A 115,085-nucleotide genomic window follows, 5' to 3' on the forward strand; every position below is an offset into this window, starting at 1 on the left:
TATAACGGCGTGTTCCCGTGTTGCTGGCCCTTTAACTTTTAACCGTGCCTTCCCAATCCATGATTACTCCACAAGACCTGAAACAAACCCTGTCGTCCGGCCTGCTGTCCTTCCCGATTACGGATTTCGATGCCAATGGCGACTTCAAGGCCGGCACCTATATCGAGCGCCTGGAATGGCTGGCGCCCTATGGCGCAACTGCGCTGTTCGTGGCTGGCGGCACTGGCGAATTCTTTTCGCTGACGCCAGACGATTATTCCCGGGTGGTCAAGACGGCGGTTGAAACCTGCCGCGGCAAGGTGCCCATCCTGGCAGGCGCCGGCGGCCCGACCCGTACCGCGATCGCCTATGCGCAGGAAGCCGAGCGCCTGGGCGCGCATGGCATCCTGCTGATGCCCCATTACCTGACCGAAGCCAGCCAAGACGGCCTGGTAGACCATGTCGAGGCAGTCTGCAAGTCGGTCAAATTTGGCGTGGTGGTGTACAACCGCAACGTCTGCCGTCTCGACGCGGAGTCGCTGCTGAAGTTGGCCGACCGCTGCCCCAACCTGATCGGCTTCAAGGACGGCGTCGGCGAGATCGAGTCCATGGTCACCATTCGGCGCCGCCTCGGCGACCGCTTCAGCTACCTCGGCGGCCTGCCCACCGCCGAAGTCTATGCCGCCGCTTACAAGGCGATCGGCGTACCGGTGTATTCCTCGGCCGTGTTCAACTTCATCCCGCGGACCGCGGTAGAATTCTATGAAGCGATCCGCACTGACGACTACGCCACCACCGAGCGCCTGATCGACAGTTTCTTCCTGCCCTACTTGGCAATCCGCAACCGCAAGGCCGGCTATGCGGTGAGCATCGTGAAGGCTGGGGCCACCCTAGTCGGCCGCGGCGCCGGCCCCGTGCGGCCGCCGCTGACCGACCTGACCGGCGAGGAATGCGAGCAGCTGGATGCGCTGATCAAATCGCTCGGTTCGCAGTAAAAATAAGCAGGATCACCGGAGGACGACTTCACTGTCTTCCGGGATGACACCGGGCAGGGGAACCAGTCGCCTGACTGCTCCCCTCCGTGCCTTGCCACCCGGTCTGCATGTCCGCGCCGTGTGGACGAAGCAAGCTTTCCACGCCTGCGTTGCGATGGCCTCTATTTAGCTTCCAGATTGCGTTTATTCATCAGCATCGCTCCATGCGCCGTAGCAGCCATGTATTGGCTCGACTGCCGACATCCACTGGCGGCTGGCGGGGCCTCTTGGCGCCATTTCCGCTTCTTTCACGCGCTCAGATATCCTTTCTCTCGGTCTAGCAGCAAGATGTGGATCGCCACCGTGATGAGTCGTAAAACCGGTTCTTGGTCTTGTGAATGCAAGTGCGTAGGTTTCTGTGACCTGAAGCCCATCCCACGAATAGGCTATGTCGACCCTGCAAAATAGATGCTATAAATCAACTTTTTTCGAAAAGCTTTTATGAGTGATCTATATTGCCTAGCGAGATTGGAGCGGCATATGTATCCGCGGTAAGTTGAATGTGCATACAACACTTCCCGGACAAGCTGCGACCGGACCACTGCCGACACAGAGCAGTCCATGCTCAGTTAAAGGGGTGACGGAGGTGTGTTCGATTCACCTCCAATGGAACACGCTGTCACGCTCGGTTTTCCCGCCTTGCTCCGTCGGTCGGTCCAACGCGATGCCTTCGGTAGTGAAACACCGGCGACTGCCCATGAATCGCTTATATCCCAGCCAATAACAGTCGCACCAATAGTCATTGGCTGCCTGCGGGCCGCCAAGCACAGGGAATATCCATGCCACGCACGAAAAAAACCAGCCCTGCCGAAGACCTGCTCTATCTCATCGCCCTGCTGCCCTGGTGGGCTGGCGTGGGAATGGCCATCGTGGGTTATGGCGTCCTCCATGCGCTGGCGGCACCAGGGGCCGTCCCCATTGCACAGCCGACTCAGCTCGGCCAGTACCTAGGAAAGATGCTGGGGAAGACGCTGGCGTACTACGGGCAGTTCATCGTGCCGGTTATCTGCCTGGCCGGCGCCGCACTGTCGGCGTGGCGTCGCCGGCAGCGCCGCGCCTTGGTCGCCACGGTCACGCAGAACCCGGCGGCCGGCGTTTTGGACGGTTTGTCGTGGGAGGAATTCGAGCGGCTTGTCGGTGAAGGATTTCGGCTGCAGGGCTATAGGGTGATCGAAACCGGCGGCAGCGGGCCGGACGGCGGCGTGGACCTTGTGTTAAGCAAGGGTAGCGAGACCTACCTTGTCCAATGCAAGCAGTGGAAAGCGTACAAGGTCGGCGTCGAGGTAGTGCGCGAGCTGTACGGCGTCATGGCGGCAAAGGGCGCGGCAGGCGGATTCGTCGTCACATCAGGACAGTTTACGGAACCCGCCCGCGAATTTGCCCGGGGCCGGAACCTCAAGCTGGTGGATGGACAGGTGTTGCTGCGACTGCTTCAACCGGTGCAGACGGCACGCTCCGGAAACTCATCTGCGATGAGGGCGCCGACGATTCGTGCGGCGGCCGATCCGTACCCTGGTATTCCGTCTTGTCCAGCCTGTGCGAAGCCCATGGTGCGCCGGACAGCCAGGCGCGGTAGCCAGGCTGGGAATGGGTTTTGGGGATGTGCGCGATATCCGGTATGAAAGGGAACACGGTCGGTTGGCTGACGGTACGGAAAGGTTGTTGGCTGGTTGATGGAATTGGTCGATTTTTAAAAGAATGTGCACATGCGAAAAACGGCTGGGGAGCGTTTCTTCAAATTGCCTTGAGGCTGAGGTAAGGAAGAATGCCCGATGTAACAGGCTTCACGTTCGTCGTAACAGGAAACTGGGCGCCGGCAGGAAATTGGCCGCAACCGCTTTGGCATTTTTTTCCAATCGCCAAGGTGTTTAATTGCTTGCTCCCTTTGCAAGCTGCTAAAGATTGTAAGCAAGCCTTGAAAAACTTTATGCGATGACGCGCAAATGGCCGATCTTTGTTTATCGTTAAACAGAAAAAATTGATGTCATATAAGCAGGCCTGTCCATCCGCATAGGTATATTAGGTTTTTAGCACGTGGCTAAAATCATTGCACGCCGGAATGCCGCCATTGCGTTTATTTCCATCCAAAAAAGAGAAGCGGCTAATAATGACCAATAAAAAAAATCCCCGGTATCAGGGAAGAATAAGCGCCTGGAAGGACGATCAGGGCTTTGGATTCATTACGCCAAACGGCGGCGGGCCGACCGTTTTTGTCCACGTAAAATCGTTTTCTCACCAAGGAGTTCGTCCTGCAGGTAATGAAATCGTTACGTATGACCTGGCTGTGAACGAAAAAGGACAACCTCGAGCCGAAAACGTCGCTTACGTCCACCATCGATATGCAAAGCAACCATCTTGTCGCACAGGCATGAATTCGCAGATTGCTGCCGTCGCTTTTCTGGGATTCATTACTGCTTGTCGTTTTACTGGTAAATTACCTGCTCTGATCCTCGGCCTATACATCGCAATGAGCATTTTGGCTTTTATCGCTTACGCCAATGACAAGTCCGCGGCCCGGAATAATCGGTGGAGGACCAAGGAAAGTACTTTGCATGCAATTGGTCTTGCCGGAGGCTGGCCGGGGGCTCTAATTGCCCAAAAAGTTTTCCGGCACAAGTATAAGAAGCAAGCTTTCCAACAGGTGTTTTGGTTTACTGTCATTGCCAATTGCAGTGCTCTTGCCTGGCTTCTTTCACCTTTCGGATTCAACTCACGACAAATCTTTCTTGGGGCACTATGACTTGAGTAAAACCAGACGTGATTGCGTGCCCAGCGGCAAGCGGCGTCAACATCAGCAGGCCAAAAAACCGGGTAAGGAGGACGAATCCAACCACGCCATCCTAACTGATAGCGAATTTAGCCACTCCGGTGAGGTGCTCCTTCTTATGGCGACCAAAAGCGCATCGGAATGGAATCTTATTCTCAGCAAAATGTCGAATTGCTACCTGTACGCAGACCTGGCAGACGGAGCCGACATGAACTGGGACATTGTTGAAGGGAATTGGAAGCAATTCAAGGGGAAAATCAAGGAAGAGTGGGGCAAGCTGAACGACAACCACCTGGACAAGATTGCAGGGGTACGAGATCAGGTAGCGGGAAGAAAACAAGAGACGAGCGGATTGGATCGAGTTGAAGCCGATAAAAAAGTCAAGGCAGATGACCGAGCAGATAAGGGCGATCTTCACTAAAAATCACCACGTTTCAAAGGTGTTTTTTCACCCGTCGCTCAGCACGCTGACCCGCATGTCAGCAAGCAGCGACACAGCGCCATATAATCATTGCGGCATGATGAGTAGACGTTGGTGGTTTCAAGCAATCGGTGAAGAGAATCGGAAAACTGCGGGCGGTCCCTCATCATTAACCGTTTCCAGTAGCCATTTATTTAGTTACCTGGCGCCGGCATCATATTTCGATTGCAAGTAAGTCGATAGGTCGGCGCCTTAAGGCGACTACTTTTTAATAAGCCATGCGTATTCGGATACCACCCACCATGCCAGCGATGGCGCGGTTTACAGCAATATGCGTGGATATTTTTTGCCAGCGTAAATTCCTCGTGGCTGGCCATCTCCTTGCCACGATCCCCGAATCAACGCTCGATAGCGTTCTTGGGAAAGCTCGCACACATTTCTTGTCAGCGTGTTGATCATTGTTTTTGTATCCTCATCCAGTACCTACAGGAGGCAAGAATTTTCGATTTAATCGAAAGCGGCGTTGATGAAAATGATATTCTGCGATGAACCTTTAATGATGGAGAGTGATATGTCTATTACAAAGGCATTTGAAGAAGGCCAGGAAGCGGCGGCATTAAATAAAAGTAAAACCGATTGTCCCTATGCATCCGACAGTCAAGAGGGCAAGGATTGGCATGAAGGTTTTGATGATAGGAACGACACTAACGATATGTAGAAAAATTCCGGCTTTTACTAAAGAAAGACACAAAATTGCGCTTTAGGCGGAGCAAAAACGCACAATGCCGGCATTCGATGCCGGCATTGTTGACCGCAGCTGAAGAAATCTTATGGCCAAGACAAAAGAGCTCAACGAGAGTGCTGAGCGCTTCCAGGTTTGCTTCTGGTAAAAGACGCCCTTGCCAGGAAGTTCGTGCCAAGGACGTTTTGTCGATAACCGTGCTTCACACCTGGGCAACGCCCTGCTTTTAATGAGTTGATCGCTTCGCGTGCCTGATTTCCAGCCCGCCTCCTTAAGAGCAGCGCTGCCTAGTCGACGTAATGATCCGCCCGAAGCGGGTCACGCCTTTGATAGCAAGGCGTAACTCGACCTATCACAACTGGTCTTCAATCAATCCCTGCGGCAGGTGCTCAAGCTGGGCCGGAGGACCTTCCAGGGAAGAAAAGGCGCTCAGTTCTTCTTGCTCGAAGGAAAATTTTTCTTGCGTCGCGGCGATTTGCGTGAGGTGGTCAAACATGATTGCTCCTTAATGTCGGTTTACAACCTGTAGAGTACCGATGTCTGCTGCGGTGCACCATTCCGCACTATCTCTTCCGTTAGTAGGCATGCGCTGACACGTTTCGGATGGTGAATGCATCGTGCACGATGCATACTGCCGCCTTGCCATACCCGGCCAAACTCACAGTTCATGGCCAAAAATTCGCAAGCTTAGTAGGTCGCTCTTATGGTGGCGGACGCTGCTCCGCTTTAAGAAACGGCAGGCGCCAACAGTGCCTGCCGCTGACAGCCGCCGGGCCAGCACAGTGGGCTGCTCCCGGCGGTGCACACTTCAACGCTCCCTATGAACCTTACGTATCACGGCTTTGCATTCAGCAGCGAAGGCTGAATGCCACTGACCCCGGCCAGGCCCAGGACGGTCAGCAGCACGTTCTGCGGCCCGGCATGCGCATTCACCGGCGCCCACCATTCATTCTTCGCCGAATGGATGCCGGAAGACGCGCCGCCGCCGCTCATCGTGATCGCCGGGATGCCCAGGCTCATCGGCAGGTTGGCATCGGTCGAGTGGGCAATGTCGAGCGCAGGCTTTCTGCCCTGTACCGATGATGCGGCCAGGGCGATCTGAACGATGGGGGACGACACCGCCATCTTGCCAGCCGGCCTGTCCCCGATCAGCGTGGTTTCCACCTTGATGGCGTTGCTGTTCCAGCGCTTGTTGGTCTCATCCGCGCCCTGCTGCACGGCGGCCAGGATCTGTTTTTCGATTGTCTGCAGCGCTGCCTTGTCTTCCGAACGCATGTCGACCAGCATCGATGCTGCGCCTGAGATGGTGTTGACCGACTGACCGCCTTCGATCACGCCCACATTGAACGTCACCTTCGGGTCGGTGGGAACGCGCAGCTCGTCGATATGGGCCACCGCCCTTCCCAGCGCATGGATCGCCGAGGGCAGGCCGAAGGCTTCATAGCTGTGGCCGCCCGGTCCCTTAAAGCTGATCTTGTAACGCCGGCTGCCGGTTGCAAGATAAGTGACCGGCTCGCCCTCGTCGCCGCCCAGCGTCGGCTCCAGACCGACGAAGGCCCTGATCTCGTTGTTCCTTGCGAAGATATGCTTGACGCCCTTCAGGTCGCCCAGTCCCTCCTCGCCAACATTGCCGCAAAAGATGATGTCGCCTTCCGGCTGAATCTTCGCCGCTTTCATCGCCTCGGCAATGGTCAGAATGGCTGCCAGCGACCGGGCGTTGTCTGCGATGCCAGGCGCGTACAACCGCCCGTCCTTTTCCGTCAGGGTGAGATCGGTCGCCATTGGGTACACCGTATCCAGGTGAGCGGCCAGCATGACCGTCGGGCCATTGCCGCTGCCTTTCAGGGTTCCCATCACGTTGCCCGCTTCGTCGATCTGCACCTGCTCCAGCCCAAGCGCCTTCAGGCGCGCCGCGAAGTCGGCGGCACGCTTGCCCTCTTCAAAGGTCGGCGCGGGAATGGCATTGATGGCCTTGGTGTTGGCCACGGTTTTCGCCTCGTTCTTCTCGATGAAGTCGAGCGCCTGCCTGACCGACGGCTGCCGGGCGAGCTGGCTCATCGGCGTATTGATGCCTGGTGCAAGAGACGGAACGGCATCGGCGGACAGCACAAGCGGCGCGGCCGAGATGCCGAGGAGAAGAGGGAGAAGGCGCAAGCTGGAATGCATTGGTTTGGTCCCGTTCAGTGCATTTGTAGACGCGGCAATATGCCGCAGCCCGCCGATTGTACGAGCCCGCATCAATGGTTGGCGGGCTTTCCTGCTGTTACGCGGATTCGGTCAAGGAAAGCGACTCGCCCTGACGGGCGGCATTGTCCGTCTGCCCTTGCATCAATCCACCGTAATCCGGTTGCTCTTCACCAGCCCCGCCCAGCGCGTCATCTCCGCCTGCACGAACCTGCCGAATTCCTCTGGCGTGCTGCCCACCGGGTCCAGCCCCAGTCCCTGCAACTTCTGGCGGGTGGCCGGGTCTTTCACTGCAGCCTGCACTTCCTTTGCCAGCCGCGCCACCACCTCGTTGGGCGTCCCTTTGGGAACGAAGAAGCCATTCCATTCCAGCACTTCAAAATCCTTGAAACCGCTTTCGGCCAGCGTCGGCACCTCCGGCATCGCGGCCATGCGCTTCGCGGACGTCACCGCCAGCGCGCGCAGCTTGCCCGACTTCACATAGCTCATCCCGGACGCGGCGTTGGCGAAATAGGAATCGACCTGGCCGCCCATCAAGTCGGTCAGTGCCGGCGCGCCGCCCTTGTACGGCACATGCAGCAAGTCGATGCCGGCCCGGGCCTTGAGCAGTTCGCCGATCAGGTGGGCCGCGCTGCCGGCGCCGTAGGAGGCATAGGTTAGCTTGCCGGGATGCTTGCGCGCATAGTCGACGAATTCCTGCACGGTGCTGTAAGGCGCGTTCGGCGGCACCACGAAGATATTGGGCACCGTCACCGCCAGCGATACCGGCACCAGGTCCTTCGCCGGGTCGAACGCCATCTTGCGCAGCGCCGGATTGACCGCGAAGGCCGAGGCGTCGTACAGCACGGTGTAGCCGTCCGGCTCGGCTTGGGCCACTGCCTGCGCGCCGATCATGCCGCTGCCCCCCGGCCGGTTGTCGATCACCACCGTCTGTCCCAGCGTGGTCGCCAGCCGGGTGGCGAGGATGCGGGCGGCATTGTCGGCGCCGCCGCCCGGCGAATACGGCACCACCAGCCGCACTGGCTTGGTCGGATAAGCCTGGGCCAGCGCCACGGCGGGCGCGCAGGCCAGGGCCAGCACGGCGAACAGTTTCTTGAATCGGGACATGGTTCTCTCCTCAGGTGACAGCATGTTCAGACCGTGGCAACCGGGTTCACCGGCGAGCCGACTGCGCCAGGAAGATGGAGCGGCGGCGCAGTCAGCAGGAAGGCATGGCGGCCGCGCTGGCGTAGCCAGCCGGCCAGTTCGGACAGGTACCACATCTCGCCCAGCGGCAGGCCGAGCTTAAACAGGCAGTGCTCGTGCAGCGGCAGCAACGCGCCGGCGTGGCCGTCGGGCAGCGCCTGGCGACGCTCTTCCACCGCATAGTTGTCGGCGGCGATAGCGGCGATGCCGGAGGCGCTGATCCAGTCCAGCAAGGCGGCGTCGGTGCCGTCGAGCACGGCGCATGCGTTGCGCAGCGCCTGGTGGTCGTCGACCGGACGCAGGTTCAGGGCCAGCTCGGCCAGGCCGGTATGCAGGCACAGGATGTCGCCGCTGCGCACCGTCACGCCATCGCCTTCGATGATGCGCATCAGTTCGTCATAGCCCACCGCATGGCGCGCCGTGCCGACATGCCGGTACAGGTCGATCAGCACGCCCCTGCCCTGCACGCCATGACGCGCCGGCGGCGCGACCGACAGCGCCTGCGCGCCGGTGTAGGCGAGGGCATCGTCGCCGGGCGCGATGGCGCCGATGCCAAAGCCGTTGTAGCCCACCGGCTCGGCAATGCCGTCGCCGTTAGCGTCAAACAGCTGGCAGACGTGGGCCAGCGCGTCCCATTGCGTGGAGTATTGCGGCGACAGGGTCACGCTGTCGTCACTGATCACGTCGGTGGCGCCGGGAATGTTCTGGCCGAGCGCATAGCTGAAGTACGGCGCGCCATTGTGTTGGGCGGGCTGCAGCAGCGGCGGCCGACGGCGCGGATTAAGCGCCGCCTGGCGCGGCACGTCCAGCGGCAGGCTGAGCGAGAACGACAATCCTTCCCGCACTTCACGCACGGCCGCCAGCCGCTGCGCCTGGCCGATCAGGTTGAGCCGGCCGAGCTGGTCGTCCGGCCCGAAGTCGCCCCAGTTCGAGCCTGGCGGCCTGTGTTTCCAGCGCTTACCTGTCATGCCGTCATTCCGCGCTGATCTGCTTTTCTTGGGCGATGGTGCGCCACTTGTCGAGCTCGCGCCGCACATAGGCGGCGAACTGACCGGGCGTCACGCCGGTGGCCGGCTCGGCCCCTTCCTGGGCGAAGCGCTCGCGCATTTCCGGCGTGTCGATGATGGCGCCGATCTCGCTGTTGAGACGTTCCACCACCGGCGCCGGCGTGCCGGCAGGCGCGAAGATGCCCCACCAGATCTCGACCTCGTAACCGGGCAGGGTCTGGCTGAGCGTCGGCACGCCCGGCACCAGGGCCGACGGCTTGGGCGAAGTCACCGCCAGCACCCGCACCTTGCCGCTTTTCATCTGGCTCGTGGCCGATGCCGGCGACGCCACCATCATCTGCACCTGACCGGCAATCATGTCGGTCAGGGCCGCCGCGGCACCCTTGTAGGGCACGTGGATCATGTCGACCTTGGCCATCGAGTTCAGCATCTCGGCCGACATCTGGTTGATCGAGCCGATGCCTGCGGAGGCATAGTTGATCTTGCCCTTGTTGGCGCGGGCGTCGGCGATCAGATCGGCGGCGGTCTTGTAAGGCGTCTGCGCGCCCACGGTCAGCAGCATCGGCCCGGTGGCGACCAGCGACACCGGCGCGAAGCCCTTGATCGGGTCATAGGGCAGGTTCTTCTGCACCGCCGCCGAGGTGGTGAAGGTGGAGGAAGTTAGCATCAGCACTGAGCCGTCGGCCGGGGCGCGGGCAACGAAGCTGCTGCCGATCACGCTGCCGGCGCCGGGCTTGTTGTCGACGATCACATTGGCGCCGATGCGCGGCCCGAGCTTCTGGGCGATCACGCGGGCAAAGGCGTCATTGCTGGCGCCGGGGCCGAACGGCACCACCAGGGTAATGGTCTTGGGCAGCGGCGCCGGCGCTGCCGCCAGCACGGGGACTGCAGCCAGACAGGCGATGCCGGCCACCAGGCTGGCCAGGAAGTTGCGGCGTGGATGGGTCATGGTGTCTCCTTCGATTGTTGTGTGATGCGGTGCTGCTTACTGGCCGAGCACGCCAAGCGACTGCAGGCGTTCGATTTCCTCACGGCTGTAGCCATGCTGCTCCAGAATGGCCACCGAATGCTGGCCGGGGAGCGGCGCGGCAAAGGCGGCCGGGCCCGGCGTGTCGCTGAAGGTGATCGGCTTGTTGAGCCCGCGGTAGCTACCCACCAGCGGATGCGACAGCGTGGCCACCATGTCCTCGGCCAGCACCTGGGGATGGTCGAACATGTCCTCGATGCTGCGCACCGCGGCGCACGGCACCCGCTCGCCGAAGACCTCTTCCCATTCCAGCGCCGAGCGCGCCGCCAGCGCCTGGCGCAGGCGGGGCACGATCTCGCCGGCGGCTTCGGCGCGCTTGCGCACGGTGTCGTAGCGCGGGTCGGCCGCCAGCTCAGGCATGCCGGCCAGCTCGCACAGGTCGCGCCAGAAATGCGGCGTGTTGGCCGACAGGTAAAGACTGCCTTCCCGGGTCGGATGGATGCCGGTAACCCCGCCGGAGCGCATGTCGCGCGATACGTCGCGGGCTTCGCCGTCGGCCCAGATGAAGCGCGCCGACTGCATCGCCAGCGCGCTGCGCAACAGCGACACGCCGACATGCTGGCCGCGCCCGGTGCGCTCGCGGCACAGCAGCGCCGACGACACGCCGAAGGCCAGCATCGAGGCGGCATAGTAGTCGACGATGGAGCCGTAGGCGATTTCCGGCGCCTCGGCCGACTTGCCCTGCATGGCGCAGATGCCGGTCATGGCCTGCAGCACCTGGTCATAGCCGGCCTTGTCCTTCAGCGGGCCGGTCACGCCGTAGCCGGTGACGGCGCAGTACACCAGGCGTGGATTGACCTCCTTCAGCTGCTCCCAAGCGATGCCGAGCCGGGCTGGCACCGACGGGCGGAAGTTATGCACCAGCACATCGGCCTGCAGCACCAGCGTCTTCAGCGCGGCCAGGCCCTCGGCCTGCTTCAGGTCCAGCACCAGGCCGCGCTTGCTGCGGTTCACGCCGAGGAAGGCGCGGCTTTCCTGCGCCAGCGTGGACGGATACTTGTGCAGCGTGTCGCCGGCCGGCGACTCGATCTTGATCACCTCGGCGCCCAGGTCGGCCAGCAGCGTGCAGCCGTAGGGACCGGCGATATAGCTGGACAGGTCCAGCACGCGGATGCCCGACAGCGGGCCGGCCATGTCGGTGCCTGGCTGGTATGACTGATTCATCATCAAGATTTTGCGCGGGATACCCCGGCATTCATGCCGGGGAGGGATAGCGCGGCATGCGAAGCATGCCCTACACCCGCTGAAATATTGCTATCTATGTTGAACGAATAACCGTAGCCATCGGCTCGCTGCAGCATGGTGCAGTAGTGGTGACTGATTCCCTGTACTACCTCTTTACTCAACTGAATATAAAAATTGCCGGAGGCGCGAACCGCGACCCGGCCCGCATAGGTGCCGAACTTTTTTCCGGCTGTGACCGTGGCTCGTACCATGTCGCCGGTCTGGAAACCTTTGACAGACTTCTCACGCATCAGATAGCCACGCGGGAAGCCATACTTGTCCAGTCGGGTACGCTGATACGAGCCACGTCCGGTAGCCTTGATGGCCAATGTCGGCCGGCACCAACTCGTAACCGATTCCACCGCTCCAACGCACGCAGCATCCAGTGCATGCGTTTTGGGCACGTCCAGCCGACACCTGTTGTACTTGGCCCGGCCGCCCAAGGAGGCTTCGACTGTAAGGTCAGTAGCTTTCAGGCTGTTGAACAAGGCCCATCGGGTCGCATTCACGGCAGCGGTATCCCTCAGAGGCCGCTTAGCCTGCGCCAAAATCCGGGCTAGCCGGGTCGGATCCTTTTTTAAAAAGACCCGGATATCCAGTGCGGCCTTTTTGTGGTTGCAAGGCTGGCATGCGGTGCCGAGGTTGCTGATGCGATTCGTGTCACCGCTGGCGCGGGGCGTAATGTGCTCCATCTGCAACGGCACGTTTTCTTTATCGCAGTACATGCCTTTGCGACCCCATTTCTCCAGCAAGTATTCGCGCACCTCATACCCGGCCAGCGTTCCTTGCTGATATTCGACGCCGGAGATTTTGGGATTTTCCACCGCTTGCATGTCGAACCTGACCAGTTCAGTGCTCAGGGCCGTTACAGGTGCCCAGCGGCAGATCCGATTGACCCATGCCATTGTCGTGTCGACCCGGTGCTGTAGAGACGGCGCCAACCAGCCTTTTGGCTTGCGACGATTGAGGAACCGTGGCGCACGGTAGTGCGTGTTGCGGCCGCGCCGTGCCCGACGCATATTGCGTCTAGCAGGCAACGCTTCGGAGATCTGCCGACCACGATGGATTAAGTCGAACAGATTGAGCACGGCGATGCCGCCATTGAACTCTCTTACTCGCGCGATGCCAGTGACCTTGCTACCGGGATCTAGTTTGAGACGCAGCGGTTGAAACTCGCAGGAATTGGCATTCCGCTCCACGAGCCGGATCACAAATGGCAGAACATGATGGACGCGCGCACGACCACGTTCGAGGAGCAATCTCGCCCGCTTCTCCGTGCACGGCATCACCGGCCTGCCGTATCGCTCCAACACAGAAACCGCCAATTCCTTCTCCTAAAATTTTGCCCTTACAGGCCTTGTTACGGCGCCTTTCGGCGCTCTCTCCTCGACCATGTTGCAACGCAGCTTAGAGATTTCTCTCTTGCGACAGACCGTTTCGTCCTTACCCTATGCTTGTCTGCATCTGCCGCTTTCAGAGCTACGGACTGAAGAAGCATCCGTAGGTGAGTCTTGTACTTCGTTGCAACGTAGTAGCGATACCTTGCTACTGGGTCTGGTCAACCGAGCATGTCAGTTTCCTTTCATGCTCCGGCCTTCAGGCCGGGGTAGTTGACCTTGCTTGTCTCCTTCAGGTCCGGACCGGCGCGGCGGGCAGGATGCCAAGCGTGCGCGCCATGGCGACGATGGCTTGGGCGCGCAGCGCGAACGGGATATCGATCATGCGGCCCTCCACCAGCAACGCGCCGGTGCCGTCCTTCTGCGCCGTCTCCCACGCATCGGCCACACGCACGGCGCGCGCGATTTCCTCGTCGCTGGGGCGGAAGCTCTCGTTGGCCAGCGCCACCTGGCTCGGATGGATGCAGGTCTTGCCCATGTACCCCAGGCGACGCGCCTGGGCCGCTTCGCTGCGGTAGCCTTCCGGGTCGCGCACATTGGCATAGGCGGAATCCAGCGCCGGCAGGCCGGCCTCGCCCGCCGCCAGCCGCACGGCGAGCTGCAACTGCTGGATGGCCGTCGGATTGGCGCGGTCGATGCCAAGCGGCTCCAGCAGATCGGCAAAGCCGAGCTGCATGCCGACCACCCGCGCATCGGCGCCGGCGATCTCGGCCGCCAGCCGCAGTCCGCGCGGCGACTCGATATTGGCCAGGATGCCGATGGGCCGGGTGCAGCCATGCGCCTGCTCCCAGCGCGAGAGTGCCTGTGCAGTGCGCCGCACATCGTCGGCCGATTCCGCCTTGGGCAGGTTGACGACATCCACCGCCGGCCAGGCGCAGGCTTCGATGTCGCGCTCGAAGTGCGGCGTCTGCAGGCCATTGATGCGCACGATGATGGTCTTGCCATGGCCGCTGGCGGCGTCCGATTGCAGGAAGCCGGTCAGCGCTTGCCGCGCCTCGTCCTTGCGCTCTTCCAGCACGGCGTCTTCGAGGTCGATAGAAATGGCGTCGGTGTCGCTGGCCAGTGCCTTGGCGAACAGTGCAGGCCGGGCGCCGGGCACGAACAGCTTGCTGCGGATCAGCGGCAGCGGCTGCGGATGGGTCATGAAGGTCTCCTGTTCTTATGGTCGGCCTGCCTGGCGCAGGCGGCACGCGCAAACTCTTGCTATGGACACCACTATAGCCCCGGCTAGGCCCATGAAAAACTATACAATCCTACTTTCAAAAGATAGCTTTTCTACTGTTTTCATGGATACCCGATTTCTTGAAAGCCTGGTTGCCGTCGTCGAGCAGGGCTCGATTGCCGAGGCCGCGCGGCGTCTGAACCTCACGCCGGCCGCGATCACCCAGCGCATTCAGGCATTGGAGCGGGAGCTCGGCACGGCGCTGCTGATGCGCTCGGGCCGTACGGTGCGGCCGACCGAGGCTGGCGCCAGGATGGTCGAGCGCGGCCGCGGCCTGCTGATGGAAGTGCGCGACCTGAAGGCGCATGCGGTCGATACCGGCATGGCAGGTGAATTAAGGCTGGGCGCCGTCGCCACCGCCCTGAACGGCATGCTGCCCGACATCCTGGCGGCGCTGGCGCGCAGCTATCCGCGCATGACCGTCCACATGGTGCCCGGCACCTCCGACTTCCTGCTCTCGCAGGTGCAGTCCGGCACGCTAGACGCGGCCATCCTCGTCGAACCGGACTATGGCCTGGCCAAGACCTGCGGCTGGCGGGTGCTGCGGGAAGAGCCGCTGGTGGTGCTGGCACCACGGGCGATGGCGGGCGACGATGCGCATGCGCTGTTGCGCGAAGCGCCCTATATCCGCTATGACCGCAACACCTATGGCGGGCGGATTGCCGACCGCTACCTGCGCGCCCATGAGATACAGCCCACGGTGCGCTTCGAGCTGACCTCGCTGTCGGCCATTGCGCTGCTGGTGGACCGCGGCCTGGGCGTGGCCCTGGTGCCGGACTGGCCGCCCCCGTGGCCGGAGGGTTTGTCGCTGAAGAAGCTACCAATTGCCGATCCGTCCTGCGTCCGCAGGCTGGGCCTGCTGTGGTACAAGGCCTCGGCCCGGCTGCGGCTGGTCAATGCGTTGCTGGAGCAGGCAGCGCATACCGGCTGAACCTGAACCGCCGTCCAATGATGCCGGATCGTTGCGGGATGGACCCAGGTCGCGCTGGGCCGCGTTCCTCCTCTGCTGCGTTGTACGCCTTCCGGGTTTGTCGTCTGTGCTTTTCGGAGGCAGGATGCGGACAGCCAGCGCAAACGGGCATGTGAGCTGTTGCCCAGCTGCCTGATCTTTACGTGACAAGGCCCATAGTCATTATTCTGGTCGTCTTGCGTTGTCCAACATGGTGTCACCGGAAACTGCCATTTATTGTCCAGGACAAATAAATTGACTATTGGAAATTTACTTGGTTTAATGATGTTTTTTTAAAGCAACTAAATCTCGTTACACCCTTGAATCAACTATAGAAAAGAAGAGGAAGAATATGGAACTAGTCGGTTTCAACAAGGCGGACATCAATAACGTGCTCAGCAAAATGTCTACCCAAGACATAGACAAACTCGCATTTGGAGCGGTTGAGCTGGACAAAAATGGCACGGTGTTGCGGTACAACGCAGCCGAAGGTGCAATCACAGGGCGAAATCCGGCCACCGTCGTCGGCAAGAATTTCTTCCGCGATGTCGCTCCGTGTACCTCCAAACCTGCCTTCAAGGGCGTCTTCGACGCCGGCGTCAGGGCCAATGACCTCAATACGATGTTTGAATATGTTTTTGACTATCAGATGAAGCCGACCAAGGTCAAAGTGCACATGAAGAAGGCGTTGAGCGGAGACAATTTCTGGATTTTCGTCAAGCGCCTCTGATCATGACAGATGCCTTCACTTCAGATGCTGCGGTGACCTGGTGGCGTGATGAAGCGGTCATGCACCGTTTCATCTCCGACCTGGTCGCCTCCGAGCTGTCAGCCATGCGTCGAACCGCGCACGCTACGACAGGCGCCTTGACCCCAGAGACGCATCTGGGCAGGGACCTCGGGGTCGACTCGCTCGAACTGATGGGGCTGGCCACCGCGCTGGCCCAGGCGTTGCACATGCATGAGTCGGGTATCGAGGATTACCTGCTGGTGCACCAGACTTTGGGAGACTGGCGCACTATCGCCCAGGCCAGCCTGGAAAAGTTCTCGGCACGAATGACATTCCTTACTTCCGGCAGCACGGGGCAGCCCAAAAGCTGCGTGCATGCACTTCATGCGCTATGGCAGGAAGTACAGGAAGTAGCCCCTCTGCTTTCTGGATGCACAAAGTTGTTTGTGGCAGTGCCCAGTCACCACATCTACGGTTTCCTGTTCACCATCCTGTTGCCGCGCGCTCTGGACCTCGACAGCCGTTCCGTGCTGGACCTGCGCAAGAGTTCGCCGGCACGGCTATCGCGTGAGTTGCGTGAAGGCGACGTGGTAGTCGGCCACCCCGAATTCTGGCGCATAGTCATGCGGGTGATCCCGGCTTTCCCGGCAGCCATTACCGGGGTAACCTCCACCGCTCCCTGGCCAGTTGAGATCGATGCCGGCTTGCGCGCCGCGGGCCTGCATCGGATGGTGCAGATATATGGGAGCTCGGAAACGGCGGGCGTCGGCTGGCGCACCTGCATTGACGAGCCTTATGAACTGTTCTCCTTCTGGCAGCGTGCCGACCACGCCACTAATCTCCTGATTCGCCAAGGCGAGACGGAAGGCATCCAAACGCCCGACCTTTTGACGTGGCAAGGCGAACGCCGTTTCCTGCCAACCGGCCGTCTCGACCATGCGGTGCAGGTGGGTGGCATCAACGTATTTCCCCAGAAGGTGCGGCGCGCACTACTGTCGCATCCTGATGTCGTCGATGCCGCGGTGCGGCTGATGCGGCCCGATGAAGGCAATCGGCTCAAGGCATTCATCGTGCCCCGTGATCCCGGCACTGACGCCGTCAAGCTTTCGGAAAAGCTCGGCGTATGGGCAGGGCAACGGCTTGGCGCTGCTGAACAGCCTCGCGCCTTTTCCTTTGGCACTTCGCTGCCGCTCGATGAAAAAGGCAAGCAGGCCGACTGGATCATTGCGCCGCTTCGGTGATACCTGATCACCAAAGGCGGCATGGGCAGCCATGGGAGCGCTTGCCGCTACCGGCGCCTTGCGCAACAACAGCCGCCAGCGGAACGCGAAAAGCCGGGAAGATCAGGACTGGTGGCTGCCCGGCCCCGTAAGGACTCCGAACCGTATCCGCACCAGCAGCCCGCCGAGCGCCGCCCTGTCCATCATTACCGATGCGCCATGGCGGTCGGCGATGGCCTTCACAATGGCCAGGCCCAGCCCGCTTCCCCCTGGCGGCGAACCGGGCACCCGATAGAAGCGGTCGAACACCCGCTGCCGGTCCTGCTCGTGAATGCCAGGTCCGCTGTCCTCGATGGTCACCACGCCGGTATTGCCCTCGGCCTGCAGCGTGACGCGCACGGTGCCGTTTTCCGGGGTGTAGCGCACCGCATTGTCGAGCAGATTACGCAGCATGATCTGCCAGCCTTCGGCGTCGCCCACGACTTCCATGTCGCGCACGCCCTCGTACTGGATCTCGATGTTCTTCACGAGCGCGAAGCGCGCGGCATCGCCCGCCGCCAGTTCCAGGCAGGCCGGGATATCGACCCGCTTGACCGCGCCGCTCTGCAGCGGCGGGTCCTGGCGCGCCAGGTTGAGCAGCTGCTCCACCAGCCGCGAGGCGCGGTCTATGCCGCCCAGCAGCCGCTGCACGCCCTGCATCCGGGTTTCCTCGTCCTTGGCCCGCATCAGCGTCTGCACCTGCAGCCGCAGGGCCGTCAGCGGCGAACGCAGCTCATGGGCGGCATCGGCCACGAAGCGCTGCTGCGATTCCAGCGCATGCGACAGCCGCGTCAGCAAGGAGTTCAGCTCCGAGGTCAGGCCCGAGACTTCGGTAGGCACACCGCGCTCCGACACCGGCGCCAGCGAGCCGGCATCGCGGTTGGTCAGGTCTTCGCCAATGCGCTTCAACGGCGACAGCGCGGTGCTGACTACGCCCCAGGTCGCCAGCAGCAGCAACAGGGAGGTGGGTATGGTCGGCGACAGCGTCTTCAAGGCAAAGCTGGTCGCCCGGTCGCGCCGCACCTCCATGTTCTGCGCTACCTGGATGGTGCGGCCATGCGCCGTCAGCGCATACACCCGCCAGTCGCCATCGGCCAGCGCGACGGTGGCAAAGCCCGGTCCGTCCTGCTTGGGCGGAAAGTGCGCCACTGACGACTGATAGCGCTTGTGGCCATTCTCGTCCCACACCTGGATCGCGAAATCATAGGCATCGTCATTACCCACGCCGCGCCGGTACCAGTCCCATTCCTGGAAGTCGCTGTCCTGCAGCGCAGAAGCCATCTGCTCCATGTGGTAGTCGAACAGCTTGTTGGCCTCATGCCGGGCGGCGCTGTAGGACGTGGCGAACTGGATCACAGCAGCCACGATGATTTCGGCGCCCAATAGCAACAGCAGGCGCACGCGCAGCGAACGGATCATGTCTTGCCAACCATGTAGCCCAAGCCGCGCACATTGATCACGACCTGCTGCCCGAGCTTCTTGCGCAGGCCGTGGATGTAGACCTCGATCGCATTGCTTTCGACTTCCCCGGACCAGCCGTACAGCCGCTTCTCCAGCTGCTCGCGCGACAGGATGGCGCCCGGCCGCAGCACCAGCGCTTCCAGGATCTCCCACTCGCGCGCCGACAGCATCACCTGCTTGCCCGCCAGCTGCACCTGGCGGGTATCGATCTGCACCACGACGTCGCCGTTGCGATAGACCCGCTCGAAGCCACCGCGCACCCGGCGCATCAGCGCCTCCAGGCGAGCGATCAGCTCGTCGAGGTCGAACGGCTTGACCAGGTAGTCGTCGGCGCCGCTGCGCAGGCCATGCACCCTTTCCGCTACGGTGTCGCGCGCGGTCAGCACAAGCACCGGCATCGCATTGCCCTCGGCGCGCAGCTTGCGCAGGATGTCGACGCCGTCGCGGTAAGGCAGGCCGAGGTCGAGCAGCATCGCGTCATACGGCCGGCTTGCAATGGCCGCCTCGGCCTGCATGCCGTCCTTGACCCAGTCCACCGACAGGTTCTCGCCTTCCAGCGCGATCTGGATGCTCTCGCCGATCATCTCATCGTCTTCCACCAAGAGTATCTTCATTGCCTCCCCCTGCTCCTTCGCTGGCCCGTGCGGCCCGCCATGGCGCTGACATTACCATGGCAACCGCTACCGGCATACGCCTTACACGCCGTCGTCGCCCTTGTGATTGCCGGTATCGTCGAACCACTGGTACAGGGCCGGCAGCACCACCAGCGTCAGCAGCGTCGACGTCACCAGCCCGCCGATCACCACGATGGCCAGCGGCCGCTGCACTTCCGAGCCCGGCCCGGTGGAGAACAGGAAAGGCACCAGGCCTAACATCGCGACCGTGGCGGTCATCATCACCGGCCTAAAGCGCGAGGTGGCGCCAAGCTGGGACGCTTCCCGCAGCGGCGTGCCGGCCCGGCGCAGGCTGCGGATATAGGACACCAGCACCACGCCGTTAAGCACCGCAATGCCCCACAGCGCAATAAAGCCCACCGATGCCGGCACCGACAGGTACTCGCCGGCGATGAACAGCCCGAAGATGCCGCCGATGGAAGCAAACGGCAGCACCATGATGATCAGCGTTGCCAGCTTGAGCGAGCCGAACAGCAGGAACAGCAGGAAGAAGATGGCGGCAATCGTCACCGGCACGATGATGGATAGGTGGCCCAGCGCGCGTTCCATGTTCTGGAACTGGCCGCCCCACTCCAGACGGTAGCCTTCCGGCAGCGCCACCTGCTTTTCCACCGCCGCGCGCAACTCGGCCACGAAGCCACCGAGGTCACGGTCCTTCACGTTCACGCCCACCACGATGCGGCGCTGCGCCGCCTCGCGCGAGATCTGCGCCGGGCCGTCATGCACCGTGATGGTGGCGACGTTTTCCAGGCGCACCGCCGCGCCGTCGGCGGTAGTGATGAGCTGGGAGCGTATTGCCGCGACATTGTTGCGGAAGGACTCCGGCAGCCGTACCACCGCATTGTAGCGGCGGGTGCCTTCATAAATCTCGGTGGCAACTTTGCCGCCGATCGCGGTCTCGATCACGTCATGCACGTCGGCCACGTTGATGCCCAGCCGCGCAATCGCCTGGCGGTTGATGTCCACCGACAGGTACTGCTGGCCCGCCACCTGCTCGACCCGCAGGTCATAGGCGCCGGCCACACCGCGCGCCACGCGGGCGATCTCGTCGGCCTTCTTCTTAAGCGTGTCGATGTCCTCGCCGAACACCTTCACGGCCACATCGGAACGCACGCCGGTCACCATTTCATCGACCCGGTCCGAGATCGGCTGGGCCATCACGATCTGCACGCCCGGCAACTGCAGCAGCTTCTTGCGGATCTCCTCGGCGATGTCGTCCTGGTTCCAGCCGTCGGGCCATTCATCGCGCGGCTTCAGGCTGACGATGGGCGTGGACTCGTTCTGGCCCTGCGGATCGGCCGGCGACTCGCCGCGGCCCACCGACGACACCGCCGACTTCACGCCCGGCACCGTCATCACCAGGGCCATGGCCTTCTGCTCCATGCGGATCGATTCCTCTAGCGAGATGTTGGGCACACGGTTAATGCCCGGCACCACCGATCCTTCCTTCATCTCCGGAATGAAGGCCGTGCCCAGCAGTGGCACCACCGCCAGCGAACCTAGGAACACCACCACCGCGCCGATGAAGGTTTTCTTGGGTGACTCTAGCGCCGCCCGCAGCAGGGGCAGGTAGGGCTTCTTCATCGCCGCGATCAGCCGGGTGTCGTGCTCGCCGTCGCCAGGCTCAACCTTGAGCAGATAGGACGACAGCACCGGCGTCAGGGTCAGCGACAGGAACAGCGAGATGAACAGCGCAATCGCGATGGTATAGGCTAATGGCGCGAACATCTTGCCTTCCATGCCCGATAGCGTCATCAGCGGCAGGAACACCAGGATGATGATGCTGATGCCGAAGATCACCGGCGTGGCCACTTCCATCACCGCCGGCAGGATACGCTGCAGCCGGTTCTGCTGGCCTGCCGGCCGCGCAAGATGGACGTGGGCGTTTTCCACCACCACCGCCGGGCCGTCCACCATCAAGCCGATCGCAATGGCCATGCCGCCCAGCGACATCAGGTTGGCCGACAGGCCGAAATGATTCATCACGATGAAAGTCAACAGCGGCGTCAGCACCAGCGTGGCTACCACGGCCAGCGACGAACGCACGTCGCCCAGAAACAGGAACAGCACCACCACCACCAAAATGACGCCTTCGATCAGCACCTTGATCACGGTGTACAGTGCCGAATCGACCAGTTCCGAGCGGTCGTAATAAGACACGATGCGCAGGTCGTCGGGCAGCATGCCCTTGTCATTAATTTCCGCCACCCGCTCCTGGATGCGCGACACCACTTCCTTCGCATTACCGCCGCGCAGCATCATCACCACGCCACCCACCGATTCGGTAACGCCGTTCTTCACCAGCGCGCCGACCCGCACGTCGTGGCCGATCTGCACGTCTGCCACGTTGCGTATCATTACCGGCACGCCGCCGCTTTCCTTCAGCACGATATTGCGGATGTCCTCGGTGTCCTTGATCAGGCCCAGGCCGCGGATCAGGTACTGCTCCGCGAATTGCGGCAGCACGCCGCCGCCGGAGTTGGCATTGTTCAGCGCCAGCGAACGGTAGACTTCCTGCAGCGTGATGCCGTAGTGGCGTAGCCGATCCGGGTTCACCAGCACCTGGTACTGCTTCACGTAGCCGCCCTGGGAATTGATTTCGGCCACGCCCGGTATCGAGCGCAGCAGCGGCCGCACCACCCAGTCCTGGGTATTGCGGCGCCGGGTCAGTTCTTCCACCGACAGCGTGCGGTCGCCATCGTCGGCGCGTTCCAGGGTGTACTGATAGACCTCGCCGAGTCCGGTGGACACCGGCCCCAATATGGGCGTGACATTTTGCGGTAGCCGCTGGCCGATCTCGATCAGGCGCTCCATCACCAGCTGGCGCGCGAAATACACATCGGTCTGGTCGGTAAACACCAGCGTGATCAGCGACAGCCCGGCCTTGTTCAGCGAACGGATCTCGGTCATTGCCGGCAAGCCTGTCATCGAGATCTCGATGGGCGCCGTCACCAGCCGTTCCACTTCCTCGGGCGAGCGGCCCGGCGCTTCGGTGGCGATCTGCACCTGCACATTGGTAACGTCAGGGAAGGCATCGACCGAGAGTTTTCTTGCGGCATTTAGGCCAAAGGCCATCAACACGAATGCCAGCACGACCACGATCAGGCGCTGGTTCAGGGCGCCCTTGATAAGGGATTGGATCATGGTGGCGTCACTCGCTCAGCAGCATGCGCTTGCGTTCATTGTTGAGATGGAAGGCGCCTTCGACCACGACCCGGTCGTCGGGCTGCAGCCCGCTTTCCACCGGTCGCACGCCGGCGAATTCTGGCCCCAGCTTGACCTTCACCATGCGGAAGCGGCCGTTGCCTTCGTCCTTCAGCACATGGTCTTCATCGCTTTCCCGCACCACCGCGCCGGCCGGCACCGCCAGCTTGTCCACTGGACGGCTGGCGATCAGCATCGTGGCCAGCATCGCCGGCTTGAGCATGCGCTCGGGGTTGTCGAGCTCGGTACGCACGGTGACGGTGCGCCGCTCGGCATCGACCGTGGCGCCTACATACACCAGCTTGCCTTCGACGCGCTGGTCGCCCAGCGCTGGCACCTCGACCTGCACGCTCTGCCCAACCTTGATGCCATTGATCTGCTGCTCGGGCACCTCGGCCACCACCCAGACCCGCGACAGGTCGGCAATGGTAAATAGCATGTCCGCCGGCTGGGTCACCTGGCCCAGCGCGACCTTGTGCTCCACCACCACGCCGGGCGCGGTGGCGATGATCTGCGAGGTCGAGTTGATGGTGCCGCTGTTGCCCAGTGCGCGGATGGCGCCGGCGCTCATGCCTTGCACTCGCAGCTGTTCGGCGGCGGCGCGCTTTTCGGCTTCCGCAATGGCCAGTTCGCTTTCCCGCTTCTGCAGTTCGGCCGAGCCGATCACGTCGGCCGCCAGCAGTTGCCTGGCACGCTCGACATTGCGCTGGTTCAACCTGGCGCGGGCATCGGCGCTCAGGTAACTGAGTTGCGAGGTGCCGAGCTCGGTGCTGTTGAGCTGGGCCAGCAGGTCGCCCGCCTTGACGCTTTGACCGCGGGTGACATGCAGCTGGGTCACGCGCCCGGTGACGTTGGCGCCGATGCGCGCCACCCGGTATTGGTCGAAGTCGACATGGCCGGCAATGCGCTCGGTCTGGCTGATTGGCACCGTCGTCACCGGCTTGACTACCAGCTCGCGCTGCATCTCGGCGCTGGCCGTAACCAGGGTCGGGTCCTTGCGCTGCGCTTGGGCATCCTTGGTCGCGGGGGCCTTTGCCGTGTCCGCGTCTTTGGAAGAGTCGCATGCGGCAAGCAGCGCCAGCGGCAGCAGCAGCGCGGCGGCGCACAGGCCGGCCCTGCCACGCGCGGTCGGGAATGGGAAAGCGTTCATCGTTGTTATTCCTGATTCAGGGTTTGAATATCAATCAGCGCGGCGCGGCGCTCGAAGCGGGCGGAGATCAGCTCGTTGCGGGCGCTGCGGTAGACCCGCTGCGCATCGAGGTAATCGAGAATACCGCGCTCGCCGAAGCGATACGCCGCTTCCGCCACCCGCAGCGCCGCCTCGGCTTGGCGGATGATGCCGGACTCCAGGGCACTGACCTGGTTGCTGCCGATCTGGTATTGCTGGTAGGCGTTGGAGACCTGCTGGCGCAGGTCGAACTCGGCCTGTTCCTGCTCGAACTGTAGCCGCGACAGCTGGGCGGTGGCTTCGGCCACCGGTCCGCGTCGGCGGTCCCAGATAGGAATGGTGACGGTAACGCCAAAGCGGGTGCTGCGCACTTCCGGGTCCTCGTCGTAGCCGGCGCGCAGCGTGACAGCCGGCGTGCGCAATGCGCGCTCCAGCCCGAGCTGTTCACGTCCGCGCAGGGTCAGCGCGCGGGCACGCGCCAGGCCCGCATTGCGCTCCAACACCTGCGTTTCCAACGTGGCCAGCGGCGGCAGTTCGGGCAAGGGTTCGATCTCGGCATTGACGTCGAAATTCAGTGGTAGCACATTGCCCACACTGTTGCGCAGCGCGGCCTTGGCCTGTTCGACCCGCAGCCGCGCGCTCTGTGCCTGCTTCTGCGCATTGAGCAGTTCGGCATCGGCCCGGATGATGTCGTAGCGCGGCGCCTCGCCGGTGGACACCCGCACCGAGACCCGTTCCCGCACCTGCTCCGAGGTTTTCAAATCCTGCTCGGCGGCATCGAGCTCGGACTCCCGCCGCAGCACATCGTAGTAGCGCAGCTTGACCATACGCACCAGCTCCTGCCGTGACAAACGCAGCTGCGCCTGTTCGGCGGTCAGGCTGGCGGTTGCGGCACTGATGCGGGCATTGCGCTGGCCAGGAAGGTCCAGCCGCTGCGCTAGCGTCACGCCATGGGTATTGCCGGCGATGGCGGTAGGAACACGGGCGCGCTGCGAGCCGTTGGCCCATTCCACTTCGGGGTTCGGGTAAGCGCGAGCGGTATCGATGGCGGCGACTGCGCCATTGACGCCTTCGGCTGCCGCCCGCAGCCTTGGATGCTGCTCCTGCGCCAGTCCGACCAGTTGCGAAAGGGAATACTTCTCCTGTGCCTGGACCGGCGCGCCGATGCAGAATAGCGCGCCGACGCAGAGCGTCAGCCGCAACAAGGAAGCGACCGCGCGCGGCGCGGCCAGGGATTGATCATTGCCTGACATTGTTGTTGGCACTCCGTATGCGCTGCCTCTGCAGCCTTGCGAGAAAGGGATGGATGCGCGCCGGCCGCTTGGCGGCGGGCGCGCTCCCGACGCTGCGCATGGTAATGATGGAAACTTAGGGGGAACTTAATCCACGGCAGAAGGCGATGTTGCCGCGTTGCGCGGACAGGGTTTTGCTGGAATGGCAGCGTGATCGGCCTGATGCCGCACATCATGCGTACCCGACTGCGGGGCAACGGCGCGCCACCATGGGGCGCTGCATAGCGGGTCTGTGCCGGCCGTGAAGCGGTTTTGCGTTGTCAACGACATCTAACACGGCACCCGGTAAAGCTAGCTGCCCATCATCCCCGGCAGGCAGCCAGCATCGATCAGAATGCCCCTTGAAAAGGCTTCCTACCTATCATGGCGCCATGCATGAAGATCATGCCAAGGCTGCCCAGCATGGCAAGCGCCCCTATTGCTGCCAGAAGGATGACCACGCTGCGCACCACGCCTGACCAGACGTTCATCGCAAGCTCCTTTCCCCCTGTTAGGCAAGGAATTTGCCACGAAGTGCGCGCGACGTCATGGGTACCGCAGATAGGGCAAAAGCCGGCATGCGCCGGCTTTTGCTGTTTCAGGCCGGCCGCCCTGCAGGGCGCAGCCGGGTGCTGCTTCGAAGTCGATACTGCTTAGCCGCCGAAGTAGGTGTCGTTCACATCGCCGTAATGGCGGATGGAAGCAGCACGGATAGCTTCGGCGCGCACGTCCTGGCGGCTGCGGCTGCTGGAAGCGTAGACCGTGTCCTGGCCGTCATGCTGGCGCTGGGCAATCGCGCCTTCCGAGGCGGCTTGGGCCAGGTCCTGGCGCACTTCGGCGCGGGTGGCGCGGGACTGGAAGCCGGCGTCCGGGGCAACGAATTCGGTCTGCTGGGCAAAGGCCGAACCGGCGGCGGCGAAGACGGCAACGGCGGTGATAAGGTTCTTGACGTTCATGGTGTTCTCCAAATGAAGGTTGAGGAAGCGGGCACGGCGGTCAAGGCATTCAGGAGTCAAGTCTGCCCGTCGGGTCCTGCTTCGGTGAACCGCACCGGCTGGTGCGTTCATCGATGGACACAGTGTACTTATCCCTCTGGTTGCAATAAACAGCACACGAATCAATGCACCATTTCATTTTTAGGAATAAACGCACTTTTCCACAGCTGGGGTTCAAGTAATTTTCCTGCGGCAGACGGCGTGTCAAGCACAAACACAACTTATGCCGCCTCAGAGTTATTTTCCAAGGAGCAAAGAGGCCTGGTGACTTAAGTTGCCGTTGAAGTTGCCGTTCAACTTCCCAATGAGCGCGCCGGGACGGCAATGCAGGAAGCGGATAAGGTGCGGCGTCTGTTCGACTGGAGCGAAGCGGAGCGAGTTTGGCCGCGCCCCGCTTCCTGCATTGCCGTCCCGGGCACCCCGCGCAGCGGGCCGCGACCATGGGGTCCGCCTTTTTTGGCAAAGTAAAAAAGAGGAAGTCGCCTGCCGGGGCGAACTCCCGGCCTGGTCAGGATGCAAGTCCATGCGCAGTGTTCCATCAGCTCAAGGACATGCGTATTGGTACCCCACCCCAAACATGTGCGTATTGGTGCGCCAGGCATAACGATGTCACTGTGAAGCAGCATTCAGCACTGACTAGGCCCTATCCCTCATACTGCCGCCCCCTCTCCAGAATCCCCGCCGTCCCCAGCACTCCATTCAGCGCATCAAAGTCCAGCATCCGCCCTGCATTCCCCTGGTTGCTGCCAGCGTCGTGCAACTGCTGGAAGTAGGCGTCGAGCGCATGCGCTACCGCCCGCACCGTGCCGCCAGGGAAGATCGCCAGACGGTAGCCGATCTCCTGCAGTTCCTGCGCATTCTTCAACGGCGTCTTGCCGCCTTCGACCATGTTGGCCAGCAGCGGCACCCTGGCGCCAAAGCGCTCGGTGACGATGCGCATCTGCGCCACGTCGCGAACGGCTTCGATGAACAGTACGTCAGCGCCGGCCTCAAGATACATCTCGGCGCGGTCCAGTGCCGCGTCGAAACCATCAACCGCCACCGCGTCGGTGCGGGCAATGATCAGCGTCTGGTCGGACTCCCGCGCATCCAGCGCCGCCCGGATCTTGCCAGCCATCTCGCCGGCGCCAATCAGCTGCTTGCCATCCAGATGACCGCAGCGCTTCGGACTGGTCTGGTCCTCCAGCTGAATCGCCGACGCGCCAGCGCGCTCGAAGCGCCTGACAGTGCGCTGCACGTTCAGGGCATTGCCGAAGCCGGTGTCGGCATCGATGATCACTGGCAGCGCGGTGCGCTCGCGTATCGCGGCCATGGTGTCGCAGACCTCGGCGAAGCTGACCAGGCCGATGTCGGGCGCGCCCAGCCGGGTATAGGCAATGCTGGCGCCCGACAGGTACAACGCCTCGAAGCCTGCGCGCTCGGCCATCAGCGCCGAGAAGGCGTCATAGACGCCGGGCGCGATCAGGATTTGCTGCTGTTGCAGCTGTTGTTTCAGGGTCATTCCGTCTTCTCCTTGTCCTTTTGCTGCTGCGCCAGCTGCTTCTTCAGATGCGGCAGCAGTCCGCCGTCTTCCACCATCGCCATCAGAAAGCCGGGGATTGGCTCGCAAGGCAATGTTAGGCCTTGTTGCGGCAGCAGGATGCGGCCCGCCACCGGGTCGACCGCGATCGCCGCGCCGTCGGGTATGCCGCCGATATCCGGGCACACCAGCGCCATCAGCCCCAGGTTCAGCGCATTCCGGTAAAAAATGCCGCCGAAGGACTGCGCCAACACGGCGCGGATGCCCAGCGCCTTGAGCGCCTGCGGCGCCTGCTCGCGTGAGGAGCCGATGCCGAAGTTGCGCCCGGCAACTAGGATGTCGCCTTCGCACACTCCACCGGCAAAGTCCGGGCGCACCGCTTCCAGGCAGTGCATGGCAAGCTCCGCGATCGGCAGCTTCATGTACTGGCCGGGCGCCATCACGTCGGTATCGACGCCATCGCCGAACTTCCAGACCCGCGCGCTCATCGGCTTTCCTCCAGCAATGGCCGCGGGTCCGTGATGCGCCCCGCTACTGCCGACGCTGCCACCGTGTAGGGCGAGGCCAGCCAGACCTGGCTGCTGTCGGCGCCCATGCGGCCTTTGAAGTTGCGCGCGGTCGACGAGATCACGCGCTCGCCGTCGGCAAAGCGGAACTGGCCGTAGCCGGCGCAGGCGCCGCAGCCGATCGGCAGGATCTGCGCGCCGGCATCGGCCAGCGCGTGCAGCGTCCCTTCCGACTGCGCCGCCTGCTGGTCGCGCAACGAGGCCGGCGCCACCAGCAGGCGCTTACCCGCCGCCACCCGCCGGCCGCGCAGGATGCGGGCGGCCATGCGCAGGTCGGCCAGCTTGGCGCCGGTGCAGGCGCCGATATAGGCGGTGTCGATTTCCTGGCCCGAGGCGCCCTCGACCGGCCCGGCATTGGCAGGGCTGTGCGGCGCGGCCACCTGCGGCGCCAGCGCTGAGGCGTGGAATGCGTGGTGCGCCAGCAGCGGCGCTCCGGGATCGGTATGCCAGTCGGCATCCGGTCCGTCCGCAGCGCCCGCGGCGTGCAGCCAGGCGCGCGTGGTCGCATCCGGCGCCACCAGCCCGGCCTGCGCGCCCAGTTCGGCGGCCATATTGGCCAGCGTCATCCGCTCCTGCATCTCCAGCGCGGCCACCGCCTCGCCGGCAAATTCCACCGCCTGGTACTGGCCGCCATCCATGCCCAGCTTGCCGCACAGGAACAGCATCGCATCCTTGGCCGAGACACCGTCCGGGAAACGGCCCATCCATTCGATCAGGATGGTGCCGGGCACCTTTAGCCAGATCTCGCCGGTCACCAGCACGCCCAGCATTTCGGTCGCGCCTATGCCGAACATGTAGGCGCCGAAAGCGCCGCCGGTGCTGGAATGACTGTCGCCGCCGACGATCAGCATGCCGGGGCGGACATGCCCGCGTTCCGGCAGCACAACGTGGCAAATGCCCTCTTCGTCATGGAAGTGGCGGATGCCGGCATCGCGCACCCAGTCGCGGGTAAAGCGCAGGATCTGCTGTGAGTCCTTGTCCTCGGCCGGCACGTAATGGTCGGTGACGATCACGTAGCGGTCAGGGTCCCATACCTTCGCGCCCAGCGAGTCCAGCATCGGCGCCACTCGGCGCGGGCCGGAAGAATCGTGCGACATCGCCAGGTCGACCCTACAGGTAACGATCTCGCCAGGCTGCACCGTCTCCCTGCCGGCGGCGCGGGCAATGATTTTCTGCGCAAGCGTATGCATGGGCGCTACTCCGCGACGGCGCCGGAGAATTTCACGACCTTGGCCCAATGTTGCACGTCGCGCGCGACGAACTCGCCGAACTGCTGCGGCGGCATCGCGCTCGGGGTACCGCCGTCGGTTTCCAGCTTCTTCACAAAAGCCGGGTCCTCGATCGCCTTCTTCGCCGCTTCGTAGAGCCGCTGCGTCACATCGGCCGGCATCCTGGCAGGGCCGAACAGGCCGAACCAGGCATTGGACTCGAAGCCCTTGACCGTCCTGCCGATCGGCGGCACGTTGGGGAACTGCGGCATTGGCGTGGCGCTGGTCACGCCCAGCAGCTTGATCTTGCCGCTCTGCACATGCGGCAGCACGTTGAGCGCGCTGGCGAACATCAGTTCGACATGGCCGGCCAGCACGTCGGTGATGGCCGGGTTGGTACCCTTGTAGGCGACGTTGACGATATTGACGCCGGTCATCATCTTCAGTTGCTCGCCTGCCAGGTGCAGCGAGGAACCGCTGCCGCCGATGGCGAAATTGAGCGCGCCTGGATTCTTCTTCGCATAGTCCAGCAGTTCAGCCAGCGTATTGGCTGGCACGTTCTGGTTGGCGATCAGCACGCTGGGGACGGTGGCGACCATGGTGATTGGCGTAAAATCCTTGACCGGGTCGAACGGCAGCTTCGGGTACAGCGAGGCGTTGATGGTGTGGCTGGTGAAGCTCATCAGGATGGTTTCGCCATTGGGCGCGCTCCTGGCGACCGCCTCGGCGGCGATGTTACCGCCGGCGCCGCCGCGGTTTTCCACGATCACTGGACGTTTCAGGCTCACTTCCATGCCGCGCCCCACGGCACGCGCCAGGGTATCGGTGGTGCCCCCGGCCGGCGCGCCAACGATGATCTTGATCGGCCGGGAATTGTCCTGGGCCAGCGCGGACGCGGCGGCCATGCTCATGGCGGCAACGGCCAGGGCGGCCGCGACGCGGCGCAGGGTGGGTCGGTTAGTGTGCATGCATGTCTCCTTGATGTCTGATTCCTGATGGTTGCCAGCCGGTCTGCGCCGGCCTGTCTGCTCCCTTGTCCTTGCCGCTTGCTGGCGCCGCGCGGCAGCTGCGCCTACGGCCGCGCAGCCTCGTCCTTCTGGACCCAGACGCGCGCCTCCTCGTCGCCGCCGCGCCAAAGGTCCATCCGGTACGCGTAGCGGTCGGGCCGGTACAGGCCCTGCAGCCATTGCACCGGCCGGCCATCCACGTCCAGCACCAGGCGCCTGACCGCCAGCAGCGGCGCGCCCACCGGCACCGCTAGCAGCGCAGCGATGTCAGTGTCGGCCAGCCGCGCCGAAATGGTCTGTCGGGCGTGTCCCACTTTCACGCCCTGCTCTTCCAGCAGCGTCAGCATGGGCCGCGCGCGCAAGGCCTCGGCATGCAGGCGCTCGCCGATCGCCACCGGCACGAAGGTCGCGATATGCGATACCGGCCCCTTGTCGATGCTGCGCACCCGCACCGTCCTGATCGCGGCCTCCCCGGCCGCCAGCCCGAGTTCGCCGGCAATCTCGGGCGACGGCACGGCACGCTCCAGGCAGATCACGCGCACCGAAGTGTCCAGCGCCGAGCTGATGATGTTTTCCAGCAGGCCAGCGGCGCGCCGCTGCTCCAGCGTCTGCCTCACCACCGCCGGGTTGACGAAGGTGCCGGCCCCGCGTCGGCGGGTGACCAGACCCTCCTGCACCAGCTGGTCGAGCGCCTTGCGCATCGTGATGCGCGACACTTTGTACTGTCGCGCAAGATCGAGTTCGCCCGGAAGTGGCAGGGTGGCGTCGCAGTCGGCGACGCAGCGGTCGCGCAGGACCAGATAGATCTGGTGGTACAGGGGCACCACCGAGCCCGGGACGGCTTGCATGGGAGCGAGGAAAGAAAGTAAGGTGCGCCGATCTTATATATGACCTAATGTCCTGTCAATAGGACATTTAAGCCGACACTTGGCCAAATACATGCGCGCCCGGTCGCAGCCGAGCTTGCAGGCGCGCTACGAGACGAGAGGGGAACAACCGGAACAGGCAAATGAGAAGCGGCAGTGCCGGAAGCGGCGCCAAGCCGCTTTCCGGATACACGGACCTTAAGCAGCCCGGCCGTACACGGATTCCATTTCGCGCCGGATCCGCACCGCCAGCGACGATGCGTCGACGTCGACATCGCCCCAGCCAACCGCCTGGCCCGCCTTCACCGGATTCTTCAGGCGCACGCCATGCGCCAGCCCCAGTGGCAAGCCCCCCAGCCGCAGCGATTCCTGGGCTGGCAGCAATTTGCCATACACCGTGAAGCCGCCCTCGCCGTCCAGCATTTCGCCAACTGCGAGATCACGTTTGGCGGTGGCCACCACGTCGCCGTGCCAGCACACCGGCGCGCCGGTCGGCTCGCCGCGCAGCCCCACGGACGCCACGCTGATCCCCAGTTCCAGGCCGATCAGGTGATAAGGCTTGTACATGGACGAGTACTCGCCGCTGACATCGGTCTTCAGGCCATATTCGCTAAAGCAGCGCTTTACATAGTCGCTGCCCGCTGCGAAGGTCACATACACCCCCCAGCGCAGGTCGCGCGGCACTGGAGAACCGTCGCGCTGCAGGCTAGATATCACTTCCACCTGGCCGCGCTGCGCCAGGATGCCGCCGTCAGTCCGGGGCTTCAGGATCGCTGCTAGATCATCGACATCCACTGCCGGAAAGGCTAGGCCGTTCGGCGCCAGCAGGCCGGCGGCATTGGCCACGGCCGCCATCTCGATCGCGCTCTTGGTGCCGTCGAGGAAGCTGTTGAACATTTGCGCATTCATGCCGCCCTGCTTGGCGTCCTCGGCCGACAGGCCGTAGTGCTGCCATACCGTCTCGGGCGTGGAGGCATGATAGGTCGGCAGATATTTGGTGCCCTTGCCGGCCGCCACCACCTCAAAGCCGGCAGTGCGCGCCCAGTCCACCATCTCGCAAATCAGCGCCGGCTGGTCGCCATAGGCCAGGGAATAGACGATGCCAGCCTCGTCGGCCTTGCGCTTCAACAGCGGGCCGGCCAGCGCATCGGCCTCGACATTGACCATTACGATGTGCTTCCTGTGCTCGCAGCAGGCCAGCACGTGGCCAATGCCGGCGGCCGGGTTGCCGGTGGCTTCGATGATGATGTCGATATGGGGAGAAGCGATCAGCGCCTGGCTGTCTTCGATGATGGCAGTGGCGCCATTGCTGGCAGCCTGATCCAGCGTGCTCGCAGCGTAGCGCTCGGCGGTCCAGCCAAGGTTGGCGAGTGACTGTCTCACCCGCGTAGGCGCCAGGTCTGCGATGCCAACCAGGTGCACGCCGGGCGTGCGCGGCACCTGGGACAGATACATGGAGCCAAACTTGCCGGCCCCGATCAAACCGACCCGCAGCGGCTTGCCTTGGCGCCCGCGGGCTTCCAGTTTGGCGAAAAGATTCACGAGGTCTCCTTGATGTCGTTGTTGTCAGGAGCGCTCTTTATAACACCTCGGTCGTCAGTGCGTCATAGGACAATGCTCGGGCTTCACACCGCGCGGCGGACCAGCAGCTCCTTGATCTTGCCGATGGCTGCGTTCGGGCTCAGGCCCTTGGGGCAGACGTCGACGCAGTTCATGATCGAGTGGCAGCGGAACAGGCGGTACGGATCTTCCAGGTTGTCCAGGCGCTCGCCGGTGGCTTCGTCGCGGCTGTCGGCGATGAAGCGGTAAGCCTGCAGCAGACCTGCCGGACCGACGAACTTGTCCGGGTTCCACCAGAACGACGGGCACGAGGTCGAGCAGCAGGCGCACAGGATGCACTCGTACAGGCCATCCAGCTCCTCGCGCTCTGCCGGATACTGCAGGCGCTCCTTCTCCGGCGGGATCGTGTTGTTGATCAAAAACGGCTTGATCGAGTGGTACTGCTTGAAGAAGTTGGTCATGTCCACGATCAGGTCGCGGATCACCGGCAAGCCCGGCAGCGGACGCAGCACGATCGGCTGGCTCAGCTCGTTCAGGTTGGTGGTGCAGGCCAGGCCGTTCTTGCCGTTGATGTTCATCGCGTCCGAGCCGCACACGCCTTCGCGGCAGGAGCGGCGCAGCGCCAGCGAATCGTCCACATCGGCCTTGATGCGCTGCAGTGCGTCCAGCAGCATCTTGTCGGTGTCCTTCAGCTCGACCGTCAGGTCCTGCATGTAGGGCTTGGCATCCTTGTCCGGATCGTAGCGGTATATCTTGAATTTGACTGTGCGTGGCATGGTCTGTGTTCTCTGTAGGCGTTCAGAAGGTGCGGGCTTTGGGCTTGAAGGTCTCGACCGTCAGCGGCCTGGTTTGCACCGGCTTGTATTCCAGGCGGTTGCCCTCGGAGTAGAACAGGGTGTGCTTCATCCAGTTCTCGTCGTCGCGCTTCTCGAAGTCGCGGTGGGCATGCGCGCCGCGCGATTCCTTGCGCGCCGCCGCCGAGGTGATGGTGGCCTTGGCCGTCTCGATCAGGTTGTCCAGCTCCAGCGCTTCCACCCGCGCCGTGTTGAACACCTTGGACTTGTCCTTGAACGACACATGCTTCCTGCGCTCGTCCAGCACCATGATTTCCTTGTAGCCCTGCTGCAGCAGCTCGTCGGTGCGGAACACGCCGCAGAAGTGCTGCATGGTGGCGCGGATGTCGTTGGCCACGTCCTGCACCCGCTCCGAACCCGTGGAGGTTTCCAGCTTGGCCAGGCGCGACAGCGCCAGGTCGGCCGCATCCGCCGGCAGGTCCTTGTTGCTGCGGGCCTTGAGGTTGCTGCCCACCACATGGTTGCCGGCCGCGCGGCCAAACACCAGCAGGTCCAGCAGCGAGTTGGTGCCCAGGCGGTTGGCGCCGTGCACCGACACGCAGGCGCATTCGCCCACCGCGTACAGGCCGTTGACGATCTCGTTGGGGTTGCCGTTCTTCGGCGCCACCACCTGGCCGTAGATGTTGGTCGGAATGCCGCCCATCTGGTAATGGATCGTCGGCACGACCGGGATCGGCTCCTTGGTCGCATCCACATTCGCAAACTTGTGGCCGATCTCCAGAATCGACGGCAGCCGCTTCTGGATGGTCTCGGCGCCGATGTGGCGCAGGTCCAGCAGCACATGGTCCTTGTTGGGGCCGCAGCCGCGGCCTTCCTTGATCTCCTGGTCCATCGAGCGCGACACGAAGTCGCGCGGCGCCAGGTCCTTCAGCGTGGGCGCATAGCGCTCCATGAAGCGCTCGCCATTGCTGTTGATCAGGATGCCGCCCTCGCCGCGCACGCCTTCGGTGATCAGCACGCCCGCGCCGGCCACGCCGGTCGGGTGGAACTGCCAGAACTCCATGTCTTCCAGCGGCAGGCCGGCGCGGGCGGCCATGCCCATGCCGTCGCCGGTGTTGATGAAGGCATTGGTCGATGCCGCCCAGATGCGCCCGGCGCCGCCGGTGGCCAGGATCGTGGTCTTGGCTTCGAGCATCATCACGTCGCCGGTTTCCATCTCCAGCGCCACCACGCCCAGCACGTCGCCCTCGGCGTCGCGGATCAGGTCAATGGCCATCCACTCGACGAAGAAGTGGGTCTTGGCGCGCACGTTGCGCTGGTACAGCGTGTGCAGCATCGCATGGCCGGTCCGGTCGGCCGCGGCGCAGGCGCGCTGCACCGGCTTCTCGCCGAAGTTGGCGGTATGGCCGCCGAACGGGCGCTGGTAGATGGTGCCGTCGGGGTTGCGGTCGAACGGCATGCCGAAGTGCTCGAGCTCGTAGACGACCTTGGGCGCTTCGCGGCACATGAACTCGATGGCGTCCTGGTCGCCCAGGTAGTCGCCGCCCTTGACGGTGTCGAACATGTGCCAGTACCAGTTGTCCTCGGACATGTTGCCCAGCGAGGCGCCGACGCCGCCCTGTGCGGCCACGGTGTGGGAGCGGGTCGGGAAGACCTTGGACAGCACCGCCACGTTCAGGCCGGCCTCCGCCAGTTGCAGCGAGGCGCGCATGCCGGAACCGCCCGCGCCGACGATGACCACATCGAAGCGACGGGATGGGATGGAAGATTTGATTGCTGCCACGATTACACTCTCCAGAGAATCTGCGCCGCATAGCCGGCGCAACCGATCAACCACACGATGGTGGCACTTTGCAGCAAGAGGCGGGCGACGACGGGCTTGACATAGTCCATCCAGATGTCGCGCATACCGACCCAGACGTGATAGAACATCACGAGCAGGGTGACGAAGGTGGCGATCTTGAACCACTGGCGGGCGAACATGCCGGCCCAGCCTTCATAGCTGAAATTGCTGCCTGTGAGGAAGGTCGCCAGGATGATGACGGTATAGAGGGCCATGACGATGGCGGTGATGCGCTGGGCCAGCCAGTCGCGAAAGCCATAGTGGGCGCCGACGACGAGGCGCTTGGAGCCGATGTTGTTGTGCTTGAGGGCCATGGTGTCAGAACACTCCGAACAGTTTCAGGGCGACCAGGAGGGTCAAAAACAGGCTGATGGCCAGCACGCTGGCGGCCGAGTGGCGCGAGCCTTCCTTGCTCAGGCCCATGTGCATGTCCATGAACAGGTGGCGGATGCCGGCGGCGAAGTGGTGCAGGTAGGCCCAGGACAGGGCCAGGATGATCAGCTTGATATACCACTGCGAGGCAAAGCCGCGCAGGTAGTCGAACGAGATTTCAGAGGTGATGCTGCGTTCGAGCAGGTAGAGCACGAAGGGCAACAGCAGGAACATCAGCGCGCCGCTGATGCGATGCAGGATGGATACCACGCCGGCCAATGGCAGGCGGTAGTGCATCAGCTGCGTGACGTGGATATTGCTGTACTGCGGCCGGCTTTTGCTTGCAGTGTTTGACATGGAAGGCCTCATAAGCCCTGCGCGCCTGGCATGGTTGCCGGAGACAGGACGATTGGTGATTCATTCGGGAACCGTATTGTCGTACAACCGCGTTATACTGTCCAATATCTGGATGGTCTGCCTGATATATCTTTTAGAGATACCACAATGGAATTAAGGCATTTACGCTATTTCCTGGCGGTAGCCCAGGAGGGCAACGTGACGCGGGCGGCGGAAAAGCTGGGCATCGGCCAGCCGCCGCTGAGCCAGCAGATTCTCGCGCTCGAACGGGAACTGGGCGTGCCGCTGTTCCGCCGCACCGGGCACGGCGTGACGCTGACCGAAGCCGGCACGGCGCTGCTAGCCGACACGAAGCGGCTGCTCGACGATGCGCAGCATGCGATGCAGAATGCCCAGCGCGCCGGGCGCGGCGAGACCGGCCACCTGAGTCTGGGCTTTACCGCCTCGTCCGCCTTCAATCCAACCGTGCCGGCCCTGATACGCGACTTCCGCAATGCCTATCCCGGCGTCGGCCTGACCCTGATCGAAGGCAATACCACGCAGTTGCTGGTGCACCTCGAGGAGGGACGGCTCGACCTCGCCTTCCTGCGCCCTGGCACGCATTCCTTTACCGGCATTGCGCTGTACCAGATCGTCAACGAGCCGATGAAGGTGGTGCTGCCCGCGACCCATCCGCTGGCCAGGCACCGCAAGCTAGTGCTGTCGCAGCTGGCCGAGGAATCCTTCGTGCTGATGCCGCGCGAAGCCAGCCCCACGCTGCACAGCGAGATCCTGTCGGCCTGCCACGAGGCGGGATTTGAACCCAGGCTGGGCCAGCCGGCGCCGCAGCTCTCCTCGGTGGTGAGCCTGGTGTCGGCGGAATTCGGCATTTCCATTGTGCCGGCGTCGGTCAGCCAGATCCGGGCCGAAGGCGTGGTCTACATCGATATCGCCGGCGCCAGCGTCAGAACCCGGCTGGCACTGGCCTCGCGGGAGAATGATGGCTCGGCGAAGACCGCGAATTTTCTGAATGTGGTCAAACAGGCCCGTGAGGGCAAGCGAGAGAAAGCGAGCGGCGATGGCGGCTAAGGGCGGTTGTGGACGAGCCTGCCGCGCCGCCCGGATCAGGAATCACTCGATCTTCGCCCCCGAATCCCGCGACAACTTGGCCCAGAAAGGCGTGTCCTTTTTCAGGAAGGCAGCGAAGTCGGCAGGCGATGCCGACAGCGCCACATCGGTTCCCTCGCGCGCCAGTGCCGCCTTGACCTCGGGCCGCTGCACCGCCACCGCGGTGGCGTCATACAGCTTTTTGATCACGTCCGGCGGCGTGCCGGCCGGCACGAAGAAGCCGTACCAGAAGTCCAGCTGATACGCCGGCAGGCCGGCCTCCTTCATGCCGGGCAAGTCAGGCACCAGCGGCGAGCGCTCCAGCGTGCTGACCGCCAGGCCGCGCAGGCGGTTGGCCTTGATGAAGGGCAGCACCGACGGCGGTGTCGCGAAGGTGACTTGCGTGTCGCCGGCGATCACGGACTGTATCGCCGGAGCGCCGCCCTTGAACGGGATGTGGGTGATCTCGGTGCCGGCAAGCTGGTTGAACAGTACGCCGCCCAGATGCGGCGCCGAACCGCTCCCGGCGGAAGCAAAATTGAGCGTGCCCGGCGCCTTCTTCGCCGCGGCAATCAGCTCGGCGATCGAGGTGATGCCCAGCGATGGATTGGTTGCAATCACCAGCGGAGAGTTGGTGATCTTCGTTACCGGCACCAGCGACTGCACCGCTGGCAGGCGTTTCGGGTCGAGCGCCGGATTCACGGAGATGCTGCTGGGGCTGGCGATGAGCAAGGTATAGCCGTCGGGCGCAGCCTTGGAGACGAAGTCGGCGGCGATACTGGAACCAGCCCCCGGCTTGTTTTCGATGACCACCGGCTGGCCGAGCGCGCGCGACAGCGCCTCGCCGACGTTGCGGCCAACATAGTCGGCGGCGCCGCCAGGCGTGAAGCCGACCACCAGGCGCAGCGGCCGGTCAGGATAAGACTGCGCAACGGCGTTCGTGCACAGGCTGGCAAGCGCCAGCATTGAAACTGCAGCCACTGTTCCGGTTCTCATGTTGTCTCCTCGCTTCAGTTGGACCGCTCGCCGGACTGCTCGTTAAGCTGCTCCACGGCGATCACTATTTTCCCCAGATGGGCATTCGATTCCATTGCGGCCCGTGCTTCAGCGAGCCGGTCGAAGGGATAGACCTCCCCAATCAGCGGACGCACCCGGCCATCGGCCAGCATCGGCAGCACGTCCTGACGGAACCGTTGCGCGGCGGCGGCCCGCCCGGCGCTGCCAAGCTGCTTGTTGGATACGCCGAACAGCACCAGCCGGCGCGCATGCAGCGCCTGCAGGTCGATGTCGGCATGCAGCACGCCGTCGACATAGCCAACGGTGGCAAGCCTGCCTTCGAAGGCCATGCAGCGCAGGCATTCGGCAAACACCGAGCCGCCTACGCTGTTGATCACCAGGTTCACGCCAGCGCCGCCGGTCGCCTGCATGACCGCATCATGGAAGTCCGGGCCACGGGTGCACAGGCCGATATCCAGGCCGTGCGCAGCCAGCGCGTCGAGCTTGGCCTGCGAGCCGGAGGTGCCGATCACGCGGGCGCCCAGCGCATGGGCAAGCTGCAGCGCAGCCGTGCCGACGCCCGAGGTCACGCCGGCAATCAGCAGCCATTTACCGGCGGCGAGCCGGCCCTGCGTCATCAGCATGTCATGCGCAACCATGTAGGTAATGGGCGTGCCGGCCGCCTCCGCCCATGACAGGCCGCCAGGCACCGGCATCGCTTCGGCCTCGTTGATGAGCGCATACTGCGACAGCGCGCCGTTAAAGCGGCCCATCACTCGCTGGCCGGGCGCGAAGCGGCTTGCCCCCGGCCCTGCCCGCGCCACCACGCCGGCGCCGTCCAGGCCGATCGCCTTGGCGCTGCCGGCCTTGGTCAGGCCATGGCCGATGATAAATTCGCCGCGGTTGAGGCTGGCGGCATGCACCTTCAGCAGCAGCTGGCCCGGCCCCGGCTCGGGCACGGGAACGCTGCGCATTTCGATGCGCGGCTCGGCCGGCGCGGTATCCATCCACCAGGATTGCATGTCCATCAGCTTGTCTCCTCCACCCGGCGCTGTGCGCCTGTCTTGTAATTGCTTGCTACTTGCCCTTGAATACCGGCTTGCGCTTTTCCATGAAGGCGCGGCGGCCTTCGGCATAGTCTTCGCTCTCGAAGCAGTTGCGTATCAATGTCTGGCACAGTTCGCGGTCGAGGTCGGGCGAGGGCTTCAGGATCTCGGCGATGATGCGCTTGCCGGCATGGACCGTCAGCGGCGCATTGGCCGCTATCGCGTCGGTGTACTCGGCCAGCAACGCCTCCAGCGCCGCGGGCGGCGCGATGCGGCTGACCAGACCCAGCGATTTCGCCTCCTGCGCATTGATCCTGCGGGCGGTAAAGAACAGGTCCTTGGCGGCGCCGACGCCGATCAGGTCCACCAGGTTCTTCAGCGCGGAATAGCGGTAGCCCAGCCCGAGGCGGGCCGCCGGGATGGCGAACACCGCGTCGTCGGCGGCGATGCGGATGTCGCAGCTGATGGCCACATTGACGCCACCGCCGATGCAGTAGCCGCGTATCGCCGCCAGCGTCGGTTTGGCGCAGTGGTAGATGCTCATCAGCGCCTCTTCCGCCATCGCCTCGTAGAACGTCACGGCTTCGCGCGCGGCGCGCATGTCCTCGAACTGCGAGATGTCGGCGCCGGACACGAAGGCCTTCTCGCCGGCGCCGGAGAACGCCACCAGGCGGATCGCATCGTCCTTTTCGGCCTGCGTCAGTAGGGGCGGAATGGCTTGCCACATGTCGACCGACAGCGCGTTGTGGCGGGCCGGGTTGTTGAACCGGATGTGCAGCGTGGCGGCGTCCACCCAGGCTTCAACGCGATCGGTCGGGGACTGGTAGCTGGTATTTGAGTCAACTGGCATAGGGCTTTCCTGCAAGGCGTGTCGTGCAAATCGGAGGGTTGAACATGCAACGGGCCGGACCGGCCCGCCGCTTCAGAATACGCTGGCAGCGCGCAGCCGCTGGATCTCGGCGGCATCCAGGCCCAGTTCGGCCAACACCTCCTCGGTGTGCTCGCCGCGACGCGGCGCGGCCCGGGCGATGGTGCTGGGCGTGCGTTCGAGCTGGACCGGCTGGCCCACCAGGCGCTGATGCCCGAGATGCCTGGACTCGACTTCCTTGACCATGCCCAGGTGCTGCACCTGCGGCTCCTCGAATACGGCGCGCACGTCGTTGATCAGTCCGCAGGCCACGCCCCCGGCATTGAACTGCTCGATCCAGTAGGCGCAGTCCTGGTCGGCCAGGCGGCGGTTGATCTCGGCATTGAGGCTGTCGCGGTTGACCGAGCGGCCGGCCTTGTCGTGATAGCGCGGGTCCCCGATCCATTCCGGCGCGCCGAGGATTTCGCAAAAGCGCTCCCAGATCTTGGAACCGAACACCGCGATGTTGAGGTAGCCGTCGCGCGCCTTGTAGACGCCGGTGGGGATGCTGGTCGGATGGTAGTTGCCTGCCTGGCTCGGCACTTCGCCGTCGATCAGCCAGCGCGAGGTCTGGAAGTCCATCATGTAGACCATGGATTCCAGCAGCGAGGTGTGCAGCCATTGCCCCTTGCCGGACGCGCCGCGCTCTAGCAGCGCCACCAGGATGCCCTGCGCGGCGAAGATGCCGGCGCACAGATCGGCGATCGGGATGCCGACTCGCACCGGACCGTCGCCCGGCAAGCCGGTCACGGACATCAGGCCGCCCATGCCCTGCGCGATCTGGTCGAATCCGGGCCGCGAGGCATACGGCCCGGTCTGGCCGAAACCGGAAATGCTGGCATACACCAGGCCAGGATTGTCGCCGACCAGGGTGTCGTAGTCGATGCCGAGGCGGAACTTCACGTCCGGCCGGAAATTCTCCACCACCACGTCGGCGCCGGCAATCAAACGCTTCAGCAGCGCTATGCCTTCCGGCTGCTTCAGGTTCAGTGTCACCGAGCGCTTGTTGCGGTGGGTGTACTGGTAGTCCGAGCCTTCCTGGCCGCCCAGCGTATCGTCGCCGCGCATGTGTTCCGGCATCTGCACCTGGATCACGTCGGCGCCCCAGTCGGCCAGCTGGCGGCAGGCGGTGGGGCCAGCGCGCACCTGAGTCAGGTCAATCACACGGAACCGGGAAAGCGCGCTGGATGCGGGCATATGAGGCATGGCGATGTCTCCAATAATTTTTTTGATCAGCGCGGTCAGTATCACCGCCTGTTCCGCTAAGTGTCAACACTTTGCGCTTTATCGTTGACTATTTTTCCGTTTTTGGAAGCGCTTTCGCGGGTCGGTACTTACCTCGGTGATATACTTTCCCCTTTGCGGCCGCCTCCATCGAAGCGGCCATTGGCGACCAGCCCTCACCAGTTACCGGGAATGACCAGGCACATGACAACGCCGCAAACCAGGCCCGAACAGGGACTCTCGCTGTCGATCGCGGAGCAACTGAAGCATCTAATTTTCACCGGCGAGATCGCGCCCGGTGAGCGCATCAACGAAGCGGCGCTGGCCTTGCGCATGGGCACCAGCCGCGGCCCGATACGCGAGGCGATCCGCATCCTGACCGGCCTGGGCATCGTCACGGCGGTAGTCAACAAGGGCGTGTTCGTGCGCACAATCTCGGTGCGCGAGATGCTGGACATCTATGAGCTGCGGGCACTGGTATTCGGCTTCGCTGCCCAGCGCGCCGCCGAAAACATCACCGACGCCGAGCGCGCCGAGTTCGAGCGCCTGCTGGCGGGGATGGACCAGGCAGCGGAAGCCGATGACGGCGCGCTGTACTACGACATCAACCTGGAGTTTCATGCGCTGATTCTGCGCCTGTCGGGCAATGCCCGGGCGCAGCAGGCCTACTTCGATTATGTGAACGAGCTGCATCTTTTCCGGCGCCGCTATTTCAATGCGCCCGGCAACATGCGCAAGTCCAATGCAGAGCATCGGCTGATCTATGAGGCCATTACCAGCGGCTCGGCCGCCCGTGCCAAGACCATGGCCGAACGCCATGTCTGGTCCGGCCGCCAGCGGCTGCTGGCAACGCTGGACCGGCAGGTCTGACGGCCGGGTGCCAGCTCGTTTCGCAGGTCGCGCCGTTGCTGGCTGCATGCCTGGCCGCACTAGGACAGCAGCCTGGCCGAACCATCGCTGACGGAAATCATCGAACTCTACTGAATCCGCCCGGATAGATGACGCCGGCCGGTGCCATGCCCAGGAAGCCCTTGGCAGCGGCGCGATGTGGCGTATGCTGAATCAACGCCCGCCGCCCTGCCGGCCCGACCATCCACATCGACAGATCTCATGGAAAGCAACGAATACGGCAATGCCGCTGCCGGCCAGACAATGCGGGAAAGCGGTTCCTTCAGGTCCAGGCTGGAACAGGCCGGCGGCAGAGTGCTTGCCGGCGGCGCCCGCCTGGGCGAGTTCGAGATCGTCGGGCTGATAGACGAGAGCGAGGTTGGCATCACCTATCTTGCCTACGACCATGCCATGCGGCGTGATATCACCGTCTGGGAATACATGCCTGCCCGACTGGCCTCGCGCGGCCGCTCCGGCCATGTCGAACCCAGACGGGAGGCGGACCAGCAAGGATACGCCGCTGGCCTGGCTGCGTTCCTCAGCGAGGCAAGAGTACTGTGCCGTTTCGATTCGCCATTCCTAGTGAGGATATTGCGCTTTTGGGAAGCCAACGGCACCGGCTACATGGCCATGCCGTTCTACCAGGGCATGCTGTTGCAGGAAGCCGTGGAAAGCGGCCGCATCCAGCCCAACGAGGACTGGATCAAGTCGCTACTGGCCCAATTGTTCGAGCCGCTGGACATGATGCATGCGGCGCATTGCTACCATCCTGGCATTGCGCCGGGCAACATCCTGCTGTTGGCCAACGGCCGGCCGCTGCTGCTCGATTTCGGGGCGGCGCAGCGGGTGCTGGGCGCCGGCGGACATGGCCCCGCAACCGACCTGCGCAGCGGCTTTGCGGCGATCGAGGAATACGAGGATATTCCTAACCTGAAACAGGGGCCGTGGACCGACGTCTATGCGCTCGCCGCGGTAGCCTACTTCTTGGTGGCCGGCAAGCTGCCGCCGCCGGCGCCGTCACGGGTGGCCAGCGATGCAATGCCAGCGGCGCAGCAGGCTGGCGCGGCCCGTTACAGCGCCGCCTTTCTGGCCGCGCTGGACCAGGCGCTGGCGGTCAGGCCCGAGCAACGTTTCCAGTCCATCGATGCGTTCCGTCGCGCGCTGGGCATCAAGCTTGGCGCCCGGCAGGGTGTGCCGCCCGAGCGGCCCGCGCCGGAGCGGCAAGGGCCCGAGCGACAGGAGCCGTCCGGCTTGCAGGGCGGCGATACGTCGACGATGCGGCAGCCGGACGCCTATGCCGGCGCCGGCACCGGCACCCATAGGCCGCATGGCAGGAGAAAGCGCTACCCGGCGAAGTCACGGCGAACCAAGTGGATCGCCGTGATCGCAGCGCTGCTAGTGCTAATTGGCGCCGGACTCTGGATCATGCAGGGGCCGGACCAGGCCGTCGTGCGCAGCGAGGCGCCGATGTCGGCGCCGGCCGCCACGGCCAGCGCGGGCAAGCCCGAAGAAGCGCCTGCCGCTGCCGATCCATCCTTGCAGACAGCGGCACCTGCGTCATCGCCATCACCCGTACCGGCACCGGCTGCCTCCAGCGCTGCCGCCGCGCCCACGGGCGCAAGCCGCGAGGAAGCGCAATGGCTGCTGGCGTTTAGCCTGAACAATGCGGCCGCCTATGAAGCCTATCTGCGTGACTATCCGAATGGCCGCTTTGCGCCGATTGCCCGCGCAGCGCTCGAGCGTATCCGCGCTGTGGCAGAGGAAGCGCCGCCAGCGCCCTCGCCCGCCGTGACTGCGGTATCGGAGGAGGAAACCCTGTGGAAGGCGGTGCGCAACATCGACATGCCGCTGGTCTATGAATCCTTCCTGGGCAGATACCCGAACGGCCGCCATGCAGCCGACGCGCGTGTCCGGCTGGCACGCCTGAGGCCCGCGCCGACGGAACCGCGTGTGCCGCCGGGCCAGGTCGCGCAGGAGGCCGCCGGCAGGCCCTCTCCCTACATTGGCAACAGCAGCGGCGGCAGTGACAGCCGCACGCCCGGCCTAGCGCCTGGTGCGGGCACCGAGCCACCGGCAACGTCGCTGGCCCGGCCGGCCACTGAAGCCAATGTGCCGGCGCCGCAGTCGCCAGCTTCGGCACAGCCGTCCCAGTCGCCCTCCGACAGGGTGGCGCCGGCAGCACCGCCGGCCTCCGCGGCGCCGCGCAACGAGCCTGCCAATGCGGCCGCGCAGGAAGCCGAGAGCGAGCGCGAAGCAGCGCCCGAGCCGCCGCTGCCCAGGACCCGCACGCTGAGATTGCCGAACCAGATCATGACCGGCGATTTCACTCCTGATCCGGTGACGGGCCTGGTATCGGGCAGGGGACGCATTATCTGGGACAACGGCGACCAGTTCGACGGCACTATGGTGCGCGGCCAGAAGGAAGGCCGCGGGGAATTTCGCTGGGCCAACGGGCAGCGCTACAGCGGCGACTGGTCGCGCGACCAGCCCAATGGCAGGGGCACGATCCAGTATCCCAACGGCGACCGCTATACCGGCGACATGCGTGCCGGCCTGCCCAATGGCAGCGGCACCCTGACCTTCGCCAACGGCAACCGTTACCGCGGCGAAGTCAGGGATGGCCTGCCGAATGGCACCGGCGTGAACCGCTTTGCCAATGGCGACCTCTACAGCGGCGCATGGAGCCGCGGCAAGGCGCAGGGCCAGGGGCGCTATACCTGGGCCAACGGCGACTACTGGGAAGGCGAATTCAGCAACGATGCCAAGACCGACGACGGCAGGCTGGTGTCGGCCGGCACCGGCGCGGCGGCTACCCGGCCGCAGGCCAGCGGCAATGCGCCGTCGCGACCGGCGCAGTGATGCTGCTTGCCGGCAGGGCCGCGACCTGCCGCGTGCAAGGTTCTCAGCCCCTGGCGTTGCGCTCCGGGGCTGCTGCCCTGCCCCTGGCCATGCCGGGCGGATAGTCGATGATGCGGGCCGGGCCGGATGGCGCCGGCTCGGGCTGCCAGGGCCGGTCGCCGTTGCGCGCGCCGCATAAGGAAGTCATGGGCTTGCGACTTGCATGCAGCTCCAGTCGGCCGTCAGCGAGCTGCCGGCGTGACAATATTGAAGGAAGGCGAAAAGCTGTCCAGCATCCCGAACAGCGACGCCAGTGCCTGCTGGTCACCCGTCACCTGCATTTGGCCTGAACGGATTGCGTCGCCTGGCTTGACCTGCCCGGCAAATACCGCGTTGAGCACCGGCTTGCGCAGCGTGATGGTGGCAGTCGGCGCCGGATGCGCGGCATCGGCGCGATAGGTCAGCGCGCTATTGTTGAGCGCCATCGCATAGCGCTGCTCCAGGTCGGGAAACACCCAGTTGATGCGCATGGCCTTGCCGGCTGCCTTGTCGGCATTGAGCCGCACCGCCAGGAAGTCGAAGAACATCGGCACCGTCAGCGCCTTCACCAGGTCTGCCGATGCCGCTCCCGGCGTCGGCGGCACAGTCACGCCTTTGCGCAGTTCCTGCGCGCCGCTCAGGTAGGCATTGCGCCAGGTGCTGTTCTCGCTCTGGTAGCCCAGCTGCTCCAGCGCGGCGGCCTGCAGTTGGCGCGCGGCCTGGTTCTCCGGTTCGGCAAACACCAGTTGGTTGCCGATCTGCGCGACCCAGCGGTAATCCCCCTGGCTGTAGGCCGCACGTGCCCTGGCCAGCACCGCATCGGTGCCGCCCATCCAGGCAATCGTGCGGCGCGCGGTTTCCACCGGGGGCAGCGGGTTGAGGTTGGCCGGATTGCCGTCGTAGAAGCCAAGGTAGCGCTGGTACACCGCTCGCACGTTATGGCTTATGGAGCCGTAGTAGTCGCGCGCATACCACTGGCTGGCCAGCGGTTCGGGCAGCGTGTGCAGTCGCTCGGTGATTTCCATCGGCGTATAGCCCTGGTTCATCAGCCGCAGCGTCTGGTCGTTGAGATAGGCATACATGTCGCGCTGGTCGGCCAGCAGCCGGTTGATGTGCTCCTTGCCCCAGGTCGGCCAGTGGTGCTGGCCCAGCAGCACGTCCGACTGCGGGCCATAACGCGCCAGGGTCTCGTCCAGGTAGTAGGACCACTGCTTTGCATCGCGCACCTTGGCGCCACGCAGCGTCAGCAGATTGTGCTGCGTGCGCACCGCATTCTCGGCGATGCACAGGGTGCGCATCTGCGGGAAGTACAAATTCATTTCCGACGGCGCTTCGGTGCCCGGCGTCAATTGGAACTCGATGTCCACGCCGTCGATGCGGCGCGTCTCCACCGGCTTTTCGATTAGCAGGCTAGGCGCGATCAGCGTGACCGTGCCGCGTGACAGCCCCTTGCCCAGGCCGGCATCAACCTGTCCGGTCGGGCTTTTCGGCAGTAGCGCGCCGTACATGTACTGGGCGCGCCGGCTCATCGCCGTGCCGGCCAGCACATTCTCGCTGATGGCCTCTTCCATGAAGCCCGACGGCGCAATCACCTGCACCCTGCCGGCCTTCACATCGTCCTCGCTGATCACGCCCCTGACGCCGCCAAAATGGTCAATATGGCTGTGGGTATAGACCACCGCGCTGACCGGTCTGGCGGGACGGTGCCGGAAATACAGGTTCAGTGCGGCACGTGCGGTTTCGGCCGACAGCAGCGGGTCAATGACGATGATGCCGTTGTCGCCTTCGACAATGGTCATGTTGGCCAGGTCCAGTCCGCGGATCTGGTAGACCCGATCGGTCACCTTGAACAGGCCCGACACATTGTTCAGGCGCGCCTGTCGCCACAGGCTGGGATTGACGGTGGCCGGCGCCTCGTCGCCGCTTTCGAAGGCATAGGCCTGCGCATCCCAGGCCACGCGGCCATCGGCGGTGCGGATCTGCGGCTGGTCCAGCCCGGCGATATGGCCGCGCTGCGCGTCCTCAAAGTCCTGGCGGTCGGCGAAGGGCAAACGCCTGAGCCAGTCCTGCTGGGACTGTACAGTGGCCGGCTCGGCCGCCAGTGGGCCGATATTGCCGGCATTGCCAGCCTCCGGCCTGGGGCCGGCGCAGGCGCAGAGCGACAACGCCATGGCTAGTGCGGCAAGGCAGGGGGCGCGGCGCGCCGCAGGGATCTTGTTCATGGTCATCGGTAGAAAGGCGGCTTGCTCAGCCGCGTGGAATCTCCAGCACATCATAGGGTTCCAGCCGGCTAATGGCATCGAAGGGATCGGGCTCGCGCCAGGCAAAAAGCTGGCACACCATGCGCTCGGGCGTGATATCGACGATGGAAAACCCATTCTTTTCCATCGGCTTGCCATTGCGCTCCAGCGTCAGCGCATCCGGCGCGCCGGGCCCGAGGCCGCGCGGACCGCTGGGCCAGCCGGCCATGCCGGTGCCGAGCGGACCATTGAGGATGATATGCATCGGATTGGCGCGCAGGTCGATGTCGCCGCTTCGGGTCATGCGGTCCCAGCCAGTCGCATGCAGATCGCCCGACATCATCACCGCGGGCCGCCGCTGCTGGGCCATCGCCGCGACGATGCGCTGGTGCTGGCCGAACCAGCCCGACTGCCACATGTATTTCTGGCGCGCAGTGGACAGACGCATATTGGTGCCGCGGACGCTGCCAAAGCGCTGCGACAGCACGGCCGGCGGCGCCGCCATGATCTCGTCCGACACCACCACATCGGGATACCATTCGCGCCACTTGCCGGCCGACCAGCCGAAGGGCGTGGACGGCATGTGGATCATGTGCCGCGCATCCGAGACACGGGTGCGGTCCAGCAGCCATCTCTCGGCTTCGGGCGGCACCAGCCCGGCATGCCTGTCCTTCAAGGACAGATAGCGACCGCAGTCATACATCAGCATTTCCAGAAGCTTGCCGTAGCGCAGGGTGCCGAAGCACTCCGACACGCCGGCGGCGCGGTCAGCCGCATTGGTGCCCGGCAGGATCTGCGAGCGGCTGCGGTCGGGCAGGAATTCGGGGAAGTACATGTCCTGCACCGTGCGCGCCAGCGTCAGGTCGAAATTGTCGGGCGGGAAGGTAATGAAATTTTCCTCGGCCTCGTCGTTCTCGAAATAATCATGGTCGTCCATCAGGAAGAACACCGGCGTCGAGCGCAGCCGGGTGCCGTACAGATGGGCAATCTGCGGGTCCACCATCTTCTTCAATAGCGGCTCGTTGGCCGTGCCCAGCACGGCCTGGCTGGTGTCGAACATGCCGACCTGGTTGTAGTAGTCGGTGGCGGCCTTGCGAATGGTGGGGCTGGCGCTTTCCAGCCAGGTGCGCTGGTCCTGGTAGACATGGTCGCCGTTGGCGATCACGGCATCGGGCCGGTAGGACAGGCCGCGCTCCAGCAGCGCATGGCGGATGGCCAGCGAGCGGAAGGCTTCCATGCCGCCCGGGCCCTTCGCATCCGGATTGCCGCCGGCGCAGGTGTAGACCAGGAGCCGCACTCGTTCCGGCATGGCGTCCGGCAGCGGGAAGGTCTTCAGCGGCCAGGTGGCGCACAGGGCCCGGCCGTTGACGCCCAGGATCTGCAGCGTGTACACCGTGTCGCTCTTCAAGCCGGCGGCGTCGAAGCGCCAGAACGTGCCTGCGGTGTCTGTACGCTGCCCCACGACGTTCCTGCCGTTGACCGACAGCCGTGGCGCTTCCGTCAGCGGGGTGCGGAATGATGCCTTGATCAGGAAGCGCTCATGGCTGGCGGCGGGCAGCAAGTGGGCAAGCTCGCCGGCATGCCAGTCGTCGCTGGCCAGCAGGTCGGCTGCGGGCAGTGCGATGCCGGCGGCAAGCAGGGCGCCGGTCTGCAGGAACTGGCGGCGGGAAAGGCGGTTCGGCATGGTGTCTCCATCGTGTGATCGTGTGCATGGACCCGACGGCATCTGCGCGCCTTTCATGGCGGGTCCTCATGGCAGTGCAGCGCGGATGGCTTGCGCCGGTCCGCCTGCAGCCGACAACTATCGGCCCGCCAACCTATAAAGTAAAATAACCGCCACGTTTGACTCCATAACTTCCCGGAATGCCATGCTCGGTGATGATTTTCAGTATTTCCTGGCGCTGGCAGCAACCGGCACCATCACCGGCACGGCCGAGCACCTGGGCATTTCCCAACCCGCGCTGAGCAAGGCCATGCAGCGGCTGGAGCGCAAGGTCGGCGCCAGGCTGGTGACCCGCAGCGCGCGCGGCATCGAGCTGACCGAGGCTGGAAAGGCATTTCATGCCCGCCTGCAGGCAGCCAGCCGCGACATGGAAGATGCCGTGCAGGAAGCGCGCAACCTCGGCGGCAACGATGCCGGCCTGCTGCGCATGGGCGTCACGCCCGCCACCACCGACTTCACGCTACAGGCGCTACTGCCGGCGCTTACCGTGGAACGGCCGGCGGCCAGCATCGCCTTCACCACCGCCTTCAGCAACGCCATGATGGAAAAGGTGAGCCGGCGCGATGTCGAACTGGCGGTCTGCCCGGTGCCGGAACGCCTGGATGCCGCGCTGGAATGCGAGACGCTGTATGAAGATCCGTGCAGCCTGATGATGCAGAGCAGCCATCCCCTTGCGCGCAAGGAGACGATCAGCCTGGACGACATCACCCGCTATCCCTGGGCCGCGACCGGTCAGCATGAATTTACCCGGCTGCAGGTGCGCAGCGCCTTCGCAAGGCGCGGCCTGTCGCTGCCGCGCATCGTGGTGGAAGCGGACACGCTCAATGCGCTGATACTCGTGGTGGCGCGCACCGGGCTGATCAGCATGATCAACACCCGCAATGTGCAGGCCGGCGGCCTGCCCGGTAACGTCGTGGTGCGGCCGCTTGCCTTGTCGGGCATGGACCGGCGCATCGGCATCCTGCGCCGCGCCGGCTACCTGTCGCCGATCGCGCAGCGCGCAGTGGAGTTGCTGCGCGCCGAAACGGCGCCAAAAGAAATTGCCGCGCCATCGGATGACGCGGCATGAAGGCTTAAAGGTTTCAAGGCCTGCAGATTTAATCGAGCGTGATCTTCTGCTCGCGGATCAGCTTGTGCCAGCGTACTGTCTCGCTCTTGAGCAAGTCGGCATATTGCTGCGGGCTGTTTGCTACCGGCTCGACGCCGAAGTCGATCAGGCGCTGCTTCACCGCTGGCTGATTCACCGCGCTCACTAGCTGTCGGTTCAGCGTGCCCAGCACATCGGCCGGCAGGCCGGCGGGCGCGACCACCCCGACCAGTGCGGCGGCCTCGATATTCTTGTAGCCCAGTTCGGCGAAGGTCGGCACGTCGGGCAGCTGCGGCAGGCGGGTGGCATTGGCCACCGCCAGCGGCCGGATCTTGCCAGCCTTGATGAAGCCGCCGCCGGCAGCCAGGTCGACCATCATCGCGGGAATCTGGTTGCCAGCGAGGTCAGACAGCGCGGGTGCAGCGCCGCGGTAGGCCACATGCTGCATGTCCACGCCCGCGGCCACCTTCAGCAGCTCCATCGCCAAGTGATGCGGGCTGCCGGCGCCGGCGGAGCCATAGCTGATGCTGCCGGGACGGGCCTTGGCCCTGGCGATGAAGTCCTTCGCGTCCTTGGCTTCCGAACCCGGCCCCACCACCAGGATCATCGGGAAGCGGCCAATCAGGGTGACCGGCGTCAGGTCTTTTTCAGGGTTGTAGCTGAGCTTGGAATACAGGGCCGAGTTGAACACCATGGTGCCGTTGTCGGCATTCAGGATAGTGTAGCCGTCGGCCGGCGCGCGCGCCGTCTCCGATGCGGCGATCGCGGTATTGGCGCCGGCCTTGTTCTCGATGATGACCGGCTGCTTGACCTGTTCGGACAGGGCCTGGCCAACGGTGCGCGCCAGGAAGTCGGAACCGCCGCCCGGCGGATACGGCACCAGCCAGCGGATCGGCTTGGACGGATAGGACTGCGCATGCGCGGCAACGCCGGACATCAGGACGGGCAATGCAATGAGGCAGCTTGCCAACAGTTTTTTCAAGGTGTTCTCCTGTCTGGGATGGTTGACTGACTTGACTAACTTGAAGACGTTTTTAATTTTTGCGTAATGCTACTACGCCTTGCGTAAAATAGCGAAGCCGGCGCCGCGTGGCGCCTTTCCGGCCTCCCCTACCCTTTCCGAAAGACCAGCCAAGTGACCAAGAAGCTGCCGCAGCAATCCGAAGAGCGCCGCCGCCGGGTGCAATCCGCCGAAGTGGGCATGGGCATACTGAAGGCCCTGTGCCGCCTGGGCGGCGCAGCCAGCCTGACAGCCGTGGCTGCCGAAGTGCAGGAAAGCACGGCCAAGGTGCACCGCTACATGGCCAGCCTGATCCAGGAAGGCATGGTGGCGCAGAACCCGGCCACCCAGCATTACTACCTCGGGCAGCAGGCCATTGCAATCGGCCTGGCCGCATTGCGCCAGTGCGACCCGATCCGCCTCGGCGAACCGGCGCTGGTGCGGCTGCGCGAGCAGTTGCAGGTAACTTGCTTTCTGGCCGTGATGGGCAACCAGGGCCCGACCATACTGCGCTTCGAGGAACCCGGCCTGCCCATCACCATCAATGTGCGCGCCGGCTCGGTGATGCCACTGCTCTGGTCAGCCACCGGTCAGGTCTTCCTGAGCTATCTCGACGATGCCGCCGTCAGCAGCCAGGCAGAACATGAACTGGCCGCCGCCGGCAAGGCCCAGCGCGCGCTGTTGACCGGCAGGAATCCAATCGACGCCTTGCGCCGCCGGGTAAGGCGCCAGGGCTGCGCCACCATTTGCGGCACCCTGCTGCCCGGCATCAGCGCCGTGGCCGCGCCCGTGTTTGACTACAACGGGCATCTGTGCGCGGTGCTGACCGCACTGGGTGCCTCGGGTGGCTTTGACATCACGCCCGAAGGCGGCATCGTCGCCGAGGTGATGCGCGAGGCGGCCAGCATCAGCGCCGTGATGGGCTACACCGGCGCCGGGGCGGCCGCCGCAAACGCCTGACTGCAACGCTCGGCGCGATATTACGCAAAGCGTAGTATGATTACGCAGAACGGTCCGGCAGGATGGCAGCATCCGAGACGCCGCCGGACCGGCAGCCCCAGCGCCGGCGTCCAGCCAGGCCGGGTTTAAGCCATGCATCATGCGGAGCGACTCATGCACACCCCTTCCTCTCCCGCCGGCGCGGCCGGCTGCCCGATCGACCACCAGGCGCTATCACCTCCCCGCTCGCCGACCGGCTGCCCGGTCAGCCAGCAGGCAGCGCAGTTCGACCCCTTCGACGATGCCTATCAGCAGGACCCGCCTGAGTACCTGCGCTGGGCGCGCCAGCAGGAGCCGGTGTTCTACAGCCCGAAGCTAGGCTATTGGGTGGTCAGCCGCTATGACGACATCAAGGCGGTGTTTCGCGACAACATCACCTTCAGCCCTTCCATTGCGCTGGAAAAGATCACGCCCACCGGCGACGAAGCTAATGCGGTGCTGGCGTCCTACAACTATGCAATGAACCGCACCCTGGTCAACGAGGACGAGCCGGCCCACATGGCGCGGCGCCGGGTGCTGATGGAGCCGTTCACGCCGGAAGCGCTGAAGCACCATGAGCCGCTGGTGCGGCGCCTGGCGCGGGAATACGTGGACCGCTTCATAGATGACGGCCGCGCCGACCTGGTCGACCAGATGCTGTGGGAAGTGCCGCTGACCATTGCGCTGCATTTTCTCGGCGTGCCGGAGGAAGACATGGACCTGCTGCGCAAGTACTCGATTGCCCATACGGTCAACACCTGGGGCCGGCCCAGGCCGGAGGAACAGGTGGCAGTGGCCCATGCGGTGGGCAACTTCTGGCAGCTGGCCGGCCAGATCCTGGAAAAGATGCGGCGCGACCCGTCCGGTCCCGGCTGGATGAAATACGGCATCCGCATGCAGGCCGACTACCCTGACGTGGTCACCGATTCGTATCTGCATTCGATGATGATGGCCGGCATCGTGGCCGCCCATGAGACCACCGCGAATGCCACCGCGAATGCGGTCAAGCTGCTGCTGCAGCATCCCGGCGCATGGCACGAGCTGTGCCAGGACCCGAGCCTAATTCCCAACGCGGTGGAGGAATGCCTGCGCCACAACGGGTCGGTGGCCGCATGGCGCCGGCTTGCCACGAAGGCAGCGCGCATTGGCGAAGTCGATATCCCAGCAGGCGCGAAGCTGCTGATCGTGATGTCGTCGGCCAACCATGACGAACGCCACTTCACCGACGCCGACATGGTCGACATCCGCCGCGACAATGCAAGCGACCACCTGACCTTCGGCTATGGCGCCCACCAGTGCATGGGCAAGAACCTGGCGCGCATGGAGCTGCAGATCTTCCTGGAGGAACTCACCAAGCGCCTGCCGCACATGCGCCTGGCCGAGCAGCGGTTTTCCTATGTGCCTAACACCTCGTTTCGCGGGCCGGAGCATTTGTGGGTGGAATGGGACCCGCAGGCCAATCCGGAGCGGCAGGATCCGGCGCTGCTGCAGGCGACTTCGCCGGTGCGCATCGGCGAGACGTCGCACCATGTGCTGGGTCGCACCGTCCGCGTGGAAAGCGTAACCATGGTGGCGCAGGACATCGCCAGGCTGCGCCTGGCAGCGCTCGACGGCCGGGCCATGCCGCGCTGGACGCCGGGCTCGCATATCGACATTGAGTGCGGCGCGCCGGAATTGTCGCGCCAGTATTCGCTGTGCGGCGATCCGGCCGATGGCAACGCCCTGGAAATCGCGGTGCTGCGCGACCCGGAAAGCCGTGGCGGCTCGCGCTGGGTGCATGCGAATGTGCGGCCGGGCGACCTGCTCACGATCCGCGGCCCGCGTAACCATTTCCGCTTCGATGAAAGCGCCGGCAAGGTGATTTTCATCGCCGGTGGCATTGGCATTACGCCGATCCTGGTCATGGCCCGTCGCGCCAGGGAGCTGGGCATGGACTATGTGCTGCATTACGCCGGCAGGTCACGCGCCACCATGGCCTTCGTCAATGAACTGGCCGCGCTGCACGGCAAGCGCCTGCATCTGTACTGCAAGGACGAGGGCGCCCGGCTCGACTTGCCGGCGCTGCTGGACGTGCCGCAGCCAAACACCCAGGTCTATGCCTGCGGCCCGGTGCGCATGCTCGAAGCGCTGCAACAAGCTTGCGCCCGCTGGCCCGAGGATGCACTGCGCATCGAGCATTTCCACGCCAGCACGAGCGCGCTCGACCCGGCTAAGGAGCATGCGTTCGAGGTGGAACTGAAGGATTCCGGTCTGACCCTGACCGTGGCGCCCGAACAGACCCTACTGACGGCGCTGCGCGCGGCCAACATCGACGTGCAGAGCGACTGCTGCGAAGGGCTTTGCGGTTCCTGCGAGGTACGGGTGCTGTCGGGGGCGGTAGACCACCGGGATGTGGTGTTGACCCGCGCCGAGCGCGAGGCGAACAACAAGATGATGGCTTGCTGCAGTCGCGCAGTGGGCGGGAGGATTGTGCTGGAGCTGTAGCAAAGCGACTGCCTGCCAGGCGGCCGCTAACAAACGTACCCCGGATGAAACATAGCTTCACTCGGGGTACGCTAGCCACTAGCAGCAGGAATGCTCACAAAATCAAACCTATTTACAGTAAAGATTCCCGTTTAGCCATCATTGGTGTTTGCCAGGGCACAAGTTTTGTCGCAATCAATCCAGCGTGATATTCGCCTTCTTGATCACATCTCCCCAGTAATCCAGCTCCTTCTTCACTAGGCTGCCCAGCGCTTGCGGCGGCATGTACCGCACCTCCACGCCCTGGGTGGCAGCGCGGGCCTTCGTCTCGGGCTGCTCCAGCGCCAGCTTGACGTCCTGGGTCAGCTTGTCGACCGCGGGCTGCGGCGTGCCAGCCGGCGCGAACAGTGCTACCCAGGCTTCCAGCTCGAAGCCCGGCACGCCCGCTTCCGCGGTGGTGGGCACATTCGGCAGGCCAGGATGGCGCGACTTGCCGGCCACGGCCAGGGCCTTGAGCTTGCCCGACTGGATATGTTGGATCACTGAAGGCGGCGTGGTGATGAACATCTGCACCTGGCCGGCGAGCACGTCCTGGATCGCCTGGCCCGAACCCTTGTACGGCACGTGCGTAATCACGGTGCCGGTCTGCTGCTTGAAGAGTTCGGTGCCCAGGTGTGACAGCGAGCCGTTGCCCTGCGACGCATAATTGACCTTGCCCGGGTTCTTCTTCAGGTAATCCACCAATTCCTTCAGACTGTTGACCGGCAGCGAGGGATGCACGGTGATCACGTTGGTTGCCACCGTGATCAGGCCTACCGGTGTGAAGTCCTTCGGCGCCCAGGGCAGGTCTTTCATCAGCCAGGGATTGCCGGTGTGGTAGGCGGAATAGGAAGCTAGCAAAGTGTAGCCGTCCGGCTTGGCGCGCCCCACGGCCTGGTAGGCGATGTTGCCGCTGCCGCCCGGACGGTTGTCTATCACCACGGATTGCTTGATGACTTTCGCCAGCGGATCGCCGACCAGGCGCGCGGAGGTGTCAACCAGCCCGCCGGGCGGGTTGGGCACCACGATGGTAATGCTCCGGGCCGGGAAGTCCTGGGCATAAGCGGCTGCGGCGGTGGCAGCCAACAGGGTAGCGCCGGCAAGTTTGCGTAACATGGTTTGTCTCCTCATTCTTCGGTCACAGGGAAAGTCATGGCATTGCTGCCCTGGTTTGCCGGGCGCACGGCAGCGTCAGGCTGGATCTATCTGGCAGGCCGGATCATATAATTCTTTTGGCACATTCGCTCATGCCGGACCTGCGTCATTGGCGAAAGTCGGCTTAGTGAGCTATGCCTTTGGACGGCAGTGTGGCGGGCGGCACACTCCATGTCATTCTTTCAGCATCGGGCGTGGACATGGACAAACAGATTGCTGACGGTCTCAGGGTACTCGAGCTGGGCCAATGGAGTGTTGGCCCCTGCGCGACCAAGACCCGGACAGGGCGCCGTCGGCCGGCTTGCGGATGGCGTCGAATGCCGGGTATTGCGGCAGTAGGCTTTCGCTGAGGTTGACGCCCGACTCATACAGCGCCACGTCGATCATCTGCCGCTGCCGCCGCGACAGCATGCGTCATTTGCGCAGCGGACCGCCGTCGCCCGGTGCTTTCCCCTTGATGAGCTCGGCGCCAACATGGCCAGGGTCTTCTGCTGGGCTCGCGCGACATAGAATTCCTATCGCTGCTGTTGCGGTTGCTCGCCAAAAAGCAGAAAAAGGGAGCGGCCAGCGTGCTGAACGAAGGAAAGTGAACCCCGGTAGCTCTGGCAATCTCCTGTCGCAAAGGGTTTGCTGAAGTCGTTCGTTCCCTGCCCGTGTCTAGCCAGCGCAAAGAACGGCATTGGGAAACTGTCATCGGACTGATGGTCGATGATTTCAGGCGTGGCAGAAGAGGCAGGTTGCCCTGCCGTTCACCCCAGTCTCGCCACTTCCTCCAGTGGCTTGCGTTCCGCGTGCACCGCATGCCGCTGCGCCAGCAGGCCGGCCAGGATGGCCAGCGCCGCGCCCAGCCCATAGCCAGCCGCCACCGAAGCGCGGTCGCCGCTGTCGATTAGCCAGCCAAACAGCACTGGCGCGATGAAGCCGCCGGTGCCGGTGCCGATCGCATAAAAGATCGATATGGCCAGCGCCCGCATCTCCAACGGGAAGACCTCGCTGGCGGTGAGATAGGCGGAACTGGCGGCGGCGGAAGCGATGAAGAACACGGCGCTCCAGCAAATTGCCAGGCCAGTCGCGCTCAGCCAGTCAGAAAGAAAGGCCCAGCCTATCAGCGCCAGCCCTATGCCGCTCGCGAGGTAGGTCAGCGAGATCATGCGGCGCCGGCCCAGGCTGTCGAACAGCGGGCCAAGCAAGAACGGACCGAGCACGTTGCCCAGTGCGAAGGGAAAGATGTAGAGCGCCACCCGGTTGTCCGGCACTTGGAAGAAGCGGGTCAGTACCAGCGCATAGGTAAAGAAGATGGCGTTGTAGACAAAGGCCTGCGCCACCATCATCGACAGCACCACCAAGCTGCGCATGCGGTAGTCTATCAGCAACAGCGAAAAGACTTCGCGCAACGGCGGCGTGCCACGACCGCTGGCATGCAGGCCGGGCGCGGCTGGCAGCAGCACGCCGTGCTGGCGTTCCACCTGCGCTTCAATATCGTCGATAATGCGCTGCGCTTCCTCCGCCCGGCCATGCATTAAGAGCCAGCGCGGGCTTTCCGGAACATGGCGCCGGACCAACACAATGGCCAGCGCCAGCACTGCGCCAAGCACGAAGCAGGCGCGCCAGCCCAACGCCGGCCCGAGTACGCGCGCGTCAAGCAACACCAGACTCAGTGCGGCACCCATTGCGGCGCCGATCCAGAAGCTGCCGTTGATGAACAGCGCCACCCGGCCGCGCACCCGCGCCGGGATCAGTTCGTCGATCGCGGAATTGATGGCGGCATACTCGCCGCCTATGCCCAGGCCGGTGACGAAGCGGCAGACAGAAAGGAATAGGAAACTGGTGGAAAACGCGGTGGCCAGCGTGGCCAGCATGTAGACCGCGAGCGTGATCATGAACAGCTTCTTGCGGCCCAGCCTGTCGGTCAGCCGGCCGAAGACCAGTGCGCCTAGCACGGCGCCGGCGATATAGATGGAGCCGGTCCAGCCGACCTGCGCCGCGCTGAGCGCCAGCGTGTCAGGCCGTTCCAGCACGCTGCCGATCGAGCCGATCAGGGTGACTTCGAGACCATCGAGCACCCAGGCAATGCCCAGCGCCATCACCACGCGCCAGTGCCAGCCGGACCAGGGTAGCCGGTCCAGCCGGCCCGGAATATCGCTGGCGACGGATGACATCGTGATGCGGTAAAGAAAAAGGCCGCCCGCGGCGGCCCATTGGCAATTAGCCGGTGATGATCATCTGGTTGTCGATCGACTTTACGCCCGGCACTGCCTTGACCAGCGCCTCGGCCTTGCGGCGCAGCGCCAGCGACTTGATGTCTCCCTTGAGCTTGACCACGCCGTCGGTGGTGCTGACGTCGATCTTGAAGGCGTTCAGTTCCGGGTCTGCCTGCAAGGCGCCCTTGGCGCGCGCAGTGATGGCGCTGTCGTCCATCGCCTGGCCGGCGCCCTGTTGCGAAGCCTTGCTGGTGTCAGCTGTGCCCTTCATTCCGGCGCATCCAGTGGCGATCAGGGCGGCGGCGATAACGGCGATGAGGCGGGGGGTCTGCATGTGTTGCTCCTTATTGATATGTATAGGCAGGAAGATGTTGCCGCGCGCTGCGATGCGGCGTCCGGCACGTCCCGGCCAGAGTCTACTGCCTAAGCCGCGCCTCTTCAACCTTCAGAGCCCTGCATATGCGGTATTTCATGCGCGGCGCCCGGATCACGGGCTTTTATGCGGCGGTGAAAGGCAGCGCCCCGAATCTGCTCATCTGCGGCTTTGTTGATTAAATGCACGGCTTTATTTATGGTTTTCATGCACATTGGATGCCAACCCGTGCAGGCCGCATGCAGCCTGTCGCTGCGCCCTCATCGCCAACCATCTCAACGAAAGCACTGCCCTGTGAAAGAAAACTGGATACGCGGAAACCGATTCACGCTGCTGGAAAACGGCGAGGCATTCTTTCCGCGTGTCTTTGAGGTGATTGCGAAGGCGCAACGCGAAGTGCTGATCGAAACCTTCATCCTGTTTGAGGACAAGGTCGGGCGCGAGCTGCATGCAACGCTGCTGGCTGCGGCCCGGCGCGGGGTCCGGGTCGAGCTCACCATCGATGACTGGGGCTCGCCGGATCTGTCGGATGGCTTCATCAGTGCGCTGATCGAGGCTGGCGTGATCTTCCATGTCTTCCAGCCTGCACCCAAGCTGTTTCGCCGCTTCCACGTGTTTCGCCGCATGCACCGCAAGCTGGTGGTGGTGGATGGCGTCCGTGCCTTTGTCGGCGGCATCAATTACTCGGCCGACCACCTGGCCGATTTCGGCCCCGAGGCCAAGCAGGACTATGCGGTGGAAGTCGAAGGCCCGATCGTGGCCCATATCCACAGCTTTGCGCTGGCGGCGGTGGCGGGCGAAACGCCGAAGCGCCGCTGGTTTCATCGCCGTCCGAAATGGCCGCCGCTTGCTTCCCTGGCGCCGGCTGGCGATGCCCGCGCACTGTTTGTTTGGCGTGACAACCAGGAGCACAAGAATGACATCGAGCGCCAGTACCGCCTGGCGTTCCGGCTTGCGCGGGAACGCATCATCGTGGCCAACGCCTATTTCTTCCCCGGCTATCGCTTCCTGCGCGAATTGCGCAAGGCGGCGCGGCGCGGCGTGAAGGTCACGCTGATCCTGCAGGGCAATCCGGACATGGCCATCGTCAAGACCGCCGCTTCCATGCTGTATCACCACCTGCTCGGTTCGGGCGTGGAAATCTACGAGTACTGCAAGCGCCCGCTGCATGGCAAGGTGGCGCTGGTGGACGACACCTGGGCCACGGTCGGCTCCAGCAACCTCGACCCACTCAGCCTGTCACTAAACCTGGAGGCCAATGTAATGATTCACGACCGCGCCTTCAATGCGCAGCTCAGCGCGAGCCTGGAAAAGCTGATGCAGCACAGCTGCACCCGCATTGACATCAACGACTTGACAGATTCGGAGGCATGGCGGCCGATACGCACCTTCTTCCTGTTTCACCTGCTGCGGCGCTATCCTTCCTGGGCCGGCTTCCTGCCCGCCCACACGCCGCGCCTGGCATCGTTGCGCGCACCGGCCAGCCCTGACCATGCCGGCGATTTGAATCAGTCGGCGATGCAATGAACGCAGGCAGCGACGCGGCCAGCCTTGCGCAACGGCAGCAGGCGCGGCCCTGGTGGCACTGGGCGAAGCGCCTGCTCAAGTTCTGCTTCCTTGCCCTGATTGCGTATCTGCTGATCAAGCAGGCTAGATCGGTCGAATGGGACAAAGTGATGGCCGCGATCTACCAGCGCAGTGCACTGGCGCTGCTGGCAGCGGCTGGCCTGGCGGCTGCCAGCCACCTGCTCTACGCCTGCTTTGATTTGCTGGGAAAGCACCTCACGGGGCACAAGCTGCCAGCCAGAACCGTTATGGGCATTACCTTTGTTTGTTATGCATTCAACCTGAACCTGGGCAGCCTGATCGGCGGCGTGGCCATGCGCTACCGGCTGTATTCGCGCTTTGGCCTCGACAGCACGGTCATTACCCGCATCGCCGCCACCAGCATGCTGACCAACTGGAGCGGTTACCTGCTGCTGGCCGGGCTGGCGTTCTGGTGGCGTCCCCTGCCGTTGCCAGCCGAATGGAAGCTCGATAGCAGCGGGCTGCGACTGCTGGGCATGGCCATGGTCGCCATGGCCTTGGCCTATGTACTGCTCTGCGCATTGGCGACACAGCGCGACTGGACCCTGCGTGGCCACGGCATTACGCTGCCGCCGTGGAAGCTGGCGGTGGTGCAGCTGCTGATGTCGTGCACCAATTGGCTGATGATCTCCGGACTGGTCTACCTGCTGCTGCAGCAAAAAATCGACTATCCGACAGTGGTAGCCGTGCTGCTCACCGCTGCCATCGCCGGCGTAGTCACCCATGTGCCGGCAGGCCTTGGCGTATTGGAAGCGGTGTTTATCGCGCTGCTGTCGCAGCAGCTGGGCCGCAATGAACTGTTGGCCGCGCTGATCTTGTATCGCTTTTTGTATTACCTGGCGCCGCTGGTGCTGGCCTGCGTGGTGTATTTCGTGACCGAGGCAAGGACGCAGCGGCGCAGCCCTTAACTATGACTTGATACGACACCAGGGCCGTCCTGACCGGCGCCAACCTGCATGCACGGCAGGTCAGCGTCGCGCCAGCGTGGCCACGGATCAGTAAATCGCCGGCACGCCATCCGCCGCCGGCGCCGGTGCGGTACCGCCGAACTCGGCACGCAGTTCGCGCGCGGCCACTGCCAGCAGCCGCGCTTCCAGGCCGACCGCAACGAAGGTGCAGCCAAGGTCGAGATAGCGCCTTGCCAGCGCATTGTCCGACACCAGGGTGCCGGCTGCCTTGCCGGTGGCGATGATGCGGCGCATTGCATCCTCGATAGCGGCCTGCACTTCCGGATGGCCCGGATTGCCGCGATGGCCAAGCGAGGCCGACAGGTCGGCCGGGCCGATGAAGACGCCATCGATGCCGTCGACCGCGCAAATCGCTTCGATGTTGTCGAGCGCGGTGCGGGTCTCGGCCTGCACCAGCAGGCAGACCTCGTCATTGGCACGCGCCAGGTAGTCGGTGCGCTGTCCCCAGCCTGAGGCGCGGGCGGCGGCAGCGCCAACGCCGCGTATGCCCTGCGGCGGATAGCGCACCGCCGACACCATGTGCGCAGCCTGCTCGGGCGTATCCACCATCGGAATGAGCAGGGTCTGGGCGCCGATGTCGAGCAGCTGCTTGATCAGTGCCACGTCGCCGGTGACAGGCCTTACGATCGGGTGTGATGGATAAGGCGCCACCGCCTGCAGCTGCTGCAGGATGGCGCGCACGTCGTTGGGCGCATGCTCGCTGTCGAGCAGCAGCCAGTCGAAGCCGGCGGTGGCGCACAGTTCGGCGGTGTAGGAATTGGCCAGCGACAGCCAGAGGCCGATCTGCGGGTTTTTGGTGGCCAGCGCGGCCTTGAAGCGGTTGTCGTAGCTCATGATGTCTCCACAGTTTTTTGATGTTGTTCAGCCAGGCAGGCGGCGCGCCAGGCTGCCGTGGCGGATGTATTTGATGTTCATGTACTCGTCCAGGCCATAGCGCGATCCCTCGCGGCCATAGCCCGAATCCTTGATGCCGCCAAACGGCGCAATCTCAGTCGACAGCGCGCCGTCATTGACCGCGACCATGCCGGCCTCGATTGCCTCGGCCACTTCCCAGATGCGGTCGATGTCGCGGGAATAGAAATAGGCGGCCAGGCCGAAGGGTGTGGCATTGGCCATTTCCACCACCTCGGCTTCGGTGGCGAAGGACGTCACCGGCACCACCGGTCCGAAAGTTTCCTCGCAGGACATGCGCATTGCGGCGGTGACGTCAGCGACAACGGTAGGCGTGAAGAAGTGCCCGTTGGGCGCGTCCGGGCAGGCATGGCGCTGGCCGCCTACCACCAGCCGCGCGCCCTGCTCCAGCGCATCCTTCAAATGCTGCTCGACCTTCTCTACCGCGCGGGCATTAATTAGCGGGCCGATCTCGGCCCGGCCGCCGGCGGCCGGGCCGATGGTCAGGCTGCCGACCTTCTCAGCCAGCTTGCCGATGAAGCGCTCGTACACGGCCTGCTGCACATAGACCCGGTTGGGGCAGATGCAGGTCTGGCCGGCATTGCGGAACTTCGCCACCATCAGGCCGGCCACCGCGGCATCGATATCGGCATCGTCGAACACGATGAAAGGCGCATTGCCACCCAGTTCAAGCGACAGCCGCTTGAGGGTGCCGGCACTCTCGCGCGCCAGGTGCTTGCCGACCGCGGTGGAGCCGGTGAAGGAAATCTTGCGCACCCGCGCATCGGCCAGCCAGACGTCGGCCAGCGGACCGGCGCGCTCGCGCGAGGTGGTCAGCACATTGATGAGGCCGGCCGGCGCGCCGGCCTGCTGTAAAAGCTTCGCCATGGCCAGCGCGGTGAGCGGCGTATCTTCGGCCGGCTTGCAGACCACGGCGCAACCGGCCGCGATGGCCGGTGCGATCTTGCGGGCCAGCATGGCCATCGGGAAGTTCCATGGCGTGATCGCCGCCACCACGCCGACCGGCTGCCTGATCACCAGCAGCCTGTGGTTCTGACTCTGCTGCGGAATGATGTCACCGTCGGCGCGCTTGGCTTCCTCGGCGAACCATTCGATGTAGGACGCGCCGTAAGCCACCTCGGTGCGGCTTTCCGCCAGCGGCTTGCCCTGCTCCAGCGACATCAGCCGCGCCAGGTCTTCCTGGTTTGCCATCACCAGTCCGTGCCAGCGCTTAAGCAGCGCGGCGCGCTCCTTGGCAACCCCATGGCGGAACACGGCAAAGGCTTTCTGCGCCGCATCCACCGCGGCCTGCGCGTCCTGCGGCGTGCAGTCGGGTACTTCGGCGATCAGCTCGCCGCTGGCGGGATTAGTGACGGCGAGGCGGCGGCCGTCGGCGGCATGGCGCCACTCGCCGTTGATCAGGCTCTGGCTGCACAGCAGCGCGGGGTTGTCGATGTTCAGGGTCATGGCGTGTCATCACAGGAAAGAAGTTAAACGGCGTCGATGCTAAAGGATAGACGCCGGCGGGGCAATGCCGGGATAACGGTCAGCTGACCACGCCCAGGTGCCAGGGGATGAACTCATGGTCGCCCAGGCCCAGCAGTTCGCTCTTAGTCGGGGCGCCGGAAGCGGCGCGCAGGATCTCGTCGAAGATAATTTGGCCCATCTGCTGCATGGTGGCTTCGCCGTCGATCACCAGGCCGCAGTTGATGTCCATGTCTTCCTTCAGGCGCTCGTACATCGCGGTATTGCTGGCCAGCTTGATGGTCGGCGCCGGCTTGGAGCCGAACATCGAGCCGCGGCCGGTGGTGAAGCAGATCAAATTGGCGCCGCTAGCGATCTGGCCGGTGGCGGCCACCGGATCATAGCCGGGCGAGTCCATGAAGACGAAGCCGGCGCGGTCGATCGGCTCGGCGTATTCATACACGCCCTGCAGCGGCGTGGTGCCGCCCTTCATCGCCGAACCAAGCGACTTCTCGAAGATGTTGGCCAGGCCGCCCTGCTGGTTGCCGTGGCCTACCACGCCATTGAACTGCGCATTCTGGCCGCGGGTGTATTCCTTCCACCATTCCAGCCGGTCGAGCAGCTTCTGGCCCACTTCCGGCGATACCGCGCGCCGCGTCAGCATGTTTTCCACGCCGTGGATTTCCGGCGTCTCGGACAGGATCGCGGTGCCGCCATGGCGCACAAGGATGTCCATCGCCGCGCCCAGCGCCGGATTGGCGCTGATGCCGGAAAAGCCATCCGAGCCGCCGCATTCGAGGCCGACCTTGATATGGCTGGCCGGCACCTTCTGCCGCTGCACCGCGTTGGCGGCCGGCAGCATCTCCCTGACCATCGCGATGCCAGCCTCAATGGTCTGGCGGGTGCCGCCGACTTCCTGCATGACCATGGTGCGCAGCAGGCCGTCTTCCTTCAGGCCCTGCGAACTCACCAGATCAGCCACCTGGTTGCGCTCGCAGCCCAGGCCCACGATCAGCGCACCGGCCAGGTTGGGATGGCGCACATAGCCGGCGATGGTCCGGCGCAGCACGTCGAAATGGTAGCTGGGCGAGGACATGCCGCAGCCGCTGGTCTGCGCGAAGGCCACCACGCCGTCCACGTTGGGATAGGCGGCCAGGCGCTCCGGCGTGAACCATTCGGCGATTTTCTTGATCGCGGTGGCCGAGCAATTCACCGACGAGAAGATGCCGATGAAGTTGCGGGTGCCGACCTGGCCGTCGGGCCGCACGATGCCCATGAAGCTGGCGCGCTGCTCTTGCGGCACATAGTCGACCGGCCGCACATCGAGGCCAAAGCCGGGGTCGCGCTCGTATTCGCGCAGCTCGATGTTATGCGAGTGCACATGCTCGCCGGCCTCGATGTCGCGCGAAGCAAAGCCGATGATGGTGTCGTACTTGCGGATCGCGTTTCCCTTGGCGATCGCATGGGCAGCCACCTTGTGACCCGCTGGCACCTGGGCCCGCAGCCGCACGGTGGCGCCGTCGATGTCGATTGGCTGGCCCAGCGAGAGTTGGGCCTTGGCGATCAGCACGTTGTCGGTATCGTGCAGCCTTATTAGGCTGCGGGTGTAGTGGTTATCGGTGACGGTATTCATCTGGCTCTTCATGGGATGCGGGATAACGGGGCCGATCGCGCGGCGATCGTCAACCGTTCTTGATCTGTTCCTTCAGGTTGAGCTTCTCGATCAGGCGCTTTTCATGCACATACTGCGACAGCACGTACTTGCGGTAGTCGTCGGCGTCCTGGTACATCACGGGCGCGTCGATGCGGTCGCAGGCCTGCTTGAATTCCGGGCTCAGGATCGCCTTCTTCAGCGCCACCCGCAGCTTCTCGGCCACCTGCGGCTCCAGCCCGGCCGGCGCGCCGATGCCATTCGGCGCATCCACCACCAGGTTGTAGCCGGCTTCCTTCAGGGTCGGCGCTTTGGCAAAGCGCGGCGGGCGCTGCTCGCCCCAGGTCGCCAGCAGGCGCAGCTTTCCCTGCTCGACATACGGCGCCCAAGAGCTGGAATCGGCCAGCGCATCGACCTGGCCGCCCATTAAGTCGGTCAGGGCCGGCGCGCCGCCCTTGTACGGGATATGGTTCATCTTCGCGCCGGCGGCCAGCAGGAATTCTTCCATGCCGACATGGGTAGCGCCGGCTACGCCGGCACTGGCGAAGGTCAGCTTGCCGGGATTAGCCTTGGCGGCAGCCACCAGGTCAGCCAGCGTCTTGTAAGGCGAGTCGGCGCGCACCACGATGCCGAAGGTCTGGCCGGAAGCGCGAGCAAGATAAGTGAAGTCCTTCAGCGGATCGAAGGTCACCGTGCCGAGCTGCGCAAAGCGGGTCACCGAGATCGGGATCTGGCCGATGGTGTAGCCGTCCGGCTTGGCCACCGCCAACGCGCGGGCGCCGATCATGCCGGAGGCGCCCGCGCGGTTTTCAAACACCACTGGCTGGCCCAGGTGATCCGACAGCACCTTGGCCAGTGCGCGCATGGTGACATCGGCGGTGCCGCCCGCCGGCCACGGGCACAGGAAGGTGATCGGCCGGTTCGGGTAGTCCGACTGCGCTAGCGCCGAGCCCAGCGGCAGCGCCGCGCCGGCCAGGCCGGAAGCCACGCCCAGCAGCAATTGACGGCGTTTGATGTTCATGCGGGAAATATCCATCGTTGTCTCCTCTTGCGCCCGGGGCGCTGGCTATGGTCTGGTCGGCAATCTGGGTGCCGGCCTCGTGTCGGCTCGGTATGTTACCGGTAACATCGAAGCCGCATCGTAATCCATATTCTTTTGAATTGCTACAATCGGAGCCAAAATAATTCTGGAATTTCCTTTGACTAACAATCCGACTGGCAAAGCGCCGGCAGCCGAATCCATGCCGGCAAAGCGGGCGCGTCGCGGCTCGGGCGGCATAACCCTGCGCGAGCTGGCGCAGATGGTGGGCGTGACCAAGGTCACGATTTCCCGCGCGCTCAACACGCCCGAGCGGGTGTCGCCCGAAACGCTGCAGAAGATCCAAGAAGCGGTCCGCCAGACCGGTTACGTGCCCAACCTCGTGGCCGGCTCACTGGCGTCGAACCGCAGCCGGCTAGTGATGGCGCTGGTGCCGTCGCTGGCCGGCTCGGTATTCCAGGAAACCACCGAGGCCATGACCACCGCGCTGGCCGAGGCCGGCTACCAGCTCCTGATCGGTCAAAGCGGCTATGACAAGGCGCGTGAGGATGCGCTGATCGATGCCGTCATCGGTCGTCGTCCGGCCGGCATTGTGCTGACCGGCGTGATGCATTCGCCGGTATCGCGCGAGCGGCTGCGCGGCGCCGGCGTGCCGGTGGTCGAGACCTGGGACCTGACCGACACGCCGATCGACATGCTAGTCGGCTTTTCGCATGATGCGGTGGGCCAGGAGGCGGCGCGCTACCTGCATGGCCGCGGTGCCCGCCATGCAGCGGTGATCACGCCCGGCGACGCCCGCGCGCTGGTGCGCAGCGCCGCCTTCGGCAAGGCAATGCAGGCGCTGTGCGGCCGGCCGGTGCCGGTCTATGCCATGCCCTCGCCTACCCACCTTGGCAATGGCCGCGAGGCGCTGGCGCTGTTGCTGCAGGAGCATCCGGAGACGGACGCGGTGTTCTGCGGCGCCGACAGCTTGGCGCTAGGCGCACTGATCGAGGCGCGCGCCAAGAGCCTGGCGGTGCCTGGCCAGCTAAAGGTGCTGGGCTATGGCGACCAGAACTTCGCCCGCCACACCGACCCGTCGCTGTCGACCATGCGCATCGACGGCACCCAAATCGGCAAGCTGGCGGCGCGCATGCTGGTGGACCGCATCGAGGGGCGCGCGGTGGTGCATGAGAGCGTGGATGTGGGTTTCGAGCTGGTGGAGCGGGACAGCGCCTGAACTTGCGCAGGAAGGCCTAGCGGGTGCATCACCTCGCTGCATGCCTCCTGTGTGCCGCATGCATGAACCCGGTTGCCGGCACGGTCATTCCAGATCCTTGCCATGGCGTTTTCGCCACAGCACTTCGCCGACGAACAGCAGCAAGACAATGCCAACGCCGACCGCGCCGAACCACATCGCCAGGCTGTCGTGGCCGGTGACAATGGCCAGCGCCTGCGCCGACATCGCGGTGCCGATCGCAAACGCGCCTATCCTCTGCGGGCCCTGCATTGCTTTTAGAAACGAGATGACGGCCAGGAAAATGGACGAAATCAGCCAGAGCATGTTTTCAGGCGCCATGGATCTTTTGCTGTTGGTGATGTTCCGCTGAACATACCATGCCCGCCCGTCAATGGCTTGTCTTCCATGCCCTGGATAGATGGCGCATCGCCGTGCCGCAGGTGCCTGCGGCACGGCGGCCGCAACCATGTAATCAGAGGCGTGGTGCGTTCAGGGCCGAGGCCAGCACCCGTGCCACGTGGATCGCCTGCCTGTCGGTGCCGTCTTCGATCTGGTGCCGGCAGCTGGTGCCATCGGCCACCAGCAGCGTATTGGCACCGGCCTTGCGCACCGCCGGGAACAGCGACAGCTCACCCATGGCCTGTGAGGCGTCGTAGTGTTCGGCCTCGTAGCCGAAGCTGCCGGCCATGCCGCAGCAGGAGGACTCGATCATGGACACCTGCAGTTGCGGTATCCAGCCCAGCACGGTCTGCACCGGCCGCACTGCGTCGAATGCTTTCTGGTGGCAATGGCCATGCACCAGCGCGCTGGCGGTGGCCAGGGGCTTCAGGTCCAGCGCAAGCCGGCCCGCCGCTTTCTCGCGCACCAGGAATTCCTCGAACAGGAAGGATGAGGCCGCCAGCCTTTCCGCTTCCTCGCCATAGCCATAACTCAAGAACTCATCGCGCAGCGAGAGCAGGCAGGATGGTTCCAGCCCTACCACGGCAACACCACGCTCGACGTAAGGCAGCAGCGCATCGAGGCTGCGGCGCGCTTCGGCCTTAGCCTCGTCGACCATGCCGGCCGCCAGGTAGGTGCGGCCGCAGCACAGCGGCCGTTCGCCGGCGTGGCTGTTGAAGTGGACCGTGTAGCCGGCCGCTTCCAGCACGTCGCGCGCGGCGGCGGCGTTTTCCGGCTCCATGTAGTTGTTGAAGGTGTCAACGAACAGCAGCACTTCCCTGCCGCCGGCTTGTGCCGGGTGCGGGGCCGCGCCAGACAGGAATGACTTTTTAAAGCGCGGGAAGGCCCGCTGCGGGGCTAGGCCCAGCCTGCCCTTAACCCAGCCCGACAGCACCGGAACGCCATCGGCGGCGGCGAGCAGGCGGCCGAAGCGACTGGCCAGCGGCGCATAGCGCGGCATGGTTGCCACCAGCCTGTCGCGCAGCGACGTGCCGTGCTTTGCCGTCCAGGCGGCGCGTGCCTCGATCTTGACCTTGGCCATGTCGACCCCGGTCGGGCAGTCGCGCTTGCAGCCCTTGCAGGAGACGCATAGGTCCAGCACTTCCTTGACTTCCGGACTGGCCAGGCCTTCAGTGCCCAGCTGGCCGGAGATGGCCAGCCGCAGGGTGTTAGCGCGGCCGCGGGTGACGTGCTTTTCATCCCGCGTCACGCGATAGCTCGGGCACATGGTGCCGGCGTCGAACTTGCGGCAATGGCCGTTGTTGTTGCACATCTCCACCAGCTTGGCCAGGCCACCGGTGCGGTCGCCCCCGGTGCCGGGCGCGCTTTCCTCGCCGGTCAGCGGGTCGCGCCTGACATTCCATGCCGACCAGTCTAGCCGGGTTTCCAGCGCCTGTTCCTGGTAACCCGGCGTGAAGCGGAAGTTGGCGGCATCGTCCATCTTCGGCGGACGCACGATCTTGTCCGGATTAAAGCGGTTGTCAGGGTCGAACAGGTCCTTGATCTCGGAAAAGGCCTGGTTGATGCGCGGACCGTACTGCCATGCCACCCATTCGCCACGGCACAGGCCGTCGCCATGCTCGCCGGAATAGGCGCCCTTGTACCTGCGTACCAGTTCGGAGGCCTTTTCGGCGATCTCGCGCATGTCCTTGGCGCCATGGCGCCTCATGTCCAGGATGGGCCGCACATGTAGGGTGCCGACGCTGGCGTGGGCATACCAGGTGCCCTCGGTGCCATAGCTGTGGAACACCTCAGTGAGCTGGCTGGTGTATTCAGCCAAGTGCTCCAGCGGCACCGCGCAGTCCTCGATGAAGGACACCGGCTTGCCGTCGCCTTTCATGCTCATCATGATGTTCAGGCCGGCCTTGCGCACTTCCCACAGCGCCTTCTGCTGATTCGCGTCTGGCATCTGCACCACCGAGCCCGGCAATGCCAGGTCGCCCATCAGCTCGTCGAGCTGCGCTAGCTTGATGCCCAGCGCGGCCAGATCGTCGCCAGCGAACTCCACCAGCAAGATGGCTTGCGGCTGGCCCACCAGCGCGCGCCTTATTACCGGCTCGAAGGCGGGATTGGTCAGCGACAGGTCGATCATGGTGCGGTCCACCAGTTCGACCGCGGTCGGGCCCAGCTTGACGATGTGCTGGGTCATGTCCATGGCCTGGTAGAAGGTCGGGAAGTTGACCACGCCCAGCACCTTGTGGGTGGGCAGTGGCGCTAGCTTCAGCGTGATCTGCCGGCTGTAGGCCAGCGTGCCTTCCGAGCCCACCAGGATATGGGCCAGGTTGGCGCTGCCGTCGTCGGTGTAGGCGCGCGGATTCTGGCAGTCGAACAGGTCGATGTTGTAGCCGGCCACGCGGCGCAGCACCTTGGGCACGCGCTCGATGATTTCATTGCGCTCGCGCACGGCAATCTGCTCGATGCCGGCCATGATGCCGCCGATGCGGCCATCGCGTGCCATGCCCTCCTGCGGACCGAACCAGCCCTGAGTGCCATCGGCCAGCACGGCATCCACCGCCAGCACGTTGTGCACCATGTTGCCGTATTCGATCGAACGCGAGCCGCAGGAATTATTGCCGGTCATGCCGCCGATGGTGCATTGCGCGGCGGTCGACACGTCGACCGGGAACCACAGGCCATGCGGCTTGAGCCATGCATTCAGATGGTCCAGCACCATGCCCGGCTCTACCGTCACGGTGCGCGCCGCGCGATCGAACGCCACTACTTGGTTGAGCCATTTGCTGTTGTCAATCACCAGCGCCTCGCCCACGGTCTGGCCGCACTGGCTGGTGCCGGCGCCGCGTGCTAGCACCGCCGCCCCGTGGTGACGCGCCACATCTAGGCAGCGCAGCAGGTCCTGCTGGTCGCGCGGCACCGCCACGCCCAGCGGCATGATCTGGTAGATCGAGGCATCGGTGGCATAGCGGCCGCGGTCGGCGCGGCCGAACAGCACGTCGCCGCGCAGTTCCTGGCGCAGCTGCCGTTCCAGCGGGCTGGCCGCTGCGCCGGCGCCGGGCGGCATGAAGTGGAGTGGCTTGGTATGCATGTCTGCGTGTCCTGGTGTGTGCGTCGGGCCGTATGCCAGCCCTGTTTCAGGCTGTGGGTCAGGCCGCCTGTTTGCGTGCCTGCGCCTTGCCGGCCATCAGCTGCTCCATTGCGGCATTCACACCGCTGCCGGCCAGCGGCACGCCGGCGAGCTTGAGGCCCATCTCGCAGCCGGACAGCGTTGCCATCAGCGACAGGTCATTGGCTTCGCCCAGATGGCCGATGCGAAACATGCGGCCCTTTAGCTTGCCCAGGCCGGTGCCCAGCGACATGTCGAAGTTGTCGTAGATGATGCGGCGCACCTGGTCGGCATCGACGCCTTCCGGCATCACCACGCCGGTCAGGATGGGCGAATAGACATTTGGGTCGGCGCACTGGACTTCCAGGCCCCATGCGTGCACTGCGGCCCGGGCGGCGGCGGCCAGGCGCTGGTGGCGGGCAAACACATTGTCCAGGCCTTCGCCGAGGATCATCTCCAGCGCTTCATGCAGGCCGTACAGCAGGTTGGTGTTCGGGGTATAGGGCCAGTAGCCGGTCTTATTCATCTCGATGATGTCGGTCCAGTCCCAGAAGGCCCGCGGCAGTTTCGCGTTCCTGCTGGCGGCGATCGCTTTCTTCGACACCGCATTGAAGCTGATGCCGGGCGGCAGCATCAGGCCCTTCTGCGAGCCTGACACCGTGACGTCCACGCCCCATTCATCGTGACGGTAATCCGCCGCGGCCAGGCCGGAAATTGTATCGACCAGCAGCAGCGCCGGATGGCCGGCCGCATCGATGGCGCGGCGCACCGCGGCGATGTCGGAAGTGACGCCGGTCGAGGTTTCATTGTGCACGACGCACACCGCCTTGATCTGATACCCCGGGTCGGCCTTCAGGCGCGCCTCGATCTGATCGGCCTGCACGCCGCGACGCCAGCCCTCGATGCCCGGCAAGCCGAGAAACTCGGGCTTCAGGCCCAGCGCCTCCGCCATCTTCTTCCACAGCGTGGCGAAGTGGCCGGTCTCGTACATCAGCACATGGTCGCCAGGGCTTAGCACATTCGTCAGCGCGGCCTCCCATGCGCCAGTGCCGGAAGCCGGATAAATGATGACCGGCTGCTCTGTCTTGAAGATCTTCTTGATGCCTTCCAGCACCTTCAGACCCAGCGCGCCAAACTCTGGACCGCGATGGTCGATGGTGGGATAGCTCATCGCACGCAAGATGCGGTCGGGAACCGGACTCGGACCGGGAATCTGCAGGAAATGGCGGCCGGCGGGATGAAAGTCGAGGGTTAGCATGGGAGTCCTTTGTCTCTTCTTTTGAATTTTGAATACAAAATACTTTAACAGCGAGATGACCTGACGTAAACTGGTTTCTGCGATACGGCCTAACTACAAACATGATGAAGTGCACCGATTACCGCTGATTCATTAGTTTCCAATAAGCAGGCCAAGTCCGCCGGGATCCGCAGTTGACTTGCGGGTACTTCGGTTAAAATACCGCCACTCGGAGGTTTAGTATGCAAAATACAGATAACAATGCACTGGAAACGGGACGCGTGCTGGTCACCAAGGTGGAGCGTCAGCGGCTGCATGACACGGTGGTCAGCCACCTGCGCAACCTGATTATCGAGGGCGCGCTGGCCCCCGGCATGAAGCTCAACGAACGCGAACTTTGCGAAACCCTGGGCATCTCCCGCACGCCGCTGCGCGAAGCGATGAAGGTGCTGGCGGCCGAAGGGCTGATCGACACCTTTCCGAACCGCGGCGCCTTCGTTTCCCGCATGTCGCAGAACGAGATATGGGAAACCTTCGAGGTCATGAGCGGCCTGGAAGCGATGTCCGGCGAACTGGCCGCCGCGCGCATCACGCCGGTCGAGATTGCCGAGATCAAGGCGCTGCACTATGCAATGCTGGCCTGCCGCGCACAGAACGACCTGCCCGGCTATTACAGCCGCAACCAGACCATCCATAACAAGATTAATGAAGCCGCGCGCAATTCGGTGCTGCGCCAGATGTATCTGACGATGAACCGTCGGCTGCTGGCCTTGCGCTTCAAGTCTAACTTCCAGCCGGGCAAATGGGACAATGCGATCCAGGAACATGAGGAGATGATCAAGGCGCTGGAAGCGCGCGACGGCGCCAGGCTAGGCCATCTGCTGCGTCAGCATCTGATGGAGAAGCGGGATGCGGTGATCAAGGGCCTGGCCATGCCGGAAGCAGCGCTCGTCGAGCGGGAAGCAAGGGCATCGCCCGAGGCGGCTTGACACCGGACCTTTGAACAGAATTCGGAAAGGCTGACGGCTTCGGGGCAATGGTTTTCCGGGGGTAGCTTTCCGATAGGTTAGATAAGGATGGCCGGCAAGGTATTACGCTTTCCGGATAGTGGGTGTAGGGCGGGACGTGAAAGGTTCACCTTTCTTGCGTTGCGAGATGGTGGAGTGCGTCTTCGGGGATTCCATGTTACCAAAGCACCGGTGGCAGTTTCCATTGGATTACGCAAAGAGACGTTGCGGTTGCCATTGCATTACACGTAGCGACCGTTGTCGTTGCCGTTGTTTTTGAAGTGGCCGTTGCCGTCAGTTGCCGGTGAGCGCGCCCCGCTGCGCGGGGTACCGCTGACACGGGAACCCCACGCAGCGGGACGCCATCACCGGGTCCTTTTTTTTGATGACTTTTTTGGCGAAGGAAAGAAAGTAACCCGGCCGCCGGGGCGGACTCCCGGCTTGTCTCCACAGCAGTGCAACCGCATTGCATCACCCGGCAGCGCAGCACCGTCTAACCCGAGACCCAAACCGCCAGCACGATGAACAACAAACAAGAATGCCCGACCGAATCGCTTCAGCCGGGCATCCTATCCAACCAGCTACCTCCCTAATACTTCGCCGAAGTAAACCGCCGGGAAGTCGACATCACCCGCAACTGGTTATCCACCCCAGTTACCCCCTGCACCGCCGCCACGACCCGCTCTGCCTCGCTGCGCTCGGCATCGCTGATCACGATGCCATGCAGGCTGACCAACCCGCCGCGCGACTCGATCGTCACCTTGGTGTCGCGGGTGGCCTCGTTGTCCTTGAAGGCGGCGCGGATGCGCGCCGTCAGGGTCATGTCGGCCAACATCGCGCGCGATGCCTCGGTTTCCTGGAATTCCGGGCGCCGCGTCAGCTGCGTGATCAGTTCCACGCAGCTGGCCACTGACACCCGGTCGGTGTTAAGCACGAGATCGTACAGCAGCGGATCGCCCCAGGTAACGCCAAATTGCTGGTGCATGCGCGCGGCATGAGCCTCGTCGCTGCGGCGGATCTCATCCTCGGCAAAGCCGCGGTCGTCGGTGCCAAGGTTTTCCATCAGCCAGTCCACGCGATTCCCGAACGAGCGCGTGATGCGCACGCCCACCACATGCGGCACCGGCCGCAGCATGCAGGTGGCGCCCCAACCGCGCAGCACGATATTGCCCCTGTTGGCCAGCTCGAACACCTCCTCGGCCGAATACACGGCGATCTTCTGCCGATCGGTGGTGAGGCGTTCGACAATGCCGGCCTTGCCTTCGCGAAGGCGGCGGATCACGCTCTTGGGCATGTTCATCTTTTCCGAAAGGCGCTCCACCACTTCATGCCGCATGGTATCGAGCTTCAGGGAGTCGGCCAGCTGCATGCCGACATCCTTGGCAAGCGATCCCATTTCCTGCGTGATTGCGATGACAGGCATGACATCCTCCTGATCAGTCGACCGGCTGCTGCGCAGCCAGCGTGTTGACGGGCACTGGACGAATCTTCCTGATGACCAGGGAGATCAGCGGCCAGAACAGCAGGATCATCGCCAGCAGCGTGATGCCGCCCACCAGGAAGTTGGACCACATGATGGACAGCTCGCCCTGCGACACCAGCATCGCCTGCCTGAACGCATCCTCGGCCTTGTCGCCCAGCACCAGCGCAAGCACCAGCGGCGCCAGCGGATAGTCGAGCTTCTTGAACACATAGCCAATGATCCCGAACAGCAGCATGAACCAGATGTCGAGCATGGCGTTATGCACCGTGTAGGCGCCGATGGCGCAGATCACGATGATCACGGGTGCAATGATCGAGAACGGGATGCGCAGGATGGACGCAAACAGCGGCACGGTAGTCAGCACCACGATCAGGCCAACCAGGTTACCAAGGTACATGCTGGCGATCAGGCCCCAGACGAAGTCCTTCTGCTCGACGAACAGCAGCGGACCAGGCTGCAGGCCCCAGATCAGCAGGCCGCCCAGCAGCACGGCAGCGGTAGGCGAGCCGGGGATGCCCAGCGCCAGCATCGGCAGCAGCGCGCTGGTGCCGGCTGCATGCGCCGCGGTTTCCGGTGCCACCACGCCTTCGAGCTCGCCGGTGCCGAACTTGGCGCCGTTCTTGGATGTCTTCTTGGCAATGCCGTAGCTCATGAACGATGCCGGCGTGGCACCGCCCGGGGTGATGCCCATCCAGATGCCGATCAGCGAGCTGCGGATGTAGGTCATGAAGAACTTGGGCAGCTGCTTCCAGGTTTCAAGCACCACCTTGGGGCTGATCTTGGCCGACTTGCCGGAAAAGGCCAAGCCTTCTTCCATCGACAGCAGGATCTCACCGATGCCAAACAGGCCGATCACGGCGATCAGGAAGTCGAAGCCGCGCATCAGTTCGGACCAGCCAAAGGTCAGGCGCAACTGCCCGGTCACGGTATCCATGCCAACCGACGCCAGCGCAAAGCCAAGCGCCATCGATGCGAGGATCTTGAACGGCGACCCCTTGCCCATGCCAACGAAGCTGCAGAAGGTCAGCAGGTAGACAGCGAAGAATTCCGGCGGGCCGAATTTCAACGCGAACTTGGCCACCAGTGGCGCCATGAACGTGATCATCACCACGGCCACGAAGGCGCCCACGAAGGATGAGGTGAAGGCGGCCGCCAGTGCTTCGCCGGCCCGCCCCTTCTGCGCCATCGGGTAGCCGTCGAAGGTGGTTGCCACCGACCAGGGCTCGCCCGGAATATTGAACAGCACCGAGGTGATTGCCCCGCCGAACAGTGCGCCCCAATAGATACAGGACAGCATGATAATGGCAGAGGTAGGGGACATGCTGAAGGTCAAGGGCAGCAGGATCGCCACGCCATTGGCGCCTCCCAGCCCGGGCAACACGCCGATCAGCACACCCAGAATGATCCCGACAAACATCAGGACCGTATTCATCGGTGTCAGAACGACTGCGAAGCCATGGAACAGCGCGCTGATTTCTTCCATAACAAAACTCCTTTAATTCCGTTTTCACAGGCGCGCCCAGCAGGCCGCGCCGTGCCTGTTGGGGATCAGTAGCCGAGGAAACTCAGCGGATCGTACATCCCCTTGAACAGGGGTACCTTGAACCACACCTCGAACAGGCAGAAGAACAGGATCGCCACGGCCAGCGCCACGATCACGCTGCGCACCCAGGAGTACTTGCCCAGGATGACCATGAACAGCGCGATATAGATGGCGGACGCGACATAGATGCCGATCACCTGGATTGCCAGCACATAGACCGCAGCCGGTACCAGTACCGACATCACGCGCTTGAACTGCTCGCCATCGACGAAGATCTCGGTATTGCGGTTCTTGCCCAGCAGGGCCTGGTACAGCACGCCCAGGCCGGAGATGGCGGTGATCAGCCCGATATAGAAAGGGAAATAGCCAGCGCCTGGACCATCCGAAGTCCAGCCCGAGCCCAGCTTGCGGCTGCCGAAAATAACGACCAGGCCGGCGATCAGCACCAGCCCGGCGACGACTGCTTCAACGACATAAGTGGGAACGCCAGTGCGAGCGCCCTCGTCGGCTTCCTTGATTTGCTCCATTTGTATGCCCCGATAGAGTGATTGGACGGCGAAACCGGATGGGACCGGATGCGGGAAGGCGTTACCGCCATTGCCGCATCCCCAAGTCCCGTTACTGCACCAGGAAGCCTGCTTCCTTCATCAGGTCGCGATGCATGGTTTCGGTCTTTTCCAGCCACTGGGTGAACTCGGTGCCGGTCATCACCGTCTGGTTAAAGGCGCCCTTCTCCATGTAGTCCTTCCAGTCAGGCGTCTCACGGACCTTCTTCAGCAGGTCGAGATAGAACTCGGTTTGCTCCTTGGTCACGCCTGGCGGCATAAAGATGCCGCGCAACATGGTGTAGCTGGTGGGAATGCCGCCCTCCTTGCAGGTCGGGATATCCGCCCAGGACTGGGTCTCGGTCACCTTGGCCTTGTAGTCCATGCGCTTCTCGTCGAACACGCAGAGCGGGCGCAGCTTGCCGGCGCGCCATTGCGCCACGGCCTCGATCGGGTTGTTGACAGTGGAATCGACGTGGCCGCCCACCAGCTGCACAGCCACTTCGCCGCCGCCCTTGAACGGTACGTAGATGAACTTGGTGCCCACGGCCTTGCCCAGGCCGACGGTCAGAATCTGGTCTTCCTGCTTGGAGCCGGTGCCGCCCATCTTGGTCTTGTTGGGTCCGGCTGCCTTTACGCCTGCAGCAAAATCCTGCGCCGTCTTGTAGGGTGAATCGGCGTTGACCCACAGCACGAACTGGTCAAGCGCCATCATGGATACCGGCGTCATGTCGCGCCAGCTGAAGGGAACGCCGGTTGCCATCGGCGTGGTAAACAGGTTGGACAGCGTGATGACAATCTTGTGCGGGTCGCCCTTGGCGCCCTTGATTTCGAGGAAGCCTTCGGCCCCGGCGCCGCCAGACTTGTTAACCACGATCATCGGTTGCTTCATCAGCTTGTTCTTGACGATCACGCCCTGGATTAGGCGCGCCATCTGGTCGGCGCCGCCGCCGGTGCCGGCCGGCACCACGAATTCCACCGGTTTGGTGGGCTCCCATGCCAGTGCGGGCGCGCTCGCGAAGGCGGCAGCCACTGCCAGCGCGCACCCGGCAAATTTCAGTGAACCGCTGATGACCCTTGAATGCAATGTCTTACCCATTTCAGTCTCCGTCGTAGTTGTATTGTTGGACCAGCATGCTGCTGGCATTGCCGTTTGCCGCATTGGAATCTAACCGGCCTTGTTCGGATATTTTTCCGATTCATGGATGGGTACAAAAATACTGGACAACTTTGGAAAAAATTAAATTGACCGATGTCAATTTTCCAAATTTTCCCGGTGCAGATGGGATTACCAAAGCAGGGCCGGTATCGGCTTTCCGGGATAGGTCTCTGATACAGAAACCGCGTTTACTGTTTGGCTGCTGGGGCAGCAAAAACAACTCGTCAGGTAAAGGGGGTGTGCGGACCGAGCCGCCGCATCGCCAGCGGATATGACGGCAGGGACATGAGGGACCGAGCTATTCTGGTTTCTACTGTGTAACCGGGCTGATTCATGAACTTGGTCTCCTCGTTCAATGCGCGGCGGCCATGACAGCATGCTACTGTCTGCAAACCGCCCTTCCCGCTTGGCCGGCTTCCACAGCATCGAGTAGCAAGGATGCGATCCGTATTGTGGACTGCCGGTGATGTGCCTGATGGCTACTGGTAACCTGGCACTGATTCTCAAAGAACGCTCGCGCTTTCTCCTTGATCGCGGTTAAGTTTCCAAAATTCCGCAAATTTAACTGGGCGCCTGGCTTTCCCCACTTGCGCAACCGGTTGGCGGTAATTTATTTTCGCCCTTTGCTAACAGGCTTTTTTCTATGTCCCTGTACCTGCTTGCGGATTCTTCCTTGCCGGACCGCAGGCAAAAACTCATGTTGTCAAACTTGACCCTGGTCAATGAGAAAAAAGCCCGGCCGTCGCTATGATGGCCGCAACCTGACCCCGGGGCATCCTGCGGCGCGGGTCGGCAGACAAGCTGCCTGGCCATATCCCTTTATGGCGAGCGACACGCATAAAACATACAGAGGAGAACGCATGTCTTCAGTACTGAAAAAGACCGAGACCGACGAGACCACCCTGCTGAAAGAGCAGAGCCAGGAGGCAGGCCAGGCGCAGGGCGCGGACGTTGCCGAGCAGACCGACGGCTTCCACGTGCTTCTCGATGCATTGAAAGCCAATGACGTCGAGACCATTTACGGCCTGGTCGGCATCCCCATCACTGACCTGGCCCGCCTGGCGCAGGCCGAGGGCTTTCGCTTCATCGGCTTCCGCCATGAAGCCAATGCCGTCAATGCCGCCGCCATCGCCGGCTACCTGACCAAAAAGCCCGGCATCGCCATGACCGTTTCCGCACCCGGCTTCCTCAACGGCCTGGTCGCGCTGGCCAATGCCACCGTGAACTGCTTCCCCATGATCATGATCTCCGGCTCCTCCGAGCGCGAGATCGTTGACCTGGCCCAGGGCGACTATGAAGAGCTCGACCAGCTCAATGCCGCCAAGCCTTATGTGAAGGCCTCCTACCGCATCAACCATATCGAGGACATCGGCATCGGCGTGGCGCGCGCCATCCGCGCTGCCGTCTCCGGCCGTCCCGGCGGCGTCTATCTCGACGTGCCGGCCAAGCTGCTCGGCCAAGCCATGGATGCCGCCGCCGCCCAGCGCTCCATCGTCAAGGTGGTCGACCCGGCACCGGCCCAGCTGCCCGCACCCGACGCCATCGCCCGCGCGCTGGACGTGCTGAAGAAGGCCAAGCGCCCGGTCATCATGCTCGGCAAGGGCGCCGCCTATGCCCAGGCCGATGCCGACATCCGCGCCTTTGTCGAGCGCACCGGCATCCCGTATCTGGCCATGTCCATGGCCAAGGGCCTGCTGCCCGACAACCATCCGCAGGCTGCCATCGCCGCCCGCTCTTACGCCCTGAAGGAAGCCGACTGCGTCATGCTCATCGGCGCGCGCCTGAACTGGCTGCTCTCGCATGGCAAGGGCCCGACCTGGGGCGGCAAGGACCACAAGGACTGGGCACAGAAGAGCTTCGTGCAGATCGATATCTCGGCACAGGAGATGGACTCCAACGTGCCCATCGATGCACCCCTGGCCGGCGACATCGGCTCCACCGTCTCGGCACTGCTGGCCGCGATCGACCAGACCGGCTTCGACAAGCCCGATGCTGCCTGGACCGGCGCCATTGCCGAAAAGCGCGATGCCAACGTCGCCAAGATGGCCAAGACCCTGTCGGCCAAGTCCGCGCCGATGAACTTCATGACCGCGCTGTCGGCCATGCGCGATGTGCTCAAGGACAAGCCCGATGTCTACCTCGTCAATGAAGGCGCCAACACGCTGGATCTTGCGCGCAGCGTGATCGACATGATGGAGCCGCGCAAGCGCCTGGACTCCGGCACCTGGGGCGTCATGGGCATCGGCATGGGCTATGCCATCGGCGCGGCGGTGACCAGCGGCAAGCCGGTGGTGGCGCTCGAAGGCGACTCGGCGTTTGGCTTCTCGGGCATGGAAGTCGAGACCATCTGCCGCTACAACCTGCCGGTGACGGTGGTGATCTTCAACAACAACGGCGTCTACAAGGGTTGCGATGTCAACCCCACCGGCGGCGCCGACCCGGCCCCCACCGTGTTCGTCAAGGGCGCGCGCTACGACATGCTGATGCAGGCCTTTGGCGGCGAGGGTTCGACCGTGAACACGCCCGAGGAACTGTCGGCGGCGCTGGCGCAGGGCATCAGTTCGGGCAAGCCCACGCTGATCAATGTGGTCATCGACGAGAACGCCGGCACCGAGAGCGGACGCATCACCCATCTGAACCCGCAGAGCGCAGCCAAGAAGAAGTAAGCACGCAACGCATCCGAGCACACCAGAGAACAACCGAGACACTCAAGGAGATAGACACATGGACAAACCGCTGCAAGGACTCAAGATCATCGACTTCACCCACGTCCAGGCCGGCCCGGCCTGCACCCAGATGCTGGCCTGGTTTGGCGCGGACGTGATCAAGGTCGAGCGCCCCGGCGCCGGCGACGTTACCCGCAGCCAGCTGCGCGACATTCCCGATGCCGACGCGCTGTACTTCACGATGCTCAACTCCAACAAGCGCTCGCTGACGCTGGACACGAAGAAGCAAGAAGGCAAGGACGTGCTGGAGAAGCTGATCAAGGAGTCCGACGTGATGGTGGAGAACTTCGGTCCCGGCGCGCTGGACCGCATGGGCTTTACCTGGGAGCGCATCCAGGAACTGAACCCGAAGATGATCCTGGCTTCGGTCAAGGGCTTCTCCGAAGGCCATCACTATGAAGACCTGAAGGTCTACGAGAACGTGGCGCAGTGCGCCGGCGGCGCAGCCTCGACCACCGGCTGGTGGAAGGGCGAGAATTCCGAGCCGACGATTTCGTCGGCGGCGCTGGGCGACTCCAACACCGGCATGCACCTGGCCATCGGCATCCTGACGGCCTACATCGGCCGCCAGAAGACGGGCCGTGGCCAGAAAGTGGCGGTATCGATGCAGGACGCGGTGCTGAACCTGTGCCGGGTCAAGATGCGCGACCAGCAGCGGCTGGAGCGGGTGGGCTACCTGGAAGAGTATCCACAGTATCCGCACGAGATGGAAGCCTTTGCCGACAAGGTCACGCCGCGCGGCGGCAATGCCGGCGGCGGCGGCCAGCCGGGCTGGATCCTGAAGTGCAAGGGCTGGGAGACCGACCCGAACGCGTACATCTACTTCACGGTGCAGGGCCATGCCTGGGAGCCGATCTGCGACGCGCTGGGCAAGCCGGAATGGAAGACCGACCCGGCCTATACGACGCCGAAGGCTCGCCAGCCGCACATCAACGAGATCTTTGCCACGATCGAGGACTTCATCAAGGACAAGACCAAGTTCGAGGCGGTGAACGTGTTCCGCAAGTTCGACATTCCGTGCGCGCCGGTGCTGTCGATGAAGGAACTGCTGGTGGACGAGTCGCTGCGCAAGTCGGGCTCGATCGTGGAAGTGGAGCATCCGGTGCGCGGCTCGTACTTCACCATTGGCAGCCCGATCAAGTTCTCGGACCTGAAGCCGGAAGTGACGGCGTCACCGCTGCTGGGCCAGCACACCGACGAAGTGCTGGAAGAGCTGGGCTACAGCGCGCAGCAGATCGCTGCGATGCATGAGGCCAAGGCGGTGTAAGCAGCACCCTGCCCTATCTCCAGAATCGCGTCCGGCTTCCGACCAGGGGCCGGACGTTTTTTTATGCCGGACCATGCCTGGACTGCATGGCCTCCTCTCCTGCTCGATGCCGGCCAGTTGCAGGGAAAATGCCTTCTTCACCGTCTGCCCTGCAAGCCGCCCTTCCCGCCGCCGTCATAAAAGACCAACGCTGGGCCTTGTCGCGGCGCATGCCGCATCCTTCCCTGAACGGTGAGATACGCGGCGATACCGGGGCGCCGCTGCCCGAACCGGCAATACGCCTGCCATGCGGCGCACCTGACCGCCCTGTCGACCGTATCCGCCAATGCAGTCCTGCACGCCCTTTCAATCGTCCCCGTCCACACGTGCGTACCAGTCATCCGGCCATTTCTTCCCTTGCCAGGGCGCTTGGCGATTCGCCCAGCGCCCTGGCGATCCTGGCCAATGACTGGTCGACCAGTTCGCTGGGCCCGATCGATGCGTGGCCCAGCCATCTGCGGCTGGCCGCATCGCTGATGACCGCTCGCCTACGGCAATGGCGCAAAGTTACATCGTGTAGTAGCCCAGTCGATTATGTCCCGCGGCGGATCACCTCATCCGGCAGGACTTGATTGACGACCAAGGGTGATCGAACAGATGCTGGAACGCGGCCATCCGCTTCCATCTCTCTGGTCGATCTCACCTTGCGCCGAGCTGCTCTTCTTTCCTTCTCATAGCGGGGATCATGTCCCGGTGCGCGTCCGACTGGTAAGCAGCCTCGGGATAATCGTGCCTGCTGCCCGAGACGCCCAGTATTTCCAGACGAAGCAGGTGCAGATCCTTCAGGACTTCCTGCATAGTGGTAAGCAGGATGGACTGGTTTGTGGTTTCGTATTTCTGCGAGGCCATCGCCGCCATCCGTTCCTTCAAGCTGCTTATCCTTTGGTTCAGCTCATCAATTTGGCGGTCCAGCGTGATCAGGTCGGTTTGCTCGCCTAATTTCTCAGTCATGTCTCTCTTCCCCGGATGTCGTAATTAATTACCCAAATATTGCCGTATAACCACTAAAGCGGCGCACTCCCGCTATTGATGTTCCTCAAGAAAGCGGCGCGCGCCACGAGAAAGAAGGATGCAGGTCGAGGCAGCCGACTGCACTTGCGGCGGTGGCTGCCTTAGTGCCGCACTGGAAGGAGGATAGGCAAGGATGCGTGGACTTCGGCTTTCGTCGGGCCTGACGACACGAATAGGGCGTGTCCCTATCCGTGCTCAGTGACTTCACCGATGGCCACCGCCTTGATTTCCGTACCTTGCTCGGCATCGTAGAAGCGCACCAGCTTGCCGTGGCCTCGCTACTGCGGGCCCTAGGCGCCGATCATGAAAAGCACCGGCAAAAAGGCCTGCCCGGCAGCGGTCAACAGGCATTCCTCAAACGGCGGATGTGCCGAGGACCGCCATTTTTCCAGCACTCCCTCCTCCGTCAGCATGGACAGACGCCGGGTCGGGATGGTCGGTGCAATGCCCAGGCTCTTGCTGAACTGGTCTAAGCGCGTGAGGCCCGTATGGGCATCGCGCAGGATCAGGCGGCGCCAGGCCGCACCCGACAGGGAAGTTCATGGCCGGCCGGTTACCCGCTGCACCATCGAATAAAGCACTGACATCTGCAAGCCGCTCTTGAGCGCATAGTTCGGATCGACCTGGTTGGAATATCCCCACCAGTCGAAGCATGCATTCGGATTGGTCGGATCCGGTGCAGAGGAGGCGACGGTGTCCGGATACACCACTACCAGCCTGTTCGTATCCGCCCATTCATTAATGCCGGCCTGGGTGACCCAGCGGTTTCCGATGCGCGCCGCCTCCTGCTTGCAGCCATGCAGCGCGAGCACCAGCCCGCACGGCTTTCCCTGCTCGCACGCCCTCGGCACGAACACGCTGCCGGTAGGGCTCATCGACACCCTGGGCGACGCGCCAAATTCGGTTTGATCAAATGTATACAGCGTTCCCGACAGCTTGCCGTTGTTACGGGCATTCAGCGTCCCGATAAACATCGTCAGCCAGGTTTTCACGGAGTCATAGGCCATGCCATTGATCTGGCAATTGACCATGAAAGGGCTTCCAAGCGTGCCGCAGGCGAGTTCGCCGTCAGGCGATTCCCAGCCGTGCGCGGCCGGGAATTGATTGTCGAATTGGACCCTGGCGCCGTATCGCGTGTATTGCGCGTCGAGGTCGGCCATTTCAAGCGGATTGACGACTGTGTCCTGCGTGCCGGACCAGAGATAGACAGGCTGTCCCATCAAGTTGGAAGACGGGTCGATTGTCCCGAGGGACGACTGCAGGTCAAGGTAGGCGACAGACGCCGCGAGCGTGCTGTTGTAAGCCGCCTCATTCGTCGGTAGCGTCTGCCCGCCGCAATTGGCCAGGGCTGTTGCGGCACCGCCGGTGCCGGCGCACCAGTACACGCCGCCAGCATAGATCGCCGCCCCCTTGAAGGTCGCCGAGTGGGCCACATGCATCTGCACCGCGGCGAAGCCGCCGGATGAAATACCCGCGACAAAAACCTTCGCCGGATCGATCTGATAGCGCTGGAGTTTGGCGATAGAGGACTTGGCCGAGGTGGCGGCCAACCTCACTGGCTGCGCAGATATCGCCGAGGCACTTGTCACCGTGCCGGAAGCATTGTCCCCGCCCCCGCACCCGGCAAGACCCATCGCCAGCAACGCTGGCAACAACCACCGTGAGGTCAATCTGATCGCTGTCATTTTCGTTTCCTCGATAAATCGGGACGAAACGATCCTAGCACCACCTTCCCGCGCCCTAATTGTCCGGGCGCATGGGTCTTTTGCATGGCGTGCGACAAAAAAGCGGCCACTTGTGCGCACCGCCACAAGCTTATTGGCGAAGAAGGAAACCCTTGAAACGTGACTGCCGCGCAGGGTGATGCTCGACACCGCATGCCACGCCGTGCGCGCTGGACAGCCAGGTGCTCGGCACGCAGCGCGGGCCAGGCAGGGGCGCATTGCCCACCGCCGCAGGCAAACGTCACTTCAGCTTCTCATCCTCGCTCTTGGCTTCGGCCATGGCTTCAGGCTCAAGCTTCTCCGCCATGCCGTTCATGCGAATGAAGTAGCCCCAGGCCGCAAGCAGCATGCCGACTGCCATCAGCAGCACCGCCGCATGACAAGCTGTGTGGGATCCTAGTGCAGGGCCTTGAAGGTCGCGACCAGGCTTTCGATGGCAAGCGCAACGATGACTACAACGAAGAAGTGCGACAGAAAGCGCCTCACCCGAGTTGGCGCGCTGATGTCGGCATCGCGTATCACCTCTTCTTCCAGGATCGTTTCCGCAATCTGTAGCGCCACCACGGCCGCGGCGACCAGGCCTACCGCTTCGATGATGCCCAGCGCCACAGCGCTGTCGAAACCGGCTGCCACGGTATTCCAGCCCATGCGGGCGCCAATAGCGATCAGGAGCAGGGCCGCGCATGCGAACAGCAGCGCCATCGCGCAGTGCACGAATCGGAAGAGGTTCTGGATGAGCTTCATGGGCTAACGATGGCATAGGGGATGCGATACCACTTTGCCGCAACCGGCCTTCAAGGAGGGAATATGACCATTCGGTCGTCTTGCCTTACTGACCCGCCGCGTAACGCCTTTCGCCTGCAAGCGCTGCTGCGCTGTCTTGGTTTGCTCGCCGCATCGACTAGCCTGTATGGCGGCGCCGCAAGCCTGTGTTAAAGCGATTGTCTGAAACCTGGCCGCCGCCATAACCTTGCACAAGCGGCTGGCCTGATGGCTGGTGCAGTTGATTATCAATAGGCCGCAGGAGTGCTACCTGCTATGCAGCATGCCTTCGCTTGCCTAGTTGACTGATTGGAGCGCAGCCAGAGTCGAATTGCTCGGCGCACATCGTAGGGCTATTTATGCACAATGGCGGCTGCATAGCCCGGATAAGCGGGTCCAGGTACATCGCCATGGTGCTGCTCGTGTGAATGGAGGCGCTCCGGCCAGCCACGGCAAACGAAAAAAACGGCGGGCGCTAACGCGTACCGCCGCAAGGGGCATCGTCGGGATGCCCTGCCTGTTCCAGTATCTTCAGCGTGCTGCCAGGTTCGCGCTGGCGATGCCGGCGGCCGGCTGCGCCTCCCAGCCGCCGCCCAATGCCCGGATCAGGGCCACCGTGGTCACCGCGCGGTCGCTGCGCAACTGCACGGCGCTGCGTTCCACGGCCGCCAGGTTGCGCTGGGCGTCGAGCAAGTCCAGATAGCTCGAACGGCCGGCGTCGTACAGCTTCTGGGCCAGACCGGCCGAACGGCGCGCCGAGGCCAGCGCCTGGTCGATTTCATCGCCCTGCTGCGCCAGGATGCGCAGTCCGGCCAGGTTGTCCTCGACCTCGGCAAAGGCCGTCAGCACCGCCTGGCGGTAACTGCCGACCGCCTCTTCCAGCGCGGCCTCGCTGCGCGCGATGTTGTTGCGGTTGCGGCCACCGTCGATCAGCGGCATCGACAGCGTCGCACCCAGCAGCCAGGAGCGGCTGCTCCATTTGAATACGTCGGCAATGGTGCCAGCCACGCCGCCGGCATCGGCGCCTATAGTCAACGCCGGAAACATGGCCGAGCGCGCCACGCCGATGCGCGCATTGGCCGCTTCCATCGTGCGCTGGGCAATGGCGATATCGGGCCGGCGCTCCAGCAGCGCGGACGGCAGGCCAGCCGGGACCAGCGGCAGGGCCGCGGTGTCGAGCGGATCGTCCGGCTGGCTCACGCTCGATGCCGGCAGCCCGAGCAGCACTGCCAGTGCATGCTCGGCATTGGCGCGCTGGCGCTGCAGGCCGATCGCATCGGCGCGCACCGTTGCAAGCTCGGTGCGGGCGCGTGCCAGGTCGAACTCGCCGATATCGCCCTGCTCGAACCGGCGGCTGTTGATGCGCACATTTTCCTCGCGCAGCCCCACGGTACGCGCCAGGGTGGCCAGTTCGGCGTCGAGCCCGCGCAACCGGAAATAGGTCTGCGCCACGTCGGCCTGCAGGGACAGCAGCACCGAGCGGTAGGTTGCCTCCGCCGCGCTGGCATCGCTGCGCGCCGCCGCCACATTGCTGGACACGCGGCCGAACAAGTCGACCTCATAGCTGGCGCTCAGGCTGGCCCGGTAGCTGGTGACAGGCGCCACCGCCGTGCCTTCGGGCTGGCGGGCTTCAGGCGGCGACAGGCGGGCGCGCTGAGCGCCCACGCCAGCGCCGACCTGAGGAATGCGGGCGCTTTCCGTGATGCCTGCAATGGCGCGCGCCTGCCTCACCCGCGCCGCTGCCACCGACAGGTTCTGGTTCATCGCCGTTGCCTGCGCGATCAGGCTGTCGAGCCGGGCATCGTTGAATGCCCGCCACCATTCCCCACGCGGCTGGCTCTCGGCCGGCTGCGCCGTCTTCCAGGTGGTGCCATCGGCAGCGCTGCGCACCTGCTCCGGCGCGGCAGCCAGCGCCTGCGGCTCCCTGAAAGCATCTGGCATGGCCACGCCGGGTTGGTCGAATGCGGGAGCGGCGCAGGCACTGAGCAGCAATGCGCCCAGCATGCCTGCCAGCCTTGGCGCCAGGGGCAGCAGCGGCCTGGCCTGTCCCGTGGCGGCAAGCGGTACTTTCGGTCTGACGGCGAGTGCCAGGTCCAGCGCCTCATCGACGTGGCGCCCGGACGGCAGCGCCGTAGTCCTGTTCATGGTCGCGCTCGTGGCCGCAACCTTGGTATCCATGTTGTTCATTTGACGGTTCCTTCCAGTTCGGCGTGGTGGGGCGCTACCGGCCCGGCCCCGGCAACGGGCCTGGCCATGCGCAATGCGACGGTGCGTAGCAGGACGTAGAACACCGGCGTCAAAAACAGGCCGAAGAAGGTCACGCCCAGCATGCCGGCAAACACCGCCACGCCCATTGCATGGCGCATCTCGGCGCCGGCTCCGCTGGAAAACACCAGTGGCAGCACACCCATGATGAAAGCGATCGATGTCATCAGGATCGGCCGCAGGCGCAGGCGGCAGGCTTCCAGCGCCGCCTCGACCACACTGCGGCCATGGTCCTCAAGCTCGCGGGCGAACTCCACGATCAGGATCGCATTCTTCGACGCCAGCCCCACCAGCACGAACAGTGCGATCTGGGTGAAGATGTTGTTGTCGCCGCCGGTCAGCTTGACCCCGATCAGCGCGCAGAGTATCGACATCGGCACGATCAGGATCACCGCCAGCGGCAGTGTCCAGCTCTCGTACTGCGCGGCCAGCACCAGGAACACCAGCAGCACGCACAGCGGGAAGACGATCACCATGGTATTGCCGGCCAGGATGTCCTGGTAGGTAAGGTCAGTCCATTCATAGGCGATGCCCTTGGGCAGCGTCTCCTTCAAGATCTTCTCCATCTCAGCCTGCGCCTGTCCCGAGGACACGCCGGGGGCCGGGCCGCCATTCAGGTCAGCCGACACATAGTTGTTGTAGCGCTGCACGCGGTCCGGGCCATAGGTGTCCCTCACCTGCATCAGCGAGGACAGCGGCAGCATCTCGCCCTTGTTGTTGCGCACCTTCAGCTGCGTCATCTGCGCCGGTTGGGAGCGGAACTGGGCATCGGCCTGCACCCGCACCTGATAGGTCCGGCCGAACTGGTTGAAGTCGTTCACATACAGCGAGCCCAGGTTGATCTGCAGGGTCTGGTAGATCACCTGCAGCGGCACGCCCAGCTGCTTGGCTTTCACACGGTCCACATCGGCGAACAGTTGCGGCACATTGATCTGGTAGCCGGAAAACACGCCGGCCAGCTTGGGGTTCTGCCAGGCCTTCATCTGCACTGCCTGCACCGCCTTGTACAGCGCGTCGTAGCCGACGTTGCCGCGGTCCTCGATCATCAGCTTGAAGCCGCCGGTGGTGCCAAGGCCATTCACCGGGGGCGGCGGCAGCACCATCACGAAGGCATCCTGCACCACGCCCATGCGCTTGTTGACCTCGGCGGCGATGGCTTCGGCCATCAGCGACTTGTCACGGCGCTGTTCGAAAGGCTTCAGGCCAATGAACACGATGCCGGCATTGGGCGCATTGGTAAAGCCGTTGATCGACAGGCCCGGGAAGGAGATCGAATTCTCCACGCCCGGTATGTCCTTGGCAATATCGGACATCTTGCGGATCACGGCATCGCTGCGGTCCAGCGAAGCCGCATCCGGCAGCTGGGCAAAGCCGATCAGGTATTGCTTATCCTGCTGCGGCACGAAGCCTGGCGGCACCGCCTTGAACATGAACAGGCCAGCCACGCCCAGCAGTGCATACACCACCAGCGAGGCACCCTTGTGGCGCAGCACGCCCTTCACCCCGCCCTCATAGCGGTGCGCCGAACGACCGAAGAAACGGTTGAAGCCGGCAAAGAAGCGACCGAACAGCCGGTCCATGCCGCGCGTCAGCGCATCCTTCGGTGCGGCATGGCTGCGCAGCAGCACGGCCGACAACGCCGGCGCCAGGGTCAGCGACACAAAGGCCGAGATCACGGTCGAGATGGCAATGGTCAGCGCGAACTGGCGGTAGAACTGGCCGGTCAGGCCGGAGACGAAGGCGATCGGCACGAACACGGCGCACAGCACCAGGGCAATGGCAATAATCGGGCCCGAGACTTCCTTCATCGCCTGGATGGTGGCGTCGCGCGGCGACAGACCGCTGTCGATATTGCGTTCGACGTTCTCCACCACCACGATGGCATCATCGACCACGATGCCGATCGCCAGCACCAGGCCAAACAGCGACAGCGTGTTGATCGAGAATCCAAAGCCCAGCATCACGGCAAAGGTGCCGACGATGGAGACCGGCACCGCCAGCAGCGGGATCACGGAGGCGCGCCAGGTCTGCAGGAACACGATCACCACCAGCGCAACCAGCAGCACCGCTTCCAGCAGGGTGTGGATCACGGAGTTGATCGACTCGCGCACGAACTGGGTGGGGTCGTACACGATGCTGTATTCGACGCCCTCCGGGAAGTCTTTGGCCAGCCGTTCCATCGTTGCCCGCACGTCGGTCGAGAGCTGCAGCGCGTTGGCGTTGGGCGCCTCGAAGATCGGGATGGCCACCGCCGAGCGGTTGTTCAGCAGCGAGCGCAGCGCATAGGAGTTGGAGCCCATTTCCAGGCGCGCCACATCCTTCAGTAACGTGGTGGCGCCGTCCGCATTGGTCTTGACGACGATGCCGCCGAACTGCTCCACGGTCTGTAACCGGCCCTGGGTATTGACGGTTAGCTGGAACTCGGCGCCCTTGCTCGGGCCCTGGCCGATCACGCCGGCCGCAACCTGCACGTTCTGCTCGCGGATGGCATCGACCACGTCACCGGCGGTGAGGTTGCGCGCCGCCACCTTCTGCGGGTCCAGCCAGATGCGCATGGCGTAGTCGCCCGAGCCGAACAGCTGCACCTCGCCCATGCCATGAAGGCGCGCCAGCTGGTCCTTCACATTGAGCACCGCATAGTTGCGCAGATAGAGGTCGTCATAGCGGCCATCGGGCGAGTTCAGGTGCACCACCATGGTCAGGTTGGGCGAACTCTTCACGGTGGTCACGCCGATCTGGCGCACTTCTTCCGGCAGGCGCGGCAGCGCGCGCTGGACGCGGTTCTGCACCGCGGTCTCGGCCTGCTCGACATTGGTGCCGATGGCGAAGGTCACGGTCAGCTGCAGCGAACCGTCGGAAGTGTTCTGCGAGGACATGTAGAGCATGTTCTCCACCCCGTTGATCTGCTCCTCGAGCGGCGCGGCGACCGTCTCGGCAATAACCTTCGGATTGGCGCCGGGGTATTGGGCGCGCACCACCACCGAGGGCGGCACCACGTCCGGGTATTCGGAAATCGGCAGCTTGAAGATGGCGATCAGGCCCCCAACGAACACGATGACCGAAAGCACCGCCGCGAAGATCGGCTTGTCGACAAAAAAGCGTGAGAAGTTCATGGTTTACTCCTTGGTATTGGCGGCCTTGCCGGTGTCGCCGGCCATGGCAACGTCTTTCCGTTGCCCGGCATCCATCGGCACGATCTGCGGCGCCAGCGGCGCGCCCGGACGCACCCGCTGCAGGCCATTGACGACGATCCTGTCGCCGGCACTCAGGCCTTCCTTCACTACCCGCAGGCCATCGATGGCGGGCCCGAGCTTCACGGGCCTGTACTCGGCCTTGTTGTCCTTGTCGACCACGAAGACGAACTTGCGATTCTGGTCGGTGCCCACGGCGCGCTCGTCGATCAGGATGGCATTCGAGGTCGCGCTGCCGCCGCCCAGCTGCACGCGCGCGAACAGGCCCGGCACCAATGCGCGGTCGCGGTTCTCGAAGGTGGCACGCATGCGCACCGATCCGGTTTGCGTATCGAGCTGGTTGTCGACGAACTCCAGCCTGCCCTCATGCGGAAAGCCCTCCTCATTGGCCAAGCCGATCTTTACGGCGACCGGCTGGCCCTTGTGGCTTTGTGGGCCGACGCGCAGGTAGGTCGCTTCGTCGCCGCTGAAGCTGGCGTAGATGCGGTCCAGCGACACCACCGAGGTCAGCACGGCGGATGCATCGACTAGGTTGCCCAGGGTGATTTCCGCTTTCGACACCCGGCCATCGATCGGCGAGGCAATCCGGGTGTAGGCCAGGTTCAGCTTCGCTGCCTCGTACTGGGCCTGCGCGGCATGCGCATTGGCGTCGAGTTCCTTCTGGCCGGAAGCACGCTCGTCGTATTCGCGCTGGGCGATGGCCCTGTCGCTCAGCAGGCGCTCGGCGCGGGCCAGTTCCAGGCGGGCCAGGTCGGCCTTGGCACGGGCGGACCGCGCAGCCGCTTCGGCACGGTCAGCTTCAGCCTGGTAAGGACGCGAGTCGATTACGAACAGCACGTCGCCCTTTTTCACCTCGCTGCCCGGCTTAAAGTTCACCGCGGTGATGAAGCCCGACACCCGCGGACGGATCTCGACCCGCTCGGTGGCCTCCAGCCGGCCGGAAAACTCCTGCGTCTCGGCGATCTGCCGTTCCAGCACGGCGCTGGCCGACACCGGCGCGGCGGCTGCCTCCTGCGTTTCGGCGGCCTTGCCGGTGGCGTCCGAGCAGCTGATAAGCGTCGACGCCAGTGCGGCTGCGGCCAGCGCCAGTACGACAGGCCTTGCTCTTCGCTTTAGGGTGAAAGAAATGTCCATGCAGATTCTCCGTGTTCTGACAAATTGATTCGGCTCGTTGCTGACGCAGTGCCGTTCAGGCGCAGGCAATGCATCGCGGTGTATTCGGGTAAAGCGGGTCCGCCGTGCCAATGGGCACGTCCTTCCAAGTCATTCCTGCTTACTGGCGTATGGCCGCCTCAGCGGCCCGACGATGCCGGTGGGCCTTCCAGGCCAGCGATGAAATTGGCAATCTCGTACAGCACGTGGCCGGTACAGGCGCATTCATTGCGGGCGTTGGGCTCCTCCAACTGGGCTGGCGGCAGGCGCCGCACCGTGGTCCGCACGCCGGCGGCGATCAGTTTCGCGCCATAGGCCTCGGCCTCGTCACGCAGCGGATCGTCATCGGTCGACAGGATCAGCGCCGGCGGCAAGTTCTTCAATCGGCTCGACTGCAGCGGCGAGGCATACGGATGGCTGCGGTCAGCCGCATGCGGCAGGTAGCCGCGGTAGGCAGCGACGCATTCATCGACGACCTTGGCCTTGTCGGGGCAGCTAGGCATTTCACGCATCGAGCAGGTCGACAGGCCAGGGTCGAGCATCGGCATGATCAGGATCTGGCCAGCCAGCCGTGGCGCGCCGCGGTCGCGCGACATCATCGCGGCCACGGCGGCGATATTGCCGCCGGCCTCGATGCCGGCTACCAGCATGCGCTTGCCGGTCCAGCCGAGCTTGGACTTGTTTTTGCCCGCCCAGGCCAGCACCGCATGGGCATCCTCGACCGCCGCCGGGAAGGGCTTGTTCGGCGCCAGGGTATAGGTGGAAGACAGCACTACCGGATAGCCGCTGGCAACGGCCAGCCGGCGGAGGAAGCCGTCGGCCTCGTCCAGGTCCCCGTCGACGAAGCCGCCGCCGTGAAAGAACACGATCAGCAGGTCGCGCCTGCCATCGACCACCGCGCGGTACAGACGGCCCGCGAGGGAACCTTCGAAACCGGCCACTTCCAGCTCACGCGACTCGAGTTCATGCTCGCCGTCGCCAGCCAGTGCGGCCTGCCTGTCATTGACGTCAACCGGGTTCATCGCCGCCCCTCGCCAGCGACGCGCACCCGTGCCGCGCCCGGCGCGAGCGCATGGCTTGCAAGAATTCTGTCGCGATATGTCATGGCCAACTCCTGTTCCCATCCGGCTATCGAATCAACCCGCCGTGCCGACAATATAGACTTCGACTAGAATTTAATAAATCGCGTAATTGCGAATCCATTATTCAGCAACATGAACAATCAAGATCATGAACAACAAATTTCAGGCCATGGAGGTGTTCGTACAGGTGGTCGACACTGGCAGCTTCACGCGGGCGGCGGACATACTGCAGCTGCCCAAGGCCACTGTTTCCACGCTGGTACAGGCGTTGGAAGCCTCGCTCTCAGCCAAGCTGCTGCACCGCACTACCCGCCTTGTCACCGTCACCACCGATGGCGCTGCCTACTACGAGCGTTGCGTGCGCATCCTGTCCGACGTGCGCGATGCCGATGAATCGCTGTCGCGCTCGCGCGTGTCGCCGAGCGGGCGGCTGCGGGTGGACATGGCAACCGGCCTGGCGAGCGAAGTGCTGATTCCGGCCCTTCCGGCCTTCTTCGAGCGCTACCCCGACATCATGATGGAACTGGGCAGCACCGACCGCCCGGTCGACCTGGTCGAGGAAGGCGTGGACTGCGCCATACGCGGCGGCGAGCTTGGCGACGTCAACCTGATTGCGCGCCGCGTCGGCGTGATCAATTTCCTGACCGCCGCCTCGCCGGCCTACCTCGAACGTTATGGCGTGCCGCAGCATCCGCGCGACCTCGAACGCCATCGCTGCGTGAACTACTTTTCGGCCAAGACGGGCAAAACCTTCGATTGGGATTTCCGGCGCGGCGAGGAACGCATCGACATTGCCATGCGCGGCGTGATTGCGCTGAATGACTCGCATACCTATGTGCAGGCTGGGCTGGCAGGCCTGGGCGTGATCCAGATGACCGACTACCTGCTGTTGCAGCATGTCGCCGCGGGACGCATGGTACAGCTGCTGCCTGACTGGACCAGCGAGCCGCTGCCGGTGCATATCGTCTATCCGCAGAATCGCCACCTGTCGGCCAAGGTGCGGGTCTTCGTGGAGTGGGTGTCGGACCTGTTCGCAAACCATCCACAGATGCGCATCCGCGCTGCGGACCAGCCCGCGCCGCCCGTGCCGGGCGCGGTGATGAACGCTGCGGCGGCTGCAGTATCGTCAGCCGGGGCCCTGCTGTAGCATCGATTAAATCCAGCAACGATGATGGCATGGTGGGCTGGCTCAGAGCCGCAACGCCGGCATCGCTTTCCGGGGCTGATCAAAAAAACGGCGCCCGCAGGCGCCGTTTTTTTATCCGTCGGATGCCTCAGGCAGCGCGCAGCCGGTAGCGTTCCCGCAGGCCGCCTATCACTGACCAGGCCAGTCCTGCTACGGCCAGGGTCATGATGGTGCCTACCAGGCCGTTGTTCCAGAAGATGCCCAGTCCGCCCTTAGAAGCCAGCATGCTCTGGCGGAACGCATCCTCGGCGCGGTCGCCCAGCACCAAGGCCAGCACCAGCGGCGCCAGCGGATAGTCAAGCTTCTTGAAAACATAGCCGATGATGCCGAAGATCAGCATCAGCCAGATGTCGAACTGGGCGTTGTGCACCGTGAAGGCGCCGATGGCGCAGATCACCAGGATCGCCGGCGCGATGATGGAGAACGGGATGCGCAGGATGGCGGCAAACAGCGGTACCGAGGCCAGCACGATGATCAGCCCGGCCAAGTTGCCGAGGTACATGCTGGCAATCAGTCCCCAGACGAAGTCCTTCTGCTCTACGAACAGCAGCGGCCCAGGCTGCAGGCCCCAGATCATCAGCCCGCCCAGCAGCACCGCCGCGGTGGCCGAGCCGGGAATGCCCAGCGCCAGCATCGGCAGCAGCGCGCTGGTGCCGGCCGCATGAGCCGCGGTCTCGGGCGCGAGCACGCCTTCGACGTTGCCCTTGCCGAAGCTGTCCGGATTGCGCGAGAACTTCTTGGCCACGCCGTAGCCCATGAAGGAGGCGGCGGTAGCGCCGCCGGGCGTGATGCCCAGCCAGCAGCCGATGGCCGAGGAACGCATCAGCGTCATGAAGAAGCGCGGCATGCCGGCCCAGGTCTTCAGCACCACCTTCAGGTCGATCGCTGCATGCTTGCCCTTGAAGGCCAGGCCCTCTTCCATCGTCATCAAGATCTCGCTGATGCCGAACAGGCCAATCACGGCCACCAGGAAATCGAAGCCGCGCAGCAGCACCGGCAGGCCGAAGGTCATGCGCAGCTGGCCGGAAATCGTGTCCATGCCGACCGCGGCCAGCACGAAGCCGATGCACATCGAAATCACGATCTTGGCCTTGGGCTCCTTGCCCATGCCGACGAAGCTGCAGAAGGTCAGGAAGTACACCGCAAAGAATTCGGGCGGGCCGAAGCGCAGCGCAAACTTTGCTACCAGCGGCGCCAAGAAGGTGATCATCAGCACGCCCACCAGCGCGCCGATGAAGGAGCCGGTGAAGGCGCTGGTCAGCGCCTCGCCGGCCTGCCCGCGCTGGGCCATCGGATAGCCGTCGAAGGTGGTTGCCACCGACCAGGCTTCACCAGGAATATTGAACAGCACCGAGGTGATCGCGCCGCCGAACAGCGCGCCCCAGTAGATGCAGGAAAGCAGGATGATGGCCGAGGTCGGGTTCATCGTGAAGGTCAGCGGCAGCAGGATCGCCACGCCGTTGGGGCCGCCCAGTCCGGGCAGCACGCCGACCACGATGCCGAGCAGGATGCCGATGGCCATCAGGCCGATGTTCTGCCACGACAGCACCGTGGCAAAGCCATTCATCAGCAGGGATAAGTCTTCCATCGCAACTCCTGTCAGTAGCCAAACGGCGCTTCCAGCGCACCCTTGGGCAGGGGCACCTGGAACATAATTTCAAAGATCCAAAACAGCGTGCCGCTAATGCCCAGGCCCACCAGCACCGACTTGAGCCAGCCGAACTTGCCAATGAAGCGCATGAAGGCGGCGATGAAGATGGCCGAGGCCACATAGATGCCGGTCATCTGCAGCACGGTCACATAGGCAATCAGCGGCAGCAGCACGGTGGCCACCAGGCGCAGCTGCGCCTTTTCGACGAAGGGTTCGCTATCCTTTTTCTTCCATGCCTGGAAGATCACGAACAGGCTGCCAAGGAAGATGATGATGCCCATGCGCATCGGGAAATAGCCGGCTTCGGGGCCGTCGCTGGCCCAGCCAGCGCCGAGCTGGTAGTTGCTGACGATGACGACCGCCGCCATCACGGCGATCAGGATGCCGACGGTGATCTCGGCCGTTCGGCGGGTAATGGCGGTATCGTTCCCTTCCGCCGGGGCGTGGGTGTCGTGTGGTGCGCTCATGATGTAGGGAATAGCAATCCGTGGTAACAAAAACGCAGGGCCGCATGCGCAGCGCGCATGCCGCCAGAGAGACTTACTTGGCCATGAAGCCGGCGTAGCTCATGATCTCCTTGTGCGCCTTCTCGTCCTTTTCCAGGAAGTCCTTCAGCGCCGGACCCACCGCCACGGTGGGCTTCAATGCATTCTTCTCGACATAGGCCTTCCATTCCGGCGTAGCCACCACTTTCTGGAACAGGTCTTCGTAGAACTTCACAGCCTCGGCCGGCACCTTGCCCGGCAGCAGGAAGACCCGCACCATCTCGTATTCCACGTCCAGGCCCTGCTCCTTGCAGGTCGGTATGTCAGACCAGCTCTGGGTCTCGGTGACCTTTTCCTTGTAGCTGCTGCGCGTCTGCGACAGCAGGCACAGCGCGCGATGCTGCCCGGCGCGCCACTGGCCGACCGATTCCGACGGATTGTTGATGTTGGAATCGATGTGCTTGCCCGAGAGCTGGGTTGCCGCCTCGCCGCCGCCCTTGTACGGAATGTAGGTGAACTTTACGCCGGCCTTCTTCTCGATCATCGCGGTGATCATGTGGTCTTCGCGCTTGGAACTGGTGCCGCCCATCTTGAAGGTTTCCGGGCTCTTCTTCACCGCGGCCAGGTAGTCGCCGACCGTCTTGTAGGGTGAATCGCTATTGACCCAGAGGACGAACTGGTCCTGCGCCACCATCGCGATCGGCGTCAGGTCGCGCCAGTTGAACGGCAGGCCGGTCGCCAGCGGCACCGTGTACAGGCCTGACGAGGAAGCCACGATCTTGTGGGCGTCGCCGGTCGAGGCCTTCATGTCCAGCAGGCCTTCCGCGCCGCTGGCGCCAGCCTTGTTCTGGACCACGATGGCCTGCTTCATCAGCTTGTGCTTAGTGATGATGCCCTGGATCGAGCGCGCCATCTGGTCGGTGGCGCCGCCGGCGCTGAAGGGCACGACGATTTCCACCGGCTTGGTGGGCTCCCATGCTTGCGCCGCACCGGCGCCGCCCAGGCACAGCGCGGCCAGCGACAGCGCAAGGGCCGACCTGACGGGGCGTGATGAAATGGAACGATAATTGGAACGATCAGGCACTGTTGTCTCCTCATCGGCTTTGCGCCGTATGTTTATTGATATCGAATTTCAGGCATCAGGCACTGCTGAAATCAGCCGTGGCAAAATTACATTTTGAATACAATATACGAAATGCCAGCTCAGTCAAGCAATTTCTGATTGCCAAAGTGCATTCAAATTAGTCCTGGCATCAGACCGCCGGCACTCTCGGCCGCTGGCTGCGCCGCCAGCCAAAATGCTGTGACAGCAGCAGCACGCCGCCCGCGCCCATCAGAATGATGGCCGCAGTGCCGCTGCGCTCGACCAGCGCGCCGGCCACTGCCACCCCGACCGATTGCCCGAGGTAGAAACAGGAAGCAAACGACGCCACCGCCGCGCCGCGGCGCTCGGGCGCCATCTGGGTGGCGTTGATCTGCAAGGTGTTATGCAGCATGTAGAAGCCCAGGCCGGACGCCAGGCAACCCGGCAGCGCCCACCACAGGTTGGGCGCGATGCCGATCAGCAGCAGCGAGCCCGCCAGCAGGAGGCCGCCCCAGCGCGCGAGGCCAGACTCGCCCAGCGCCGCCACCACGCGGCTGGCGCTGCCGGCGAACACCAGGCCACCCATGCCGAACAACATCACCACAGTGCCGGCCGAGGACAGCGACATGCCCAGCACCCGGTGCAGGTGGGAAGCGATGAAGGCAAAGGCGCCGTACAGAAAAGCGCCTTCGAGAAACACGGTCAGCAGCACGACCCGCGCCCAGGGCTTGCGCAGCACCTCGGTGAATTCGGCCATGGTCCGGCGCAGCATCGGTCCGTCGGCGCTGCGGGTCTGCCGCGCCGATGCCGGCAGTCGCCGGTTGGTCGACAGAAGCAACGCGCCGATGACCACGAACAGCAGCGCAATGCCGATAAAGGGCACGCGCCAGCTCAGGTGGTCCGCCGCGAAGCCGCCGACCAGCACGCCCGACGACAGGCCGAGGATCTGGCCGGTAAGGAAGCGCGCCAGCACCGGCTGCCGCTGCTCGTAGGGCACGACGTCGCCGATCCAGGCCATCGACAGCGGAATGATCGCGCCGGCGGTGGCGCCGGCCAGGAGACGCGCCGCCAGCAGGGTCTGGTAACCCGGCGCCAGCGCGCAGGCGGCGGCCGTTGCCGCGCAGGCCATGCAGGCCCAGGCCACCACCAGGTATTTGCCATGGCGGTCTCCTAAGGGACCAAAGAACAGCTGCGACACGCCATAGGCGATCGAGAAGGTGGTCACCACATAGGACGCGCCGCCCAGCGACACGCCGAGCTCCGCCGCCAGGCGCGGCAATTGCGCATCCGTCACCCGCAGCGACAGCGCGCTGCCGAAGGAAGCCAGCGCCAGGTACAGCACCGCCGCCAGCGGAAAGGCCGGCACGCCTTCCGGCCGCGCCGTCATGCGCGCCGCCCGCGGCTCACGCAGTTGCCCCGGCGGGCGCCTTGCCTACCAGCACCGCGTTGTCGCTGACCAGCTGCGCCACTTCGTCCGCGGAATAGCCCAGCTCTTCGAGCACGGCGCGGGTATGCTCGCCCAGCATCGGCGCTGGACGCTTGCCATCGCTCTTGCCGCCCGAGAAGCGGATCGGCAGGCCGATGCCCTTGACCGGGCCGGCCGCGGGATGTTCCGTCTCGACGATCATGTCGCGCGCCAGCGCCTGCGGATGCGCCAGCGCGTCGGGTATTTCTAGCACCGGGCCGGCCGGCAGGCCGGCTTCATCGAACAGCACCATCCATTCATCGGTGGTGCGGGTCTGCAGCCGCCCGGTCAGCAATTCGACCAGCGCCTCACGGTTGGCCATGCGGTCCGAGTTGGTGCGGAAACGCGGGTCCGCCGCCAGGCCGGGCATGTCCAGCACTTCCACCAGGCGCTCGTAATTGGCCTGGTTGGCCGCGCCGATATTGATCCAGCCATCCTTCGAGCGGAACGCCTGGTAGGGCGTGCTGGTGGAATTGGCCGAACCCATCTTGGGCAGGATAGTGCCGTTGCCGAAGTAGTTCGCGGCCGGCCAGTACATCTGTTGCAGGCCGGCTTCGAACAGCGAGGTGTCGACAACCTGGCCCAGGCCGGTGCGCAGCTTTTCCGCATAGGCGGCGGCAATGCCCAGCGCGGCCAGGATCCCAGCATTGATGTCGGCCACCGGGGATCCGGCCTTGATCGGCGGACGGCCTTCCTCGCCGGTCATGCTCATCAGGCCGCTCATGCCCTGCGCGATCAGGTCGAAGCCGCCCTTGTCGGCGAACGGGCCAGTGCGGCCAAAGCCAGAGATGCAGCAGTAGATCAGGCCGGGGTTGATGCGCTTGAGTTCCTCGTAACCCAGGCCGAACTTCTCCATCGTGCCGCCGCGGTAGTTCTCGGTGACGACGTCGGCGTCGGCCAGCAGGCGCGCCAGCACGTCGCGCCCGCCCTTGGTCTTCAAGTTCAGGCCAATGCCGCGCTTGTTGCGGTTGACGATCATGAAGGAGGCCGATTCGCCGCAGTCCAGCACCGGCGCGAAGCGGCGCGAGTCATCGCCGTCCGGGGTCTTTTCCACCTTGATCACATCGGCGCCCATGTCGGCCAGCATCATGCCGCATACCGGGCCAGACATGATATGGGCCAGTTCGATTACCCGCATGCCGCTAAGTGGTCCTGCCATCTTGATTCCCCTCTTTCCGTTATCGATCGCGGCCCGAGGCCGCTGGTGTCCGCTTGTGTCCGCTTGTTCAGGCGCCGGTCCAGACCGGCTTGCTCTTGTTCATGAAGGCTTCGACGCCGGCCCTGAAGTCGCTGCTGCCGTAGCACATGCGCACCAGGTCGTCGCCATCGGGCAGGCCGGCGGCCACGATGCGCCGGATCGCTTCCTTGGAGGCACGCATCGTGACCGGCGCATTCTTTAGCAATCGGCCGCACAGCGCCACCGCCTTCGCTTCCAGCTCGGCCGGCTCGGCGATCTCGGTCAGGAAGCCACAGTCCAGCGCTTCCTGCGCGCCCACGGTGTCGGCCAAAAGCAGCATGCGACGCGCGCGCGGCGCGCCGAACGATGCTACCACCCGCGCATAGTTGGCCATCGATAGGCAGTTGCCCAGCGTACGGGCGATCGGCACGCCGAACGAGGCATTGGGCGTGGCCACGCGGAAGTCGCAGGCGGCCGAGATGGCTAGGCCGCCGCCGATGGCCCAGCCCTCGACGACGGCCACGGTGGGCATGGGCAGGCGCTCGATGGCTTCGATCATCGCGTCGATCTTCTTTTCATAATCGATGCCGTCCTCGCCGCCCTTGAAGGCCAGGAACTGCTCGATGTCGGTGCCGGCGACGAAGGCTTCGCCGCCCGCGCCGCGCACCGTGGCAACCCGCACCGAGGAATCGGCGCTGATCTGGCGGCAATGCGCCGCCAGCTGTTCATACATGTTCCAGGTCATGGCGTTACGCGCCGCGGGCCGGTCGATCAGGATGGCGGCCACGCCGTTGTTGATGCTCAGGTGGACTTGTCCGGTGCTCATGGTTGCGTTTTCCTTTTCAATGTCGATGGCGCTCAGGCCACGTCCCGCTGCGCCGGCGGCGTGCGGTTGATGTAGTCGGTGGTGATCTGCACCGTGGTATCCAGCACATGGGCGCGCAGCAGCTCTCCCAGGCGCTTGCCGTCGCGCTGTTCCAGCGCGGCGACGATCTGCTCATGCTCGTCCAGCGCCTTCTTCCACTGCTGTTCGGTCTTGCCGGCGATGAAGCGGATGCAGTGGATGCGGGTCAGCAGCTGGTGGTACATGCCGATTAGCGTGGCGTTGCAGGTCATTTCCAGAATCGCCTCGTGGATCAGCCGGTTGTTCTGCAGATAGGCAGACTCCTGCCCTGCCTCGTAATGCGCCACCATCTGGTTATGCAACTCGCGCAGCCGGACCACCTGGGCCTCGGTGGCGTTCCTGCATGCCTGTTCGCCCGCCACCGCTTCGAGCGCGGCCATGATGGGAAACAGTTCCTCGATCTCCTGCGGCGTGGTCTCGGCGACGATAGCGCCGCGGTTGATCACGAGCCGCAGCACGCCTTCCGCCGCCAGTACCTTGACCGCTTCCCGCATCGGGGTGCGCGACACGCCGAAGCGCTCGCACAGCTTCTGCTCGGGCAGCTTGTCGCCGGGCCGCAGGTCGCCGCGCATGATCAGGTCGCGTAGATGGCTCACCAGGGTGTCGTGCAGGCTGCTGCGCACGATGCGCTGCGATGCCAGTTGATTGTCCATCGCGTTCTCCTCGTTCTCTCTTTACGCAGACTGTTCGACCAGGGGCGCCGGCGCGGCCTTGCGCCGCCGCAGCAGCCCGAACAGCGGCAGGCTCAGCAGGCCCAAGCCCACCAGCATCATGGTGGCCACCAGCGAATTGGACCAGAACACCGCCATCGAGCCATCGGAAGCAATCATCGCCTGGCGGAAGGCATCCTCGGCCTTGTCGCCCAGCACCATGGCTAGCACCAGCGGCGCCAGCGGATAGTCGAGCTTCTTGAACACATAGCCGATCACGCCGAAGGCCAGCGCCATGTAAATGTCGAATTCCTTGTTGGCTACCGTCAGCGCGCCGGTCAGACACACCACCACGATGATGGGCCCGATGATGTTGAAGGGGATGCGCAGCATCGCGGCAAAGAACGGCACCGTTGCCAGCACCAGCACCACGGCGATCACATTGCCCATGTACATGCTGGCGATCAGGCCCCAGACGAAGTCAGGCCGCTCGACGAACAGCATCGGCCCCGGCGACAGGCCCCAGATCATCAGGCCGCCCATCATCACCGCCGCCGTGGCCGAACCGGGAATGCCCAGCGCCAGCATCGGCAGCAGCGCGCAGGAGCCGGCGGAATGGTCGGCGGTCTCCGGCGACACGATACCCTGCGGCGCACCCTTGCCGAAGCTGTCGCGGTTGCCGGACATGCGGCGCGCAATGCCATAGCTCATGAAGGACGCCGCGGTCGGGCCGCCGGGTGTAATGCCCATCCAGCAGCCGATCAGGCTGCTGCGCAGCAGGTCCCTCCAGTAGCGCGGCAGCTCCACCAGCGTGGCGACGATGTCGCGCAGCCGCAGTTTGGCGCGCACGCCCTGGAAGCGGGCGCCTTCCTCGATGGTCAGCAGCAGTTCGCCGAAGCCGAACAGGCCGATCACCGCGATCAGGAAGCTGATGCCGCCGATCAGGTTGTCGAACTCGAAGGTCAGGCGCGAGGCGCCGGACACGGTATCCATACCGACCGCCGCCAGCGCAAAGCCCAGGCCCATCGACACCAGGGTCTTGAACGGCGCGCCGCTGGACATGCCGATGAAGCCGGCAAAGGCGATGAAGTACACCGCAAAGAATTCCGCCGGCCCGAACTTCATTGCAAAGCCGGCCATCCAGCCCGACAGCAGCGTGATCACCAGCACGCCGGCCAGCGCGCCGAAACCGGCCGAGGCGAAGGCCAGCGTCAGCGCCCGTCCGGCCTGGCCGCTCTGCGCCATCGGATAACCATCGAAAGTAGTGGCCACCGACGACGGCTCGCCGGGAATATTGAACAGGATGGAGGTGGTGGAGCCGCCGAACAGCGCGCCCCAGTACATGCTGGTGAGCAGGATGATAGCCGACACCGGGTCCATGGTGAAGGTCAGCGGCAGCAGCAGCGACACGCCGTTCGGCGCACCCAGGCCGGGCAGCACGCCCACCACCAGGCCCAGCAGCACGCCGGCCACCATGATGAACACATGCTGGTAGGTCAGCGCCACGCTGAAGCCATCCATCAGCGATTGAAAATTACCCATGATTTCCTTTCCCTTGCCCGGTTGCGCACATCAATAGATGCCGAACAGGTTCAGCAGCGGCCCCTTGGGCAGCGGCAGCTTGAATGCGTATTCGAAGCAGACATAGAAGAACAGTGCCGCACCCAAGCCCAGCAGGGCCGCGCGTGCCGGTCGCAGTCTGGCTTTCCAGAGCGTGACGGCCGGCAGGTACAGCGCAATGCCCACGTACAAGCCGAGCAGGCTCACCAGCACGGCGAACGCGACGATGGCGACGAAGAAGGCGGCCACGTCGCGTACCCGGTCGAACTCGATGAAATGGCTGGTGAGACGGCGCCGTGCCAGCACGGCCTGCGCCAGGTTAACGGCGCTGCCGATCAGCACCATGCAGCCGATATAGAAGGGAAAGAAGCCGGCTTCCGGCCCCTGCTCATTCCAGGAAATGCCGTGCCTGGCAGAGCCAATGCAGATGATCAGGCCCAGCAGGGCCGTGAACAGCGCGGTCGCCACTTCCATGGCAAAACGCGTATTGAACATAAAAACCTCGTGCGGTTGGGCAGACGTCGATGCTGCGTGTCTGTGTCGGACAGTGCCAGTGCGCGCCACCACGAACGGCCATGGCGCGCACCGCAATTTGATTAACGCGGCTTAATGCGGCTTAATGCGATGACCAGCCATTGCGGCTGAAGATCTCTTCGTAGCCGGTCTTGTCATTGGCGATGAAGGAACGCAGCTCGGCGTCCACCATCACGGTCGGGATTGTCACCGAACGCTCGATATAGGATTTCCACTCTGGCGTCTGGGTTACCTTCCGGAACAAATCCTTGTAGAACTCGACCACGCCGGGCTCCATGTTGGCGGCCAACCAGATGGTGCGTGGCTGCTCGAACGGGCGCACGTTCAGGCCGGCTTCCTTGCAGGTCGGAATGTCGGCCCAGGACTTGCCTTCGCCCACCACGGCCTTGCCCGGCATGCGCTTGGCGCTGAACACGCACAGCGGACGCTGCGCGCCGGCGCGCCATTGCTCTATGCTCTCGGCCGGGTTGTTGACATTGAAATCCAGGTGCTTGCCGGCCAGCTGGCCAGCCACTTCGCTGCCGCTCTTGTAAGGCACATAGCGCACGTTGATACCGGTGGCGCCCTTGATCAGCGAGACCAGGGTTTCATCGGCTTCCTTGGCCTTGGCGCCGCCGGCCTTGAAGCCGTTCGGACTTGCCTTGCCCTTCTCGATGAAGCCGGCCACATCGGTGATGCCGGACTCGGGATTGACCCACAGCAGGAAAGGATCGAACAGCATCGAGATGACCGGCGTCAGGTCGGATGGTGCATAGGAAAGCTTCGAGCCGATCGGCAGCAGGTAGACGTCCTGGGTGCCGAAGTAGACCTTGTACGGGTCCTTTGAGTTGGTCTTGGCATACACGAAGGCTTCGGCGCCGCTGCCGCCGCCCTTGTTGCTCACGATGACCGGCTGGGATAGCAGCTTGTTCTTGTTGATGGCGGACTGGACGGTGCGGGCAAACACATCGGTGCCGCCGCCGGCGCCGGCAGAAGCAATGAACTCGATCGGGCGGGTAGGCTGCCAGTCCGCCGCGCTGGCGGTGACGGGAATGGACGAGGCGCAGACGACGGCTGCGGCCATCAGCGAAAAGGGTTTCATGCAGTCTCCATAGCTGTGTTGATGCAGGCCGCTTCATCGGCGAGCGGCGTCTGGGCATGATCTTGCCGAACATTCTGCATAATGTCTATTACATTTTGTATTCAAAATTATGAATTATGTGTACGCAAGAAATGCCGACTTCGGGTTACCTGCCAGAAGCGTGGAACAATCCAGCGAAAGAAACACGCCGATACGCTGATTCATTGCTAAGATCGAACGGTTCATGCATTAACTTGCCTTCTTTAAACAGGATGCTCTCCGGCGTCTGCGCCTTTTCTCGATCGCCATGAATCAACAACGCTGGTATTTCGGCTGGAACATCGTCGCCGCCGCCACCCTGCTCACGCTGCTGACTGTCGGCATGCGGCTGGGCATCGGGCCGTTCTTCCTGCCAATGTCGCAGGACCTGGGATTCAGCCGCAGCCTGCTAGCGGGCATCATTGCCATCGGCATGCTGTGCTATGGCTTGGCCATGCCGGTGGCCGGCTACTTGGTGGGCCGCATCGGCACCCGCGCCGTGCTGCTGACTGGCACAGCGATCGTGATTGGATCATCCCTCTGGACGGTCATGGCGCGCGGACCGGTTGGCTTCGGGTTGTCCTTTGGCGTGCTGCTGTCGATTGGCCTGGGTTTCACCAGCCCGGTGGCGCTCACGCCCGTGATCAGCCGCTGGTTCACGCGGCAGCGCGGCATGGCGCTGTTCTTCCTGTCCACCGGCTCCATGGCCGGCATGGCGCTGATGACGCCGCTGCTGACCTTCTTCATCGACCGGGCCGGCTGGCAGGCCACCCTGCTCGGCTTTGCTGCCGCCTTCACGCTGGTGACGGTACCAGCCGCCCTGTTCGTCATCCGCGAAGAAGCGCCGCCCGGCACCGACCTGTTGCCCGAGCAGATCCGCCAGCGCGAGATGGCGGGTGCAACCGGCCCTGAAACCCTGCGCTTTCGCGAGGCGATATGGACCTCGCCCTTCTGGAAAATCGTGCTCGGCCTGTTCGCCTGCGGTTTCAGCATGAACCTGCTGGGCACCCATGGCGTGCCGATGCTAATGGACCATGGCTACGATGCGATGACCAGTTCAATGGGTGTGGGCATCATCGGCCTGGTTGCCATCTTCGGCACGCTGGTGCTGGGCAGGCTGTCGGACCGGTTGCCGCGCCGGAACATTCTTGGCACCATCTACCTGATCCGTGGACTGGGCTTCTTTGCGCTGCTGGTGGTCGGCACCCATTGGGAGCTGTATATTGCCGCGGCCATCGGCGGCCTGGTCTGGGCCGGCAGCATCGCGAGTTCCTCTGCCATCCTGGCCGACGTCTTTGGCGTGCGCCTGGTTGGTCTGATGTATGGCATGGCCTATCTCGGGCATCAGGTAGGGGCGATGCTCAGCACCTGGCTGGGCGGCTGGGGCTTCGAGCGCTTCGGCAGCCACTGGCCTGCCTTCGGCAGCGCCGGCGTGCTGCTTCTGATCGCGGCCGGGGTGTCGATCAGCCTGCCGGCCAAGGGATGGAGCTTGACGCGGCCAGCGCCGGCTGCGCAGGCCTAGTAGTCTACGAGGCCCCAGGACACATTGCTTTAGCCTGCCGGGCGGACGCGCCATGGCAGGCCTGATGCGCGTGCCATGCCATGCCATCACTTCGCCGGCGCGAACGCAGGCCTGCCTTTCAGTTTTTTTCCGGTACAAAGGGCCGGCGGCGCGACGCGACGCGGCTTCGCGTTAGCGAACGGTGAGTTCCCGGGTTTCGCTTGCGCTCCGCCCAGGCTACGCTTGCTAAAGACTGCAAGCGCATGCAAGGGCCGTAAAAAATACGAAGCGGCATCACTAGATGAGCGCAACAGTCCACGACGATAAAGGATCGATGCGACCTTGTTTCAGCCATTGCTTATTCACGTTCTGCCTGACCGTCTTTCGTTTGCGAATGGCAAATTACTTATTGCGAAATAAATTCCACTTAATTTGAACCAACACGACAATTTTCCAGATAAATCTTGCATAAAAAATTAATCAAATATGCATATTATCGAGTCGCCCGATTTCAGGCGGAAACATAAGGGTATTTCATATGAACGTTCCTTTTAAAAAACTTAAATTCCGCAATTTTCCTCAAAACAGTTGTCTTGAAAAGACATTTTCCAAAAAACAGCGTTTCACTTTTTTACGCTGCCTTTCAAGTCGGCTACGCAAATATCGAAATGAAAAGGCGTTTTCCTGAAGTATGACATTCATCAATTTATCGATGGACGTGACTTCTATATTCAATTGTGGTCACCAAAAGTTAACCATTATTTAATAGAGGTAACGCCATGAACGAATATGCGCATCGATGGACGTTGGGTCAAAAGATAGGACGGCTTGCTTGCGCCGTGCCAATTGCACTATGTGGGGCCATGCTCCCGATGACCCAGTCGGCGGCCGCACCGCCATTGCAGCAATTTGGCCCATTCGAGATTACTGTGCCGGCCGGGTCGGGTTGCCCCAACTTTGATTTGCGCATTGCTGTCAATGAAGGCGTGGACCGGGTTTCCAAGGAATTTCACGACCAGAACGGCAATACTGTGCGCGTGCTCAGCGCTGGCAGAGGCGCAATAGAAACATTGACGAATGTTTTCACAGACACATCGGTTACCTTTAAGACAGGTGGATCCGTGAGTCGCACAACGCCTAATCCGGATGGAACTTACACACAGACGCTAACGGGACATAATATTGTCATTTTCTTCCCGACCGACGAGCCTCCCGGACCGAGAAGTACCCTGTATCTGGGAAGGGTCGTCTTTACGATAAGCGATCCCGTCAGCAATACCATTCTGGGCATTCGACAAACGAGCGGAAAGCAGGTCGATATTTGTGCGATCCTTGGCGCCTGAGCTTTGCAATTTCATCGCATGACGGGCAACAGCATTCGGACCGGCTGTTATTACATATTGAAAATAAAGGCTGCTGCACCGGGTTTGCATGCGCTCGCGTTTGATAAACGATAGTAATCCGCCTTGGCATAGCCAGCCAATGGAACGCTGTTGTCATTTCTATTACGGGCGGCCGTTAATGGATCGGCCGCAATGGTTCAGCTGCCATGATCCAGCATGGCGTAGCGGCTCGACTTTTCAGAAGTATTGGATAAATTCCCAGCTTTTACGCTTCTCGCAATGCCAATTCCCCAGCTGCAAGGAATGGATGTTGTAGCCACTGAACCGCACCATGGTCTTGCCGGTTTCCATGGCGGTATTCCGATGGAAACCGGCACCAGCTGGCTAACCGCTTTTTCTATGGGAAAGTCGGTATATGCGCTTCCTCGCCGCGGAAATGCATTTCCGCATGGCGCTGCGCCAGCAGGGTTTCAAGCTCGTCGACCCGGCCGGATGGCACGTCCACCATCAGCAGGATGCTGCCCTTCTGCAGTTCATCATCGAAGGCAGCCAGGCGCGAATTGGGCAGGGAGGCGCCCTGCATGCTGGACGCCCAGGCGCCGAACAGCATGCCGGCCAGCGCTGCGGCGACCATGAAAGCCGCCTTTATGCCGGCGCCATCGATGTCGAAGTAATACAGCAGGCTACCGCCGGCCAACAGGCCCAGGACGGCACCCATGGCCATGCCCATTTCGGCGCCGCGCACGACGTCGGTTCTTTGCATCAGGCTCGCGCCGGGCAGATCCGGCGGCAACGGCTGGCCGCCGGTCAGGAAACGGATATGCCGGCACTCGATGCGCGCCAGCAGCAGGTCGTTCATCGTGGCTCGGGCGGCAGAGAGGTCGGGCAGCAGGTAGTACAGGCGATGTCTCATGATGGTCTCCTTCGCATTGTGGCCTGCGCCTGGCCCAGGGCGGGCTGCCGTAGGCCAGGCGCAGGCTGCGTAAGACCAGTATAGAAAGCGCGCCGGAAAAGTCCCGGATTCTTTCGGCGCTTTTGCCACCTGCGTGCCTGTGCGGCGGCTACATGCCGACCGGATAACCATCCTTGCGGTGGTCCGAGGCCGCCACATAGCCGCCTTCGGTACGCATGGCTACCTGGGCGCAGCCGAACTCGGTATCGAAGCGCGGCGCAACCTTCACCGTGTGGCCACGCTGGCGCAGCCCCTCGATCGCCTCGGGCGGAAAATTCCATTCCACCGCGATGGTGGTGTTGTCGTCCATCACCCGCCAGCGCGGCGCATCGCTGGCGGCCTGCGGATTCAGGCCGTGGTCGGCGATGCGCGCGGTCATCTGCACATGGCCCTGCGCCTGCATGGAGCCGCCCATCACGCCGAAGCTGGCCAGCGGCGCCCCGTTGCGCATCAAAAAGCCCGGAATGATGGTGTGGAAAGGCCGCTTGCCAGGTGCCACCTGGTTCGGATGCCCTTCCTTCAGGGTAAAGCCCCAGCCGCGGTTGTGCAGGGCGATGCCGGTGTCGGGAACCACCACGCCCGAGCCGAAGCCCTTAAAGTTGGACTGGATCAGCGAAATCATCATACCGTTCTCGTCGGCCGCCGTGAGATAAACGGTGCCGCCGGAATGCGGATTGCCAGCGCGGGCCGGCGCGGCGCGCTGCGGGTCGATCAGCTGCGCCCGGCGCTTCAGGTAGTCGCGGTCCAGCAGGTCGGTGGCGGTCACGGTTTTCATGGCATCGGGGTCGGCCACGTATTCGGCCATATCCGCAAAGGCCAGCTTCATGGCTTCCAGCTGCAGGTGGACGGTTGCGGCGGTGTCCAGACCGGTGGCCTGCATGTCGAAATGCGCCAGCATGCCCAGCGCCATCAGCGCGCCGATGCCCTGCCCGTTGGGGCCGATTTCCAGCAGTTCGAGGTCGCGGTATTGCATGCCGATCGGGTCGACCCAGTCGACGCGGTGGGCTGCCAGGTCGGCTTCAGTGAGCGCACCGCCGGTATTTCTGGCATGCGCCGCGATCGCCGCCGCTAGTTCGCCATGATAGAAGTCGTCACCTTTGCTGGCGGCGATGCGCTCCAGCGTGCGCGCCTGGCCGGGGCAAATGAAGCGCTCGCCCGGCAGCGGCGCCCTGCCCTGCGGCGCGAAGGCTTCACGGTAGCCGGGCTGCGGTAGCATGTCGGCTACCTGGGCCTGCCATTGCCGGTGCACCGTGGGCGAAACCAAGTAGCCGTTGCGGGCATAGCGCAGGGCCGGCTCGAACAGGTCCGCGAACGGCAGCTTGCCGAACTTGTCCGACAGCGCACGCCAGGCCGACACCGTGCCCGGCACCGTGACAGAATCCCAGCCACGCATCGGCATTCCATCGCGGCCGGCGAAATAGTCGGGCGTCCATTTGGCCGGCGCCCGGCCAGAGGCATTTAGCCCGTGGATGCGGCTGCCGTCCCAAAGAATGGCAAAGGCGTCGCCGCCGATGCCATTCATGCAGGGCTCGACCACGGTCAGCGCAATGGCGGTGGCAAGCGCCGCGTCGACCGCATTGCCGCCGCGCGCGAAGATCTGCAGGCCGGCGGAAGCGGCCAGCGGTTGCGAGGTGCTGACCACATTGGACGCCAGCAGCGGCATGCGCTGCGAGGTATAGGGATAATCGAGCAGCGATGCCGACAGGTTGTTCTGCATGTCTTCCTCCATCTTATGGTTAGGCTGGTGCGGCGGACTCCAGCGGATTCCGGTGAATGCCGGCCGCCTGCGCCATGGGCCGGCCAGCATAGCGGCCGGCGCCAAAGTCGGCAATCGGCTATCTGCCGTCAGCAACCGCGCCTGGCCTGAGCGAGGCGCTCGTTTAGTCGAGCTTGACCTTCGCAGTTTCCACCACCTTGCCCCAGGTGCCGAATTCCTGCTCCATCATTCTGCCGAATTCCTGGGCGGGGGTGAACTTCAACTCGACGCCCTGCGCCTCCATCGCTTCCCGCATGCCAGGCGCGGACACCGCGCTCTGGATCGCGGCCGACAGCGCCTTGATGGCCGGCGCCGGCGTGCCCTTCGGCACCACGAAGCCGAACAGGTTATTGGCCTCGAAGCCCGGTACGCCGGCCTCCTGCACCGTGGGCACGTCCGGCAGCGACGACACCCGCTTGCCCGAGGCCACTGCCAGCACCTTGAGCTTGCCGGCCTTCACATGCGGCATCGAGGCCGGGATGCTGTCGAACATCATCGCCGAGCTGCCGGCAATCAGGTCCGGCAGGGCCTGCGAGCTGCCCTTGTACGGCACATGGAGCACATCGACGCCGGTCTTGATCTTGAACAGCTCCGACTCCAGGTGCGACAGCGTGCCCGGCCCCTGGGAAGCAAAGTTGTACTTGCCCGGCGCGGCCTTGAGGTAGCTGACCAACTCGCCCACGTTCTGGGCCGGGGTCGACAGCGGCACCACCAGCATATGCGGCACCGTGCCCACGCCCGCCACCGGCACGAAGTCGCGCAGCAGATGGGCCGGCTGGGCGGAATAGGCAGCCGCGGCGATGGCAGCATTGGTCACCGCGCCGAGGTAGATGGTGTAGCCGTCCGCCGGCGCGCGGGCCGCGGCGATCAGGCCGATATTGCCGCCGGCGCCAGGACGGTTTTCAACGATGACGCTCTGTCCAAGCGCCTCCGACATCTTCTGGCCGATGGCCCGCGCCAGCACGTCGGTGGCGCCGGCCGGCGGGAAGGAAAGCAGCAGGTGCACCGGCTTGTCGGGATAGACGGCATGCGCCGGCGCAGCCAGCATCAGGCCGGCGGCGACGGCCAAGAGGCCTGCCCTGGCTACGGCGCGGGAGAAGCGGTGAAACGGCTTTCGGACAGCGGGAGAGGCGCTTGCGTTCAGATTCATCGTTATGCCTTCAGCGGTTGGTCGTTTGAATAGGAAAGTAAGGTAATGCGACGATACGACGGCGGGCGGCACCGTCGCAGACATTTTCCTCCATGCAGCTTTCATGCCCGCAGCATCATGCCATACGCTTGGTTTGTCAGCGGGCAGCAAACATTGCCCCACTCGTTCTATGGCCGAACACGCACCACAAGTGAACCACTGCGCAGGTTTCAGGGCAACAAGCTTTTTTCCGGTCTTTGCCTGTCATCATGTTGTACGATATTCGTACATCGTATACGATCTACGAAATTCACAACAGAATTAACCGCTATGTCCCTGACCATGCCCTGGACCGAAGACAGCCCCGCCAGCAGCCTGCTGTCCCAGGTACGCGACGTACCGCTGGCGCACCTGGTGCGGGACGAGATCCTGGCGTCCATCCTGCGCGGCGAGTTCAGCCCGGGCGAGCGGATCACCGAGCCTACTATCGCGTCGCGCCTGGGCGTGTCGCGGGTACCGGTGCGCGAGGCGCTGCGCGACCTGGAGCACATGGGGCTGGTGGAATCGAAAAAACATGCCGGCGTGCTGGTGCGCCAGCTGTCCAACCGCGAAACCCGCGACCTGTACCAGTTGCGTTCGGTGCTGGACGCCTTTGCCGGCCGCGAGGCCGCCGCCAATGCCGACCCGACGCTGCTGGCCCTGCTGGAACAGCGGCTGACCGCGATGGATGCAGCAGTGCAGGCGCGCGACGTGATGGCGTATTACGAGGCCAACCTGCGTTTTCACTGGGACATCATCCATGCCAGCCGCAACCAGGAGATCTGCGGCATCTATCGCGGCGTGGTGCAGAAACTGCACATGGCGCGGCTGCGCAACCTGTCCACCGACGTCGGCATCCTGAATTCAATTAAAGAGCATCACGCCATCGTCGATGCCATCAAGAACAAGCGGGCCGACATCTGTGAAGCGCTGATGGCAAGCCACGTGAAAGCCGCCGGAGAGCGGCTCCAGAAAATACTATTCGAAGGAGACCATCATGAAGAGAAGATTAGCCTGTAAGACACTTGCGCTGACGCTGGGCATCGCCGCGCTGGCTGCGCCGCACCCGGCGCTGGCGCAGGATGCCTGGCCCAGCAAGCCGGTGAAGATCGTCGCGCCCGTGGCGCCGGGCGGAGGCGTAGACCTGGTGGCGAGAACCATCGCCGACCGCCTGAACAAGGCCTTTGGCCAGAGCTTCATCGTGGAAAACCAGAGCGGCGGCGGCGGCGTGATCGCGTCGCAGAACGTGACCCGGGCCGCGCCCGATGGCTACACCCTGATGCTGGGCTATGTCGGCACCCACGGCACCAATCCGGCGGTGCGCAAGGTGCCTTACGACGCCATCAACGGCTTCACGCCGATCGCCATGGTGGGCGGTACGCCGAATGTGCTGGTGGTCACGCCCAACCTGCCGGTGAAGTCGGTGCCCGAACTGGTGGCCTACCTGAAGGCCAACCCGGGCAAGGCCAGCTACGGCAGCGCCGGTCCCGGCACCCTGACCCACCTGGCGATGGAGCAGTTCAAGGAAAACACCAAGACCTTCATGGTGCATGCGCCTTACCGCGGCATTGGCCCGGCCATCATGGATGTGCTGGGCGGCCAGACGCAGGCAATGTTTCCCGGCCTGGCGGCGGCGCTGCCGCACATTAAGGGCGGCAAGTTGAAGCCGCTGGCCGTGACCGGCACCAGCCGCCACCGCCTGTTGCCGGAGGTGCCCACCATGGAAGAGCTGGGCTACAAGGGCTTTGATGGCGTGCAGTGGTATGGCATCGTCGGCCCGGCCGGCATGCCGCAGCCTATCGTGGCGAAGCTCAACACCGAGATCAACAAGCAGCTGGCCATGCCCGACCTGAAGGAAAAGCTCTCCGGCGAAGCGCTGGAGACGATGCCGATGACGCCCGAGCAGTTTGGCGACTACATCAAGAAGGACATCGCCAAATGGTCGGAGCTGGTCAAGGTCCGCAAGCTCGATATCGAATAACCGTTTCAACCTGTTAAACAAAGAAGGCAACACATGGCACGCAATACTACCGTCAAGGCCGACCACAACGCGCCTGCAATCACCGAAATGCTGGCGAAGTTCGTCGTCGATCATCCGTCCAGGGGCTGGGACGACAAGGTCGAGCGCGAAGCGCATCGCACCTTTGCGAACTGGGTAGGCTGCGCGATAGGCCCGTCCGGGCACGAAACCGTGCAGGCTGCGCTGGCCGCGGTCAATGAGCTGGCGCCAGCGCCGCAAGCCTCGCTGCTGGGCCGCACCGAGAAAGTCGACATGGCCAATGCTGCCTTGCTCAATGGCATCAGCTCGCATACCTTCGACTTCGACGACACCCACCTGAAGACCATCATCCACCCGGCCGGCCCGGTGGCTTCCGCGGTGCTGGCGCTGGGCGAGCATATCGGCGCGACCGGTCGCGCCATGCTGGATGCGCTGGTGCTGGGCATTGAGGTGTCATGCCGCGTCGGCAATGCTGTCTACCCAAACCACTATGACCGCGGCTGGCATATTACCGGTTCGACCGGCATGCTGGGCAGCGCCGCCGCCTGTTCGCGCCTGCTGGGCCTGGATGCGGAACGCACCCAGATGGCGCTGGGCATCGCGGCCTCGCAGCCGATCGGCCTGCGCGAGCAGTTCGGCACCATGACCAAGCCCTTCCATCCGGGTGGCGCGGCCAAGGCCGGCCTGATGGCGGCACTGATGGCAAAGCATGGCTATACCGCGTCGAAGCGGGCGCTGGAAGCGCCGCGCGGCCTGATGCAGGTGTTCTCGGACAAGACCGACTGGAGCGAGATCACCGAGCGCCTGGGCCAGACCTGGGAAATCGCGCTCAACACCTACAAGCCGTTTGCCTGCGGCATTGTGATCCATCCCAGCATCGACGGCTGCGTGCAGCTGCGCAACCAATACGACCTGAAGCCGGAACAAATCGCCAAGGTCACGCTGAAGGTGCATTCGCTGGTGCTGGAACTGACCGGCAAGAAGACGCCGGCCGATGGCCTGCAGGCCAAATTCAGCGTCTACCATTCCTGCGCCGCCGGCCTGATCTTCGGCCGCGCCGGCGAGCATGAATATGCCGACGAGATCGTCAACCGTCACGATGTGGTGGCGCTGCGCTCGAAGGTCGAAGCCATCGTCGACGACAGCATCGACGAAGCCTCGGCTGATCTCACCATCGAAACCACCGACGGCCGCGCCCTGCATGTGTTCGTCGAGCATGCGATCGGCAGCGTCGAGCGGCCCATGAGCGATGAACAGCTGAAAGCCAAATTCGTTGACCAGAGCGCGCCCGTGATCGGCCAGCAGAAGGCCGAGCAGGCATTCGCGTTGGCGATGCGGCTGGCCGACTGCGCCGATGCAAAGGAACTGCTGCAGGCAGCACGCCCTGACTGATTGCTCCCGCAGGGAATGAATGGGCGGGCGACCACGGAGCGACTCTGCTAGCATGGCCGCCCATTCAACCATTTCAGGGAAGCTCCATGAAACTCTTCTACTCGCCAGGCGCCTGTTCGATGGCGCCACATATCGTGGCACGCGAGGCTGGCATTCCGGTCGACCTGGTCAAGGTCGACATCCCCAACAAGAAGACCGAAGACGGCGGCGATTTCTGGCAGATCAATCCCAAGGGTTATGTGCCGGCGCTGCAGCTCGACGACGGCCGCGTGCTGACCGAAGTCGGCGTGATCTGCCAGTACCTGGCCGACCAGGCGCCCGCATCGAAGCTGGTGCCGCCGTTCGGCGCCTTCGAGCGCTATGAGCAGATGGCTGCGCTCAATTTCGCATCCA

Annotated in this window: 96 protein-coding genes and 1 pseudogene (1 of these 97 running past the window's edge); 28 read left to right on the plus strand and 69 right to left on the minus strand. The window is 63.7% G+C overall.

What is annotated here, in order from left to right; genetic code table 11:
* The first annotated feature begins 59 nt into the window (after nt 1-59).
* The 5 genes from kdgD to KTQ42_RS23305 all read left to right on the plus strand — a co-directional run bounded on the left by kdgD (nt 60) and on the right by KTQ42_RS23305 (nt 4,919).
* Nucleotides 60-974, plus strand: a complete 915-nt coding sequence (gene kdgD / locus KTQ42_RS23285; RefSeq protein WP_217347992.1) for a 5-dehydro-4-deoxyglucarate dehydratase — start codon at nt 60-62, stop codon at nt 972-974.
* Between the two features lie 818 nt (nt 975-1,792).
* The gene (locus KTQ42_RS23290; protein WP_217347993.1) at nt 1,793-2,635 is read left to right on the plus strand and encodes a restriction endonuclease; all 843 of its coding nucleotides are present in this window, start codon (nt 1,793-1,795) and stop codon (nt 2,633-2,635) included.
* 485 nt (nt 2,636-3,120) lie between these two features.
* The gene (locus KTQ42_RS23295) at nt 3,121-3,753 is read left to right on the plus strand and encodes a cold shock and DUF1294 domain-containing protein (RefSeq protein WP_217347994.1); all 633 of its coding nucleotides are present in this window, start codon (nt 3,121-3,123) and stop codon (nt 3,751-3,753) included.
* Nucleotides 3,754-3,988: 235 nt separating this feature from the next.
* The gene (locus KTQ42_RS23300; RefSeq protein ID WP_217348102.1) at nt 3,989-4,201 is read left to right on the plus strand and encodes a CsbD family protein; all 213 of its coding nucleotides are present in this window, start codon (nt 3,989-3,991) and stop codon (nt 4,199-4,201) included.
* Nucleotides 4,202-4,727: 526 nt separating this feature from the next.
* On the plus strand, nt 4,728-4,919 hold the full coding sequence (locus KTQ42_RS23305) for a hypothetical protein (RefSeq protein WP_217347995.1): 192 nt from the start codon (nt 4,728-4,730) through the stop codon (nt 4,917-4,919).
* Nucleotides 4,920-5,295: 376 nt separating this feature from the next.
* On the opposite strand, the gene KTQ42_RS23310 is transcribed toward KTQ42_RS23305, so the two are convergent.
* The 8 genes from KTQ42_RS23310 to KTQ42_RS23345 form a co-directional block, all read right to left on the minus strand.
* Nucleotides 5,296-5,439, minus strand: coding sequence for a hypothetical protein (locus tag KTQ42_RS23310; protein WP_217347996.1), 144 nt, complete (start codon nt 5,437-5,439; stop codon nt 5,296-5,298).
* 338 nt (nt 5,440-5,777) lie between these two features.
* Nucleotides 5,778-7,109 (minus strand): M20/M25/M40 family metallo-hydrolase, encoded by a 1,332-nt coding sequence (locus tag KTQ42_RS23315; RefSeq protein ID WP_217347997.1) that lies wholly within the window; start codon nt 7,107-7,109, stop codon nt 5,778-5,780.
* Between the two features lie 162 nt (nt 7,110-7,271).
* On the minus strand, nt 7,272-8,234 hold the full coding sequence (locus KTQ42_RS23320; RefSeq protein ID WP_217347998.1) for a tripartite tricarboxylate transporter substrate binding protein: 963 nt from the start codon (nt 8,232-8,234) through the stop codon (nt 7,272-7,274).
* A gap of 26 nt (nt 8,235-8,260) precedes the next feature.
* Nucleotides 8,261-9,280, minus strand: coding sequence for a cyclase family protein (locus KTQ42_RS23325; RefSeq protein WP_217347999.1), 1,020 nt, complete (start codon nt 9,278-9,280; stop codon nt 8,261-8,263).
* A gap of 4 nt (nt 9,281-9,284) precedes the next feature.
* Nucleotides 9,285-10,268, minus strand: coding sequence for a tripartite tricarboxylate transporter substrate binding protein (locus tag KTQ42_RS23330; RefSeq protein WP_217348000.1), 984 nt, complete (start codon nt 10,266-10,268; stop codon nt 9,285-9,287).
* A gap of 36 nt (nt 10,269-10,304) precedes the next feature.
* The gene (locus tag KTQ42_RS23335) at nt 10,305-11,513 is read right to left on the minus strand and encodes a CoA transferase (RefSeq protein ID WP_217348001.1); all 1,209 of its coding nucleotides are present in this window, start codon (nt 11,511-11,513) and stop codon (nt 10,305-10,307) included.
* Entirely contained in the window at nt 11,513-12,895 is a 1,383-nt protein-coding gene (gene iscB, locus KTQ42_RS23340) for an RNA-guided endonuclease IscB (RefSeq protein WP_217348002.1), read from the minus strand. Before iscB ends, KTQ42_RS23335 begins: the two co-directional genes overlap by 1 nt.
* Nucleotides 12,896-13,199: 304 nt before the next feature.
* Nucleotides 13,200-14,111, minus strand: a complete 912-nt coding sequence (locus KTQ42_RS23345) for a CoA ester lyase (protein WP_249223073.1) — start codon at nt 14,109-14,111, stop codon at nt 13,200-13,202.
* A gap of 142 nt (nt 14,112-14,253) precedes the next feature.
* On the opposite strand from KTQ42_RS23345, the gene KTQ42_RS23350 reads away from it, so the two are divergent.
* The 3 genes from KTQ42_RS23350 to KTQ42_RS23360 all read left to right on the plus strand — a co-directional run bounded on the left by KTQ42_RS23350 (nt 14,254) and on the right by KTQ42_RS23360 (nt 17,109).
* Nucleotides 14,254-15,120 (plus strand): LysR substrate-binding domain-containing protein, encoded by an 867-nt coding sequence (locus KTQ42_RS23350; protein WP_217348003.1) that lies wholly within the window; start codon nt 14,254-14,256, stop codon nt 15,118-15,120.
* Nucleotides 15,121-15,490: 370 nt separating this feature from the next.
* Nucleotides 15,491-15,868 carry a photoactive yellow protein gene (gene pyp, locus KTQ42_RS23355; RefSeq protein ID WP_217348004.1) on the plus strand — a complete coding sequence of 126 codons (378 nt, stop codon included), beginning with the start codon at nt 15,491-15,493 and terminating at the stop codon, nt 15,866-15,868.
* A gap of 2 nt (nt 15,869-15,870) precedes the next feature.
* Complete coding sequence (locus tag KTQ42_RS23360) at nt 15,871-17,109, plus strand: AMP-binding protein (RefSeq protein ID WP_217348005.1); 1,239 nt, start codon at nt 15,871-15,873, stop codon at nt 17,107-17,109.
* 102 nt (nt 17,110-17,211) lie between these two features.
* Here KTQ42_RS23360 and KTQ42_RS23365 read toward each other — a convergent pair whose 3' ends face one another.
* The 17 genes from KTQ42_RS23365 to sdhC all read right to left on the minus strand — a co-directional run bounded on the left by KTQ42_RS23365 (nt 17,212) and on the right by sdhC (nt 35,992).
* Nucleotides 17,212-18,546 carry an ATP-binding protein gene (locus KTQ42_RS23365; RefSeq protein WP_217348006.1) on the minus strand — a complete coding sequence of 445 codons (1,335 nt, stop codon included), beginning with the start codon at nt 18,544-18,546 and terminating at the stop codon, nt 17,212-17,214.
* Nucleotides 18,543-19,202 (minus strand): response regulator, encoded by a 660-nt coding sequence (locus tag KTQ42_RS23370; RefSeq protein ID WP_217348007.1) that lies wholly within the window; start codon nt 19,200-19,202, stop codon nt 18,543-18,545. Before KTQ42_RS23370 ends, KTQ42_RS23365 begins: the two co-directional genes overlap by 4 nt.
* A gap of 81 nt (nt 19,203-19,283) precedes the next feature.
* Nucleotides 19,284-22,406: a CusA/CzcA family heavy metal efflux RND transporter gene (locus KTQ42_RS23375; RefSeq protein ID WP_217348008.1), complete on the minus strand. Its 3,123-nt coding sequence runs from the start codon at nt 22,404-22,406 to the stop codon at nt 19,284-19,286.
* Nucleotides 22,407-22,413: 7 nt separating this feature from the next.
* A complete protein-coding gene (locus tag KTQ42_RS23380; protein ID WP_217348009.1) occupies nt 22,414-23,616 on the minus strand; it encodes an efflux RND transporter periplasmic adaptor subunit in 1,203 nt (400 codons plus the stop codon).
* 5 nt (nt 23,617-23,621) lie between these two features.
* Nucleotides 23,622-24,887 carry a TolC family protein gene (locus tag KTQ42_RS23385; RefSeq protein WP_217348010.1) on the minus strand — a complete coding sequence of 422 codons (1,266 nt, stop codon included), beginning with the start codon at nt 24,885-24,887 and terminating at the stop codon, nt 23,622-23,624.
* Nucleotides 24,888-25,255: 368 nt separating this feature from the next.
* Complete coding sequence (locus KTQ42_RS23390; RefSeq protein ID WP_217348011.1) at nt 25,256-25,396, minus strand: hypothetical protein; 141 nt, start codon at nt 25,394-25,396, stop codon at nt 25,256-25,258.
* A 162-nt stretch (nt 25,397-25,558) separates the two neighbouring features.
* A complete protein-coding gene (locus KTQ42_RS23395) occupies nt 25,559-25,861 on the minus strand; it encodes a DUF4148 domain-containing protein (RefSeq protein WP_217347605.1) in 303 nt (100 codons plus the stop codon).
* Between the two features lie 682 nt (nt 25,862-26,543).
* Nucleotides 26,544-27,401: an isocitrate lyase/phosphoenolpyruvate mutase family protein gene (locus tag KTQ42_RS23400; RefSeq protein WP_217348012.1), complete on the minus strand. Its 858-nt coding sequence runs from the start codon at nt 27,399-27,401 to the stop codon at nt 26,544-26,546.
* A complete protein-coding gene (locus KTQ42_RS23405) occupies nt 27,398-27,907 on the minus strand; it encodes a 3-isopropylmalate dehydratase (protein WP_217348013.1) in 510 nt (169 codons plus the stop codon). Before KTQ42_RS23405 ends, KTQ42_RS23400 begins: the two co-directional genes overlap by 4 nt.
* Nucleotides 27,904-29,175, minus strand: a complete 1,272-nt coding sequence (locus KTQ42_RS23410) for a 3-isopropylmalate dehydratase large subunit (RefSeq protein WP_217348014.1) — start codon at nt 29,173-29,175, stop codon at nt 27,904-27,906. Before KTQ42_RS23410 ends, KTQ42_RS23405 begins: the two co-directional genes overlap by 4 nt.
* Nucleotides 29,176-29,180: 5 nt before the next feature.
* Entirely contained in the window at nt 29,181-30,161 is a 981-nt protein-coding gene (locus tag KTQ42_RS23415) for a tripartite tricarboxylate transporter substrate binding protein (RefSeq protein ID WP_217348015.1), read from the minus strand.
* 104 nt (nt 30,162-30,265) lie between these two features.
* Nucleotides 30,266-31,048: a GntR family transcriptional regulator gene (locus KTQ42_RS23420; protein WP_217348016.1), complete on the minus strand. Its 783-nt coding sequence runs from the start codon at nt 31,046-31,048 to the stop codon at nt 30,266-30,268.
* Between the two features lie 216 nt (nt 31,049-31,264).
* Entirely contained in the window at nt 31,265-32,608 is a 1,344-nt protein-coding gene (locus KTQ42_RS23425; protein ID WP_217348017.1) for a Gfo/Idh/MocA family oxidoreductase, read from the minus strand.
* Between the two features lie 83 nt (nt 32,609-32,691).
* On the minus strand, nt 32,692-33,402 hold the full coding sequence (locus KTQ42_RS23430) for a succinate dehydrogenase iron-sulfur subunit (protein ID WP_217344309.1): 711 nt from the start codon (nt 33,400-33,402) through the stop codon (nt 32,692-32,694).
* A gap of 22 nt (nt 33,403-33,424) precedes the next feature.
* A complete protein-coding gene (gene sdhA, locus KTQ42_RS23435; RefSeq protein ID WP_217344308.1) occupies nt 33,425-35,203 on the minus strand; it encodes a succinate dehydrogenase flavoprotein subunit in 1,779 nt (592 codons plus the stop codon).
* A 2-nt stretch (nt 35,204-35,205) separates the two neighbouring features.
* Complete coding sequence (gene sdhD, locus KTQ42_RS23440) at nt 35,206-35,577, minus strand: succinate dehydrogenase, hydrophobic membrane anchor protein (RefSeq protein ID WP_217344307.1); 372 nt, start codon at nt 35,575-35,577, stop codon at nt 35,206-35,208.
* A gap of 4 nt (nt 35,578-35,581) precedes the next feature.
* On the minus strand, nt 35,582-35,992 hold the full coding sequence (gene sdhC / locus KTQ42_RS23445; RefSeq protein WP_217348018.1) for a succinate dehydrogenase, cytochrome b556 subunit: 411 nt from the start codon (nt 35,990-35,992) through the stop codon (nt 35,582-35,584).
* 147 nt (nt 35,993-36,139) lie between these two features.
* On the opposite strand from sdhC, the gene KTQ42_RS23450 reads away from it, so the two are divergent.
* Nucleotides 36,140-37,060, plus strand: coding sequence for a LysR family transcriptional regulator (locus KTQ42_RS23450; protein WP_217348019.1), 921 nt, complete (start codon nt 36,140-36,142; stop codon nt 37,058-37,060).
* A 42-nt stretch (nt 37,061-37,102) separates the two neighbouring features.
* On the opposite strand, the gene KTQ42_RS23455 is transcribed toward KTQ42_RS23450, so the two are convergent.
* From KTQ42_RS23455 to KTQ42_RS23470, 4 genes are all read right to left on the minus strand, one after another.
* Nucleotides 37,103-38,074, minus strand: coding sequence for a tripartite tricarboxylate transporter substrate binding protein (locus KTQ42_RS23455; protein ID WP_217348020.1), 972 nt, complete (start codon nt 38,072-38,074; stop codon nt 37,103-37,105).
* A 14-nt stretch (nt 38,075-38,088) separates the two neighbouring features.
* A complete protein-coding gene (locus tag KTQ42_RS23460) occupies nt 38,089-39,102 on the minus strand; it encodes a zinc-binding dehydrogenase (protein ID WP_249223074.1) in 1,014 nt (337 codons plus the stop codon).
* A gap of 49 nt (nt 39,103-39,151) precedes the next feature.
* Entirely contained in the window at nt 39,152-39,970 is an 819-nt protein-coding gene (locus tag KTQ42_RS23465) for an enoyl-CoA hydratase (RefSeq protein ID WP_217348021.1), read from the minus strand.
* A gap of 72 nt (nt 39,971-40,042) precedes the next feature.
* Entirely contained in the window at nt 40,043-41,233 is a 1,191-nt protein-coding gene (locus tag KTQ42_RS23470; protein ID WP_217348022.1) for a CaiB/BaiF CoA-transferase family protein, read from the minus strand.
* 222 nt (nt 41,234-41,455) lie between these two features.
* Here KTQ42_RS23470 and KTQ42_RS23475 point away from each other — a divergent pair, with 222 nt between their 5' ends.
* Entirely contained in the window at nt 41,456-42,121 is a 666-nt protein-coding gene (locus tag KTQ42_RS23475; RefSeq protein ID WP_217348023.1) for a GntR family transcriptional regulator, read from the plus strand.
* Between the two features lie 240 nt (nt 42,122-42,361).
* Nucleotides 42,362-44,998: a protein kinase gene (locus KTQ42_RS23480; RefSeq protein WP_217348024.1), complete on the plus strand. Its 2,637-nt coding sequence runs from the start codon at nt 42,362-42,364 to the stop codon at nt 44,996-44,998.
* A 43-nt stretch (nt 44,999-45,041) separates the two neighbouring features.
* On the opposite strand, the gene KTQ42_RS23485 is transcribed toward KTQ42_RS23480, so the two are convergent.
* From KTQ42_RS23485 to KTQ42_RS23495, 3 genes are read right to left on the minus strand one after another with little or no spacing between them, the layout of a single operon-like run.
* The gene (locus KTQ42_RS23485) at nt 45,042-45,185 is read right to left on the minus strand and encodes a hypothetical protein (RefSeq protein ID WP_217348025.1); all 144 of its coding nucleotides are present in this window, start codon (nt 45,183-45,185) and stop codon (nt 45,042-45,044) included.
* A gap of 34 nt (nt 45,186-45,219) precedes the next feature.
* Nucleotides 45,220-47,238, minus strand: a complete 2,019-nt coding sequence (locus KTQ42_RS23490; RefSeq protein ID WP_217348026.1) for an alkyl sulfatase dimerization domain-containing protein — start codon at nt 47,236-47,238, stop codon at nt 45,220-45,222.
* A gap of 25 nt (nt 47,239-47,263) precedes the next feature.
* On the minus strand, nt 47,264-48,940 hold the full coding sequence (locus KTQ42_RS23495) for an alkaline phosphatase D family protein (RefSeq protein ID WP_217348027.1): 1,677 nt from the start codon (nt 48,938-48,940) through the stop codon (nt 47,264-47,266).
* A gap of 184 nt (nt 48,941-49,124) precedes the next feature.
* Here KTQ42_RS23495 and KTQ42_RS23500 point away from each other — a divergent pair, with 184 nt between their 5' ends.
* On the plus strand, nt 49,125-50,048 hold the full coding sequence (locus tag KTQ42_RS23500; protein WP_217348028.1) for a LysR family transcriptional regulator: 924 nt from the start codon (nt 49,125-49,127) through the stop codon (nt 50,046-50,048).
* Nucleotides 50,049-50,076: 28 nt separating this feature from the next.
* On the opposite strand, the gene KTQ42_RS23505 is transcribed toward KTQ42_RS23500, so the two are convergent.
* Nucleotides 50,077-51,003 (minus strand): tripartite tricarboxylate transporter substrate binding protein, encoded by a 927-nt coding sequence (locus KTQ42_RS23505; protein ID WP_217348105.1) that lies wholly within the window; start codon nt 51,001-51,003, stop codon nt 50,077-50,079.
* Nucleotides 51,004-51,201: 198 nt separating this feature from the next.
* Here KTQ42_RS23505 and KTQ42_RS23510 point away from each other — a divergent pair, with 198 nt between their 5' ends.
* Together KTQ42_RS23510 and KTQ42_RS23515 are read left to right on the plus strand one after the other, a co-directional pair.
* Nucleotides 51,202-52,026: an IclR family transcriptional regulator gene (locus KTQ42_RS23510; RefSeq protein WP_349292191.1), complete on the plus strand. Its 825-nt coding sequence runs from the start codon at nt 51,202-51,204 to the stop codon at nt 52,024-52,026.
* A gap of 153 nt (nt 52,027-52,179) precedes the next feature.
* Nucleotides 52,180-54,528 carry a cytochrome P450/oxidoreductase gene (locus KTQ42_RS23515; RefSeq protein ID WP_217348029.1) on the plus strand — a complete coding sequence of 783 codons (2,349 nt, stop codon included), beginning with the start codon at nt 52,180-52,182 and terminating at the stop codon, nt 54,526-54,528.
* A gap of 174 nt (nt 54,529-54,702) precedes the next feature.
* On the opposite strand, the gene KTQ42_RS23520 is transcribed toward KTQ42_RS23515, so the two are convergent.
* The 4 genes from KTQ42_RS23520 to KTQ42_RS23535 all read right to left on the minus strand — a co-directional run bounded on the left by KTQ42_RS23520 (nt 54,703) and on the right by KTQ42_RS23535 (nt 58,484).
* Nucleotides 54,703-55,677 carry a tripartite tricarboxylate transporter substrate binding protein gene (locus tag KTQ42_RS23520; protein WP_217348030.1) on the minus strand — a complete coding sequence of 325 codons (975 nt, stop codon included), beginning with the start codon at nt 55,675-55,677 and terminating at the stop codon, nt 54,703-54,705.
* A 773-nt stretch (nt 55,678-56,450) separates the two neighbouring features.
* A complete protein-coding gene (locus KTQ42_RS23525; protein ID WP_217348031.1) occupies nt 56,451-57,860 on the minus strand; it encodes an MFS transporter in 1,410 nt (469 codons plus the stop codon).
* A 46-nt stretch (nt 57,861-57,906) separates the two neighbouring features.
* The gene (locus KTQ42_RS23530; protein WP_217348032.1) at nt 57,907-58,236 is read right to left on the minus strand and encodes a BON domain-containing protein; all 330 of its coding nucleotides are present in this window, start codon (nt 58,234-58,236) and stop codon (nt 57,907-57,909) included.
* Between the two features lie 104 nt (nt 58,237-58,340).
* Nucleotides 58,341-58,484 (minus strand): hypothetical protein, encoded by a 144-nt coding sequence (locus KTQ42_RS23535; RefSeq protein WP_217348033.1) that lies wholly within the window; start codon nt 58,482-58,484, stop codon nt 58,341-58,343.
* An 85-nt stretch (nt 58,485-58,569) separates the two neighbouring features.
* Here KTQ42_RS23535 and clsB point away from each other — a divergent pair, with 85 nt between their 5' ends.
* Both clsB and KTQ42_RS23545 read left to right on the plus strand, forming a co-directional pair.
* Nucleotides 58,570-59,802: a cardiolipin synthase ClsB gene (gene clsB, locus KTQ42_RS23540; RefSeq protein ID WP_349292192.1), complete on the plus strand. Its 1,233-nt coding sequence runs from the start codon at nt 58,570-58,572 to the stop codon at nt 59,800-59,802.
* Complete coding sequence (locus KTQ42_RS23545; protein ID WP_217348035.1) at nt 59,799-60,770, plus strand: lysylphosphatidylglycerol synthase domain-containing protein; 972 nt, start codon at nt 59,799-59,801, stop codon at nt 60,768-60,770. Before clsB ends, KTQ42_RS23545 begins: the two co-directional genes overlap by 4 nt.
* A gap of 87 nt (nt 60,771-60,857) precedes the next feature.
* Here the strand turns inward: KTQ42_RS23545 and hpaI are convergent, their stop codons facing one another.
* The 4 genes from hpaI to KTQ42_RS23565 form a co-directional block, all read right to left on the minus strand.
* Nucleotides 60,858-61,664: a 4-hydroxy-2-oxoheptanedioate aldolase gene (hpaI, locus tag KTQ42_RS23550; RefSeq protein WP_217348036.1), complete on the minus strand. Its 807-nt coding sequence runs from the start codon at nt 61,662-61,664 to the stop codon at nt 60,858-60,860.
* A gap of 27 nt (nt 61,665-61,691) precedes the next feature.
* Nucleotides 61,692-63,188, minus strand: coding sequence for an NAD-dependent succinate-semialdehyde dehydrogenase (locus KTQ42_RS23555; RefSeq protein ID WP_217348037.1), 1,497 nt, complete (start codon nt 63,186-63,188; stop codon nt 61,692-61,694).
* 79 nt (nt 63,189-63,267) lie between these two features.
* Nucleotides 63,268-64,818 (minus strand): altronate dehydratase family protein, encoded by a 1,551-nt coding sequence (locus tag KTQ42_RS23560; RefSeq protein WP_249223075.1) that lies wholly within the window; start codon nt 64,816-64,818, stop codon nt 63,268-63,270.
* A 49-nt stretch (nt 64,819-64,867) separates the two neighbouring features.
* Nucleotides 64,868-65,857: a tripartite tricarboxylate transporter substrate binding protein gene (locus KTQ42_RS23565; RefSeq protein WP_249223076.1), complete on the minus strand. Its 990-nt coding sequence runs from the start codon at nt 65,855-65,857 to the stop codon at nt 64,868-64,870.
* A gap of 220 nt (nt 65,858-66,077) precedes the next feature.
* Here KTQ42_RS23565 and KTQ42_RS23570 point away from each other — a divergent pair, with 220 nt between their 5' ends.
* Entirely contained in the window at nt 66,078-67,094 is a 1,017-nt protein-coding gene (locus tag KTQ42_RS23570) for a LacI family DNA-binding transcriptional regulator (RefSeq protein WP_217348040.1), read from the plus strand.
* Between the two features lie 84 nt (nt 67,095-67,178).
* On the opposite strand, the gene KTQ42_RS23575 is transcribed toward KTQ42_RS23570, so the two are convergent.
* The 3 genes from KTQ42_RS23575 to KTQ42_RS23585 are packed head-to-tail and all read right to left on the minus strand — an operon-like array spanning nt 67,179 to nt 71,851.
* Nucleotides 67,179-67,562: a hypothetical protein gene (locus tag KTQ42_RS23575; RefSeq protein ID WP_217348041.1), complete on the minus strand. Its 384-nt coding sequence runs from the start codon at nt 67,560-67,562 to the stop codon at nt 67,179-67,181.
* A gap of 4 nt (nt 67,563-67,566) precedes the next feature.
* Complete coding sequence (locus KTQ42_RS23580) at nt 67,567-70,575, minus strand: FAD-binding and (Fe-S)-binding domain-containing protein (RefSeq protein ID WP_217348042.1); 3,009 nt, start codon at nt 70,573-70,575, stop codon at nt 67,567-67,569.
* A gap of 58 nt (nt 70,576-70,633) precedes the next feature.
* A complete protein-coding gene (locus KTQ42_RS23585) occupies nt 70,634-71,851 on the minus strand; it encodes an aminotransferase class V-fold PLP-dependent enzyme (RefSeq protein ID WP_217348043.1) in 1,218 nt (405 codons plus the stop codon).
* Between the two features lie 221 nt (nt 71,852-72,072).
* Here KTQ42_RS23585 and KTQ42_RS23590 point away from each other — a divergent pair, with 221 nt between their 5' ends.
* On the plus strand, nt 72,073-72,819 hold the full coding sequence (locus KTQ42_RS23590) for a GntR family transcriptional regulator (RefSeq protein WP_217348044.1): 747 nt from the start codon (nt 72,073-72,075) through the stop codon (nt 72,817-72,819).
* A gap of 607 nt (nt 72,820-73,426) precedes the next feature.
* Here the strand turns inward: KTQ42_RS23590 and KTQ42_RS23595 are convergent.
* The 4 genes from KTQ42_RS23595 to KTQ42_RS23610 form a co-directional block, all read right to left on the minus strand.
* Nucleotides 73,427-74,260, minus strand: a complete 834-nt coding sequence (locus KTQ42_RS23595; protein WP_217348045.1) for a cytidylate kinase family protein — start codon at nt 74,258-74,260, stop codon at nt 73,427-73,429.
* Between the two features lie 13 nt (nt 74,261-74,273).
* Complete coding sequence (locus KTQ42_RS23600; protein ID WP_217348046.1) at nt 74,274-75,803, minus strand: tripartite tricarboxylate transporter permease; 1,530 nt, start codon at nt 75,801-75,803, stop codon at nt 74,274-74,276.
* A 65-nt stretch (nt 75,804-75,868) separates the two neighbouring features.
* Entirely contained in the window at nt 75,869-76,390 is a 522-nt protein-coding gene (locus KTQ42_RS23605; protein ID WP_217348047.1) for a tripartite tricarboxylate transporter TctB family protein, read from the minus strand.
* A gap of 91 nt (nt 76,391-76,481) precedes the next feature.
* Nucleotides 76,482-77,507 (minus strand): tripartite tricarboxylate transporter substrate binding protein, encoded by a 1,026-nt coding sequence (locus KTQ42_RS23610; RefSeq protein WP_217348048.1) that lies wholly within the window; start codon nt 77,505-77,507, stop codon nt 76,482-76,484.
* 35 nt (nt 77,508-77,542) lie between these two features.
* Between KTQ42_RS23610 and KTQ42_RS23615 the strand changes: the two genes are divergently transcribed.
* The 3 genes from KTQ42_RS23615 to frc all read left to right on the plus strand — a co-directional run bounded on the left by KTQ42_RS23615 (nt 77,543) and on the right by frc (nt 81,560).
* Nucleotides 77,543-77,842: a hypothetical protein gene (locus tag KTQ42_RS23615; RefSeq protein WP_217348049.1), complete on the plus strand. Its 300-nt coding sequence runs from the start codon at nt 77,543-77,545 to the stop codon at nt 77,840-77,842.
* A 585-nt stretch (nt 77,843-78,427) separates the two neighbouring features.
* The gene (gene oxc / locus KTQ42_RS23620; RefSeq protein WP_217347769.1) at nt 78,428-80,233 is read left to right on the plus strand and encodes an oxalyl-CoA decarboxylase; all 1,806 of its coding nucleotides are present in this window, start codon (nt 78,428-78,430) and stop codon (nt 80,231-80,233) included.
* Between the two features lie 58 nt (nt 80,234-80,291).
* The gene (frc, locus tag KTQ42_RS23625; RefSeq protein WP_217348050.1) at nt 80,292-81,560 is read left to right on the plus strand and encodes a formyl-CoA transferase; all 1,269 of its coding nucleotides are present in this window, start codon (nt 80,292-80,294) and stop codon (nt 81,558-81,560) included.
* Nucleotides 81,561-82,238: 678 nt separating this feature from the next.
* On the opposite strand, the gene KTQ42_RS23630 is transcribed toward frc, so the two are convergent.
* From KTQ42_RS23630 to KTQ42_RS23665, 8 genes and pseudogenes are all read right to left on the minus strand, one after another.
* Entirely contained in the window at nt 82,239-82,550 is a 312-nt protein-coding gene (locus tag KTQ42_RS23630; protein WP_217348051.1) for a hypothetical protein, read from the minus strand.
* Nucleotides 82,551-82,900: 350 nt separating this feature from the next.
* On the minus strand, nt 82,901-83,143 hold the full coding sequence (locus KTQ42_RS24175; RefSeq protein WP_349292196.1) for a winged helix-turn-helix transcriptional regulator: 243 nt from the start codon (nt 83,141-83,143) through the stop codon (nt 82,901-82,903).
* A 6-nt stretch (nt 83,144-83,149) separates the two neighbouring features.
* The gene (locus KTQ42_RS23640; RefSeq protein ID WP_217348052.1) at nt 83,150-84,295 is read right to left on the minus strand and encodes a prolyl oligopeptidase family serine peptidase; all 1,146 of its coding nucleotides are present in this window, start codon (nt 84,293-84,295) and stop codon (nt 83,150-83,152) included.
* A 280-nt stretch (nt 84,296-84,575) separates the two neighbouring features.
* A pseudogene (locus KTQ42_RS23645) lies at nt 84,576-85,078 on the minus strand (hypothetical protein).
* A 549-nt stretch (nt 85,079-85,627) separates the two neighbouring features.
* Nucleotides 85,628-87,100 (minus strand): efflux transporter outer membrane subunit, encoded by a 1,473-nt coding sequence (locus KTQ42_RS23650; RefSeq protein ID WP_217348107.1) that lies wholly within the window; start codon nt 87,098-87,100, stop codon nt 85,628-85,630.
* 179 nt (nt 87,101-87,279) lie between these two features.
* Entirely contained in the window at nt 87,280-90,474 is a 3,195-nt protein-coding gene (locus KTQ42_RS23655; RefSeq protein WP_217348053.1) for an efflux RND transporter permease subunit, read from the minus strand.
* 3 nt (nt 90,475-90,477) lie between these two features.
* The gene (locus KTQ42_RS23660; protein WP_217348054.1) at nt 90,478-91,686 is read right to left on the minus strand and encodes an efflux RND transporter periplasmic adaptor subunit; all 1,209 of its coding nucleotides are present in this window, start codon (nt 91,684-91,686) and stop codon (nt 90,478-90,480) included.
* Between the two features lie 158 nt (nt 91,687-91,844).
* Nucleotides 91,845-92,726 carry an alpha/beta hydrolase gene (locus KTQ42_RS23665; RefSeq protein ID WP_217348055.1) on the minus strand — a complete coding sequence of 294 codons (882 nt, stop codon included), beginning with the start codon at nt 92,724-92,726 and terminating at the stop codon, nt 91,845-91,847.
* A 208-nt stretch (nt 92,727-92,934) separates the two neighbouring features.
* Here KTQ42_RS23665 and KTQ42_RS23670 point away from each other — a divergent pair, with 208 nt between their 5' ends.
* Complete coding sequence (locus KTQ42_RS23670; RefSeq protein ID WP_217348056.1) at nt 92,935-93,933, plus strand: LysR family transcriptional regulator; 999 nt, start codon at nt 92,935-92,937, stop codon at nt 93,931-93,933.
* 127 nt (nt 93,934-94,060) lie between these two features.
* Here the strand turns inward: KTQ42_RS23670 and KTQ42_RS23675 are convergent, their stop codons facing one another.
* The 10 genes from KTQ42_RS23675 to KTQ42_RS23720 all read right to left on the minus strand — a co-directional run bounded on the left by KTQ42_RS23675 (nt 94,061) and on the right by KTQ42_RS23720 (nt 104,563).
* Nucleotides 94,061-95,560, minus strand: a complete 1,500-nt coding sequence (locus tag KTQ42_RS23675; RefSeq protein ID WP_217348057.1) for a tripartite tricarboxylate transporter permease — start codon at nt 95,558-95,560, stop codon at nt 94,061-94,063.
* A gap of 11 nt (nt 95,561-95,571) precedes the next feature.
* Entirely contained in the window at nt 95,572-96,090 is a 519-nt protein-coding gene (locus KTQ42_RS23680; protein WP_217348058.1) for a tripartite tricarboxylate transporter TctB family protein, read from the minus strand.
* 73 nt (nt 96,091-96,163) lie between these two features.
* A complete protein-coding gene (locus KTQ42_RS23685) occupies nt 96,164-97,132 on the minus strand; it encodes a tripartite tricarboxylate transporter substrate binding protein (protein ID WP_249223099.1) in 969 nt (322 codons plus the stop codon).
* A gap of 229 nt (nt 97,133-97,361) precedes the next feature.
* Nucleotides 97,362-98,579, minus strand: a complete 1,218-nt coding sequence (locus KTQ42_RS23690; protein ID WP_217348059.1) for an MFS transporter — start codon at nt 98,577-98,579, stop codon at nt 97,362-97,364.
* Between the two features lie 16 nt (nt 98,580-98,595).
* A complete protein-coding gene (locus KTQ42_RS23695; RefSeq protein WP_249223077.1) occupies nt 98,596-99,816 on the minus strand; it encodes a CoA transferase in 1,221 nt (406 codons plus the stop codon).
* A 67-nt stretch (nt 99,817-99,883) separates the two neighbouring features.
* A complete protein-coding gene (locus tag KTQ42_RS23700) occupies nt 99,884-100,660 on the minus strand; it encodes an enoyl-CoA hydratase/isomerase family protein (protein WP_217348060.1) in 777 nt (258 codons plus the stop codon).
* 32 nt (nt 100,661-100,692) lie between these two features.
* The gene (locus KTQ42_RS23705) at nt 100,693-101,391 is read right to left on the minus strand and encodes a GntR family transcriptional regulator (RefSeq protein ID WP_217348061.1); all 699 of its coding nucleotides are present in this window, start codon (nt 101,389-101,391) and stop codon (nt 100,693-100,695) included.
* 21 nt (nt 101,392-101,412) lie between these two features.
* On the minus strand, nt 101,413-102,930 hold the full coding sequence (locus KTQ42_RS23710) for a tripartite tricarboxylate transporter permease (RefSeq protein WP_217348062.1): 1,518 nt from the start codon (nt 102,928-102,930) through the stop codon (nt 101,413-101,415).
* Nucleotides 102,931-102,960: 30 nt separating this feature from the next.
* Complete coding sequence (locus KTQ42_RS23715; RefSeq protein ID WP_217348063.1) at nt 102,961-103,443, minus strand: tripartite tricarboxylate transporter TctB family protein; 483 nt, start codon at nt 103,441-103,443, stop codon at nt 102,961-102,963.
* 121 nt (nt 103,444-103,564) lie between these two features.
* The gene (locus tag KTQ42_RS23720) at nt 103,565-104,563 is read right to left on the minus strand and encodes a tripartite tricarboxylate transporter substrate-binding protein (RefSeq protein WP_217348064.1); all 999 of its coding nucleotides are present in this window, start codon (nt 104,561-104,563) and stop codon (nt 103,565-103,567) included.
* Nucleotides 104,564-104,849: 286 nt separating this feature from the next.
* Here KTQ42_RS23720 and KTQ42_RS23725 point away from each other — a divergent pair, with 286 nt between their 5' ends.
* Both KTQ42_RS23725 and KTQ42_RS23730 read left to right on the plus strand, forming a co-directional pair.
* Nucleotides 104,850-106,103 carry an MFS transporter gene (locus KTQ42_RS23725; RefSeq protein WP_217348065.1) on the plus strand — a complete coding sequence of 418 codons (1,254 nt, stop codon included), beginning with the start codon at nt 104,850-104,852 and terminating at the stop codon, nt 106,101-106,103.
* A gap of 758 nt (nt 106,104-106,861) precedes the next feature.
* Nucleotides 106,862-107,425: a hypothetical protein gene (locus KTQ42_RS23730; protein ID WP_217348066.1), complete on the plus strand. Its 564-nt coding sequence runs from the start codon at nt 106,862-106,864 to the stop codon at nt 107,423-107,425.
* 397 nt (nt 107,426-107,822) lie between these two features.
* On the opposite strand, the gene KTQ42_RS23735 is transcribed toward KTQ42_RS23730, so the two are convergent.
* From KTQ42_RS23735 to KTQ42_RS23745, 3 genes are all read right to left on the minus strand, one after another.
* Nucleotides 107,823-108,338, minus strand: coding sequence for a DUF1269 domain-containing protein (locus tag KTQ42_RS23735; RefSeq protein WP_217348067.1), 516 nt, complete (start codon nt 108,336-108,338; stop codon nt 107,823-107,825).
* A 148-nt stretch (nt 108,339-108,486) separates the two neighbouring features.
* Nucleotides 108,487-110,094, minus strand: a complete 1,608-nt coding sequence (locus KTQ42_RS23740; protein ID WP_217348068.1) for a gamma-glutamyltransferase family protein — start codon at nt 110,092-110,094, stop codon at nt 108,487-108,489.
* 163 nt (nt 110,095-110,257) lie between these two features.
* The gene (locus KTQ42_RS23745) at nt 110,258-111,283 is read right to left on the minus strand and encodes a tripartite tricarboxylate transporter substrate binding protein (RefSeq protein ID WP_217348069.1); all 1,026 of its coding nucleotides are present in this window, start codon (nt 111,281-111,283) and stop codon (nt 110,258-110,260) included.
* Between the two features lie 309 nt (nt 111,284-111,592).
* Here KTQ42_RS23745 and KTQ42_RS23750 point away from each other — a divergent pair, with 309 nt between their 5' ends.
* The 4 genes from KTQ42_RS23750 to gstA form a co-directional block, all read left to right on the plus strand.
* On the plus strand, nt 111,593-112,321 hold the full coding sequence (locus KTQ42_RS23750) for a GntR family transcriptional regulator (protein ID WP_249223078.1): 729 nt from the start codon (nt 111,593-111,595) through the stop codon (nt 112,319-112,321).
* Nucleotides 112,299-113,282 carry a tripartite tricarboxylate transporter substrate binding protein gene (locus tag KTQ42_RS23755; protein WP_217348070.1) on the plus strand — a complete coding sequence of 328 codons (984 nt, stop codon included), beginning with the start codon at nt 112,299-112,301 and terminating at the stop codon, nt 113,280-113,282. The genes KTQ42_RS23750 and KTQ42_RS23755 overlap by 23 nt, the downstream gene beginning before the upstream one ends.
* A 33-nt stretch (nt 113,283-113,315) precedes the next feature.
* Entirely contained in the window at nt 113,316-114,692 is a 1,377-nt protein-coding gene (locus KTQ42_RS23760; protein WP_217348071.1) for an MmgE/PrpD family protein, read from the plus strand.
* An 86-nt stretch (nt 114,693-114,778) separates the two neighbouring features.
* Nucleotides 114,779-115,085: the 5' portion of a glutathione transferase GstA gene (gene gstA / locus KTQ42_RS23765; protein WP_217348072.1), read on the plus strand. The gene runs 302 nt beyond the window's last position; 307 of the gene's 609 nt are visible here — the first part of the coding sequence; it begins with the start codon at nt 114,779-114,781; its stop codon lies off the right edge, out of view.

This window comes from Noviherbaspirillum sp. L7-7A, assembly GCF_019052805.1.
GTDB lineage: Bacteria > Pseudomonadota > Gammaproteobacteria > Burkholderiales > Burkholderiaceae_D > Noviherbaspirillum_A.

What these genes read in the sequence shown, in the direction of transcription:
- KTQ42_RS23420 (WP_217348016.1), bottom strand. Translation starts at nt 31,048, where the DNA reads ATGCAAGCCGTCCCGGGCTCGGTGGTGCCCCTGTACCACCAGATCTAT.
- KTQ42_RS23480 (WP_217348024.1), top strand. Translation starts at nt 42,362, where the DNA reads ATGGAAAGCAACGAATACGGCAATGCCGCTGCCGGCCAGACAATGCGG.
- KTQ42_RS23680 (WP_217348058.1), bottom strand. Translation starts at nt 96,090, where the DNA reads ATGAGCGCACCACACGACACCCACGCCCCGGCGGAAGGGAACGATACC.
- KTQ42_RS23345 (WP_249223073.1), bottom strand. Translation starts at nt 14,111, where the DNA reads ATGACCCATCCGCAGCCGCTGCCGCTGATCCGCAGCAAGCTGTTCGTG.
- KTQ42_RS23350 (WP_217348003.1), top strand. Translation starts at nt 14,254, where the DNA reads ATGGATACCCGATTTCTTGAAAGCCTGGTTGCCGTCGTCGAGCAGGGC.
- KTQ42_RS23290 (WP_217347993.1), top strand. Translation starts at nt 1,793, where the DNA reads ATGCCACGCACGAAAAAAACCAGCCCTGCCGAAGACCTGCTCTATCTC.
- KTQ42_RS23565 (WP_249223076.1), bottom strand. Translation starts at nt 65,857, where the DNA reads ATGAACATCAAACGCCGTCAATTGCTGCTGGGCGTGGCTTCCGGCCTG.
- KTQ42_RS23755 (WP_217348070.1), top strand. Translation starts at nt 112,299, where the DNA reads ATGAAGAGAAGATTAGCCTGTAAGACACTTGCGCTGACGCTGGGCATC.
- KTQ42_RS23735 (WP_217348067.1), bottom strand. Translation starts at nt 108,338, where the DNA reads ATGAGACATCGCCTGTACTACCTGCTGCCCGACCTCTCTGCCGCCCGA.
- sdhD (WP_217344307.1), bottom strand. Translation starts at nt 35,577, where the DNA reads ATGGCCCTCAAGCACAACAACATCGGCTCCAAGCGCCTCGTCGTCGGC.
- KTQ42_RS23475 (WP_217348023.1), top strand. Translation starts at nt 41,456, where the DNA reads ATGACAACGCCGCAAACCAGGCCCGAACAGGGACTCTCGCTGTCGATC.
- KTQ42_RS23415 (WP_217348015.1), bottom strand. Translation starts at nt 30,161, where the DNA reads ATGCACACTAACCGACCCACCCTGCGCCGCGTCGCGGCCGCCCTGGCC.
- KTQ42_RS23520 (WP_217348030.1), bottom strand. Translation starts at nt 55,677, where the DNA reads ATGAGGAGACAAACCATGTTACGCAAACTTGCCGGCGCTACCCTGTTG.
- KTQ42_RS23555 (WP_217348037.1), bottom strand. Translation starts at nt 63,188, where the DNA reads ATGACCCTGAACATCGACAACCCCGCGCTGCTGTGCAGCCAGAGCCTG.
- sdhC (WP_217348018.1), bottom strand. Translation starts at nt 35,992, where the DNA reads ATGTCAAACACTGCAAGCAAAAGCCGGCCGCAGTACAGCAATATCCAC.
- KTQ42_RS23585 (WP_217348043.1), bottom strand. Translation starts at nt 71,851, where the DNA reads ATGCTAACCCTCGACTTTCATCCCGCCGGCCGCCATTTCCTGCAGATT.
- KTQ42_RS23675 (WP_217348057.1), bottom strand. Translation starts at nt 95,560, where the DNA reads ATGGAAGACTTATCCCTGCTGATGAATGGCTTTGCCACGGTGCTGTCG.
- KTQ42_RS23515 (WP_217348029.1), top strand. Translation starts at nt 52,180, where the DNA reads ATGCACACCCCTTCCTCTCCCGCCGGCGCGGCCGGCTGCCCGATCGAC.
- KTQ42_RS23400 (WP_217348012.1), bottom strand. Translation starts at nt 27,401, where the DNA reads ATGACCCTGAAACAACAGCTGCAACAGCAGCAAATCCTGATCGCGCCC.
- KTQ42_RS23410 (WP_217348014.1), bottom strand. Translation starts at nt 29,175, where the DNA reads ATGCATACGCTTGCGCAGAAAATCATTGCCCGCGCCGCCGGCAGGGAG.
- KTQ42_RS23500 (WP_217348028.1), top strand. Translation starts at nt 49,125, where the DNA reads ATGCTCGGTGATGATTTTCAGTATTTCCTGGCGCTGGCAGCAACCGGC.
- KTQ42_RS23665 (WP_217348055.1), bottom strand. Translation starts at nt 92,726, where the DNA reads ATGAACCCGGTTGACGTCAATGACAGGCAGGCCGCACTGGCTGGCGAC.
- KTQ42_RS23690 (WP_217348059.1), bottom strand. Translation starts at nt 98,579, where the DNA reads ATGACGGCGCGGCCGGAAGGCGTGCCGGCCTTTCCGCTGGCGGCGGTG.
- KTQ42_RS23375 (WP_217348008.1), bottom strand. Translation starts at nt 22,406, where the DNA reads ATGATCCAATCCCTTATCAAGGGCGCCCTGAACCAGCGCCTGATCGTG.
- KTQ42_RS23560 (WP_249223075.1), bottom strand. Translation starts at nt 64,818, where the DNA reads ATGAATACCGTCACCGATAACCACTACACCCGCAGCCTAATAAGGCTG.
- KTQ42_RS23610 (WP_217348048.1), bottom strand. Translation starts at nt 77,507, where the DNA reads ATGGGTAAGACATTGCATTCAAGGGTCATCAGCGGTTCACTGAAATTT.
- KTQ42_RS23465 (WP_217348021.1), bottom strand. Translation starts at nt 39,970, where the DNA reads ATGCCAGTTGACTCAAATACCAGCTACCAGTCCCCGACCGATCGCGTT.
- KTQ42_RS23320 (WP_217347998.1), bottom strand. Translation starts at nt 8,234, where the DNA reads ATGTCCCGATTCAAGAAACTGTTCGCCGTGCTGGCCCTGGCCTGCGCG.
- KTQ42_RS23490 (WP_217348026.1), bottom strand. Translation starts at nt 47,238, where the DNA reads ATGAACAAGATCCCTGCGGCGCGCCGCGCCCCCTGCCTTGCCGCACTA.
- KTQ42_RS23670 (WP_217348056.1), top strand. Translation starts at nt 92,935, where the DNA reads ATGAACAACAAATTTCAGGCCATGGAGGTGTTCGTACAGGTGGTCGAC.
- KTQ42_RS23395 (WP_217347605.1), bottom strand. Translation starts at nt 25,861, where the DNA reads ATGAACGTCAAGAACCTTATCACCGCCGTTGCCGTCTTCGCCGCCGCC.
- KTQ42_RS23570 (WP_217348040.1), top strand. Translation starts at nt 66,078, where the DNA reads ATGCCGGCAAAGCGGGCGCGTCGCGGCTCGGGCGGCATAACCCTGCGC.
- KTQ42_RS23715 (WP_217348063.1), bottom strand. Translation starts at nt 103,443, where the DNA reads ATGTTCAATACGCGTTTTGCCATGGAAGTGGCGACCGCGCTGTTCACG.
- KTQ42_RS23370 (WP_217348007.1), bottom strand. Translation starts at nt 19,202, where the DNA reads ATGAAGATACTCTTGGTGGAAGACGATGAGATGATCGGCGAGAGCATC.
- KTQ42_RS23705 (WP_217348061.1), bottom strand. Translation starts at nt 101,391, where the DNA reads ATGGACAATCAACTGGCATCGCAGCGCATCGTGCGCAGCAGCCTGCAC.
- pyp (WP_217348004.1), top strand. Translation starts at nt 15,491, where the DNA reads ATGGAACTAGTCGGTTTCAACAAGGCGGACATCAATAACGTGCTCAGC.
- KTQ42_RS23525 (WP_217348031.1), bottom strand. Translation starts at nt 57,860, where the DNA reads ATGTCATCCGTCGCCAGCGATATTCCGGGCCGGCTGGACCGGCTACCC.
- KTQ42_RS23390 (WP_217348011.1), bottom strand. Translation starts at nt 25,396, where the DNA reads ATGAACGTCTGGTCAGGCGTGGTGCGCAGCGTGGTCATCCTTCTGGCA.
- KTQ42_RS23600 (WP_217348046.1), bottom strand. Translation starts at nt 75,803, where the DNA reads ATGGAAGAAATCAGCGCGCTGTTCCATGGCTTCGCAGTCGTTCTGACA.
- KTQ42_RS23300 (WP_217348102.1), top strand. Translation starts at nt 3,989, where the DNA reads ATGAACTGGGACATTGTTGAAGGGAATTGGAAGCAATTCAAGGGGAAA.
- KTQ42_RS23640 (WP_217348052.1), bottom strand. Translation starts at nt 84,295, where the DNA reads ATGACAGCGATCAGATTGACCTCACGGTGGTTGTTGCCAGCGTTGCTG.
- KTQ42_RS23750 (WP_249223078.1), top strand. Translation starts at nt 111,593, where the DNA reads ATGTCCCTGACCATGCCCTGGACCGAAGACAGCCCCGCCAGCAGCCTG.
- KTQ42_RS23760 (WP_217348071.1), top strand. Translation starts at nt 113,316, where the DNA reads ATGGCACGCAATACTACCGTCAAGGCCGACCACAACGCGCCTGCAATC.
- KTQ42_RS23485 (WP_217348025.1), bottom strand. Translation starts at nt 45,185, where the DNA reads ATGACTTCCTTATGCGGCGCGCGCAACGGCGACCGGCCCTGGCAGCCC.
- KTQ42_RS23580 (WP_217348042.1), bottom strand. Translation starts at nt 70,575, where the DNA reads ATGCATACCAAGCCACTCCACTTCATGCCGCCCGGCGCCGGCGCAGCG.
- KTQ42_RS23380 (WP_217348009.1), bottom strand. Translation starts at nt 23,616, where the DNA reads ATGAACGCTTTCCCATTCCCGACCGCGCGTGGCAGGGCCGGCCTGTGC.
- frc (WP_217348050.1), top strand. Translation starts at nt 80,292, where the DNA reads ATGGACAAACCGCTGCAAGGACTCAAGATCATCGACTTCACCCACGTC.
- KTQ42_RS23330 (WP_217348000.1), bottom strand. Translation starts at nt 10,268, where the DNA reads ATGACCCATCCACGCCGCAACTTCCTGGCCAGCCTGGTGGCCGGCATC.
- KTQ42_RS23385 (WP_217348010.1), bottom strand. Translation starts at nt 24,887, where the DNA reads ATGTCAGGCAATGATCAATCCCTGGCCGCGCCGCGCGCGGTCGCTTCC.
- KTQ42_RS23430 (WP_217344309.1), bottom strand. Translation starts at nt 33,402, where the DNA reads ATGCCACGCACAGTCAAATTCAAGATATACCGCTACGATCCGGACAAG.
- KTQ42_RS23335 (WP_217348001.1), bottom strand. Translation starts at nt 11,513, where the DNA reads ATGATGAATCAGTCATACCAGCCAGGCACCGACATGGCCGGCCCGCTG.
- KTQ42_RS23725 (WP_217348065.1), top strand. Translation starts at nt 104,850, where the DNA reads ATGAATCAACAACGCTGGTATTTCGGCTGGAACATCGTCGCCGCCGCC.
- KTQ42_RS23360 (WP_217348005.1), top strand. Translation starts at nt 15,871, where the DNA reads ATGACAGATGCCTTCACTTCAGATGCTGCGGTGACCTGGTGGCGTGAT.
- KTQ42_RS23365 (WP_217348006.1), bottom strand. Translation starts at nt 18,546, where the DNA reads ATGATCCGTTCGCTGCGCGTGCGCCTGCTGTTGCTATTGGGCGCCGAA.
- KTQ42_RS23590 (WP_217348044.1), top strand. Translation starts at nt 72,073, where the DNA reads ATGCAAAATACAGATAACAATGCACTGGAAACGGGACGCGTGCTGGTC.
- KTQ42_RS23325 (WP_217347999.1), bottom strand. Translation starts at nt 9,280, where the DNA reads ATGACAGGTAAGCGCTGGAAACACAGGCCGCCAGGCTCGAACTGGGGC.
- KTQ42_RS23295 (WP_217347994.1), top strand. Translation starts at nt 3,121, where the DNA reads ATGACCAATAAAAAAAATCCCCGGTATCAGGGAAGAATAAGCGCCTGG.
- KTQ42_RS23660 (WP_217348054.1), bottom strand. Translation starts at nt 91,686, where the DNA reads ATGGACATTTCTTTCACCCTAAAGCGAAGAGCAAGGCCTGTCGTACTG.
- KTQ42_RS23575 (WP_217348041.1), bottom strand. Translation starts at nt 67,562, where the DNA reads ATGGTTGCGGCCGCCGTGCCGCAGGCACCTGCGGCACGGCGATGCGCC.
- oxc (WP_217347769.1), top strand. Translation starts at nt 78,428, where the DNA reads ATGTCTTCAGTACTGAAAAAGACCGAGACCGACGAGACCACCCTGCTG.
- KTQ42_RS23310 (WP_217347996.1), bottom strand. Translation starts at nt 5,439, where the DNA reads ATGTTTGACCACCTCACGCAAATCGCCGCGACGCAAGAAAAATTTTCC.
- KTQ42_RS23695 (WP_249223077.1), bottom strand. Translation starts at nt 99,816, where the DNA reads ATGGCAGGACCACTTAGCGGCATGCGGGTAATCGAACTGGCCCATATC.
- hpaI (WP_217348036.1), bottom strand. Translation starts at nt 61,664, where the DNA reads ATGAGCTACGACAACCGCTTCAAGGCCGCGCTGGCCACCAAAAACCCG.
- KTQ42_RS23305 (WP_217347995.1), top strand. Translation starts at nt 4,728, where the DNA reads ATGAAAATGATATTCTGCGATGAACCTTTAATGATGGAGAGTGATATG.
- KTQ42_RS23655 (WP_217348053.1), bottom strand. Translation starts at nt 90,474, where the DNA reads ATGAACTTCTCACGCTTTTTTGTCGACAAGCCGATCTTCGCGGCGGTG.
- KTQ42_RS23495 (WP_217348027.1), bottom strand. Translation starts at nt 48,940, where the DNA reads ATGCCGAACCGCCTTTCCCGCCGCCAGTTCCTGCAGACCGGCGCCCTG.
- KTQ42_RS23505 (WP_217348105.1), bottom strand. Translation starts at nt 51,003, where the DNA reads ATGTCCGGCGTTGCCGCGCATGCGCAGTCCTATCCGTCCAAGCCGATC.
- KTQ42_RS23530 (WP_217348032.1), bottom strand. Translation starts at nt 58,236, where the DNA reads ATGCAGACCCCCCGCCTCATCGCCGTTATCGCCGCCGCCCTGATCGCC.
- KTQ42_RS23740 (WP_217348068.1), bottom strand. Translation starts at nt 110,094, where the DNA reads ATGCAGAACAACCTGTCGGCATCGCTGCTCGATTATCCCTATACCTCG.
- KTQ42_RS23650 (WP_217348107.1), bottom strand. Translation starts at nt 87,100, where the DNA reads ATGCTGGGCGCATTGCTGCTCAGTGCCTGCGCCGCTCCCGCATTCGAC.
- KTQ42_RS23745 (WP_217348069.1), bottom strand. Translation starts at nt 111,283, where the DNA reads ATGAATCTGAACGCAAGCGCCTCTCCCGCTGTCCGAAAGCCGTTTCAC.
- KTQ42_RS23545 (WP_217348035.1), top strand. Translation starts at nt 59,799, where the DNA reads ATGAACGCAGGCAGCGACGCGGCCAGCCTTGCGCAACGGCAGCAGGCG.
- kdgD (WP_217347992.1), top strand. Translation starts at nt 60, where the DNA reads ATGATTACTCCACAAGACCTGAAACAAACCCTGTCGTCCGGCCTGCTG.
- KTQ42_RS23630 (WP_217348051.1), bottom strand. Translation starts at nt 82,550, where the DNA reads ATGACTGAGAAATTAGGCGAGCAAACCGACCTGATCACGCTGGACCGC.
- KTQ42_RS23455 (WP_217348020.1), bottom strand. Translation starts at nt 38,074, where the DNA reads ATGAGAACCGGAACAGTGGCTGCAGTTTCAATGCTGGCGCTTGCCAGC.
- KTQ42_RS23730 (WP_217348066.1), top strand. Translation starts at nt 106,862, where the DNA reads ATGAACGAATATGCGCATCGATGGACGTTGGGTCAAAAGATAGGACGG.
- KTQ42_RS23595 (WP_217348045.1), bottom strand. Translation starts at nt 74,260, where the DNA reads ATGCCTGTCATCGCAATCACGCAGGAAATGGGATCGCTTGCCAAGGAT.
- KTQ42_RS23535 (WP_217348033.1), bottom strand. Translation starts at nt 58,484, where the DNA reads ATGAAAACCATAAATAAAGCCGTGCATTTAATCAACAAAGCCGCAGAT.
- KTQ42_RS23450 (WP_217348019.1), top strand. Translation starts at nt 36,140, where the DNA reads ATGGAATTAAGGCATTTACGCTATTTCCTGGCGGTAGCCCAGGAGGGC.
- KTQ42_RS23710 (WP_217348062.1), bottom strand. Translation starts at nt 102,930, where the DNA reads ATGGGTAATTTTCAATCGCTGATGGATGGCTTCAGCGTGGCGCTGACC.
- KTQ42_RS23720 (WP_217348064.1), bottom strand. Translation starts at nt 104,563, where the DNA reads ATGAAACCCTTTTCGCTGATGGCCGCAGCCGTCGTCTGCGCCTCGTCC.
- KTQ42_RS23470 (WP_217348022.1), bottom strand. Translation starts at nt 41,233, where the DNA reads ATGCCTCATATGCCCGCATCCAGCGCGCTTTCCCGGTTCCGTGTGATT.
- KTQ42_RS23615 (WP_217348049.1), top strand. Translation starts at nt 77,543, where the DNA reads ATGCTGCTGGCATTGCCGTTTGCCGCATTGGAATCTAACCGGCCTTGT.
- KTQ42_RS23700 (WP_217348060.1), bottom strand. Translation starts at nt 100,660, where the DNA reads ATGAGCACCGGACAAGTCCACCTGAGCATCAACAACGGCGTGGCCGCC.
- KTQ42_RS23405 (WP_217348013.1), bottom strand. Translation starts at nt 27,907, where the DNA reads ATGAGCGCGCGGGTCTGGAAGTTCGGCGATGGCGTCGATACCGACGTG.
- KTQ42_RS23460 (WP_249223074.1), bottom strand. Translation starts at nt 39,102, where the DNA reads ATGGACATGCAATCCTGGTGGATGGATACCGCGCCGGCCGAGCCGCGC.
- KTQ42_RS23315 (WP_217347997.1), bottom strand. Translation starts at nt 7,109, where the DNA reads ATGCATTCCAGCTTGCGCCTTCTCCCTCTTCTCCTCGGCATCTCGGCC.
- KTQ42_RS23605 (WP_217348047.1), bottom strand. Translation starts at nt 76,390, where the DNA reads ATGGAGCAAATCAAGGAAGCCGACGAGGGCGCTCGCACTGGCGTTCCC.